The organism is Micromonospora sp. RB23, from assembly GCF_053585025.1.
This window is the reverse complement of the sequence record NZ_CM132111.1, coordinates 2856579-2971921: the sequence shown is the minus strand read 5'-3', so window position 1 is coordinate 2971921 and position 115343 is coordinate 2856579. Positions and strand designations below refer to the sequence as shown.

Sequence of the window (115343 nt, the reverse complement as noted above, 5' to 3'; positions counted from 1 at the left end):
CCGACGGTCCCACCGGCGACGATGCCGTCACCGTTCGCGCGCACCGTGCCGACCTGACGGCCGTCGCCGAGGCTGACCGCGATCGTCTCGTTCGGCGCGAAGCCGGCGCCGTCGATGGTGATCGACGTGCCGCGCGGCGCGGAGGGCGTGGGCAACGACAGGCGCGGCTGGTAGGCCGGTTCCGTCGAGCCCACGGTCACCTGCACGGTTGCCGTGGCCGGCGTGCCGGAGGACGCGCCGGTGGCGCGGACGGCGTACCGCCCCGGCGGGGTGTCCCCGGCGGTCGTGACGGTCGCGCGGACCGCGCCGGTCGTGGACGCCGAGACCGTCACCTCGCGGGTCGTGCCGGCCGCGAGGCCCACCGTCACCCGCTCGCCGGCGGCGAACCCGCTGCCGACGACCGTGACCGCGTCGCCAGCGGCGACCGACTGCGCGCCGGACACCGCGAGGGTGGTGGCCGCCCCGCCCCCACGGACGGTCACGGTGAAGGTGGCGGTGCTGCTGGACAGCGTGTCCCACGCGGTGACGCGCACCGTGTAGGTGCCCGCACCGGCGTAGGTGTGCCGGCCGCTCAGCGCGCCGTCCGCGCCGACCGTGGCGTCGTCCGGAACCGTGCCGTCACCCCACTGGACGCGGGCGCGGTAGCCGGTGGTGTCGGGGACACCGCCGGTCACCGATCCGAGGTTCGCCGTGAGGACCTGCCCGGCGTCGACGCTCTGGTCGCCCGGGGCGGCGGTCACCAGCGCGGCGGCCGGAGTGCCGTCGTCGGCGACCGCGAACACGTGGATCCGGCCCGCCGAACGGGGGTCGCCGGTCTGCGTCGGCAGGGTCACCGAGACCAGCGTCTTGCCCGCCGGGATCTGGTACGGCGTGGTGGCAAACAGGAACGGCTGGGCGCCGTCCCGGCTCGTGCCACTGAGCCGGTACGCGGACTTCGCGACCACGATGTTGCCGTACGACGGCGTTCCGTTGGCGTTGCCGCCCAGCGTCCAGTCACTGAACTGGATCGGGACGCTGGCGGTGCTGCCGTCGCTGAAGGTCGCCGTGCCGGTGGTGCTCTGGTTGCCCTGCGTACCGGCGCCGATGAACGAGATGCTCCGGGCGTCGGCCGGCAGGCGCAGGGCGATCGTCGCGCCGTTGCCGGTGGCGTTGTCCGGCTGCCCGGCCGGGACCTGAGGCAGGGTGAAGCCCAGCTCGGTGCCCGGCACCTGGTGCCGCTGCCCCTGGGTCACGCCGGCCCCCGCCAGCGCGGCCCGCGAGTACGCCCACGACTTCGCGTCGCAGTCCGCCGCGAGGGTGCCCTCGTCGCCGACACACACGGTGTCGAACGCCGCGGTGAGGCTGGACTTCGCCGCGTACGCGACGTCGACGCCGACCGTCACCGAGCCCTGACCGGCGCCGTCGGTCACCGTGACGCTCGCCTGGTGGTAACCGGGCGTGGCGTAGGTGTGCTCGCCGCTGACGCGGTAGACCTCCCGGGAGCTCAGGGTCAGGGTGCCCTCGGTGGCCGGTGAGCCGTCGCCCCAGTCGATCGTGGCGCGGTAGTCGTCGGCGCTGCCGCCGGTGACCGTGGCCAGGGCCATCGTGGCGGGTGCGCCGGAGCGGGCGTGCACGCCGTCGGTGGCGGTCACCGTGATGTCACCGCCGCTCAGGTCGAGGTCGCCCCCGGCGAGCAGCTCGATCTCGGCGAGGGTCGGCTGCGCGGCGCCCACGGTCTTCGTCACGACGAGGCGGAACTGGGAGTACCGACCGGGCTTGTCGATCCGGAACGGCCGGGTCTGGTTGCGCCAGCGGAACACCTCGCCCGCCCGCGCGTCCAGCGTGCTCCAGGTGAGCCCGTCGGTGGAGCCCTGCAACCGCCAGTCCGCCGGGTCACCCGCGGCGGCGCCGGAGGTGATCGTGTAGTAGGTCGGCTTCTGCCGGCCGCCACGGGTCGCCCAGCCGATCTGCGGCGTGCCCGACGACGCCGTCAGCTGGGTGGTGGACGAGTCGTCGAACAGCGTCGACGCGGCCTGACCGCCGTTGACCGTGGCGGTGCCGAGGCCCGGCCCGGTGACGTCCTGCAACGGCTGCGGTACGGCGTCGCCCTTCGTCAACGACGGCGGCGTCGCGTCCCGGCCGGTGCCCCACGACGACGGGTTCGGACCCATCTGGAAGTCGATCGTGCCGCCCCTGGCGAGCGCGGACACGTCGACGGAGACCTCCCGTTGCTTCTTGCCGTTGACCTTCACGCTCTGCACGTACACGTTGCGGTCGTTGTTGTTCGGCGCGTTGACCACGATGTCGCCGCTCGGGCGGTGGACGGTCATCCGGGTGAACTGCGGCGAGCCGATCGCCCAGTGGGTCGAGCCCGCCTGCAACGGGTAGACGCCCAGCGAGCTGAGGACGTACCAGGCCGACATCTCGCCGTTGTCCTCGTCGCCCAGGTAACCCTGGCCGATCTCGCTGCCCACGTAGAGACGCCGCAGGATCTCGCGTACCACCGCCTGCGTCTTCGCCGGAGCGCCGGCGACGTCGTACAGGTACGGGATGTGGTGCGACGGCTGGTTGCTCATGCCGAGCTGACCCAGCCGCACCGCGCGGGCCTCGATCATCTCGTGGATGACGCCGCCGTAGCCGCCGGGGCGGTCGGCGTTCTCCGGGGTGGCGAAGAAGGTGTCGAGCTTGTCGCGCAACGCCTTCTGCCCGCCGTACAGGTTGATCAGACCCTGGGGGTCCTGCTGCGCGGTGAACGCGAAGTTCCAGCCGTTGGTCTCGGTGTAGACGCCACCCCAGTCCAGCGGGTCACCGGCGAGGAACGTCCCGGCCGCGTCGCGGCCCTGGAAGAGCTTCGTCTTCGAGTCGAAGAGGTGGACGTAGTTGCGGGCCCGCTCCAGGAAGTAGCGGGACTCCTCCTTGAGCTGTTCGCGCCGCGACTTCGGCGTGGCCGGGTCCTTGGCCAGCGCGGCGGCCATGTTGCCGATGCCGTAGTCGTTGATGTAGCCCTCCAGCGCCCACGACACCGACTCGCCCGTGGAGGTCGGCGTGTAGCCGAGGAACAACGACGTCTCGATGCCCTTGCGGCCGACCGCGCCACGTCCGGACGCGACGGTCGCGTCCTTGACGGCCGCGTCGTACGCCGCGAGCGGGTCGGGCAGCTTGACCCCGGTGAGGTACGCCTGCGCCAGGGCCACGTTCGCGCTGGTGCCGGTCATCAGGTCGGCGTAGCCGGGCGACGACCAGCGGGCGATCCAGCCGCCGTCGCGGTAGTGCTGGACGAACCCGTCCGAAATCTTCGCGGCGACGTCCGGGTAGAGCAGCGAATACGCGGGCCACACGGTGCGGTACGTGTCCCAGAAGCCGTTGTTGACGTAGATCTGCCCGTCGACGATCTTCGCGCCGGTGCGGGTGGCGGTCGACGTGCCGGTCGGCGCGGACACCGGGCTGGCGTACTGCCAGTGCGGGGCGGCGGCGGTGCCGGTGTTCTCCGACTGCGAGTTGGGGTAGAGGTTCAGCCGGTACAGGTTCGAGTACATGGTGACGAGCTGGGTTTCGGTCGCGCCCCGCAGCTCGACCCGGCCGAGCCGGTCCTTCCAGGCGGCGGTGGCGGCCTCGCGGACCTCGTCGAAGCTCCGGCCGGTCGCCTCCAGGTCGAGGTTGCGACGGGCCTGGTCGACGGAGAGGAACGAGGTCGCGATCCGCATCGTCACCTGACGGTTCGCGGAGACGTCGAAGGTCGCGGACGTCGCGGTGGCCGCCGTCGGCGCGCGGTCGAACGTGCCGGACACGAACATGCGGCTGCGCCCGGCCGAGAGGCCGCTTCCGTTGTCGACCCAGCCGGTGAACGCGCCGTCGGTTCCGATGGCGAAGGTGCCCTTGGCGAAGACGAGACTGCCGGTGGACGGTCCCGGTCCGAAGGTGAACCGCATGATGCCGGCGTGGTCGGTCGGCGTCATCTCGGCGACCAGGCCGTTCTGCAGCGCGACCCGGTACAGGTCCGGCCGTGCCGTCTCGTCGTCGTGGCGGAAGGCCAGCGCCCGGCTGGCGGGTGGCCCGGTGAGGGGGCCGTCGCCGGCCACCGGCATCACCGACATCTGGTTGCGGTCACCCATCCACGGGCTGGGCTCGTGGGAGATCGCGAGGCCCTGCAACGTGGGCAGGTTGGCGGCGTTGTTGGCGCGGTGGTAGTCGTACTCCCAGGAGTCCGATGTCGCGTCGGTCACCGGGGTGAAGAAGTTGAAGCCGTTGGGTACGGCGGTGATCGGCAGGTTGTTGCCGCGCGAGAACCCGCCGGTGGAGTTGGTGCCACGGCGGGTGTCGACGTAGTTCGTCAGCCGGGAGCCGTCGATCGTCACCGGGTTCGGAGTCAGCTCGACGTCGTCGAGCCATCCCTGGAACAGGGTCTCGTCGGTGGCCTGCGGGTCGTCGTACGCGAGCAGGATGCGGTCGATCGTCTTGCCGCGCGCGACGGCGCCGATGTCGGCGCTCACCGCGTTCCACTGGTCGGCGAAGAGCACCTTCGAGGCGCCCTGGCCGGCGGGCGTCAGCGGGTAGCCGTGCTGGTCGACGGCCGAGCGTCCACTGAGGTAGCTGCCGTCGGTGAAGCGCAGGTCGACCGAGGCGTAGGTGGACGGGTAGCGGGCGTCCTGCCCGGTGAACTCGGGGAAGATCCGGTACGACAGGCGGGTGTTCGGCCCGACCGGGATGTCGACGTCGTACAGCTTGTTCGTCGCGTACGAGCGGCCAGCGGTCTGGGCGCCACCGTGGTAGCGCAGCGCGGCCAGCCCGGTGAAGCCGACGCCCGGCTTCGTCGTGTAGCCGCCGACCGGCCCGGGCCCGATCTCGGTGACCATGGGCGTGGCCGGCGGGCGGACGTCCGAGCCGTCGCTGATGTCCCAGCTGGCGAGCTGGGTCAGGGAGTCGCCGGAGTTCGCGGAGATCGCCAGCCGGTACCAGCCGTAGGCCGTCGTGTTGGCGACGCCGTACCTGTTGGTGGCGAACCGCTTGGCGAACCGCTGCGTCGTCTGGCGGTCCAGGTCGACCCAGGTGCTGCCGTCGGTGGACCCCTGGAGGGTGAAGTCGCGGGGGTCGCGGCCCGGCTCGTCGTCCGCCGAGGTCAGCGCGTACCGCTTGACGACGGCGGGCTCCGCAAGCTGGTAGGTCACCCAGGCGGTCGGTTCGAACGCCAGCCACTTGGTCGACGGGTTCCCGTCGGCGAGGTTCGCCGCGATCTCGTTCGGCGGGTTCTGGGCGCTCGCGGTGGCGGCCTCGACCTGACCGAGCAGGCTGCCGGGCAGGTTCGCGTTGCTCGACCCGCTGAGGTTGCCCTGCACGGGCCGACCCGAGCGGTCGACCTCGACGGTGCTCGTGGCGGGCTGCGGGTCGGCCGATTCGAACGAGGAACGGAAGGCGCCCGGTGGCGGGGCGCTGGGCGCGGCGTTGGCCAGCGGCGCGGCGACGACCATCCCCAGGGGAAGCAGGACGGCGGTTGTCGCGACGGCTATCCGCAGGGAGACGGCGCGCGTACGGGGGAGATACGGCATGGGGGCGGGACCTTTCGACTCGGTCCGGTCGAGGACGTCGAGTGTCTGGGTGGAGGGGACGGTGGCAGTGGACGATGTTCCGGCTCTGACATCGTTGTCATCGGGCGTGCCTGACAACCGAGGGCAGATCCGTGGATGTTGGGCAGATGCTGCCGGGAGACCACGGCCCTGTCAATGGGTTGACCGGCGCGAAACGCGTCCCGGGTGGACTCCCGGCCGCTCAGCGACCCCCCGCGGCCAGCTCGGCCAGCATCCCCTCGCAGCTCCGCACCACCACCTCCGCACCACGCCGCTGGGTCAGCGGGAGCAGCGGATCCTCGGCCCGGTCCCGCCACCGCCACTGGGCGTCCGCGGCGGTCTCCCAGAGCCGATGGGCGGTCGCCTCGTGCTCGACACCCAGCCGGGCGGCCAGGGAGACGCCATCGCCGCCGACCAGGCGCTGTGCCTCGGCGGCCAACTCGGCGTCGAAACCGAGACGGGCGTTGCGCAGGGCCACCAGCAGGCGTAACTCACGGAACTCGTGTGCTCCCGCCAGGATCTGCTCGATGGCGCCGACCAACTCGTCGCTGCCCCGGACCGGTTCGGCCCGTACCAGGGACTCCACCGCGACCAGCGCCGAGCGCGCCTTGAGCGCGTCGCGCCGATCGACGAAACAGCGGGTCATCGACTCACGCAGCTCGGTGAGCCCACTGCGCCGGATCAGCTCGGCCGACATCGTCACCCGGGTGTCGAACCCACCGCGCACCAGGGTCGTCGCCAGTCGGATACCGAAGAGGCCGAACCGGTCCAGCAGGCCCGCGCGCACCTCGGGGTCGAGACGCACCGGCAGTTCGCCACGGACGAAGCGGTCGGCGGAGAGCAGGTGGGGCTCCAACTCGGCGCGGGGCACCCCGGCCAGCGTCGCCAGCGCGGCGAAGTCGGACTCGCTGAGCAGCCGACCCGCGAGACCGACAGCTCCACTGCACGCCACCACGTTGACGGCCAACGCGCCCACGCGGGGATCGCGGTGGTGCCGGCGGGCCAGCTGTCGGGCGGTGAGCAGACCGTCGATCCGGCCACCGCCGACCTCGTCCGCCCGGGACAACACCATGAGCACGTTGACCGGGGCGGCCTGCCCGACCACGCTGTCCCGAGCGGACTCCAGCACCCGCAGATCGCTGTCGCGGCCGTCCCGGGTCAGGAACAACACCGCGTCCGCGTCGGCCAGCACGCGATCCAGCACCGGCGCGTGCCCCTGCTCGTCGACGCTGGTGAGCGCCGGGGTGTCGATCAGCGTCACCTGCCGCAGCGCCCGTGTCGGCCACCGCACCACGATGTCGCGTACCTTGCCGGCGCGCCAACCGAGATCCACCCGCATGCCGGTCGCCGACTTGACCACCGTCAGCTCCTGCGGAGGCTGACCCACCGGGTAAGCCGTGGCGCCCGGCGACGCGCCGTCCTCGTACCAGGTGAACGCGCCGTCGGCGCCCTCGACCGGCGCGACCTCCTCCCCCATCAGCGCGTTGAGCACCGTCGACTTGCCCGCACGCCACGGGCCGGCGACCGCGATCCGCAGCGGCTGCTCCAGCCGCGCGATCTGGTGTCGCAGCCGCCCCACCGCCCGCGCGTCGTGCTGGTAGACCTCCAGCGCCTGCTGCAACAGCCCCCAGGCCGCCTCGTCCAACCGCACCCCGACCGTCATGCCCCGGGCTCCAAGAGCACCGGCGTCGACCGGGTGGCGGTCAGCTGCTGGGACTGCTCGTACAGCGCGGCGAGGCGGGTCATCTTCGACCGGATCTCCCGCTGCCGCTGCTCGCGCACGGCGACGTCGGTGTCCGCCTCCTGCTTCGCGCTGCGGAACGACTGCACGATCGCCTCCTGCAACTCCTCGGTCAGACCCGTGAAGTGGTCGCGCAGCATGCGTTGCACCTGCCGGGTGGCGTCGCGGCAGTCCCGGACCATCCGGACGAAGAACTCGTCGACATGCCGCTGGATGGCCGTCTTCACGGTCGCCTGCCGGCGACGCAGCAGCTGCTTGCTCTCATCGCGGATGCTCTTGCCGCCGAACAGGGCGCCGATGCCGACCGAGACCGGGTTGATCATCGGCATCCCGGCCAGGGTGGTCGCGAGGCCGAACATCAGCATGCCGCCGTACGAGCCCTTCATGCCGGTGAACAGCTTCTGACCCGTCGTGAAGCGGTCGATCCTCGGCCGTTCCAGGTCCGGCAGCCGAGAGCCGAGATCCTCCGGCATCGTCATCGACCAGGGCGGCAGCACGTCGTAGCCGTACCGGTTGAAGTGGGCGGCCACCCGGCGGGCGATCCAGTCACAGCGCTGGACGAGCCACTCGTGGTTGGCCTCCGCGGCCTCGACGAGGCTCCGCGACAACCACTCGTCGAAGGTGTCCCAGGCGACGAGCGGGTCGGCCTCATCGAACGCCTCGTCCACCGCACGCAGAATCTGACGCGTCCGGTCCCGCAGGTCGTACTCGATGTCGGAGAGCAGGTCGGCCATCTCGTCGGTGAGGGTGTTCTGCCAGCGGGTCGAGCAGCGACGCAGCTCGTCGACCTCCCGTTGGGCCGCGTGCAGCCGCGAGATCGGCCCGGACTGCTCCTCGGCCTCCTGCGTCGCCAACTCGGCGCGCAGCGGCGCGGCCAGTTGCTCCACCACCGTACGGGCCACCGCCTGCACCGACGCCCGCGCCAGATGGTCGGCCTTGCCACTCAGATCCCGTTGCAGACGGGCGATCAGCGCCGGAAAGCCGGACTCGGCGTTGAGAACACGGTCGTCGGCCGCCGCCGCGCGCAGCCGCAGCGTCGCCGACACCGGGATCAGCTGCGCCGGGACGCCGGCCTCGGCGAGGTGTTGCCGGTTGCGCTCGGCGACCGTCCGCCAGTCCGCCACAAGGTCCGTCTTGCTCTGCACCACGACCACGTTCGGTTGCGAGCGCATGACGTGCAGCAGCATGTTCAGCTCGGCCACCGACAGTTCCCGCGTGGAGTCGGAGACCAGCAGCACGGCATCCGCGCGGGCGGAGGCAGCCACCTCAGCGGCCGCGCCGAGCGCGGCGACCTGGTCGGTGCCCGGAGTGTCCACCAGCACCAGTCCGGCGGCGAGCAGCGCCCGGGGCAGGCCGACCTCGACGTACGCCGGACCGCCTCCCGGCCGACGCCCGACGGCGCCGGACACCCCGGCCGCGACCTGGTCGAGCGCCAGGGGGGTCCGTTCGGCGAGCGTCGCCGCAGGCGCTCCCGCGGGCCGCCCGGGCGGCGGCGCCGACGCCTGGACCATCGTGGCGCAGGCCGCCTCGGCGTGCCGCACCACGGTCGGCAGGACGGTGGTACGACCGTCACCGACCGGGCAGGCCGGCGCGTTGATGATCGCGTTGATGAGCTGACTCTTGCCCTGGTTCGGCTCACCGACCACCAGGACCCGCAACGTCGGGTCGAGCAGTTGGGCCCGCTTCTGCCGGACCGTCTGAAGCAGATCGCCGCGCCCGTGTGTCGTGCACGTCCGGGCGATCTCGTCCAGTACGTCCAGCCAGATCCCCGCCATCACCGCACCAAGTGTGCGGATTTCGGCTCAATTAGCAAGAGGTGACGGACGAAAACCCGGGAGAGGCCGGGCCGCTCGACGCGGCCCGGCCTCCCGCTCCCGACGGAACTTCCCGTCAGAGCAGACCGCCGGTGATGCCCAGCAACCCGTGGTCGGACGAGGCGGGCCCCCCGTCGTGCGAGTCGCCGGTCACACCGTCGGTGAGACCACCGGTCACGTCACCGACCGTGCCGGTGACACCGGGAACGAGGCTGTCCACGTGGTGCGTGACACCGCCCACCACGGACGGAACGTCCACCGGCGGAACCACGCCGCCGACCGCTCCGTGACCGAGGCCCAGGCCGCCCAGGGTGTCGTCGACACCGAGGGAGCCGACGATGCCGTCGACCTGGCCGTGCACGCCGGAGAGGACGCCCCCGGTCACGTCGCCGCCGAGCAGGTCGCCGCCGAGCACCGGGTCGGTGACGCCGAGCACACTCGTCGGGTCCCCGACCGTGCCGGTCGCGCCGCCGAGCACCGGGTCGACGATGCCGTCGACCGGCTGCACCACGTCCGCGTCGAGCGTGTGCGCGACGTCGGCCACACCGGTCAGGTCGGTGTCGAGGCCACTCGGACCGACGCCCACCCCGATACCCGGGAGCACGCTCACACCGGCGGCGACGGTCGACGGGTCGACGGCGATGGCGCCGAGCACACCGGCCTTGACGTCCACACCGGACGGCGAGCTGGTGACGCTGATCTGCTGCGCCACGCTCTGGAGCTGGCCGACCACGTCGGTGGCGTCGGTGACCAGCGGGTCGAAGCCGAGCTGCCCGACCACCGGAGCCAGCGGCGCGAGGCCCGCGCCCGGCGCGTAGTCGACCACGAGCGGCACCACGTCCTGCACGTCGGCGGCGGTGATGTCGCTGAGCCCCGCCGCGTTCAGCGCGCCCTCCGGGTCGAGGTCGAAGGCCGACCGCGCGTCGGGGTTGGTCAGCAGGTCGAGCACGAAGTCGTGGAGGGTCTGTTGCGAGTCCATGTGCCGGTTCTCCTCGGATTGCGTCGTTCGTCGAGAGGAACGCTATGGGCGGGGGGCGGTACCGGACATCGGGGCTGCGCCCGCAATCGATCACCCCGCGTTAGGGGCCTTCGTGGGCTCCCCCGTTAGGGGGACTGGGGGAAACCGTCCCGGTCAGATTAGGGTGCCGACCACGCAGTGATCTCTGGTACGAACGTAGGGGCCCGCGGGTTTCGCCGGGGGTGGGTCGCCGGACAGCGCCGACGCCATCGCCATCAGCCGGCCAGTCGCGGAAAGAGAAGAGACGGATGCCGTACGTCCTGGGGATAGACATCGGAAGCACCAACACCGCCGCCGCCGTCGCTCGGCGGGACGGCCGGACCTGGACGCGTCCGGAGGCTGTCCCACTGAACGGCGGCTCGCCGCTCGTACCGTCGGTGCTGCACCTGGCCGAGGACGGCGCGTTGCACATCGGCGGGCCCGCCACCGACGACGGCAGTCGTACCACCAGGGACTTCGTCCGCCGTATCGGCGACGACGTGCCCCTGCTGCTCGGCGGCGAGGCGTGCGCGCCACAGACCCTCACGGCGGAGTTGGCGGCCTGGGTGGTGGAGCAGGTGCACGCCGCGGAGGGCGGCCCGGCGGAGGCGGTCGTGCTCAGCCACCCGGCGAGCTGGCGACCGTACCGGCGGGAGCTGCTGCGCCGCGCGCTCGTCGACTTCGGACTGCGCACGGTCACACTGCTCCCCCGCACGGTCACGGTCGCGGAGAGTCACGCGGCACGTGGCTTCGCGGGCACCACGGCGGCCGTCTACGCGTTGGGCGGCGCCAGCTTCGAGGCGGCCCTCGTGCGGCTCACCCCCCGCGGCACCTACGAGAGCTTCGGCACACCGCAGGGTCTCGACCCGATCGGCGGGGCCGACTTCGACGAGCTGCTGGCCAGCCACGTCCGTACCGTGCTGTCCCGGGAACTGGCCGCCATCGGGCGGCGGGACCACCACGCCGCCCTACGTGGCCTGCCAGCCGAGTGTGACCGGGTCAAGCGGGCGCTGACCGTCGAGCCGGCGGCCGACGTGGTGTTGAGCCTGCCGACCGGTCCGACGCGGATACCGGTGACCCGCGCGCAGTTCGAGGCGATGATCCGCCCCACGGTGCAGGCCACCGTGGACCTCCTGCTGCGCACCGTGCACGGCGCCGGCCTGACGCCGACGCAGCTCGACGGAGTCCTGCTGGCCGGCGGCTCGACCCGCATCCCGCTGGTCACCGAGCTGATCGGCACGGCGCTCGGTGTGCCGGTCGAGGTGGAGCCGGACGCGCAGCTCACCGCCGCCACCGGGGCGGCGAGCGCCGCCTGCCAGGTGGTGTCCCCCCGGCCGCGCCCCCGGCCCCCGGCCCCGGTCCGTGATCCGGCGCCGCCCGCCGGGGGCGACCGGGCGAACATCCCGGCTCTGCGGCGACCCCGGGACCACGCCACCGATCCGGGCGACCCGCCACCCCGACCGCCGGTCCGGATCCTGCCCCTCGACCTGCCGAAGGCGTCCCGCCTGGCACTGACGCTCAGCCGGGGACGCGAAGGATGACCACAATGATCATGAAAGACCTCGTCGACTCGCGACTGGTGCTGGGCCGCGCGCCCAGGGCCCTGCTGGACCGGGTCGCCGACGATCCGGTCGCGCCGTTCACCGTCGGCCTGGCCGGCCCCGCCGGGCACGGCAAGACCGCCCTGCTCGCCGAGCTGACGCGCATCCAGCAACGGGCCGGCGTCACCGTGCGGACGGGCGCTCCCGGCCCCGGCGAGCCCGTCGACCCGGACGATTTGATCCTGGTCGACGACGCGCACCTGCTCGACGACGAGCGCATCGGCGTACTGCTGCGCCTGGTCGCGACCCGCCGGCACCGGCTCGTCGTCGCCCACCGCCCCTGGCCCCGCTCCGCGGCCCTCACCGAGCTGGTCGACACGCTGCGCCGCGACGGGCAGGCCGTGCTGCTCGGGCCGTTCACCCGGGAGCAGACGGCAGCCTGCGTCGCCGGCGTCCCCGAGTTGGCCCAGCGAGCCGAACTCGTCGACTTCGTGCACACGCAGACCGGTGGCGTCCCCCGCGACGTGGAGCGGCTGACCCGCGGGCTGCGCGCGGCGGCGAGCCTGACCACCGTCCCGGCGGAGCCGCCCCGGTCCGTCGTCCTCGAATTCGCGCCGGAGCTGGAGATCCAGCCCGCCCCCGTACGACGGCTGTTGCTCGCGGTCGCGGCCGGCGTACCGCTGCCGGTGGCCATGCTCGGCCCGCTCCTGGACCAGGAGCCGGAGGCGGTCGACGAGCTGATCGCCACGACCCGGGCGGCCGGCCTGATCGGCGCGGACGGCCGGCTCACCCCGCTGGTCCGCCGGGCCGTCACCACGCTCAGCCCGGCCACCGAGCGCAGCGCCGTCTGGCGTCGTCTCACCGAGTTGCAGCTCGCCCGGGGCGGCCCGGTGTTGCCGCTGGTCCGCTCGCTGCTCGCGGCGGGCGTCCTGGGCGACTGTCCGGCCCCGACGCTCGCGGCGGCAGCGCAGGAGGCGCTCGCCGGCGAGCCGGCCTTCGCCGCCGACCTGTTCGCCGCCGCCACCGCGGCCGGGTACCCGACCGGCGCCCGGCAGGCTCTCGCCGCCGCGCTCGCCGGCAACCTCGACGACGCGCTGCGCCTGGCCGACCGGCTGCTGACCACGGCCGACCCGGAGGTCCGCGCCGAGGCGGCCGCGGTGGCCGCGACCGCGCTGGCGCACCGGGGCCACACCGGCCGCAGCGTCGAGCTGTACCGTTGGTCCGGCACCGCCTCGTCGGTGGCGTTCGCCTCCGTGGGCGGGCTCGCCATCGGCGACCTGACCGCCGCCGCGCCGCCCGCGGACGAGCCCGGCGGCGCGCCGCCCACACTGCACGCCAGCGCCGCCCGGCTGATGGCGGACGGGGTACGCGAGAGCGTCACCGGCACGCCGAGCGCGGCGCTCTCCGCGCTCGTGCAGTCCGCCGCACTGCTCGAGCCGGACGGTCGGGCGGCCCTCCTGCCGGACGGTCCGGCCGCGCTGGCCGCGCTGACCGCCGTGCACTGCGGCGAGCTGGACATCGCCGAGCGGGTCCTGCACCGCGCGCAGGCCGGCGGTGTCGGCGGCCCGCTGATGGCCCGCCGGCACCGGCTGCTGCAGGCCTGGATTCTCATGGTCCGGGGTCAGACGCTGGCGGCGGCTGAACGCCTCGCCACGGTCACCGCCGACGACCGCCCGTTGGAGTCCCGCGACCTGCTCTTCGCCGCCGCGCTGCGGATGGGCATCGCCCGGCGCACCAGCGACCTCGGCGCGCTCAAGAACGGGTGGGGCCAGGCGCTGGAGGCGGTGGTCCGGCACGGGGTCGACCTGTTCACGCTGCTGCCGCTGGGCGAACTGGCCATCGCCGGCGCGCGGCTCGGTGACGTGGCCCGGTTGGCGCCCTACCTGCGGGAGGGCGGCGCGCTGCTCGACCGACTCGGCACACCGACCCTGTGGAGCGTCCCGCTGCACTGGAGCGGACTGCACGCCGCCATCCTGACCGGGGAGCCCACGGCGGCCGACGAGCATGTCGCCGCCCTGCTGGCCGCCGCCGCGCACAGCCGCTACGCCGGAGTGGTCGCCGCTGCCGCCGAGAGCTGGGTCGAGGTGCTGCGGGGCGTGGTCGACCCGGCACGGGTCGAGGCCGCCGCCCGGGGCCTGCACGACACCGGACTGTGCTGGGACGGCGCCCGCCTCGCCGGGCAGGCCGCGATCCGCACGTCGGACCGGCGGGCGATGACCACCCTGCTCGAGTGCGCCCGGGTGCTGCAGGGCCGGCCGGCCGGCGCGACCGCCGGGCAGCGTCCGAGCGACGGCGCGACCGCCACGCCGGTCGCCGCCGCCGGCCCCAACCAACAGGGGCTGAGCGACCGCGAGTACGAGGTGGCCGAGCTGGTGCTGGCCGGGTTGACCTACCGGGAGATCGGTGACCGGCTCTTCATCTCGGCCAAGACCGTGGAGCACCACGTGGCGCGCATGCGCAACCGGCTGCACTGCGCCAACCGGGCGGAGCTGCTGGCGTTGCTGCGGACCATGGTCGCCGACCGGGCCAGCGACGCCGCCGGACAGCCGTGGCCGCAGCGGTCGGCCCGATGAGCCGGCACACCGGACGGGGCGTCGCGTGACCCGGGCACGGCGACCCGGGGTCCGGCTCCTCGCGGCGGCGGCGGTGCTGCTCACGCTGTGGTCGTACGCGGCGTATCTGACCGGCCAGGACGCCGTCGACCTGCTGCGGGTACGGGCCCTGGCCGACACCCTGGGTCAGCCCATCGACCGACTGGTCCTGAGCCTGCAGACCGAGCGCCGGGCGACCGCCGAGACGCTTGCCGGCGCCGCGAACGCGCGGGCGACGTTGGCCGGGGCGCGGGCGGCGACCGACCGGGCGGGGGCGGAGGTCCGGACGTTCGGGGACGGACGCGACCTGCGCCTGCTCAGCGCGGGCGCGGTCCGCGACCGGGCCGACACCCTGATCCGGCGGCTCAACGGGCTGGGGGCGATCCGGTCCCGGGTGGACGACGGCCAGCTCGACCAGGCGGGAGCGGTCGACGGGTACGACCAGCTCGTCGACGCCGCCTTCGACGTGTACGGACCGGAGTGGGGCGCGTACGAGAGCAGGCTGGCGGTCGACACCCGCGCGGTGATCGCCCTGGCCCGTGCCCGTGAGTTGCTGGCCCGGGAGGACACCCTGGTCACGGCGGCCGTCGTGAGCGGTCGACTGAGCATCGAGGAGCGCCGCCGGCTGGTCGAGCTGGTGGCCGTCCAGCGATACGCCAGGGCCGAGGCGACGGCCGGGCTGCCGGCCGGCGGCCAGGGCGAGCACCAGCGGCTCCTGACCGGCCCCGCGTTCGCGGGCCTGCTCGCGGTGGAGGACACGCTGCTGCGCACCGACCGGGCCGACGCGCTGCGCGCGGTCAGCGTGCAGGACTGGCGCGCGGCGGTGGACCCGGCCCTCGGGGCGCTGCACGAGCTGGTGACGACCACCGCCCGCGCGAGCGTCGAACGGGCCACACCCGGTGCGGCGGTGGTCGTCGGGCGGACCGGCGTGGTGGTGGGTCTCGGGCTGATCGCCGTACTGGCGGTGCTGCTGGGCTGGGCCGCCAGCTTGCGACGCGCGCCCGCGGAGCGGACCCCCGCGGACGCCGGCCGGCTCTGGGAACCGCCGGCGGCGGCACCCGTCGACCCCCAGCCGCTCGTCGCCGGGAACGGCGGCGATCAGCGGGACGGCGGACCGGCGCCGGACCGCACCGCAGAGCTGTTCCTGGGTATCACCCGACGCAACCAGGTCCTGCTGCGCGACCAGCTCGACCTGCTGGACGCGATGCAGCGGCGGGAGAACGACGCCTCGGAGGCCGACGAGCTGTTCCAGCTCGACCATCTCACCACCCGCGTCCGCCGCAACGTGGAGAAGGTGATCACGCTGGCCGGTGCGACGCCCGCCCGGCGTTGGCGACGCCCGGTCCCCCTGCTCGACGTGGCGCGCGGGGCGGTCGCCGAGGTGCCGGAATACCACCGGGTGCTGGTGGCCCCACACTGGCCGTGGTCGCTCGCCGGCCCCGCCGTCACGGACGTCGTGCACCTGCTCGCCGAGCTGATCGAGAACGCCCTGACCTTCTCGGCCACCGACACCACGGTCCGGGTGACGGGCGAGCACCGGCCGCACGGCTGCGCGATCGTGGTGGTCGACGACGGTCGCGGCTTTGACGCCACCGCGCTCGACGAGGCGAACCGCCTGCTCGCCAGCCCGCCGAGCGACCCGCCGACCGACGCGCAGGGGCTGTACGCGGTCGCCCTGCTGGCCGCCCGGTGCGGCGCGGGGGTCACCCTGCGGCCCAGCCGGCGCGGCGGGACGGCGGCCATCGTGCACCTGCCGGCGGAACTGGTGACCGTGCCCGGAGGCGCACCGGTCACGGCGGCCCCCGGGCCCGCGCACCGGCCCACGCCGGGCGGACCCCACCCGCCCGGCGAGGCCGACGCCGGCCGGGCGGGCGCGGACGGGCTGCCGATCCGGATCCGCCAATCCGGGCCGCCCCTGCCCGCCCCCGGCAACGCCGGCCCCGACACCGTCGAGCTGCCGGTCACGAGAACAACGAGGAGACATCGATGACGCACGCAGTGGTCACCGAGGACAGCCTGACCGGCGCGCTGGACCGCCTGGTCGACCGGGTACACGGTGCGGAGTTCGCCGTGGTGCTCTCCCCCGACGGACTCCCGCTCGGCGGTTCCCGGCAGGTGGAGGCGAAGCTGGCCGAACAGATCTCCGGTGTGGTCGCCGGCCTGTTGGCGCTGGGACTGGCCGCTACCCGGACCTGCGACGCGGGCCGGCTGCGCCAGATCGTGGTGCAGATGTCGCGGGCGTTCCTGTTCGTCGCCACCATCTCGAACGGGACCATCCTGACCGTACGGATCTCCGGCGACGAGATCGAGGTGGGCGACATGGCGTACGAGGTCGCGCTCTTCGTCGGGCAGGCCGAACGGCACCTGCCGATCCGCCTGGAGGCCGCCTCCGCAGCGAGGAGCGGAGATTCTGGTGCCCAGCGCCGGCTCCGCTGACGAGGCGTGGTACGACGACGACGCCGGCCCGGTCGCCCGTCCGTACACGATGACCGGTGGGCGTACGACGCCCGAGCGAGGCCGGTTCGACCTCATCTCGCTGGTCGTCGCACGGCGGTCAGCGACATCGCCCACGTCGCTCTTCCCCGAACAGGCGCGGATCGTCGAGCTGTGTCACCATCCAGTGTCGGTTGCTGAGGTCAGCGCCGAGCTGGATCTGCCCCTGGGCACCGTCCGGGTCCTCCTCGGTGACCTGCTGGGGGCGGGGTTGGTCGAGACGCACGAACCGCCGTCGCTGTCGGAGCTGCCGTCGCAGGAGCTGCTCGAGTCGATACTCGTCGGGCTGCGCGCCCTGTGACCACCTCGGGTGCCACCGCGACCCAGCGGTCGCGGGCGGGCGTCCGGTGACGAAGTGAAGGGGAGAGAGGCAGTGCCGGCAACACCGCCGCAGCCACGGCGTACTGTGGCGATCATTCTGCTGGACCGGATCGTGGCCGCCGCCGCAGCCGTACGGCGGGTGGTCACCGGCCAGGCCGACGTGTCGCGGGCCGCCTGGGTCGCCGTACTCGCGGCGCTCGGGGTGGTGGTGGCGACGGTGGTCTCGATCGTCAGCGTGGTGCGTACCCCGGAGCAGCTCGCGCCGGTGACCCTCGACGCGCCGCCGTCGGTGGACCAGTTGGGCACACCCGGTCCCGGTACGCCCCGGGGGCAGGCGCATCCGGCCGCCACCAGCCCGACCAGTGCGGGTTCGCCGTCGGTCAGCGCCGTGCCACCGCCCGCCGCGCCGTCGCCGAGCGCGCCGAACGTGACCCCCTCGTCGGCGTCGCCGACCCCGGCCGCCCTCGCCGCCGACTTCGCCATCGAGGACAAGGCGTTGCTCAGCTACGGCGCGACCGTGACGATCAACAATCCGGGGCCGGTGCCGGCGACGCGGTGGACGCTGGCCATCACGCTGCCCCGGGAGTCGCTGCGGGTCAGCGCGGTCGAGGGCGCGCGGGCCACCCAGGACGGCGCGGTGTGGACGTTCGTGCCGGACGGCAGCGCGGGGCAGGTGCCGGGCAGCGCCTCGACGCGGGTGACCTTCCGGGTCAACGGCGCGGCGGTCGGCGCGACGCCGACGGCGTGCACGATCGACGGGGTCGCCTGCGGCGGGCTGTCGAACTGAAGCCCGGCAGGCGGCCCAGACCCGGTGGCGGGCGTCGCTCATGCTGGAAGGGTGATTCGCTTCCTCCTGAACGTCCTGTGGCTCGTCTTCGGTGGTGGCCTCGTGCTGGCGATCGGCTACGGCTTCGCCGCGCTGATCTGCTTCCTGCTGGTCGTCACCATCCCGTTCGGCGTCGCCGCGCTGCGCCTCGCCGTCTACTCGCTGTGGCCCTTCGGTCGCACCCTGGTGCCCAAGCCGGGCGCGGGCGTCGGCTCCGGGTTGGCGAACGTGCTCTGGGTGGTGCTGGCCGGCTGGTGGCTCGCGCTGTCCCACATCCTCGCCGGCATCGCGCTCTGCGTGACGATCATCGGGATCCCCTTCGGCATCGCCAACTTCAAGCTGGTCCCGGCCGCCTTCTGGCCGCTCGGCCGGGAGGTCGTCGACGCGCCGTGACACGTCACCGGGTCGCCCGCCCGCACAATGGGCGACCCGGTCGGGGCCGGCGCCGTCGATAGTGGACAATCCGGTTCACCCCGACGGACCCCCCGATAGGAGCCTGGCATGGCCGGCCCGGATGCCGAACTCACCGCGACGCTTCAGCCCGACGTGCCGCACGCGGCACGGATCTGGAACTACTGGATGGGCGGCAAGGACAACTTCCAGTCCGATCGGGCGGCCGGCGACGCGGTCGCCGAGGTCTACCCGGAGATCGTCCTGATGGCGCAGCAGTCCCGCCGCTTCCTCGTCCGGGCGGTGCGGTACCTGGCCGCCGAGGCGGGCATCCGGCAGTTCCTGGACATCGGCACCGGCCTGCCGACCATGCAGAACACCCACGCGGTCGCCCAGGGCATCACGCCCGACGCGCGGATCGTCTACGTCGACAACGACCCGATGGTCCTCGTGCACGCCCGAGCGCTGCTGGCCAGCACGACCGTCCAGGGCGTCACGACGTACGTGCCGGCGGACTACCACGACCCGGAGACCATCCTCGCCGAGGCCGCGCGGACGCTCGACTTCGACCAGCCGATCGCCGTCATGTTCATGGGCGTGCTGGGGTACGAGCCGGACCTGGAGGTGGTGCGTTCGATCGTCGGGCGGACGATGGGCGCGACGGCATCCGGCAGTCACCTGGTGCTCTGGGACGGCACCAACACCAGCCCGCAGGTGGTCTCCGGCGCGCAGCGGCTGGCCGAGAACGGCGGCGTCCCGTACATCCTGCGCAGCCCGGAGGACCTCGCCGGCTGCTTCTCCGGGCTGACGATGGTGGAGCCCGGTCTCGTCCCGATCCCACTGTGGCGGCCGGACGAGGCCGACGCCCGGGGTATCGACGCCTACGGCGCGGTGGCCCGCAAGCCCTGAGCGACGCCGACCCCCGGGTACGTCGGCCGGTTCAGCGCGTGCAGGTCAGCGTCAGCCCGGCCGGCGGCGCGCTGGCCGTCGCGAGCAGACCGAACGTCGTCACCCCGTCCGGCGCCAGCGTCCCGTTGTACGGTGCGTTGCGCACCACCACGTCGGCGCCGGACGGGTCGACGACACCTCCCCACACCGCCTGGATGCGCTCGTCGCCGGCCCAGCGCCACGAGACGCGCCACTGGTTCAAGGGCTCCGTGCCGACGTTGCGGACCGTCACGGTGGCGACGAACCCGGTGCCCCAGCGGGAGTCGACGGTGGCGGTCGCCCGGCAGGACGCCAGCGGCGCGGTCCGGGCGGATCCACCGTAGTACGGCTCCCACCGGCCGTCGGAGTCGCGGAACCCGAACCAGTACTCGGTGTCGGGCGTCAGCCGGTCGAAGGTGACGGTGCCGTCGCGCTCGGCGGAGACCAACTCGGCCACCGGGTTCCGCCACGCGAAGGCGTCGTCGCGGCTGGCGAAGAGTCCGACGGTGATCGGCGGCCGGTAGCCGCACGGCGGGCTCATCGCGATGAAGTAGGCGATGGTCAGGCTGGTGGTGGTGGCCGCGGACACCCGACCGCCGATGGGCAGTGCCGGCGGGCAGACCGGCGTGGGTGTCGGCGCTGCCGTGACCGACGCCGTGGGCGCCGGCGCCGCCTGGGCGACGCCGGTCGTCGCGGCCCAGCCGGTCGTGGCGGTGGTCAGGGCGATGGTTGTGAGAGCCAGGAAGATGCGACGCATCCGTACCTCCGAGAAGCCGTCGCCGTCGCGGCTGCGGGTGAGCGGCCGACCGTACGGGTCCGGACCTGCGCGGCGGCCGCCCGACGGCGATCGGCATGCGGCCGCTGACGGGAACTGCCCGGGCGCGGGTGGTGGACCACCTCGCGCGTTCCCGACTCCGGAACGACGTCGACCGCGCCGGCTCCCGAGCGCGGCCGAACCACAGCATGGCATTCGACGGATGTCGATACAAGCGGGGTGTCGCGAGCCCGTCGGACGCCCGCCGCCTCCTCGTCGCCGCGCGGACACGCACCGGGCCCCCGGATCGACGATCATCCATAGTGGTCCGTCAATTCGACGTGGGAGACAACATGCGCGACACGAGCAGCACGAACCGGCGGGTGACGAGGGCACTGGCGGCGGCGGCCACCGTGGTGGCACTGACGCTCACCCCGCTCACGATGCCGCAACCCGCCACCGCCGCGGTCAGCCGGGCCGAGCTGGCCCTGCGCTGGGCGCCCATCCACTACCAGGACGTCGACGCCACCGGTACGCACGCCCTGGGCGGCCGGAGCGACTACATCACCGCCGTGGACTTCGACGGCGACCTGAACGGACGCAACAACTGGGACCGGGCCGGCACGTCCGGCACGTCGCTCGCCGCGCACGCGTACTACTCCGTCGTGGAGACGAGCACGCACTGGTACATCACGTACCTGTTCTTCCACCCCCGGGACTGGACCGACCACCCGTTCTTCGAGACCGAGCACGAGAACGACGGCGAGGGCGTCCTCTTCGCGATCGAGCGCGACGGCTCCCCGTACGGCGTCCTGCGCGGAGCGGTCACCGTCGCGCACAGCGACTTCTACTCGTACACCCCGAGCGGCAGCACCTGGACCAGCGGCCGGGAGAGCGTCGACGGCACCCTGCAGTTCCAGTCCTCGCCGCACGACTCCTTCCCGCACCCGGTCACCGCGCAGGAGGCGCAGGGTCACGGCCTGAAGGCGTACCCGCAGTACGCCATCAACGGCGACGGCCTGGTCTACTACCCGTCCACCGCCGCCGAGACGCCGGAGAGCGGCGACGACCGTAACGTCCGTTACCAGCTCGTCGACATCTTCGCCGCCGGCGGCCTGTGGGCGCAGCGGACCAACGCGAACCTCTTCGCCAGCCTGGGCACGTTCGCCGGCGACACCTCCGGGGACTGCGGCGTCGGCACCTGGAGCTGCTCGGCGAACTCCGCGAACGCGCCGTGGGGCTGGGACGACGGCAACGACGTACCCGCCCGTGGCGAGCTGGCCAGCGACCCGGCGAAGCTGTCGGTCGAGTACTTCACCGTCCCGGCCGGCTTGGCGCGTACCTACAGCTACAACCCGTACGCCGGTGCCGCCGCCGCGCTGGCGGAGGCGGCCCGCACGGCGACGCCGACCGTCGACTGACCCGAGCCCCGCGTTGTGCGGCCGGTCCCGGACCGGCCGCACACCCGTCCCGGCGGGTCGCGGCGTGCCGCGCCGGCACGTAGCCTGCCCGAATGCGACACACCCTCGCACCGGGCGACGAGACCCTGCACGGCCACTTCTCCCCCGACCTCGCGCCGGTGCTCACCATCGACCCCGGCGACACGGTCACCTACCGCACACTGGACTGCTGGTGGTCGGCCGGCCCGTATCCCGGCGGCGCGAACCGGGACCGCCCCCGGGCCCCGCAGCACCGGACCGGGGACGGCCACGCGCTCGTCGGGCCGGTCGCGGTCCGCGGCGCCCGCGCCGGCCAGACCCTCGAGGTACGCGTCGACGCGATCGTCCCGGGCACCTGGGGCACGACGGTCGCCGGCGGGTGGCCGAGCGGCTTCAACGAGCGCTACGGCGTCGAGTCGACGCAGGTGGTGCACGCCTGGGAGCTGGACCCGGTGGCGATGACCGGCCGTAACCAGCACGGCCACACGGTGGCGCTGCGTCCCTTCATGGGGGTACTCGGCATGCCGCCGGCGGAGCCGGGGCGGCATTCCACCACCCCGCCGCGCGAGTGCGGCGGCAATCTGGACTGCAAGGACCTGACCGCCGGCAGCACGCTGCTGCTGCCGATCCCGGTCGACGGAGGGCTGTTCTCGGTCGGGGACGGGCACGCCGCGCAGGGCGACGGCGAGGTCGGCGGCACGGCGATCGAGTGCCCGATGGACGAGGTGACGCTGACCTTCGACGTCCGCGACGACTTCCCGGTCAACGGCCCGGTCGCCCGTACCGCCGACGCCTGGCTGACGCTGGGCCTGGGAGCGTCCCTCGACGAGGCGACGTTCCGCGCCCTGGAGGAGATGCTGACCCTGCTGCAGCGGCTGCACGGCCTCAGCCGACCGGACGCGGCGGCGCTGGCCAGCGTTCTCGTCGACGTACGGGTGACCCAGATCGTCAACCAGACCGTCGGCGCGCACGCCGTGCTGCGCGACGACGCGCTGCGCTGAGCGGCGGGCGCGGCCGGCGCGACGCGCGTCGTCCGGACCGTGCCCGCCGGAGCGTCGTCAGCGCAGTCGGCGGGCCGTGAACCGGGCCGGCGGCTCGGCGATCGCGTCCTGCGCCGCAACCAGTTGGATCTCCCGGGTGCCCGCCGCCAGGGTCGCTTCGAGGACGGTGAAGACGGAGGAGACGGTGCGCTCCAGCGCGGTGGCCGGTGAGCCGGTGGTCGACAGGTGCGCCAGGTACAGCGCCGCGGTGACGTCGCCGCCGCCGTTCGGGTTGATCGGCAGCAGCGGGGTGGTCACCGCCCAGGCGCCCTCGTCGGACACCGCCACCACATCGAGCGAGCCCGCCGCCACGTCGTCGTGCAGCACGCTGGTCACCAGGGCGTGCCTCGGCCCGGTGGCGCGGACGACGTCGACCGCCTCCAGCACCTGGGCGAGCGTGGTGGTCGTACGGCCGGCGAGGAAGTCCAGCTCGAAGTGGTTCGGCGTGATGATGTCGGCGCGCGGCACGACGGTGTCGCGCAGGTACTCCGGGATGCCGGGTCGGACGAACATCCCCCGCCCGACGTCGCCCATCACCGGGTCGCAGCAGTAGACGGCGGCCGGGTTGGCGGCCTTCACCCGGGCCACGGCGTCCAGGATCACGGCGCCCACCGCCGGGTCGCCCTGGTAGCCGGACAGGACCGCGTCGGCACTGCCGAGAACGCCCCGGTCGGCGATTCCCGCGATGACCTCGGCCACGTCGGCGGCCGCCAGCATCGGGCCGCGCCACGCGCCGTACCCGGTGTGGTTGGAGAAGTGGACGGTCAGCACCGGCCACACCTCGTGCCCGAGACGTTGGAGGGGGAAGACGGCGGCGGAGTTGCCGACGTGGCCGTAGGCGACCGACGACTGGATGGACAGGATCTGCACGGACCCATCATGGCCACCCCGTACGAGGCGGGACGCGCGGCCCGCCGATTCTGTCGACTGGCCCACTGCCACCGCCGCGGTGAGCCGGTCGGAGCGCCGCGTGCGAGGCGCTCGGCACGGGCGGGCGGCCCGGACCGCCGACGTCCGGGCCGCCCGAGATGGCGCACGGTCAGCCGCCGAGGCTCGCCGCTGCCGAGGCGATCGAGGAGGCGAAGTAGCTCACCTGGGTGTAGACGCCCGGGTAGTTGGGCCGGGCGCAGCCGTTGCCCCAGCTGACGATGCCGACCTGGATCCAGGCGTTGGTGGCGTCACGGCGGAACATCGGGCCGCCCGAGTCGCCCTGACAGGTGTCGGTGCCGCCGCTGGCGTAGCCGGCGCAGATCTCCTCGGCGGGGATGAGGTCGCCGCCGTAGTTGGCGTTGCAGGTGGAGTCGCTGACGAACGGGACGGTCGCCTTGAGCAGGTACCGCTGCTGCGCCCCACCCTCGCGCGCCGCGCCCCAGCCGGCCACGGTGAAGGTGCCGTTGTCGTACGCGGTCGTGGTGGCGATCTTCAACGTGCTCAGCCCGGTGACGGGGGTGGCCAACCGGATCAGCGCCCAGTCCTTGCCGTTGCCGTTGTAGCCGGGCGCCCGGTAGACGTAGTTCGACCGGACGGTGATCCGGCTGGACGACTGGAGGTCGACGACCCCGAGCGTCGCGGTGATGCTGGTGTTGGCGCCGGTCGCGCCGACGCAGTGCGCGGCGGTGAGCACGAGCCGGGAGCTGTAGAGGGCCCCGCCGCAGCCCATCGAGAGCCGCACCATGAACGGGAACTCGCCCTGCGCGGCGCGGGTGCCGCCGACCACGTTCGGCGTGACGGGGCTGTCGGCCGCGGCGGGCGCCGCGAGGGTGAGGCTGGCCGCGGCCAGCGCGGCGGCCACCAGGCCGGTGAGGGTACGCCAGCGAACCATGCATTCCTCCGCTTCGGTACGGCACGCCTCGTGAGCGCACCTGATCGATAGCGGCCATCGTATTGATAGACACGGATGCGGCGGGTCATCCCCTCTGGGTCGTACCCCGGGGGTTATGGATCGCTACACGTCGCGGTCCCGCCGCCGGCGACGCCCGCGAGCGCTGGCGACCGCCACGAGGCTGACCACCGCGGCGGCCAGTTGCAGCACCGCGCCGAGCAGGTCGACCAGGCTGGAGAGGGCGGTAGCGTCGAGGACAAGGTCCATCGCGGCCTCCGGGTTTCGACCCCCACCATCCGCGCCTTGCGGAGGGCTTCCCCCGGGCCCACGGACATCGACGGGCGCCACGCTCATTATGGCAGCGGCCGGCGACCGCACCAACCCCCGGATTCCGGACCGTCGACCCGTCGGCTCAGCGCGGAACGGACTCCTGCCCGGCCAGCACCACCAGGTCGTCGGCCGGGACGGACACGGACGCCGTCGCGCCGTCGGGCCAGACGACGTAGCCCACCGGTGGCCCTGCCGACCCCCACCGCGCCCCGACGATCGTGGCCAGTCGCGCGTCGTCCGCCCCCGCGACACGTCGTACCCGGGTGCCCGGAGCATGCCCGTCGTCAGCCACGACGAGCAGCGCGTCCAGGATCTGCCCTACGCCGGCGGTCGGCAGTCCCGGCACGTACGGCTCGTGCCCGTACCCCAGGCGCGGCGTCATCATGGTGCGCAGCAGCGCGGCCTGGCGTTCCGCCGCGTGCCGGAGCTGCCCGTCGACGCCGGCCTTGACGACGGCCAACGCCTCCTCGATCGCCGGCCAGAGCCGCGTCGGCGTCCGGTCGAGCAGCCGGCGGGCCTCACGGTCGGCATCGGCGCAGGCCGTGTCGACCGCCGTCTCCTCGCCCAGCTCCGCGATCCAGGCGACGTCCCCCACCTCGGGCAGCAACCCCGGCGACTCGGCCGCGACCACGAGGTACAGCATGGCGAGCAGCTCCTGCCGACCGTCGCCGTGGTAAAGCGGACCGACGCCGGAGCCGGCCGGCCCACGGCTGGGCGGGAAACGGTCGACGAGGTGCGCGGCGCGGCCCTCCGGCAGGGTCGCCGCGCGGCGCGTGTCTGCCACCCGCTCGCCGAACGAACGCCGTTCGCGGTGGTCGACGAGGGCCTGACGGTGCGGATCGGCGCCGGTCGGATAGATCGTCCGGCCGTACGTGGCGAGGGTTTCGCCGGGCTTCAGACCGGCCGAGGCGAGTTGCCGGGCAGCCACCGAGTAGGCGACGCCGCCGCGAGCGGCCTGCTCCCGGATGGCGCGCCTGCGGGCGCGGCCCGCGACGGGGGTACGGCGGGACGGGTGATCGGACATGACGCCTCCGGTGCAGCCCCACGCGCTCCACGGAGCGAACGGCGTGACAGGCACGCCGAGAGTCGACACGACCGCGCGGAGTCGGCGACTCTTGGCCCCGGGCACGTGGTCGGGCGTGGGCCGCCACGTCGGGCGCGGGCAGGCGCTCTGCCGCCGCCAGCATATCGCGGCCCCCACGCCCACGGCCGCCCCTCGCGCCGGCACCGTGTCAGCCCCCGTCGGCGGGGCTGTCAGCGGCGTGTCGGAGCCGTGTCAGGCGCTCGGCGCACGCTGGTCGGCATGACAAGCGATCTGGTGATCGAGGCCGAGGGCCTCGTCAAGACCTTCGGGAAGACGAGGGCGCTGCAGGGCGTCGACCTCGCCGTACCCCGGGGAACGGTGCTCGGGGTGCTCGGCCCCAACGGCGCCGGCAAGACCACCGCCGTCCGCATCCTCTCCACCCTGCTGACCCCGGACGCCGGAAGCGCCCGCATCGGCGGCTTCGACGTCGTCCGCGACGCCGGACGGGTCCGGCAGCGGATCGGCCTCACCGGCCAGTACGCCTCGGTCGACGAGGACCTGACCGGACGGCAGAACCTGGAGCTGTTCGGCACGCTGCTGGACCTCGGTCGCGCCGGCGCCCGGCGGCGGGCCGCCGAACTGCTCGACTGGTTCGACCTGACCGAGGCCGCCAACCGGCCCGCCAAGACGTACTCCGGGGGCATGCGGCGGCGGCTCGACCTGGCCGCCAGCCTCGTCGGCTCGCCGGAGGTGATCTTCCTGGACGAGCCGACGACCGGGCTGGACCCGGCCAAGCGCGAGGACATGTGGGACGTGGTCCGGTCGCTGGTGACCAACGGCTCGACGGTGCTGCTCACCACGCAGTACCTGGAGGAGGCCGACGCGCTGGCCGACGCGATCACCGTGATCGACCACGGCCGGGTCATCGCGCACGACACGCCCGACGGGCTCAAGCGGATCGTCGGCGGGCAGACCCTCGAGGTCCGGCCGTCCGATCCGGCGCAGCTTCCCCGGACCGCCGCGATCCTGACCGAGGTCGGCTCGGGCGGGCAGGCCGACGAGATCCGCAAGGGCGTCCTCGCCGTGCCGGTCACCGACGACAGAGCGTTGACCGAGAGCGTCGCGCGTCTGGCCGCCGCCGACATCGCCGTCACCGAACTCTCCCTGCACCTGCCGAGCCTCGACGAGGTGTTCTTCACCCTCACCGGGCGTACGGCATCCGAGGACGACACCACTTCCCGTACGGAGGTAGCGGCATGAGCACCCTGTTGGGCGCACCACCCACCACCGGCCCGGCGCTGTCGACGGCACCGGTGAGCCCACGACCGTTCCCGCTCGTGCGGCACTCGCTGGCGCTCGCCAAGCGCAGCCTCATCAAGACCTGGCGTACGCCCGAGGCGCTGATCGACGTCACGCTGCAACCGGTGCTGTTCCTGGTCATCTTCGTCTACATCTTCGGCGGCGCGGTCGCCGGCTCCACCCATGACTACCTGCAGTTCCTGCTGCCCGGCATCCTGGCGCAGACCATCGCTACCGGGGCGATCGCGATCGGCGTGAACCTCAACACCGACATCGCCAAGGGCATCTTCGACCGGTTCCGGTCACTGCCGGTCCCCCGCTCCGCACCGCTGGTCGGCGCGGTCCTCGGCGACGTCGTCCGGTACGTGATCGTCACGGTCTCGACCCTCGCGATCGGCTACCTGATGGGTTTCCGGATCGACACCGACCCGTTCCGGGCCATCGCCGGCTGCGTGCTCGCGGTGCTGTTCGCGCTCTGCCTGAGCTGGCTGCCGGTCTGGGTGTCGATGAAGGTGCGCACCCCGGGCGCGGTGCAGGGCCTGATGTTCGCGCTCATCATGCCGCTGAGCTTCGGGTCGAACGTGTTCGTGGGCACCGACACCCTGCCCGGCTGGATGCAGGCCTTCGTGAAGGTCAACCCGATGACCCACCTGGTGGCCTCGGTCCGCGGACTGTTCCTCGGCACCCCGCTCGACGGGCACGTGTGGTGGACCCTCGCCTGGTGCGCGGGCTTCGTGGCGGTGTTCATGCCGATGGCCCTGCGCGCCTACCGCAGGAAGGTCTAGCTAGAGCAGATCGTCCATCAGCTCGCGGATGCGGGCGACCGCGACGGCGACGGGGCGCTCGCGCCACGCGGCCAGCAACGGCTCACGCCGACTCTCGTCCCCGAGAGCGGCGTTGAGCCGTTCGCCCTCCCCGGCCGGCAGGAACATCTCCATGTGGGTGCCGATCCGCCGACCGATCGCGGCCAGTTCACGGGCGGTCTCCACGTCACCCCGGTGGGCGGCGAGTTCCGCCCCGCCCGACGCCCACGCGCCGATCACCGGCAGGTCCCGCGACGTGAGCGCGTCCTCGCGGGCGGAAGCCAGCAGCGACGCGGCGCGGGCGTCGGCCTCGCCGCCGGTGTCCCCCCGGGCGTGGGCCACCCGCAGGTAGAGCACCGCAGCCGCGGTCCGCAGCATCACCCGCGGCTGCGGCGGCGGTCCGGTCCAGTCCACGAGGGTACGGCTCACCTCGTCGGCGCGGGCGAGCGCCTCGTCGTACCGCTCGCGCCGCCAGGCGACCTGGGCCAGACCGAGCAGCGCCTGCGCGACGTCCACCTGCTCGGCCTGACCCGAGCCGACCATCTCCGCCAGGCGCCGCTCCGCCTCCTCGTCACCGGTCAGGGCGAGGTGCACCTCGAGGCGTACCCGCACCGACCGCGCGTCCTGCTGGGCACCGACCATCTCCATGTGCCGGACGCTGCGCGTCAGCCACTCGGCCGAACGTTCCTCCCGTCCGGGCAGCAGGAACTGCCCCACGGCGCCCGCCGCCATCGCCATGCCCCAGTGGTCACCGGCGACCTCGAAGCGGTGGTACGCCTGCTCGGCGTCCTCGATCGACGACTCCGGCAGGCCGCCGTTCTCCCGTACCGCCGCGCGCGCGAACAGCCCGAGCCCCTGCACGTACGGGTCCGGGTGGGCGACCAGTTCGTCCGCGCTCTTCAGGCTCTCCGCAACGTCGGACGCGTCGAAGCCGGGCAACGCCGACGCGAGCGCGGTCATCCTCGGGGAGACCTCGGCGGGCCGTTCGCCCAGGAGGGTGCGCAGGGCCCGCCGGGCGAGCACGGCCGGCCGCAGGTCGGCGCTGATGCCGGCGTTCACGCCGATCAGCAGGCACGTCCAGGCGAGCCGGTCACCGTCGGGCAGCGGTCGGCCGCTGGCCCGGCCACCGACGATCGCCGACCGTCCGCGCCGCCGCGGGTCGTCCGCGTGCAGCAGTAGGCGTGCCCAGGCCAGGACTTCGAGGTGCAGGCCGCGCACCGTCCAGAGGTGCAGCAGCGCGGTGGCCACGTCGACGGCGGCCGGCTCGTCGTCCGCCGCGAGCGCCCACCGCATGCCCGCCACCAGGTTGTCCTGCTCGGCGGCGCAGCGGTCGAGCGCCTCGACCTGGCCCGGCCCGATGAACCGGCCGGCGATCGTCGCCGCCTCGCGCCGGGCCCAGTCGAGCAGGCCGGCCATCGCCGCGTCCCGGTCGCCGGCCGCGTCCAGCCGGGCCTCCCCGTACTCGCGCACGGTCTCCAACATCCGGTAGCGCGGAGGCCCGTCCCCCTCCACCAGGGTCAGCAGCGACTGTTCGACGAGCCTCGCCAGACCCCGCCGTACGTCCGGGGTCCGCGCGACAGCGGCGGCGAGGTCCGCGGTGAACGGCGCGGGGATGACCGCGACCCGTTCCAGCAGCGCCTGGTCGTCGGGGGCGAGCAGTTCACGGCTCCAGTCGACCATCGCCCACAGGCTCGCGTGGCGTTCCGGCAGGCCCCGCAGCGCGTCGTCGAGCAGTGCGAATCGGTCGGTCAGCCCGGCGAGCACGTCGTCGATCGGCATGTGCCGCAGACGCGCGGCGGCCAGTTCGAGGGCCAGCGGCAGGTTGTCGAGCCGGTTGCACAGCGCCAGAACCCGGACGGTGTCCCAGGTCGGCACCGCGCCGCCGGCCCGTGCCCGGGATTCGACCAGCCCGAGCGCGTCGGGGTCGGGCAGTGCGGTCAGTCGGTGGACCCGTTCGCCGGCCAGGCCCAGCGGGGCCCGACTGGTCGCGAGCACCATGACCTCCGGGGAGGTCACCGCGAGCAGGTCGGCGACGACGGTGGCGACCGCGTCGAGGACGTGCTCGCAGTTGTCCAGCACGACCAGGCCGTCGAGGTCCGGCGCGACGGCGCGCAGGCGCTCCTCGGGGCTGAGCACCCGGCGTTCGAGGCCCAGGTTGCCGCCCGTGGACGAGGTGTCCCCGCCGCCGAGCGCCGCGAGCACCGTGGGCAGGACCTCGTCGGGCGAGCGCAGACCGGCCAGTTCGACCACCCGTACCGCCCGTCCGGACGCCGCGGCGCGCCGCGTCACCTCGGCCGCGAGGCGGGTCTTGCCCGCGCCGCCGGTCGCCACGATCGTCACCAGGGCCGACTCGTCGAGCGCCGCGTCCAGGGCCTCGACGTCCCGCTCGCGGCCCACCAGGGCGGTCATCGGCCGACGCCACGCGGCGGGCAGGACGACCCGGGCCGGCGGGCGGGGTGGCGCGACGACGGCCGGCGCGGCGAGTTCCCCGCGCAGCAGCGCCAGGTGGACCTGTGCGACCACCGGGGACGGGTCGGTGCCGTAGCGGTCGGCCAGGTCGTCGCGGAGACGTTCGACCACCTCCAGCGCCTCCGCCTCCCGCCCCTGGGCGGCGAGCACCCGCACGAGCAGGGCGGCGGACACCTCGTCCGGGGGCGTCCGCGCGGCCAGCCGGCGCAGGTCGGTCTCGTCGTACGGCCCCGCGCCGGCGAGCGCCGCCTCGGCTCGAAGCGCGGCGACGTCGGCGAACAGGCGCGCGTCGTCCGCGCCGGCGAGCTCCGGGACCTCGGGGAACAGGGCACGGGCCCGATCGGCCGCGTCGCGGGCCGCGCGCGCGTCACCGCCGCGCAGGGCGACCCGACCGCCCTCGACGAGCGCCCGTGCCTCGACCGCGTCGACGGTGGCCTCCTCGGCGGGCAGGCGGTATCCCCCCGGCACGGCCACCACGGGCAGCCCGAGGCGGCGGACGCGGGACACGAGCGCCTGCACGGCGCCGGTCGCGTCGTCCGGCGGGGCGCCGTCCCACACCGCTTCCACGAGCAGGCTGGTGGAGACCGCCCGGCCACGCGCGTCGACGAGCGCGCGGAGCACCGCGGCCAGCCGCTCGCCCCGGACCGGCCGGCCGTCGACGGCGAGGGGGCCGAGGATCGTGATCTGCACGGCACCAGCATCCCCCACGGCTGCCACGCGCCGTGGGGTGCCCGACGGCGTGGGGTGCGTCCTCGACGCAGTGGTGCGTACAGTTTCGGGTCGGACTTGGGGTGGGCCGGGGAAATCCGGCACAGGAAACGGGACGAGACAACGACGCATGACGGTGGACAACATTCCCGACAACGCTCAGGACGGTATCGACCGGAGCCGGCTGGAGACCTGCCTGAGCGTCTTCGAGGCGTTGGAGGCCCTTCCGCCCGACCACCCCGACGTGGTGCGGGTGCAGCGGGCCACCGCGAGGCTCTACAAGGTGATCAAGCAGCGGCGGCGTGAGGAGCGGCGCGACGCCATCCTGGCCGCCGACCGGGCGGTGACGGAGGCCACGGCCACCGGCGCCCCGGGCCGGATCGACGACGAGACCCAGGGCATCCCCCTTGCCTCGCCCACCGCCGGCGCGACGGCGGGATTCCTGCACAACCCGCGCGGCTGCTACATCTGCAAGCAGCGCTACCGCGAGGTGGACGCCTTCTACCACCAGCTCTGCCCGTCCTGCGCCGCGCTGAACCGGGAACGCCGCGACGCCCGTACCGACCTGACCGGCCGGCGCGCGCTGCTCACCGGCGGGCGGGCGAAGATCGGCATGTACATCGCGCTGCGGCTGTTGCGCGACGGCGCCCACACGACGGTGACCACGCGGTTCCCGCACGACGCGGTCCGCCGGTTCGCCGCGATGCCGGACAGCGCGGACTGGCTGCACCGGCTGCGGATCGTCGGCATCGACCTGCGCGACCCGGCGCAGGTGATCGCCCTCGCCGACTCGGTCAGCAGCCAGGGCCCCCTCGACATCCTGATCAACAACGCGGCGCAGACCGTGCGCCGCTCCCGCGGGGCGTACGCCCAGCTGGTCGCCGCGGAGGCCGCGGCCCTGCCGGAGGGTCCGCTGCCGGAGCTGATCACGTTCGCCAAACCGACTGGCTCGGCCGGGAGCCTCACCAACGGGTCGGAGCCGCCCGCCCTCACGCCGCACGCACTCACCGCACTGGCGTTGACAAGCGGTTCCGCCTCGCCGGAGCGGATCGCGGCGTCCACCGCCATCGACGCCGGCGGTCTCGTGCCGGACCTCGACCCGGTCAACAGCTGGGTGCAGCGGGTGCAGGAGGTCGACCCGGTCGAGCTGCTGGAAGTGCAGTTGTGCAACGTGACCGCGCCGTTCGTGCTGGTCAGCCGGCTGCGTCCGGCGATGGCCGCCGCGCCGGCCCGCCGCAAGTACGTGGTGAACGTCTCGGCCATGGAGGGTCAGTTCGGTCGCGGCTACAAGGGTCCCGGACACCCGCACACCAACATGGCCAAGGCCGCGTTGAACATGCTGACCCGCACCAGCGCCCAGGAGATGCTGACCGACGGCATCCTGATGACCAGCGTCGACACGGGTTGGATCACCGACGAGCGGCCGCACCCGACGAAGATGCGGCTGGCCGACGAGGGGTTCCATGCCCCGCTCGACCTGGTCGACGGCGCGGCCCGGGTGTACGACCCGATCGTGCGCGGCGAGCAGGGCGAGGACCTGTACGGCTGCTTCCTGAAGGACTACGCGCCGTGCGCCTGGTAAACGACGAGGAGACACCCATGCCATCCGACCACGATTCCTGGCCGACCCTGGACGAGCTGCTGCGCGAGGAGACGGAGCTGGAACGCGCCGGCCTGTCCGAGACCGACGCGTACGAGCTGGGGATGCGCGCCGTGGCCGCCGCACGCGAGCGGGCGCTGCCGGTCGCGGTGGGCGTGTGGCGGGCCGGGCGTCAGCTGTTCCACTGTGGCCTGCCCGGCTCGACGCAGGACAACGACGCCTGGCTGCGCCGCAAGGGACGCGTGGTGATGCGGTTCGAGCATTCGTCGCTCTACGTGGCCCGACTCTGCCGGGACAAGAACGTGACGCTGACCGAGCGGTACGGCCTGCCGGCCGCCCGCTACGCCGCCGCCGGCGGGGCGCTGCCGCTGCGCGTGCGCGGCACCGGCGTGGTGGGCTGGATGGGCGTCTCGGGGCTTCCGCAGCTCGACGACCACCGCTTCGTCGTCGAGATCCTGCGCGGGGCCGCGCAGTAGTCGGCGCCTCCCGCCGCCCGTCAGGCGTCTGACGGGCGGCGGGGCGCGTCCGTCAGCCCGCCCGCCGGTTGGCGCGCACCGCGCCCAGGATCACGCCGGGGGTGGCCAGTGACAGCGGGTGCTCGCGCATGGACACGACCTCGTTGAAGCGGCGGGCGATCGCCACGTCCGTGACCGTCGCCGTGAGGATCTGCCGACTCACCCAGCTCGTGACCCGGTAGCCGCGCGGGTAGGGCCCGTTCACGTGCGGCAGCGCCAGGTCGGCGGAGGTCGACGTCGACCACGCGGCGTCGACCACGACCTTCTGCAGGTCGAGGAAGTGCCGGGCGGGGGCGTTCAGGTCCGGGCCGGAGCGCAGGTACGCCGACAGGCAGGCCGCGTGCAGGGCCGCCGCCGTCATCCCCTGCCCGTAGACCGGGTTGAACGACGCGACGGCGTCGCCGACGCTGACGAGCCGGGCCGGGAAACGCCGCAGCGCGTGGAAGTCCCGTCGCCGGCTGTCGGCGTGGTGGTAGGTCTGGACGTCACCGAGCATCTCCTGGTCGGCGACCTCGCCGAACTCGGGTGGGAACTGCTCGCGCAGCCGCCGGACGAAGTCCTGCGCGGTGCGTCCGGGCCGGTCGTCGCCGTAGCCGGCCATCATCGCCATCCAGCGGCCGTCCTCGATGGCGAAGAAGGCGGCGCCGGCGACGTCCGTCATGGTCCGTGGGGTGTGCAGGGCCATGACGACGCGCGCCTGCGGGGTCTGCTCCGGCCGTCGGAACAGCGCGGTGGCGTAGTTGAGGTGCACGGGCATCCGACGGGTGGCGGGCCGCTCCCAGCCGGCCTGCTCCAGCCAGTCGGAGAGCCGGCTGGACCGGCCCATGGCATCGACCACCAGGTCGCCGCCCTCGACGCCGGCCACCCCGTTGACCTCACAGCGCACGCCGGTGACCGCGTCGCCCTCGATCACGAGCCCGGTGGCGCGGGCCGTGACCGTCTTGACGTTGGGCAGTCGGAGCACCTGCCGGCGGATCAGCCCCTCCAGCAGCGGCCGGCTCCCGGCCAGGCTGTCGTCGTCGTCGGGGACGACCACCTTGCGGCGACCGTCGAGGTAACTGCGCCGGGTGGCGGGGGGCGCCTCGACCGCGCCGTGGGCCAACGCCTGCTGGCGGAACCCGGGAAACAACTGCTCCAACTGGTGCAGGCCGCCGGGCAGCAGCGCGTGCAGTTGGGTGCCCTGGGGCACGCCGGGCCGTGCGCCGCTGACCTGCGGGTCGTCCCGGTCGATGAGGATCACGCTCTCGGCGTGGTCGGACAGGACCCGGGCGGCCAGCAGGCCGGCGACGCTGCCGCCGACCACCACCGCCTTGCCCAGGACCGGGGTTGGCTGCTCGGGAGGCCGCACCGCGTTCAACGCGGCGAAGACCCGAACCGGGGAGAGGGACATGGTGCTCTCCAAAGGAGTACGAGGCAGGGCACCCTCCCCCGGGTCTGCCGCACGGGCAGACCGGCGGCGCCGGCCGTTCGACAGGATGCCCGACGATCGTTGCACAGGCGACGACGGTCGCCCGTACGGCCCGCACGGGTGTCGGAAACCGGCCAGAACGCTGGACGAGGCCAGCGTACGGCTGAGTGAGCCCGGCGCACGCAGTTGGGGTCTGTCAGCATTCCCGGCATGCCCGTCGCCCGTCGTACCCTGCTCGGGGTTGGCCTGGCCGCCTCCTGGTCGAACCCCGACCCGGTACGCGCCGTCGTCGGCGACCTCCTCGCCTCGTCGGTCGCCTGACCGACACCGACGGTGGTCAGCCCGCGACGGCGGCCGGCTCCCGGTCCCGTCGACGCCCGGCGTAGCTGACGATTCCGATGCCCAGCCCGACGACCGCCAGGACCAGTCCCACCCGGGCCGGCGCGAGGTAGCCCAGCCCGGCGGCGATGCCGACGCTGCCCAGGGCCGCGCCCAGGCTGTTCGCGATGTTCATGGCGGACTGGTTGACCGCCGCGCCCATCAACTGGGCGCCGGGGGCGACCGTGATGAGGCGTGCCTGGAGGACCGGACCGAGGTAGAGACTCGTCGCGCCGACCAGGAACGCGCCCACGAACAGACCCACCCGGTTCGACGCGACGAGACTGAAGACGCCGATGCTGGCGATCATCGCCATAAAGCCGATCATCATGCTGCGACGCAGGTCCCGGTCGGCGAGCCAGCCGCCCAGGGCGTTGCCGACGGTCATGCCCAGGCCCACCGCGACCAGCACCCAGGGCACGGTCGCGGCGGGGAGGCCGGCGACGTCGGTGGTGACCGGCGCGATGTACGAGTCGACCGCGAAGAAGCCGGCGAAGCCGATCGCCCCGGTGGCCGCGACCAGCCAGACCTGCGAGGTCCGCAGCGCCCGCAGCTCGGCGGCCGGCGAGCCGTCCGCCGCGGCGGCCACCTCCGGCACGACCGCCAGCACGGCCAGCAGCGTGAGCAGGAAGACACCGGCGATGACCAGGTACGCCGTACGCCAGCCGACCGTCTGCCCGAGCCGGGTGATCAGCGGTACGCCCACCACGTTGCTCACGGTCAGGCCACCGAGCACGGTGGCGAAGCCCCGGGCCTCGTTGCCGGGGCCCATCAGGGTCGCGGCGAGCAGGCCGGCCGCGCCGAAGTACGCGCCGTGCGGCAGCGCGGCGACGAACCGCGCGACAAGCACCAGCTCGAAGTTCGGGGCGGTCGCCGAGGCGACCGTGCCGGCGGCGAAGAGGACGAGCAGCCCGAGCACGAGCCTGCGGCGGGGCAGGCGCGCGCTGAGCGCGGCGATCAGTGGGGCGCCCACGACGACGCCCAGCGCGTACGCCGTGATCATCCAGCCGGCCCGGGCGACGGCATCCGAGGAGGAGCGGGCGTAGTCCTGCGCGAGCAGGTCGCGTGCCATCTCGGGCAGCAGGCCCATCGCCACGAACTCCGTCAGGCCGACCGCCACGCCGCCCAGCGCCAGGGCGACGAGCGCCGCGAGGCGCTGGCCTCTGCTCAGTGCGTTCACCGGGCGAATTTAGCAACAGCGTTGCGTAATAGAGTGGCGAGATGACGCGTACCACAGCGGACGTGACGTTCCTGCGCGGCTACAACCAGGCGCAGGTGCTGGCCGTCGGTCGTACGGCGCGCACGTTCGAACGGTCGACGGTCGTCACCGCCACCGGCCTGACCCCGCAGGCCGTCTCGAAGGTCATCGCGCGGCTGACCGCCGACGGGCTGATCCGTCCCGCCGGCGTCCGCCGCCCGGGCATCGGCAAACCCGCGGTCGTCTACGAACTGGTCCCCGACAGCCGGTACGCGATCGGCGCGCACGTCGCCCGCCGCACGCTGCGACTGGTCCTGGTCGACCTGGCCGGCGCCGTACGCCACTCGACGGTCAGCCCGCTGCCTGCCGACTTCACCCCGGAGCAACTCCTCGACGCCCTGGACGCCGGCATCGGGACGATCACCGGGGACATCGCGCCGCGGGACCGGCTGACGGGCGTGGGCCTGGGCATGATCGGCCCGCTCGACCACGCCAACGGGATGGTCCGGGACGCGCACGGCCTGCGGCACTGGCACGATGTGCCGCTGCGCGACCTGGCCGAGGCGCGCCTCCGCCTGCCGGTACACCTGGACAAGGACGTGACGGCCGGGATCACCGCCGAGGCGTGGCGGCACGGCGCGACGTTCGGCGACGCCGCGCTCATCATGGTCGAATCCGGCATCGGGGGCGGTTTCTGGCTGGGCGGCGCTGCCCACCGGGGCGCGCACACCAACGCCGGCGAGTTCGGGCACACGGTCGTCGACCTGGACGGGCCCGCCTGCGTCTGCGGGCGCCACGGCTGTCTGGAGGTCGTCCACCTGCGTGCCGCCGAGGAGGGGGACGTCAGGCGCGCCGCCCGCGTCCTGGCGATCGGCGTCGTCAACCTGCTCCAGACCCTCGACCTCGCCCACGTGGTCCTCGCCGGGGCGGACCTGCTGCGTCACGCGGAGCACTACCGCGCCGCCGTGGAGCAGGCCGTCCGTACCGACGTGCGGCGCGCGGACTGGCTGGTCCCGACCGTGACCCTCTCCAGCCTCGGCGCGGACGTGATCGCCGCCGGGGCCGCGATACAGGTCCTCGACCAGCTCTACGGCATCCCCGATCTGAACGCCGGCGCCCCACCCACGGTCCTGCGACAGCAGCGACCCACGAGCGACTACCGCGGGGTCTCGTCCGCGTAGCCACAGCCGCCGGCCGGGTCCTCGCTGGCGCTGATCACGGCGTCGAGTCGATCCCGAACCTGGACGAGCTGGCCGATCTGGTGGGTGATGCGGTCGCGTTCGGCGTTCAGCAGGGCACGGGACTGCGGGGTGTTGACCTGCGCGTCGACACAGGGCAGCAGATCCAGGATCGTCCGGCTGGACAGACCCGCGGCGTACAGCGTCTGGATGAGCTGGACCCGGTCGACCGCACTTTCGTCGTAGTGACGCTGGCCGCCACCGCTGCGCTCGGCGACCAGCAGCGACTGCTCCTCGTAGTAGCGCAGGGCGCGCACCGACACGCCCGTGGTGGCGGCGAGTTCTCCGATCCGCACGACCCCTCCCCCGGCTTCGCGACGCGGACAGCACCTACCTCTCACGTCAGCGTCAGATTCTAGCGGGGTACGCGCGACCGCTGCCAGGACGACCCTGCCGGGCATCTCGTCCGCCGCCACCCGACGTTACGCCGGCCGGGGCGTGGGCCCGTACGCCAGCGGACCGGGAGGATGGCGCACCCTCCCGGTCCGGACCACGGCGTCGTGGTCGTCGCAGTCGGTCAGCGGGCGTACGGACCGTTGACGACGTCCATGACCGGGTGCTGGGCGGTCCTGTCCTGCGCCCGGTCGCCGGTCGAGCCGGCAGGGTCGGCCTGCCCCCTGCTCGCGTCGAAGTCGTAGGCGCTCTCCGCGTGCAGGATTCGGTCGATGCCGGTGACCTCGTCCGATCGCGGCACCCGGAAGCCGATCGTCACATCAATGATCTTGACGAGCAGCCAGGTCAGCGCCACCGAGTACGCGGCGACGGCGACGGCGCCGACCGCCTGCTTCCCCAGTTGCCCGGCACCGGCGCCGGCGACGAGGCCGTCGGTGCTGTCGAACACTCCGATCAGCAGCGTGCCGACGAAACCACCGACCGCGTGAACCGCCACGACGTCCAGCGAGTCGTCGTAGCCGAAGCGGTCCTTGAGGCCGACGGCCCAGGCGCAGACGACACCGGCGATGACGCCGATGGCGATCGCACCCCAGGCGTTCACGACCGCGCAGGCGGGGGTGATGGCAACCAGGCCGGCGACCGCGCCCGACGCGGCGCCCAGGGAGGTGAAGCCACCCTTGCGTACGCGCTCCCAGACCAGCCATCCGACCATGCCGGCGCCGGCCGCCACCTGGGTGTTCATGAAGGCGACGCTGGCGGTGCCGTTGGCGGCGAGGGCGGATCCGGCGTTGAACCCGAACCACCCGAACCACAGCAGGCCCGAGCCGAGCATCACGAGCGGCAGGCTGTGCGCCCGCATCGACTCGCGCCGGAAGCCGACCCGGTTGCCGAGGACGAGGAGCGCGCCGAGGGCGGCCATGCCGGCGTTGATGTGGACCGCCGTGCCTCCGGCGAAGTCCTTCACGCCGAGCTTGAAGATCCAACCGTCGGCCTGCCACACCCAGTGGGCCACCGGGAAATACACCACGGTCACCCAGAGCGCGACGAACAGCATCCACGCGCCGAACTTGGCACGGTCAGCGATCGCCCCGCTGATGAGCGCCGGCGTGATGACGGCGAACATCATCTGAAAGACCGCGAAGGCGAGCACCGGAATGCTGCCCGTCAACGTGGTGTCGGAGATTCCGCTCATGCCCACGTTGCTCAGGCCACCGACGAGTCCGCGTCCACCCACGTCGTCGCCGAAGGCGAGCGAGTACCCGTAGGCCACCCAGAGCACGCTGACGATGCCCAGGCTGATGAAACTCATCAGCAGCATGTTGAGAACGCTCTTCACGCGAACCATGCCGCCGTAGAAGAACGCCAGGCCCGGGGTCATCAGCATGACCAGCGCGGCGCTGATCAGAACGAATGCGGTATCCCCCGCGTCGAAGCCGTCTGGCATCGAGATGCACTCCATGTCGTGGTAGCTGCCGCAGCACTGCGGCGTGTCGTGAATGTCGTCGCGACCGTGGGTCGCGTGCCTCAGACGAGGTCGGCGGCCTCCAGCGCGCCGCAGCAGGTGTCGACGATGAGGCGGGTGACGGTGTACGGGTCGACATTGGCGTTGGGCCGGCGGTCCTCGATGTAGCCCTTCTTGTCAATCTCCACCTGCCACGGGATGCGGACGGAGGCACCGCGGTCGGAGACGCCGTAGCTGTACTCGTTCCAGGGCGCCGTCTCGTGCGCGCCGGTCAGGCGGGCCTCGACGCCGGCGCCGTAGTTGCGGATGTGCTCCGCGGGCTTGTCGCCCCGGCCGAGGGCCTCGCAGGCCTCGATGATCGCCGGGTAGTTCTCGCGCATGGCGCGCGTCGAGAAGTTGGTGTGGGCACCGGCGCCGTTCCAGTCACCCCGCGCGGGCTTCGGCTCCAGGGTCGCGGAGATGCCGAAGTCCTCGGCCGTGCGGTGCAGGAGCCAGCGGGCGATCCACAGCTGGTCGGCGACCTCCAGCGGGGACAGCGGGCCGACCTGGAACTCCCACTGGCCGGGCATGACCTCGGCGTTGATGCCGGAGAGGGAAAGGCCCGCGGCGAGGCAGTTGTCCAGGTGCTTCTCGACGACGGCGCGGCCGTAGATCTCGTCCGCGCCCACCCCGCAGTAGTAGCCACCCTGCGGAGCCGGGTAGCCGCCGTCCGGGAAGCCCAGCGGGCGGGAGCCCTTGAAGAACGTGTACTCCTGCTCGATCCCGAACAGCGACTCCTGGGCGGCGAACCGCTCGGCCACCGGGCGCAGCAGCGCCCGCGTGTTGGACTCGTGCGGGGTGCCGTCGGTGTTGAACACCTCGCACAGCACCAGCAGGTGCGCGCCGCCCCGGATCGGGTCGGCGTAGATGGCGACCGGCTCGAGGACGCGGTCGGAGCTGCTGCCCTCGGCCTGGTTGGTGCTGGAGCCGTCGAAGCCCCACGTGCCGGGCGTGACGCCGTCCTCGATGATCTTCGTCTTCGACCGGAGCTTCGCGGTCGGCGCGGTGCCGTCGATCCAGATGTATTCAGCCTTGTACGCCATGGGTCTCTTTCTCCTGTGATCGGGCCGGATGGCCCACGAAATCGTGTGATCGGTGCGACGGACGGTTCAGACCGCCGCGAGCGGCGCGTCGGTGCGCACGAGGGTGGCCGACGCCTGGCCCTCGCCAAGCGTCGACATGAGCAGCGCGACAACGTTGTCGTGTGCTCCGCGTTGAGCATCGGAGAGCGCGGTGCCTCCCCAGCGGTCGCGCAGAGTCGGATCGGCCCCACGATCCAGGAGGTACTGGACCACGTCGAGGTTCCCGTCCGAGGCGGCCAGGTGCAGCGCCGTCCGCCGGTCGTAGTCGGCGGAGTTCGGATCCTTCCCCGCCGCCAGCGCGAGCCGGACGTACGCCAGATCGCCGTGACTGGCGGCCCACAGCAATCGCGTGGTCGACGCCACCTCGTCCTCGTTCCGACCGCGTCGCGGGTCGCGTTTGCCGGAGTCCTCCCCGGCGGCCAACGAGTCGTAGACGTGGAAGTTGAACCGGTTGATGAGTTCCTTGCAGAACGCGACTCCCCGGACGGAGTTGCCGAGCGCGTCGAGGCGGGGCGACCAGACGCAGATGCCCATCACGCCCGGCACCACGATCATGAGTCCGCCGGAGACACCGCTCTTCGCCGGCAGACCGATGGTGAAGGCGAACTCCCCCGAATAGTCGTACATCCCGCACGACGACATCAGCGAGAGACACTTGCGCGCGGTGTCAGCGGAGAAGATCCGCTCCCGGGTGAGGGGGTTGACACCGCCGTTGGCGAGTGAGGCGGCAACGACCGACAGGGACCGCGCGTCGACCTCGATGGAACAGCACTGGAAGTAGAACTCCAACGTCTCGGTGAGGTCGGTGCCGTCCGGAAAGGCCCGGTGCTCGCGCATGAAGTACCCGAGAGCGAAGTTCCGATCCGCCGTACGCCGTTCCGAGAGATAGACGGCATTGTTGAAGCCGACCGTTCCGCCGCCGGCCAGTCTGCGCCAGGTCTCGGCGACGTGGTCGAACCGGTCGGCCATCTCCCATCTCGGGCGCAGCAGCGAGCAGCACATGATCGCCCCAGAATTGATCATCGGGTTGTGCGGAAGGCCCTCGTTGTTCAATGTCAGCTCGTTGAACCCGCGACCGCTGGGTTCCCGCCCCACGTGCCGGTGGACCTCTTCGGCGCCGTGCTGCTCCAGCGCAAGACAGTAGTTGATCGGCTTGCAGACCGACTGGACGCAGAACGGGGTCTCCGCGTCCCCCACGGCGAAGCGCTGGCCGTCGGTCGTGCACAACGCGATCCCGAAATTCTCCGGATCGACGCGGCCGAGCTGCGGGATGTAGTCGGCGACCTGCCCCTCGGCGACACCCCGGAGGCCCTCGTAGATCGAGAAGATCTCCGTCTGCAACGCGGCGAAGTCCGGAATGACGAGGTCTCCGCGCAGCGACCTCTCGATCACACCGCCACCCGCCCTGCACCACGCGATGAAACGGGATATGTCGATGCGGGCCGGACCGTCGCCACCGGTGGCGGACCGCACCTCGACCAGGCGCGGATCCGCCTCGGAGATGCCTGCGGCGCGCAGGCGGTCGACGAGTTCCGCCACCGCGACCGTTCCGTCGGTGTCGACCGCGAAAGACCCGAACAGCTTCTCGTACGCGGCCGCGGCGAAATCGTCGAAGCCGGACGGCTCAAGACCGCGGGACCACGCCTGATCGGGGCGACGTGGCGCGGCTCTGGTTTTCCTGGTCGCGGGCATAGCGTGTTTCAACTACTCCGTAATTGTTGGTGACGGCGTGGTGGCGACGCATGTCCCGACAGACGCACTCTGGTGACAGTCGACCCACCCACCGTCCAAAGATTAGGAAGGGCCCGGTGTACGACCGCTTGATTCCGTCTTACCGACAACTGGTGATCCCGGAAACCGCGACGGTACGGTTGACGACACCTCCGCTGTCCGGATTTCGGACCGGTACGGTGATTTCCCACACACGGCGGAACAGGTTGCGTGGGCGCCACATCGACGGCAGGCTCACCCCTCACCGGCCCGGCAGCAGGGACAGACCGCCGACGGAGTCGCCGATTACGCTTTTTCGAGCAATCGATATCCGATCGACAGGATCGACCGTCGCGCAGAGGTGACAGGGTGATCCCGGAGCGATATTTAAGGCATATTTAATCGGCGCAGGCGGATAGGCGCACGGGGTCGACTCGTACTCTTTCTTCTCGGAAGAAAGGTGCATCCCCGTTGACGTATCTGCGACCCACCCCTCGACACCGCCATGTCCTGACCGCCCTGCTGGTGGTCTGCCTGGCGTTCACCGCCGGATGCAAGGAGTCTCCGGCCACGCCCGGCGCGTCCGGTCCGTCCGGCGACACCGGCACCGGATCGTCCGACCCCGGGACGCCGACGCCCGCCGCGCCGGGCGACGCGGCGACCACGCCGAGCGCCCCGGGCACCTCGACCAGCCCGGCCGCACCGGTCAAGCCGGGCACCTCGTCCACGAGCGCCGTCCCACCCACCGTGTCGGGTGGCTGGATCACCGTCGACGCCGCCGCGCAGGCCGCCGCGACGAGGGCGTTCTTCGCGCGCAAGCCGAAGCCGGTGACCGGCAACCCGGTGAAGGTTCCGGAGTTCAACGTCGGCTGCACGGTCAGCCACCACAACGGTGACGACCCGATCGTCCTGCCCAAGCTGGCGGGCGGCTCGCACAACCACACGTTCTGGGGCAACAGGTCGACCGATGCCAACTCGACGGCGGAGTCGCTCCGGGCGTCGAAGGCGACCACCTGCAACTCGCCGGACGACCAGTCCGCCTACTGGGTGCCGACCATGTACCAGAACGGCAAGGTCGTCGACCCGACCGAGGTGACCGTCTACTACGGTTCCCGACTGAAGGACCCGAGCAGGACCCAGCCCTTCCCGTTCGGCCTGCGGATGATCACCGGTAATGCCAGGAACCAGGTGGACACCCCGGACAAGCAGGGCAACCACTTCTGGTGCGCCGGCATCGGCGGCGAGATCGGCCGCAGCGCCGACAGGACCTTCCCGGTCTGCGCCAAGACCGCGCACGTCGTCCGGCAGATCACCTTCCCGGACTGCTGGGACGGCAGGCACCTGGACAGCCCCGACCACAAGGCGCACATGGCCAACGGAGACCACACGGGAGCCTGCCCGAAGAGCCACCCGGTGCCCGTCCCGTCGGTGTCCTTCGTGATCTCGTACCCGTTGAGCGCGAACACGGATGGGATCACCCTCGCGTCCGGCACCTCGTTCTCGATGCACGCGGACTTCTTCAACGCCTGGAAGGACGAGGCGCTGGCCGCAAGGGTCCGCAACTGCCTGGACCAGAACGTGAAGTGCAACTCGGCCGGCAACTTCTAGCCCTCGTTCGTGTCGATCATGGAGTTGTGGTGGGGGACGAACCAGACGTCGTCCCCCACCTCGGGCACCACAACTCCATGATCGACGAGGTTGGGGGCGGGGGTCAGAGCTTCGCGGCGCCCGCCTCGGTGGCCTCCTGCACTGCCGAGGTACGACGGACCTCGGCCCGCTCGTCGCCCGCGTCCTCCCGGTCCGGGGCGGTCATCCGGGCCGCCCGGTTGCCGCTCGGCGCGGCCTGGTCGCCCGTCACGCCGCCTCGGATGCGGTTGTTCGCCGCCACCTGCGCGGCCGGGTCGTTGCCCGTCACAGTCAACTGGCCGTTGATGATGTTGTCGTCGACGGTGACGCCACCGGTGGTGTTGGTGACGCTGACATCCGCGCCCCAGTAGCCGCCGGAGGCGCAACTGTCCAGCGCGCCGTTCGGGCCGAGCTGCACGCCGCCGAGGTTGCCGGCGAAGGTGGCCCTGCCCCGGACGGCGCTGCCGCACACGACGCTGCCGGTGGCGCTGTTGAGCACCGACAGGGTGCCGTCGACGAACGAGTCGTGCACGTCGGTGTAGTACGTGCCGGTGCTGCTGACGTTGCGCGTCACCTGGGTGCCCCCGTCGAGCCGTACCTCACCGGCGCCGACGGTGACGTTCCCGCCGATCGTGGACGCCTCGGCGAACAGGAAGCTGTCGATGGTCGCCGAACCCTTCGGCCGGACGGTCAGCGCGCCGGTCGAGGCGTCGGACAGATAGACGCCGTAGCCTCCGGCGGCCAGCACGACCTGACCGTCGACGGTCGTCTCGGTGGCGTCGAGGTAACCGTCGGCGGCGATCCGTACCTCGCCGCTGACCCGGCCACCGGTGACCACCAGGTTGGCGCCGGCGGCGACGGTGACGTTGCCGGTGATCGTCGTGCCGGTCAGCGCGCAGGACTCACCGGCCGGGACGAGCAGGTCGTTGGGCACCGTCACCGCACCACCGGTGCCGATGCAGTGGGTGACCAGGTCGGCGTGGGCGGTCGGTGCCACGGCCAGCACCGTGGCGGCGATGACGGCACTCACGGTGGCCAGCTTGGCGGCGGTACGTCCGGGCATCGTGGTTCTCCCTCTGAATGAGATGCGGGGGCTCATGCGCCGACGTCCGATCGGGCCGCAGCCCGGACGATGGCGCCCTGCTGGCGCTTGGTGAGCGTTCCGGCGGTCACCAGCGCGGTGGTGACCGCCTCGACGTGCCGGACGAAGTCGGCGTGGCCGGGGTAGTCGGCGCGTTCGTCGATCAGGTCGTTGATGGTGCAGCCGTTCCCGGTGTCGACGTTCGCCACGGCAGTGTCGACGCCGTCGATGACCACCGTGTCCCGCGTGTCGGAGGCGGGGCAGGCGTCGGTGCCGTCGGCCACCACCGTGAACGTCGCCGACTGCTCGGCGGCGGTGTTACCGGCGGTGTCCGTCGCCCGGTAGCGCAGGGTGTGCGCCCCGACGGCGCGGACGACGACCGGGGTGGTGTACGCGGTCCACGCGCCGCTGTCGAGGGCGTACTCGGTCCTCGCCACGCCCGAGTCGGCGTCGGTGGCCGTGACGGTCACGGTCGCGCCGCCGACGTACGCGCCGTCGTCGTTCCGGTCGCCGGCCACCGTCGCCGTGACGGTGGGCGGGGTGGTGTCCTCGGCCGGCGGCGCGACGACGGTGAAGTGGGCCATCTGCTCGGCCGAGGTGTTGCCGGCGACGTCGGTGGCCCGGTAGTGCAGCATGTGCATCCCGGTGGCGGTCACCACGACCGGGCTCGTGTACGCCGTGAAGGCGGCCCCGTCGAGGGCGTACTCGATGGTGGCGACCCCCGACCCGGCGTCGGTGGCGGTCAGCGTGGCGGTGACCGTACCGATGTAGTTGCCGTCGCCGTCGCGGTCGCCGGTCAGCGCGGCCGTGACCACCGGCGCGGTGGTGTCCTCCTCGGTCGGCTCGACGACCCGGAACGACACCGAGCCGACGGCACTGGTGTTGCCGGCCTGGTCGGTGGCGCGGAACTGCACCGCGTGGTCGCCGACCGCGGTGACCCGCACCGGCTGGGTGTACGGCTGGAAGCTGGTGTCGTCGACCTGGTACTCGACGGTGTCCACGCCGGAGTCCGCGTCGGTGGCCGTGACGGTCACCGTCGCCGCGCCGACGTAGTTGCCGTCGCCGTCGCGGTCACCGGACACGGCCGCGGTGACGGTCGGGGGCGTGGTGTCGCCCCCTCCCCCGCCGTCGGTGACGACCAGCTCGCCGACCATCTGGCTGTGGCCGGGGATGGCACAGAAGTAGCGGTACCGGCCCGGGGTCAGCGTGACGGTCGCCTCGTGGCGGCCGTTGTTGGCGTCGAACGGACTGGCCAGGATGTTGATGGTGACGTCGTGGTTGTAGCCCTCGGTGGACGTGTCGAAGGTCAACGTGTGCGGCATCCCGGTGGTGTTGCCGGTGGCCGCGCTGTTCTCCCAGACGATCGTCGTCGCGCCGGCCACCGCGGTGGTGGGCACGGACTTGTAGCGGGTGGTGTTGTCGTCGGCGGTCCAGGTCAGCACCTGGTCCGCGGCGGCACGTGGTGCGGCGGAGGCGGGTGGCGCGGCCAACGGCGCGACCGTGAGCAGGACCGCCGCCAACGCGGCCGTGAGTCGTCGGATCATCGTCTCTCCTAGAGCTCGCGCACGCGGATGTTGCGGAACTCGGTCAGGTCGTTGTCGCCGTGGTTCTGCAGTCCGATGAAGCCGCGCAGGAACTGCCGCAGGTCGGTCGGCGGATCGCCGGCCCGGGAGGACTGCTTGCCCGGCGTGTTGTCGAACTCGTTGATCACCACGCCGTTGCGGATCATCGTGTAGTGCTGCCCGACCACCCGGATTTCGTAGTCGTTCCACACGTTCTTCGGGGTGACGCCGGCCTGGGCGAGCGGCACCGGGTCGAAGTTGTAGACCGAGCCGGTCTTCTGCGGCTCGCCGCTCTCACCGTCGTAGATCTGGATCTCGTGTCCGCAGTAGATCGCCATCCAGGCGGTCGAGGTCCGGGCCGACCCGATGGTGCCGCAGCTGCCCGGTGGCCGCTGCTCCAGCGGGACCCGCAGGTCCGGGAAGCGGATGAAGACACCGGTGTTGGCCCGGTTGGTGCCCGGTGCGATGTCCTTGAACTGCACCTTCAGCGAGAAGTCGCCCAACTCCCTGGTGTGCCAGAGCATGCCGAGACCGCCGCTGGAGCGCAGCGCCCCGTCCGGCTGGATGCTGAACGAGCCCGTCGGCGCCTGCTCCCAGCCGCGCAGCGACTCGGCGGTGCCGTCGTACAGGGGCTCGTACCCGGTGCGACCGTCCCGGCCGATGTCGGACGCGGCGGCCAGGCGGGTGAGCGTGCCCGCCTCGCGGGCGTTGAGCAGGCCGTCGTCCTGCAACCCGCGCGTCACCGCGGTGACGTGCCGAACGAAGGCGTTGTGGTCCGGCCAGGTGCTCTCGTCGTCGATCAGGTCGTTGATCGTGCAGCCCTGCCCGACCGTCCGACTGGGCACACCGGTGTCGGTGTCGCCGAGCCACACCGTCGCCCGGGCGTCCGGCACCGCGCACCCGACCGTGACGGTGGTCCGCACGGTCGCCGTCTCGCCGTCGGCGTACGTGACGGTGAGCTTCGCGGTGTAGGTGCCGACCTTGGCGTACGTGTGTCGGGGGTCCACCTCGGTCGACGTGGCGCCGTCGCCGAACTCCCACCGGTGGCTCACGCCGCCGGACTTCGAGCCGGTGAAGGCGATCGTCAGCGGCTTGTTCTGCACGGCCACCGAGGTCGCGGCGGGCGCCGGGGTGGGGGCGCCACCGGTGTAGGTGACCCGGATCAGCTTCTGGTTGGGGTTCAGGCTGAAGAAGCCGCCTCCGTAGTCGAGCAGGTAGAGCGCGCCGTCCGGGCCGAACTTGGCGTCCATCCAGCTCTGCAGGCGGTTGTCGCCGTTGCCGCTGGGGATGATGGCCCGCAGCGACTCGGCGTACACCGGCGGGGCCGCCTGCGGCACGCCGGCCTCGTCGACGGTGACCGCGACCCGGTTGACCGGATTCGACTGGTCGCCGATGAGCCACTTGCCGTCCCAGTGTTCCGGCCACGCGACGCCGCTGTCGGTGTCGACGAGGCTGCGGTGGTAGGTGGGGCCGGACATGATGGCCTGCCCGCCGCCGCGCAGGTACGGCTGGGTGTAGGTGGCGTCGGCCGCGACGTAGGTCGGGAGGCCGCTGCCGTCGGTCCGCTTCGGGAAGACCGGGCCGCCGCCGTCCGGCGAGTACCAGATCATGTTGTCCCGGGCGGCGGGGATGTCCACCAGGCCGGTGTTGCGCGGCGAGGTGTTCTTCAGGTTGTCGCAGTCGTACCAGCCGGTCAGCACGCTGGCGTCGGTGTTGCTGCGGTCCCGGTACGGCTGCCGGTTGCCCATGCAGTACGGCCAGCCCTGGTTCCCGGCCGAGGTGATGATGGTGGCCGTCTCGTACTTCGCCGGGCCGAGGGTGGGGCTGGGCGACGAGGCGTCCGGGCCGACCCAGCCTGCGGTCAGCCACTGGTGCACCGGGTCGATCTGGAGGCGGGCGATGTTGCGCACGCCCATCACGTAGATCTCCGGCCGGGTCTTCTCGGTGCCCGGCGGGAACAGGTTGCCCTCGGGGATGGTGTACGTGCCGTCCGCCTCCGGGTGGATCCGGATGATCTTGCCGGCGAGGTCGTTGGTGTTACCCGACGTACGGCGGGCGTCCTGGAACGAGATCCCCTGGTACTCCTCGGTCCAGTTGTTGCCGGAGTAGCCCTGCGACCCCTCGGAGGAGTTGTTGTCGCCGGAGCCGACGTACAGGTTGCCCTTGGCGTCGAACGCCATGCCGCCACCGGCGTGGCAGCAGCTGTGGATCTGCACCGGGAACTGCAACAGGTCCTTGCGGGTGCCCTGGTCGATCGTCTGGGTCGCCCGGTCGTACGTGAAGCGGGAGATGGTGCGCTGCCCGACCCGTTTCACCCGGTCGATCGACTCGTGCGGCATCCAGTAGACGTAGAGCCAGCCGTTCTCGGCGAACGTGGGGTCCGGGACGATGCCGAGCAGACCCTCCTCGTTCTTCACCAACTCCGAGCCGCTGCCCCGGTTGCCCATCACCCGCAGGGTGGTCAGCAGTTTGACCTGTTTGCTGCGCGGGTCGTAGGAGTGGATGGTGCCGCAGCCCAGGCCGACGTTCGGGTCGTTCCAGTCGGCGATCGGGCCGCTCGGGCACGCCGCCTTGCCGACGTAGAAGACCGTGCCGTCGGGCGCGATGGTCAGCCCGTGCGGCTCGCCGATCTGGTCGAGCTGCCCGGTCTGGTTCGCTGCGGTCAGCCGCTCGATCTTGTAGTTCGCGGCGATCGTCGCCTGGCAGTCGCCGCGTACGCGCCCGGTGGTCCAGTTCAGCGCGCCGGTCAGGTGGGCGCGGAACGCCTCCTCGCCGTAGCTGCCCTCGGTGTGGCCCATGCCGGTGTAGAACGACCGCCCACCGTCGTAGTCCCGGCACCAGGACACCGGGTGGAACGGGCCGTTGGCGCCCGGGCCCGGGTCGTAGTGCCGTTCCTCGACCTGGGCGAGGGTGTGCACCGCGCCGATCGGGTTCGTCTCCCAGTTGTCCCAGCGGTCCGACCGGGTGAGGGTCAGCGGCAGCGACGCCGTAGCCGGGTGTTTGCGGTCCAGGATGTCGACCACCGCCCGGTTCACCGGGGTCGGCGGCGGCGCGGTGGCCGTCCCGGTGAACAGACGCAGGTCGGCGAGCTGGATCAGCGGCTCGCCGCTGTTGGCGGTGATGTTCAGCCGGTAGCGGCTGAACTCCTGCGGGGTGGCGATGTCGAACCGCCGGGTCTGGAACCGTTCGGCGAAGGTCTGGTTGGTGCGCGTGTCCAGGTCGGACCAGTTCTGGCCGTCCGTGGAGCCCTGCAGGGTCCAGTCCTTCGGGTCCCGCCCGACGAAGTCGTTGGCCGACGTCAACGCGTAGCCGGTGATCCGCTTCGGCGCGGCCAGCTCGTACGTCACCCAGGCCGTGGGCGTGCGGACCAGCCACTTCGTGTTGGCGTCGCCGTCGGTCAGCTTCTCCTTGGTCTCGCTGGGCGGGTTCTCGCCGATGGCGGTCACCCGGGCCACCGGCTCGGCCACCGGGATCGCGCCGGCCGGGCGGGCGCCGATCAGGCCGGTGAACCAGGTCGAGTCGACCTGGGCGCGGGCGGCGTCGGCGATGCCGACGAAACCGCCGCCGGCCTTCATGTACGCCTGGAGCGCCGACTCCTGGTCGCGGTTGAGCGCCGCGCCCGTCGCGGAGAGGAACACCACGCTCTGGTACGCGGACAGCGTGGTCGGAGTGAACACACCCGGGTCCGTGGTGGCCATGACATCGATGTCATGACTGGCCGCAAGCTGTCGGATGGTGTCCACCGCGCGCGCCACCGGGTCCTGCTGCTGGGCCACCGGGCCGTGGAACACGAGCACGGCGGTGCTGTTCTGCTGCGTCCGCGCCGGCGCCTCGGTCACCGCTCGGGGCGCGGCTGCCGCCGCCGATGCCGTGGTCGTGGCCGGGATCAGCGTGGCAAAGGCCGCTATCGCGGCGAGGGCTCGTCGTACGTCTCTTCTCATCCCCGTCCCCACCTTTCGGTCAGCTTCCGTGCGTGTGGGTATGGCCCTGGAACCGGTGGATCGCCTCCTCGGCGCCGGGGGGCATGCTGCCGTCGGCGTTGCGCACCAGGAAGATCCCGGCCATGCCGCCGTCGGAGTGGTTCTGCACGTGGCAGTGGTACATCCACGCGCCGGGCCCGACGCCCTCCCCGGCCAGCACCTGGAACCCGAACGAGCTGCCCGGGTTGAGGTCCTTGTTGTCGACGACCAGGCTCGGGTCGGCCGGTCCTTCGAGCATCCCGGTGCGGTTGTCCGCCCAGCGGTGCGCGTGCAGGTGGAAGGTGTGGAACAGGTTGCCGTGCCCGATGGCGAGCCACTCCACCCGCTGGCCCAGGTTCGCCTCGAACATGGGTGTGTTCGGGGCCATCCGGTTGTTGATCGTCATGTCGTGGAACACGACCGTGAACTGCTTCTCCGGCAGAATGTCGCCGCGACGTCGGACGATCAGCGCGCCGTACAGTCCCTTGGCGACGCCGGCGGTGCCGTGGTCGGTGCCCATGGCGTGGTCGTGGTAGTGCCAGTAGCCGGCGCTGCCCGGCATGTACCGGCGACCCGACGCGGCGACCATCTCGTGCGAGCGCCACACGTACGTGCGTGTCTCGCCGGGATCGTTGAAGGAGTCGTTGAACGGACTGCCGTCCGAGTCGGTGCTGTAGTCCACCCCGTGCGGGTGGATGGACAGTCGCTGGTCGGTGGTGTTGACCAGGGTGATCTCCAGGGTGTCACCCTCGTAGATCTCCAGCACCGGCCCGGGCACGGTGGCCTGGCCGGGTGCCAGGCCGTAGCCGTACAGTCCGCCGGGCAACTGCTCGGCGTAGATGGTGACCTTCCTGGTCACTCCGGCGGCGGCCTGCGCTGGGCTGCCTCCGAACGCGCCCCCGAGCGTGGGGGCGGACGCGCCCAACGCTCCGGCTGCGAGCGCCCCGGTGGCGATCAGTGATCGGCGGGACAGGTGGCGGTGGGAGCCAACGGCGTGATCGTCCATGGGTCTCCGTTCCCGACCGGGCGAAGACGCGACGAGCGCAGGGTGCATCGACCGCCGAGCACAAGGCGGCAGCACGACTGGGGTGAGGATCGTCGCGGACTTCGCTCGGAAGACTCAGAACTTTCGATGGATGAACCCAACTTATGTAATCCATCGACGAAAGTACAGGGTCTGATTGCAGGAAGATTACCGCGACATCACGAGGGCCGTCGATCGGCCGGAGCCGGTGGTGTCAGAGGTGTCAGAGACCGTGGCGGTCGTCGGCCGGCAGGCCGGGGGTCTCCACCGGCGCGGGCGACTGCTCGGGCTGACCGAGTCGCGCGTGCGTCGGGTCGAGGACGCGGGAGAGGAACGCACGGGTCCGCTCGTGCTTCGGCGCGCCCAGCACCTCGTGCGGCGGCCCCTGCTCGACGACGACGCCGCCGTCCATGAACACGACCCGGTCGGCGACGTCCCGGGCGAACGCCATCTCGTGGGTGACCACCATCATCGTCATGCCGTCCTCGGCGAGCCCCCGCATGACGGTCAGCACGTCACCGACCAACTCCGGGTCGAGCGCCGAGGTCGGCTCGTCGAAGAGCATCAGCTTCGGGTCCATCGACAGCGACCGGGCGATCGCGACGCGCTGCTGCTGCCCGCCGGAGAGCTGCGCGGGAAACGCGTCGGCCTTGTCGGTGAGACCGACCCGCTCCAGGTTGGCCCGCGCGATCCGCTCGGCCTCGGCGCGAGAGCGCCGCAGCACCTTGCGCTGCGCGACGGTGAGGTTGCGCAGCACGGTCAGGTGCGGGAACAGGTTGAACGACTGGAACACCATGCCGATGCCCCGGCGGACCGCGTCGATCTCCACGTCCGGGTCGGTCATCTCGACGCCGTTCACCCAGATCGTGCCGACGGTCGGTTCCTCCAGCAGGTCGACACAGCGCAGCAGGGTCGACTTGCCGGACCCGGACGGCCCGATCACGCAGACGACCTCGCCCTGGCCCACCTCGAAGTCGATGCCCTTGAGCACCTCGATCGGCCCGAAGGACTTGTGCAGGTCCCGGATCTCTACGGCGGGACGGGAGGGGCTGGTCGTCATGCGGGTCACCGGGCCTTGGCGTAGCGGAGTTCGAGGCGGCGTACCACCTGGGACAGCGGCAGGGTGATGACCAGGTAGGCGAGGCCGGCCACCAGCAGCGGGGTGGCGTTCACCCGGTCGTTGAGCATGTCCCGGCCGAACTTGGTGACCTCGATGGTCTGTGCCGTCACGCCCAGCACGTACGCCAGCGAGGAGTCCTTGGTGAGCAGGATGAGCTCGTTCGTCAGCGGCGGGATGACGATCCGGAACGCCTGCGGGATGACGATCGTGCGCATCGCGGTGAAATGCGACATGCCGAGGGTACGGGCGGCCTCCATCTGCCCCTTCGGCACTGCCTGGATGCCGGCGCGGATGGTCTCGGCCATGTACGCCGCGGCGGTCAACCCGAGGCCGATCGCGATCGAGCCGAACACCCCGCCGGGGATCTCCCGCTCCGGGAAGGCGATGGGAATGCCGTACCCGACGAGGAAGAGCACCAGCAGCGCCGGCAGACCCCGGAACAACTCGATGTACGCGGTCGCCAGCCAGCGGTACGGCGCGACCCGGGACAGTCGCATGAGCGCGAGGACGGTGCCGAACACGAGGCCGAAGGCGAACGCGCCCAGCGTGTAGAGGATCGTGTTGCGCAGCGCCACGGTGATGATCGTGGGGAACATCGACTCGATGATGTCGACGCGGAAGAACGCGTCGGCCAGTCGGCCCCAGTCCGCGGCGAGGAGCACCGTGGCGATGATCGCGACGAAGACCAGGTACTGGATACCGAGGGACAGTCGTTCCCGCTGGCGGCGGCGCAGCTTCACGTTGGCTCGTTGCCTTCCCGGAGTGTGCTGACGGGCAGGGCGCGCGTTTCGCGCGCCCTGCCCTCCTGGGCGTCGATCAGGCGTTCGGCCGCTTGCCGATCCACTTGGCGTAGATCGTGTCGTACGAGCCGTCCTGCTTGGCCTTGGCCAGCGTCTCGTTGATCTTCTTGAGCAGCTCCGGGTTGCCGTCCTTCTTCACCGAGAACCCGTACTGCTCGCCCGTGTCGAACTCGGCGGTCACCGCGAACCCGCCCGGGTTCTTGCGGAGGTACTCGGACCACACCGGCAGGTCGTTGACGGCGGCCTCGACCTGGCCGTTCGCCACGGCCTGTTGCAGGGCGGCGAGGTCCTCGAACTCGACGAGCTGCAGGCCCTTCTCCTTCTCGAACTTGCGGGCGTAGTCGCGGCCGGTGGTGGCCGCCTGCACGCCGAGCTTCTTGCCCCGCAGGTCGTCGAGCGACTTGTACGGCTTCCCGGTCTTGATCAGCATCGCCTGCGTCGCGTCGAAGTACGGGTCGGAGAAGTCCATCACCTTCTGCCGCTCGGCGGTGATGGTCATGCCGGCGGCGGCCGCGTCGCACTTGCCGGTGTTCAGGTCCTGGCCGGACTTGATGCCCTCGAACGGCGTGTCGATGATCGTCTGCTCGACGCCCAGCTCCTTGGCCACGAGGTCCATCACGTCGACGTCGAACCCGGTCACCTTGCCGCTGGCGTCCTTGGACTGGAACGGCGGGTACGGCAGGTGGGTGCAGACGGTCAGCTTGCCGCCCTCGACCAGCTTGACCCCGCTGGCCTGGACCTCGCTGTCGTCCTTCTTGGCACATCCCGCGGTCACCGCCAGAGCGGCGATCGCCACGACGAGGCCGGCCTGACGGACTGCGCTACGGACCCTCACGAGTGTGTCCCTCCGGTTCGGCTCTCCCGCGGACGGGCAGCCAGGTTGTACGAAATCGATGTGACAGGGGACGGTACCTGATTCGAGGAACGGTAACTCAGGTCACGCGTGGTAGCCGCAGCGCTGCGGCGACCATCACAGTCCGTGAACGTCACAGGCGGTCGGGAAGGGGACGGTCGGGTCGGTCCCGGGGCGTACGTCCCCGCCACGACGATCGACATTTGAGTAGCCGAGCCACCCCGAACGAGTAGGCCATCGCTCCGGACACCGCTGCGCCACCGCAGAAGCTGATGGACGATCAGTGGTACCGCCGTCACCCAACGGTGAGCAGATCCGACCCCGGAGGGGAGGGCAGACCTGCGGATGGACACCTACCCCACGACACCTCAGATGGCCTTCGCACAGTTCGTCCGCCAAGCCGTCGACGACGCCCGCGAGGAACACGGCTGGACCGTCGGCGACATCGCGCACCACACCGGGGTGAGCCGCTCGACCCTGTTCCGCTGGCTCGCCGGAGACTGGCAGCGCTACCCCGAGCTGGCGAAGGTCCGGAGCCTCTGCGCCACCCTCGACCTCTCCATCGCCGCCGCGATCCGGCCGCTCGCGATGCCGAACGCGGCCGTGACGCCGCGGGTGCTGGCGGAGGTCGAGGCGGACATGGGCACCATCCGCCGACGGTTGCTCGACGAGTCCGTGTCTGCCGCGGACAAACGCCAGATCCGTGACCATCTTCGCCGACTCGCCGGCCGCGACCTCCCGGTCGAGGTGGCGTCGCCGTCCGGGACCGGTTCCCGCGCCCGCAGGCCCTCCCCGCCGCGCGTCGGCGCGTCCCGCCGGTAGCCCGACCGGACGAGCGCCGCGCGGCGCGGCAACCTCAGCGGGCGGCGCGACCCGGCCGACCCGGACCGGTGCCGGAACGCCGGGCACCGATGCGGGGAGCCCGCACCACCGGTGAGCTGCCGGCCCCGGGGCGGAAGTCGCGAGCCGCGGTGGCCACCATCTCGTCGGGATCGCCTTCGAGCGTCTGCCGGACGTGCGCCGGGATGATCTCGGACGTGGCCATCGCCAGCCGGACCTGCACCGAACGGTCGTCGACAAGCGTCGCCAGGTCCGCCTCGTCCAGCTCCAGCGCGCGGACCAGCGCGGCCCGTACGTCGACCGCCGGGTCCCCGGCCAGGGCGCTGCGCTGCGCGGCGGTGGTCCGCGGGTTGCGGGCCAGCCCCTTGCGGACGCGGACGGTACGGTCGGCCAGCAGGGCGACGATGACGTCGGGGTCCTGGGTGTGCGTGGCGAGGCGTTCCCGCACCTCGGGTGAGACGTCGTCGACCAGCCGGGCGGCCAGCTCGGGTTCCAACTCGCGGGTCTCGGCGAGCAGACCCCGGAGCTCCTTGTCAGGTGCGGCGACCATCACCCGGCGGACCGACTCGTCGCAGGCCGGGTTGCCGGCGACGGCCCAGCGGACCCACCGGTCCGCGTCCTTGACCAGGCGCAGGAGATTGCCCACCGAGGTCGCCGGATTGCGCGCCACGGCTTCCCGGACGTGACGATCATGGTCGCGGGTCAGTGACCGCAGGGCCTGCGCGGGCGCGTCCGGCCGCGCCGCGACCGCCTTGCGCACCGCGACCGACGCATCGGACGCCAGGTCGATGAGGGTCATCTGTGGCGTTGTGGGGTCGTGTGCGAGGGCGAGCCGCTCGTCCGCCCCACCACCGGTCGGACGGTCGGCCGTGGTGCCCGACCCGCTGTCCCGGTCGGTCCCGCCGACGTGCTGCTGCTTACCCATGGGCGCAATCATGGCACGGGTCGACCGGGGCGCCGCGTGGCGAGCCCGCACGCCGTCCCCTGGTCCGACGGCCCGTCGACCTCAGTGCTGCTGCCGCGGCGCCACCAGGCCCGACTCGTACGCGACGACGACGAGTTGCGCGCGGTCACGGACTCCGAGTTTGGCCATGGCCCGGTTGACGTGGGTCTTGGCGGTGAGCGGGCTGATCACCATCCGCGCCGCGACCTCGTCGTTCGACAGCCCCTGGGCGACCAGGGCAACGGCCTCGCGTTCCCGGCTGGTCAACTCCGCGAGGCCGGTCGGGGCGCGCAGGTGGCGCGGCTCGGCGACGTACCGGTCGATGAGGCGGCGGGTGATCGACGGCGCGAGCAGCGCGTCCCCCCGCGCGGCGACACGTACGGCGTGCAGGAAGTCCTCCGGCTCGATGTCCTTGACGAGGAACCCGGCGGCGCCGGCGCGCAGGGCGTGGAACACGTGTTCGTCGAGGCCGTAATTGGTCAGGATGACGACGTGCACTCCGGCCAGAGCCGGATCGGCGGCGATGAGCCGGGTCGCCTCGATGCCGTCCAGCACGGGCATCTGGATGTCGATGAGGGCGATGTCGGGCAGATGACGCCGGGCGAGGGCCACACCCTCCCGCCCGTCGGCGGCCTCGGCCACCACCTCGATGTCGTCCTCGATGTCCAGGAGCGCGCGGAAGCCGCTGCGCAGCAGCGCCTGGTCGTCGACCAGCAGGACGCGGATCACGCCGGCGGTCCCACCGGGAGTTCGGCCTGGACGGTGAAGCCGCCCTCGTCGCGGGGCGCGGCGTGCAGGCGTCCACCCAGGGCGGTGACCCGCTCGCGCATGCCGAGGAGCCCGACCCCGGGCGTCGGGACGGCGTCCGACGTGACGGACCCGTCGTCGTCGACGCGGATCGCGAGGGCGTCCGGACGGTAGTCGACCCGGACCGCCGCGCTGGCCGCGGCGGCGTGCCGGGCGACGTTGGTGAGGGATTCCTGGACGATCCGGTAGGCGGTCCGGTCCACGGCCACCGGCACGGCCGGTCGTCGCCCCCGCACCGTCAACGTCGCGTCCAGCCCGGCCATCCGGGCCCGCTGCACCAGCTCCGGCAGGTGGTCGAGGCCGCGCGGCGGACTCCGGTCGTCGTCCCGCAGCGCCTCCAGGGTCGCGCGCAACTCACGGCTGGCCTCGCGGCCGGCCTCCCGGATGGCGAGCAACGTCTCCGGCACCTCCTCGCCGCGCCGGCGGGCCAGGTGGACGGCCACCTCGGCCTGCACCTTGATGATCGAGATCTGGTGGGTCAGCGAGTCGTGCAGCTCCCGCGCGATGTGCAGCCGTTCCTCGTCAGCACGGCGGCGCGCGGTCTCCTCCCGGGTGCGTTCGGCCTCGTCGGCCCGCCGCTCGGCCTGTCGCAACGCCTCCCCCGCCGCGCCGGCGGCGATCAGCCACGCCACCTCCAGCGCGCCCCGGGCCCGTGCGAGCGCGTCGCCCAGCGGCAGACCCTGCGGTGGGGCGAGCGCCGTGAGCGGCAACGCGACGAGCATCAGCACGGCGGCGACGATCGTGACGACCCGGTGGCCGGCCCGTACGCCGTAGTACACGGCGAACAGGAAGGCGACGGCCGGCACGTCGAAACCGGCCGCCTGGTAGCCCACGGCACACAGTCCGGTGACGGCCAGGACGGCGACGGGAGCACGGCGACGGGCCGCCAACGCCAGACCACTCGCGGCCAGCAACGGATAACCCAGCAGGTCGGCGTCGATCGTGGCGGCGTCCGCGGACCGACCGGCGACCAGCAACACCGCCGCCACCCCGATGGCGATCACCCAGTCCCGTACGACGGCACGCTCTGTGCTCATGCGCGCACCCTAGCCCGGGCGGCGCCCCGGGCGACTCCTGCGCGCGGACGACCGGGAACTACCGCGTCCGTGGTAGTCGTGCGGCGTGCGCGCCGTACGCGGCAGCCGCCTGCGCCCGCCGCGGCAGGGCAAAGAGCCTCCGGTTGCCGGACGACCGGCGGCCGGCGCGGCGACACGATCGAACGACACACCACGACGTACGAGAAGGAGAAGCACATGTCGGTGCTCACCGCCGCCGCGTCCGCCCTGATCGAGGGGATCGCCGCCCCTGAACGGCCGTTGGCGGCCAGCGTCACCACCATGAGCGCCGGCCGGCTCGGCGCGAGCGTGGGCGGCCTGCTGGCGCTGGCGGGGGTGATCGTCGGCGCGGTGGCCCTGGCCCGCCCGAGCAGCCGCGTCGGCACCGGCAGCGGGATGCTGGGCGCGACCGTGGCCCTGGCGTCCGGACTGCTCGGCGTGAGCCTCGGCGCGCTGGTGGTGGCGACCTCCGACGGCGGGATCGGCACCGGCAACGGTCGGGGCGGGGCGTACGTGGCCCTGGTGGTGGGGTTGGCCGCGCTGGGCCTCGGTGGCCTGGCGTTGAGCCGTACGCGCAGTTGAGGAACCGCCCGTCCTGCTCCCCCCGTGGGAGCAGGACGGGCGATCGGCAGCGGTTGGGGCAACCCGCCGTCAGGCGTGCCGCGCGCTCCCGCGGAAGCCCACGATCACGACCGCGCCCACCACCAAGTGCATCAGGAGGAGGGCCACTCTGGTGCCGGCCGAGGCGTCGACCAGGGATGCCGGCACGAGCGACAGCACGAGGACGGCGAGGGCGATCCCCGTCCAGATCGACGTGGCACGCGCCCGGAAGCGCTCGAGCACCGCGAGCAGGCCCCAGCCGAGCAGCGCCGCGATCGCGGAGTTCAGGACGACGGCGAGCACCGTGACATCCCGCGGGCCGGCGCCCTGGTCGACGGTGAGCTGCGCGCCGGCGAGGCTCGCGATCGACCACACGGCCACGGCGGCGAGCACGGCGACCGCGACGGCGATGGCCCGGTCACGCACCCGTGCGGCGCTGGCACCGGCACGGGGAACAGAGGCTTCCGCAGACATCAGAGGTGACTCCTTGGTGGAGGGGACGCACTGTCGAGATCGAACCGTATCAGAAGGTTCCGTTCTTTACTATCTCGTTCTTAACTTGTTCGCGAGCGGCGATGCTCCGCTACGAGATAGTTCGAATCACGAACCAGTTGGTAGGCTGCCGCCATGACCACCGGAACCTCCGGGCCCGATGCCACGCCACCAGACCTGATGTTCCTCATGTCCTGGGCCACCCACGCGCTGGCTCAGGAGCACGCCGCCGCCCTCTCCGGCCTCGGCATCTCGACGCGTGCCTACTGCGTGCTCGATCGCGGACTCACCGGCGAGTTCACCCAGAGCCAGCTCGGCGAGATGTGCGGCATCGACAAGACGACGATGGTCGTCACCCTCGACGAGCTGGAACGTGCCGGCCTGGTCGACCGTCGCACATCGACGACCGACCGGCGCGCCCGCATCGTCACCGTCACGCCTGACGGCGAGCGGCTGGTCGCCGGGGCGCGGCAGATCGTCGCGGCATTGCAGAGCGACATCCTCGCCACGGTTCCGTCGCGCGACCGCGCGATCTTCCTGGACGTGCTCGGTCGGCTGGTTCAGGGCCGACTGTCGACATTCGTGCAGACCGACCGTCCCGCGCGCAGGCGATCCTCCCGGGCAGCCTGACCTCGAGCGGGGAGCATGCCCAGGTGAGTTCGGACCAGCTCCTCGTCACGCTGGACCGTGCCAGTCCGGTGCCGTTGCAGCAGCAGCTCTGCGACCAGATCAGCTCATCCGTACGCGCCGGCCGGCTGCGGCCCGGTGACGCGGTGCCGCCCAGCCGTGAGCTGGCACACCAGCTCAGAGTCTCCCGGACGGTGGTGACCCGCGCGTACGAGCTGCTGCGGGCCAACGGGGTGCTCACGTCACGGCGTGGTTCCGGCACGCGGGTCAGCGCGGCCCCGGGCGGCACACCGGCACCCGCCCCCCGCGCCGCCCGCGCGCACCTGCGACCCGAGCCCCCACTGCCCACCGACGCCGGCAGTCCCCTCTGGAAGCCCTGGGAACCGGCGCCGATGCACCGGCCGGACGGCACCTACGACTTCCGGCACGGCACCCCGGCACTGGCCAGCTTCCCGGTGACCCGGTGGCGGCAGTCGCTCGCCGACGCGGTCAGCCGGGCCGACGCGGTGGCGCTCGGTTACGGTCCGGCCGAGGGTTCCCCGTCGCTGCGTACCCAGGTCACCGCGCTGCTGCGACGCAGCCGGGCGTTGGACGCCCGGCGCGAGAACACGGTCGTGACCAGCGGCGCGACCCAGGCCATGGACATCCTGGTCCGGCTCCTCGTCGGCCCGGACGACGTGGTGGTCATCGAGGATCCGAGCCACACCGTGCTGCGGCAGATCTTCGGCTACTCGCGGGCCGCCGTGGTGCCGGTGCCGGTCGACGAGGAGGGCCTGCGGGTCGAGGAGATCGACTGCCGGGTCCGCGCGCACGGCCTCGACCCGGCCCGGGTACGCCTCGTCTACGTCACTCCGTCGCACCAGTTCCCGACCGGGTTCATCATGTCCGACCGGCGACGACGGGCATTGCTGCGGTGGGCCCGCGACCACGCCGCGACGGTGCTGGAGGACGACTACCACAACGAGTTCACCTTCGCCGAGGAGCGGCTTGCGTCGCTGGCCGCCGACCCGCAGGACGCGGACGTGGTCTACGTGGGCAGCTTCAGCAAGACCCTCTTCCCCTCGCTGCGCATCGGATACGCGGTGCTGCCGCCGCACCTCGTCCGGTCGTTCCTGGGCATCAAGTGGATCACCGACCGGCTGACCCCGACGGTCACCCAGGAGGCGCTGGCCGAGTTCATCTCCTCCGGCGCGTACGCCCGGCACATCGGCCGGATGGACCGCCTCTACCGGCAGCGACGCGCCCGCCTGTTGGAGTCGCTGTACGAGCACTTCGGCGCGGGAGTGCGGATCTCCGGCACGGCGGCCGGCCTGCACGTGCTCGTGACCCTGGGCGGCGCGCCCGACGTCGACGAGGCCGAGATCGTGCGCGCCGCCGCCGTGCGGGGCGTACGGGTCTACCCCGCCTCGGGCTACTTCGTCACCCGACCGCCGACCGAGCCGACCTTCCTGATCGGGTACGCGGCGTTGCCCACCGCCCGGATCACCGAGGGAGTGGCGCTGCTGGCCGCCGCGGTGCGGGACGTGACGGCTCGGTGAAGCGGGGGCGGCGGAACCGGACGCTCTGGGCGTACGGGACGGTGCAGTCGAACACCGCCTTGGCCGTGCGCCCGTCGGCCGAGAGCGACGGGGAGTAGCCGGTGTGCTGGCTGGGGTCGAGGGGGAAGCCCTCCCGGTCGGGCAGCACGACGAGGTCCTGGTCGGCCTGGAAGCGGGTGACCATGGCCCACCACAGGTCCTGGTCGGACTCGATGTCGACGTCCTCCCCCACGCACAGCACCAGCTTGGCCATCCGGAACTGCTCCAGCACCGCCTCGGCGGCGGCGCGCACCGCGACGTCGTCGTCCGGCCCGCGCTTCGCCGGCCACTGGAGCACCACCATGAGCTGACCGCCGCCGGCGGTGTGGCAGTGCGCCGCGAGCGCGGGTGTCCCCCGCCGCCGCAGCACGTCCAGCACGGCGGCCTCCATCCCGAAGCCGAGCAGGATCGACTGCTCGTGCCCGGGCCCGGAGACCGCCTGCAGGATCGGGCTCTCCCGGGCGGTGATCGCCGTGGCCCGGATCAGCGGCAGCGAGGGATGCGCCCGGCCCTGGTAGCCGAGGAACTCCGGCGTCGCCACCGTGCCGTGCGCGCTCTCCGGCGCGTGGTCGGCCAGCAGCTCGCCCTCGACGACGTACTCGGCGTGCGCGATGAACTCGGCGTCCACCGTGGCGCAGGGCAGCAGCTCCACCGGCTGGCCGGCGAGCGCGCCGGCCACCGCCAGCTCGTCGAGGTCGGCCGGGACCAGCGAGGTCGGGCAGCAGGACGACAACAGCACCGCCGGGCTGAGGCCGAGGTGGATCGCCACCGGCAGCGCGCGACCCCGGCGCAGGGCAGCCTGGTACGCCAGTTCCAGGTCGCGCCCCGGCACCATCCAGATGGTCAGCGTGTCGGGCCCCTGTACGCACATGCGGTGCACGGACAGGTTGCGGACCCCGGTGTCCGGATCGGTGGCGAGCACCGCGCCGAGGGTCAGGTAGGGGCCGGCGTCCTCGTCGGTGAGGACCGGCACCGGCAGCGCCGTCAGGTCCAGCGGCAGCGCCTCGCGCGGCCAGCGGGACGCGGCGGCGGACACCGCCGGGCGGGGGGCCGCCACCGCGTCGAGCAGCCGGTGCGGCAGTTCGGCGGGCGTGCAGCCGAGCAGGCCGGCGGCACGTCGGCGGGTGCCGTAGAGGCCCATCAGCACCGCCCGGGTGGGACCGTCGTCGGGGCGTACCCGGTCGAAGAGCACGGCCGGGCCGGCGCCGGTGGGCGGGGCGGCCGGCGCGCCCGCCCACCGGGCGTAGTGGGCGGACACGCCGTAGCGGGCGGGCAGTTCGGTGGCGACCCGCACCAGCTCGCCGGGGAGCGGGTCGAGGCTGGCCAGGGCGTGCCGCAGGTCGACGGGCGGGCGGTGGCTCATCTGGTGTCCGCCTGCGCCGCGGCGCGGCGGGCCGCCAGCATGTCGAGCTGCATCAGGGTCAGCTCCTCGATGAGGGCGCGGTACGTGCCGACGGCCACCTCGGGCGGCATGCCGTGCCCCACCGCCAGGCCGTGTATGCGGTCCAGGACCTGCCGTACCCGCTCGGGTGAGCGGACGGTCTCCTCGTCCGTCTTGTACACGGTCAGCTCCCGCACCACCCGGGTGCGCTCGGCCAGCAGGGCGATGATCTGCCGGTCGAGCCCGTCGATGGCGACCCGCAGCTCGGCGATCCGGGCCGTTCCGTCGGCGTCGCCGGCCGACGCCGACCCGGCCGGCGACGCGACGTGCTGCTGGTCGCTCACGGCTGCGGAACCTCGTCGACCACGAAGACGACCGTGGGTTCGGCGTCGCTGCCCTGGGACCGGTGCTCCTCGTCGTCGGGGATGACGAAACCCATCCCGGGGCGGCACGGCACCGACCGGTCCCGGAAGTGGATGGTGAACTCGCCCTGGAGCACGTAGCCGGTGTGCCCCCGCAGGCACCAGTGATGCTCGTCGAAGCCGGGCGGCAGCTCCAACAGACGCAGACGCTGACCGCCCACGTACGTCATCTTGACCCTGCCCTCGGCGCCGGGCTTGTCCCACCTCTCCCACTCGGTGGCGGGAAAGTCGATGCCGACCGGTGCGGCGACCTGCTCAGTGGACATTCTCGATATCTCCTTTGCTCTGGACGGATTCGGCGCGGCGGGGCCGCGGGACGCGTTCGTTGCGGTCCCGGCGCGGCAGGACCGGACCACCGTCGACCCGCTGGTGCCGCTTGAGCAGTTGCACCATGTCGAGCATCCGGTGCACCATCCGCTCGAGCGCGTCGACGCCCTCGGCGTCGGTCAGGCCGGGGCTGCCGGTGGTGTTGCGCAGCAGGACGGGGAAGCCGCTGCCCACCAGGATCATCCTGTTGAGCAGCAGGTTGTTGACGATCTGGTTGTGCACCGAAGAATCGCTGTACCGGCGCCCGGTGACGATGATGCCGCCGACCTTGTCGGCGAGCGGCCTGTTGAACCGCAGGTAGCCGACGCCGGCCCGCTCGATGAAGACCTGCATGAGGTGGGCGAGGCCGAAGCCGTGCACCGGGGCCGCGTAGATGAGTCCGTCGGCGGCGGCCATCTGCTCCACCAGGGCGGGGACGTCGTCGTCCACGCGGCAGGGCAGGGTACGGCTGTTGCAGTCGCCGCACGGGCTGCACGGCGAGATGCGGTGTTCCCGGAGCACGATGGTGCGCAGGGTCGCACCGCGTTCGGCGATCAGCCGGCCCGCGTGCGCGATGGCGTGGTCGGTGTTGCCACCGGCCCGCTCCGAACCGTTGATGGCGAGGATGGTCGCTGCTTCGCTGTGCATTGGCACCCCCGGGTGCTCGGCGCGGGGGCGGGCGCCACGGCGGCGCCCGCCCCCAGCGAGGTCAGTCCGTCAGCTTCCCGGCGAAGTAGTCGATGTAGGCCTGCATGTCGAAGTGGCCGTGGCCCGAGAGGGAGAAGACGATCGCCTCCGACTCACCCGTCTCCCGGCAGCGCAGCGCCTCGTCCACGGCCACCCGGACGGCGTGGGTGGACTCCGGCGCCGGCACGATCCCCTCGCTGCGGGCGAACAGCACGCCCGCCTCGAAGCACGCGGTCTGCGGCACGGCACGCGCCTCGATGAGATCGAGGTCCCGCAGCGCGCTGATGATCGGCGCCATGCCGTGGTAGCGCAGTCCACCGGCGTGGATGGCCGGTGGGCGGAAGTCGTGGCCCAGGGTGTGCATCTTGGTCAGCGGGGTGAGGCCGGCGGTGTCCCCGAAGTCGTAGTCGTAGGTGCCCTGGGTCAGCGACGGGCAGGAGGACGGTTCGACCGCGATGAACCGCACGGCCGGGCCGCCGCCGAGTTGGCGGCGCAGGAACGGCAGGGCCAGCCCGGCGAAGTTGGAGCCACCGCCGGCCGCGCCGACCACGACGTCCGGGTAGTCGTCGGCCAGGGCGAGTTGGAGCTGCGCCTCCTGGCCGATGATCGTCTGGTGCATCAGCACCAGGTTGAGCACCGAGCCGAGGGCGTACTTGGCGGCGCCACCGCTGACCATCGCCGCCTCCACCGCCTCGGAGATGGCCAGGCCGAGGCTGCCGGTGGAGTCGGGGTCGGCGGCGAGCGCGGCCCGGCCCGCCTCGGTGCGGTCGCTCGGGCTCGCCGTCACCGACGCGCCGAACGTCTCCATCAGCCCGCGCCGGTACGGCTTCTGGTCGTAGCTGACCCGGACCATGAAGACCTCGCAGTCGAGGCCGAAGTACGTGCACGCCATCGACAGCGAGCTGCCCCACTGGCCGGCGCCGGTCTCCGTGGTCAGCCGCCGTACGCCGTCGAGCTTGCTGTAGTACGCCTGCGGTACGGCCGTGTTCGGCTTGTGGCTGCCGGACGGGCTGACCCCCTCGTACTTGAAGTAGATCCGGGCCGGAGTGTCGAGGGCCTTCTCCAGACGGTGGGCGCGTACGAGCGGGCTGGGCCGCCACTGGCGGTAGATGTCCAGCACCGGCCCGGGGATGTCCACATCCCGTTCGGTGCTGAACTCCTGCTCGATCATGCCGGTGGCGAAGAGCGGTTCGAGGTCCGCCGGGGTGAGAGGTTCCCGGGTGCCGGGGTGCAGCATCGGGGGCAGCCCCTTGGGCAGGTCGGGAACCACGTTGTACCAGGTCGTCGGGATGTCGCTCTCGGGCAGCACGAACTTCGACGTGGTCATGGCGCCTTCCGATGAGGGGTGGGTGGGTGTCAGGGACTGGCGGTGGCCGGTTCGGCGGGCGCCGGCACGGGCCGGACGGCCGGTCGGATTCGCAGCGCCGCGAACGCGACCACACCGACCACCGGGGTCAACAGGAGGATCAGGAGGACGGGTCGGTGCCCCTGGGTCTGCCACACGAAGCCGAGGCCCATCGGCACGACCAGCCGTGCCGAGCTGAGCACGAACGCGTTCAGGGCCATGAAGCTGCTGACCCGCCGCTCCTGCACGTGGTCGGCGATGTAGGTGGGTACCACCACCGAGGCGATGATCTCCCCGAGGGTCCAGACCACCGTGGAGAGCAGGACGGCGGGCAGGGAGAAGGCGAACACCAGGACGGCCATGCCGGCCGACCAGAGCAGGCCGGCCACGATCAGCAGGACCCGGGTGGAGTACGCCTTGATCCGCTTCTCGATCAGCAGGCTGGCGCTGACCACGACGACGCTGTTGATGGTGTAGACCGCGCCGACCGCCGCCACCGACGAGTGCAGCACCGTGGTGACCGCGAGGGGCAGCGTGTACTCCAGGCCGATCAGCGGCGCGACGTAGCAGAACGAGACCAGCACCAGCAGCGCCACGTCGACGTCCCGCCGCAGCCCGCCCCACCGGGTGGTGACGACGGGCGCGGCCGTCGTGGCACGGCGGGTGTCGGCGGGTACGAACAGCCAGATGGTGGCCGCGGCGAGCAGACCGAGCAGGATGTTCCCGGCGAACATCAGCTCGTACGACAGGGCCGCCGCGAACCCGCCGAGCAGCGGGCCGACACCCATGCCGAGGTTGTTGGCGAGATAGCTGACCGTGTACGCGAACGGCCGCTCACCCGGCTCGGTCAGGTCGGCGATCAGCGTGTTCGCCGCCGGGGAGAACATGCCCATCCCGACCAGCGCGACGAATAGCAGCACCGCGTACGTCCAGGTGGGACCGTCGACAAGCGCGAGGCCCAGGTAGCCGGCCGCGTTGAGCACCAGACTCGACACCAGCGCGGCGCGTCGGCCGGCGCGGGCGCAGACCGGTCCGCTGAGCAGGCTGCCGGCGAGCAGGCCGGTGCTGCCCGCGGAGATCAGCACGCCCGCCTCGCCGGTGCTCAGGTGCCGGCTCTGCACCAGGTAGACGGCGAGCAGGGGAAAGACGAACATGCCGGCCCGGTTGATGAAGGACGCGTAGACCAGCATCCGCAGCGGGCGCGGCAGGGCCCGGAACCGGCTCAGCCACATCACGACTCCCCCACCGGTTCGGTGCGCACCTCGAACGAGTCGCGGATGACTTTGAACCGGGCGCGGACGTCGTCGAAGTCCCGCCCCTCGCAGACGTACCAGCCGAGCACGTCGTTCGAGGCGGTCGGCGCGGCGAGCACGTCACCGACGTGCTTCCACACGTCCGCGTCGCGTACCGCGTCGAGCGCCCGCAACTCCGGTGCCGAGGTGATCGCGGTGATCCGCCCGTACCGGTCGGAGCACAGGTACTCGGTGCCGATCTCCGGCCCGAGCGTGGTCGCCGGCACGTGCTCGGGGTCCAGTTCGAGGCGGCACCACTCCCCGGCCAGGTTGATCCCCCGCCCGACCTCGATGGCGGGGACGATGGAACCGCCGCCGGCCCGGGCGGCCGCCTCGCCGAAGATCACCTCGCCGTCGTCGCGGAGGAAGAACTCGACGTGCGCCACGCCGGTCCGCATTCCGAAGCCGCGCAGCACGGTGGCACTGGCGGCCAGGATGCGCCGCTCGGCGTCGCTCAGGTCGTGTTTGCGGGAGACCGTGCCGCCGGGCTCGTCGCGGAACTCCAGGACCGAGTACGTGTAGCGGGAGAGTTGCTCGAAGACCACCTCGCCGTCGCGCAACAGCGAGTCGACGTGGTACTCGGCCCCCCGGACGTACTCCTCCACCCGGTAGTCGTGCCGGTCGTCGGCGATCAGCGGCCACACCCGGGCCAGATCCTCGGCGGAGTCCACCCGGTGGGTGTCGCCGCAGGCCCAGCCGGCGTACGGCTTGACGACCACCGGCCAGCCCACCTCGGCGGCGAACTCGGCGACCGCCCCGACCGTCTCGGGACGGCACGAGCGCGCCACCGGCACACCCAGCTCGGTGGCCCGGCGGTGCATGACGTTCTTGTCCCGGAAGGTCAGCGCCCCCTCCGGGTCGAGCCCCTCAATGCCGTGGTCCCGCCGGCAGAGCGCGGCGGTCAACACGTCGCCCTCGAAGAGCGGGAAGATGCGCCGTACCGGGTGCTCGGCGACGATCGTCGCGACGGCCGCGCGGACGGCCGGGAGGTCGTCGAGGTCGGCGTGGTAGCAGGGCAGACCGGCGGTGTCGGCGGACGGCTGCCCGGTCGGCAGCAGCGCGACGGTCGCCACGCCCCGCTCGGCGGCGGCGGCGACCACGGCACGGAACTGGGCCGCGTACCGACCGGCCGCCGGGCGGTAGATCACCAGGATCGCGCCGTTCACGGACGGCTCCGACCGTTGCTGCCCGCCGGGCTCAGCGGTCCGGCGGTCCGCAGGACAGCGCTTGTCGCCTCCCGGTCGAGCACCGCATCCTGCCGTGCGCCGGCGGACATCTGGTCGAGGACGCCACCGAGGCGGGCCAACGCGTCCACCACCTCCGCCCGTCCACCCGGGTGGGCCGACTCGACGGTGAGCAGCAGCGCGTGCGGGCCGAGGTCGGTGCGGACCAGGTGGCCCTGCCGCCAGTTCCAGCGCCGCGAGTGGGCCCGCCCGTCGGCGTCGGCGTAGACGACCTCCCCCGGCTCGGGCCGCTCCGGCGCGTCGGGAACGCCCAGTGGCAGGTACGTCTCGGTGCCGTCGGCCGGCCGCACCACGAGTTCGGTGAGGCCGTCGACCGCGCACGAGGCCACCGGCAGCGCCGCGCCGAGTGAGACGGCGTTGCAGAGGTCGACCAGGGCGTTGATCCGGGGCAGCCGGTCACCCTTGGCCACCCGTCGACTGATCGACTCGGCTGCGCAGGGGAACCGGTTCGGGTTCACCCCCACCGCCCGGTACGCCTCGCGCCAGGCCGCGATGCCCGGCAGCTCGGCCACGCCGGCCTTGTCCAGGCCCACGGCGTGCAACGCGTCCTCGGCGGCGGTCAGCAGCGCCGAGACGGCGGGAGGCGCCGGTACGACCTGGACCAGCGGCAGTGCGAGCACGCCGAGCACGTAGTCCGGCACCGCGGTCAGCACCCGGTCGTCGATGCGGACGGTGAGCGTGGCCGCACCGTCGCTGAGCTGGGTCATCGTGATCCTCGTGAGGTTCGGGTCCGATTGTCCGCCCGACCGTACGCAGTGGGACGACCACCGGTTGTGGCCAATCCGGGGTGATCCGGTGAGGCCAATCCGGGTGGCCGTTCCGCGGGCCCCGACGCGTCACGCAGGAAGTTGTCGAACAGCCGCAGGCCGGCCTCGGTGAGCACGCTCTCCGGGTGGAACTGCACCCCCTGCACCGCGAGCGTGTGGTGTCGTACCCCCATCACGTAGCCGTCGTCGGACGACCGGGCGGTGACCCGCAGGGCCGGGGGCACCGGCTCCGCGACGATCAGCGAGTGGTAGCGGGTGACGGTGAGCGGGGCGGGCGCGCCCGCGAAGATGCCCTGTCCGTCGTGGGTGACCACGCTGGTCTTGCCGTGCATCAGGTGCCGGGCGACCGCGACCGTCGCGCCGTACGCGAGGCCGATCGCCTGGTGGCCGAGGCAGACCCCGAGCAGCGGAACCCGGCCGGCGAAAACGTGCACCAGCTCCACGTGCCCGGACTCGGCGGGGTGGCCGGGGCCGGGGCCGAGTACCACCGCGTCGGGCCGCAGCGCGACGAGCTGCTCGCTGGTCGCCGCCCGGGACCGGACCACGACGGTCCGCGCGCCGAGGGTCCGCAGGTACTGGTCGATGATGTGGGTGAAGCTGTCGTACGCGTCCACGAGCAGGACCTTCACGGCAGCAGCTCCCCACCGGTCAGGGCCCAGTAGGTGGCGTTCATCTTGGCGAGCGTCTCGCGCCACTCGTCGCCCGGTGTGGAGTCGGCCACGACCCCGGCGGACGCCTGGGTCCGGTAGTGCCGGCCGTCGTGCACGGCGGTGCGGATGCAGAGGGCGAGCACCGCGTACCCGCGCACGTCGACCAGCCCGACGGCGCCGGCGTAGACACCCCGGGGCTCGTCCTCCAGACCGTCGATGATCTCCATGGCCCGCAGCTTCGGCGCGCCGGTCATGGTGCCGGCCGGGAAGGTGGCGCAGATCGCCGCCCACACGTCGGCCTCGTCGGCGAGCTGGCCCGAGACGGTCGAGACCAGGTGGTGCACGTACGCGAACGGCTCGACGTCGAACATGCTGTCGACACTGAGCGTCCCCGGCAGGCAGACCCGGCCGATGTCGTTGCGGCACAGGTCGACGAGCATGACGTGCTCGGCCTTCTCCTTCTCGCTCGTCGCCAGCTCGACCACCCGCCGCCGGTCGGCCTCGGGGTCGGCGGCGCGGGGGGCCGTTCCGGCGATCGGACGCATCGAGAGCCGGCCGTCCTCGATGCGCAGGAACAGCTCCGGGCTCGCCCCGATGACCGTTCGGCCGGCCCACGGGGTGAGGTACATGTACGGCGACGGGTTGCGGTGGCGCAGTCGCCGGTAGACCTGCAACGGCGTGAGGGTCGTCTCCACGTCGATCCGGTGGCCGATCTGGATCTGGTAGCTGTCCCCGACCTCGATGTGGCGCAGGCACTGCTTCACCCGGGCGGCGAACGTCTCCTCGTCGACGGTGTCCCGGATCGAGCGGGGCGGCGGGGCGGCCGGCACGTGCGGGACGGCGTCGACTCCTCGCGCGGGCAGGTCCGGCAGTCGGTCGGCGTCGGCCGGCGGCAGGTGCGGGCCGCTGGCGTCGAGCCGTCGGACCGTGCCGGCCCGCAGATCCCACCAGACGGTGTGCCGGAACAGCGCGAGCGTGCAGCGGGGAATGTCGTCGACCACCCGGTCGGTCCCGAGCTCGTCCATGTCCCGCGCGGCCTCGTACGCCAGGGTGGTGAGGAAACCGAAGGCGAAGGTGTCGGTGGGGACGGTCGTGCGCACGGCGAACGCCCGCTGCGCCGCCCGGACGGCGGCCCACACCTCGGTCGGGCCGGCGACCGGCCAGACCCGCGACGTGGCGCGTCGTCGGCCCGGGTCGCCCAGGACGGCGGTGAGGACGGCGGCCAGGGCGTCGCCCAGCACGCCGTCGGCGGTCAGCTCGAGGCGGTCGGCGATGAGTCGCACCTCGGCGAGAAGGCCCCAGCCGACGGCGGCGGCATATCGGTCCCGAACAGGACCGTCCAGACTTTCGAACAGATACAGATCGTCGTGGGAAACACTCTCGGCGAGTGCCGTGTAGAGCGACAACGGATCGATCGACGGCAGTGTGATAGATGTCACTTCCACCGGAATTGAGTGCATCAATGGTGTACGTGTACTGGCCGACGAATGTGCTCCGATCGACCACGTGGCACGTTCGGTTGACAATAGGGACACTTGCGGAACCCCCTCTGAACAGCCCGATTCCGCACCACCGTTGGCGCTGGCCCTGCCGACGACACGGCAGGTCGGACCCTTCCCCCAGGCGAAAGGACTTCGCACGACCACCCCGGTGCCGGCGACGGGACGTCCGCATTGGACACGCTCGGAACGTACGCCCTGATTCGCCGGCCACCGGGCGGTTGCGCACCCGACCAACACTTTCCACAGGCACGGATCACGCTGTCCATACCACTTCGACGGTCGCGGAGCGGACCACTTGTCCCTAAATCTAAGCCTGTCAATAGATGGGCAGTCGCGTGGAACGCTGGCAGTGCAGCTCCGTAACGCATTCCGTACGCAGATCGAGGAGGGGGCACTGCGCCCCGGCACCCGCGTTCCGTCGAGCCGGCAGCTCGCCGCCGACCTCGGGGTGTCCCGCAGTGTGGTCGTCGAGGCGTACGAACAACTCTGCGCCGAGGGGTACCTCGTCTCCCACCACGGCTCGGGCACCTCCGTGGCGGCGGCGGCACGGACCGACGTCGCCTCGGCGCTCACCCCGGACGACCACGCGCCCGAGCCGGCGGTCTGCGACCTGCGCACCGGCAGCCCGCACGACTCCACCTTCCCGCGCCAGGACTGGATCCGGGCGGTCAGCGCGGTGGTCACCTCGGCCGGCCGTCGCGAGCTGGGCTACGCCCCGCCGTCCGGCCTGCCGGTCGTGCGGCACACCCTCGCCGGCTACCTGGGCCGGGTGCGCGGTGTGCGGACCCGACCCGAGCGCCTCATGGTCACGTCCGGCTTCGCGCAGGGGCTCGCGCTCCTCTGCCGCGTACTGCGCGACCGTGGCCACGACACGCTCGGAGTGGAGGACCCCGGGCATCCGGGCGAGTGGGAGTTCGTCGCCGAGGCCGGCCTGCGTCCGGTGGGCATCCCCGTGGACAGTGACGGCATCCGGGTGGACGCGCTGGACGCGAGTGGTGTCCGTGCCGTGCTGGTCACCCCGGCCAGCCAGTTCCCCACCGGGGTCACGCTCACCGCGCGACGCCGGGCACAGCTCGTGGCCTGGGCCGCAAGAGTCGACGGGTACGTCATCGAGGACGACTTCGACGCCGCCCTCGTCGCCCCCGCGCAGCGGATGCCCGCGGTGCAGAGCCTCGCGCCCGACCGGGTGGTCTACGCCGGCAGCGCCAGCAAGGTTCTCACGCCGGCGGTGCGCCTCGGCTGGCTGGCCACCCCCGCCGACCTGACCGCCCCGGTCGAGCGGATCCGGGCCAGCTGGGACATCGGCTGCTCCGGCCTGGAACAGCTCGCCTTCGCCCGGCTGATCGACACCGGCGCCTTCGACCGGCACCTGCGCCGCCTCGGTGCGGACGTGCAGAAGCGCCGGCAGACCGTCCGGGACTTCGTCGCCGAGCAGTTGCCCGACGTCACCCTCCTCGGCGCGAACGGCGGGCTCCAGGCGTACCTGCTGCTGCCGGCGCGGTACGCGGAGGAGGCGGTGGTGCACGCGGCCCGGCGGCGGTCGGTGCTGGTCCGCGGTGGCAGCTTCTACGCCCTACGGCCCGACGACCGACCGCCGGCGCTGGTGGTCGGGTACGCCGGGGTACGCGGCCCGGAGCTGGGACGCGGCCTGGCCGGGATAGCCGCGGCGTACCGGGAGTCGACCGGCCGCGCGTGATCAGCCGCTGCGGTCGAGCCCTCGGCGTACGGACGTCAGGTGGCCCGGACCGCCTCGATGATCGTCTCGGCGATCTCGCTCGCGGCCTGCGGGGCCGCCGCCATCGCGTGTGACCCGCCGGCGACCTCGCGCTGGCCGCGCGGCGCGGCCCGCTCGGCCATGAAGCGGTGTACGGCGACCGGGATGTTCCTGTCGGCGTCACCGAACACGAACCAGCTCGGCAGGGACCGCCAGGCGGGTTCTCCGGTGAGCCCGTCACTCAGTGCCTGCTCGGTGATCGGCCGTTGGGTGCGGGCCATCAGCGCGGCGAGGTCGTCCGACGCGTCGGCGCAGAACTGGGCGTGGTAGGCGTCCTGACCGATCGCCACGTCGTTGCCACCGGTCGACAGCGGGTACTGCACGAGCGTCTCCGCGAGCGTGCTGCCCGGGAACTTCGCGTTCAGCGACATCGCGGACTCACCCGTGTCCGGGCACAACGCGTTGACGTACACGAGGGCGCGCACGGACGTGTCGCCCGCGGCGGCCTGCGTGATCACCATGCCGCCGTACGAGTGGCCGACGAGGACGACCGGGCCGCCGATCCCCCGCACCACGTCCCGCAGGTACGCCGCGTCGCCCGCGACACCACGCAGCGGGTTCGCGGCGGCCACGACGTTGTACGCGTCGCCCAACCGCTCGATCACGCCGTTCCAGCTCGACGACTCGGCGAACGCGCCGTGCACCAGGACGACGGTGGGTTGCGGATCGGGCATGACAGGCGCTCCCTCGGTGACGGTGTTACCAGGCCGGCCGCGCCGGTGCGCCTGAGTACCCGCCGTGCGACGGTGAAACATCCGTTCCGGCCGGTCGCGTCACACGACCCGCACGCGGGGGTTCGACCAAACCGCGCCCGCGAACTACCGGAAGACCTTGACACTCGTCGATGTTAGCGCCAACACTGAGCCCGTTACCGGGGCGCAACACTCCCGTCACACATCCTGCCCCGAGGGTGTCCCCCGGAGGGCCGCGGGTTGGCCGATGCAGCAGCGTCGACCAGCGCCGCGCATACAGCTCACGGAGGACAGATGCCGCTGCCACCTGACCAGAGGGCCAAAGGTGCCGGCGTCACGCGTCGCCGCCGCTCGGTCCTGGCCGCGCTGCTGGTGGTGGTCGCCGTGTCGGCCGGTCTGCCGGTGGCGGGGCCCGCGCAGGCCGCACCCGCCGTCAACTACAGCAACCCGCTGGTCAACCAGCGGGCGGACCCACACATCTTCCGGCACACCGACGGCTACTACTACCTGACCGCGACCGTGCCGCAGTACGACCGGATCGTCCTGCGCCGCGCGACCACCCTGCAAGGGCTGGCGACGGCGGCGGAGACCACGATCTGGAGCCGGCACACCAGCGGGGAGATGGGCGCCCACATCTGGGCCCCGGAGATCCACTTCATCAACAACCGCTGGTACGTCTACTTCGCCGCCGGCCGCACCGACGACGTGTGGCGCATCCGGATGTACGTGCTGGAGAACGCCAACGCGAACCCGCTCACCGGAGGATGGACCGAACGCGGCCGGATCACCACGCCCTGGGACACCTTCAGCCTGGACGCCTCGACCTTCGTGGCCAACGGGGTGCGCTACCTGACCTGGGCGCAGCAGGAGCCGGGCATCTCCACCAACTCGAACGTCTACCTCGCCCGTATGGGCGCCAACCCCTGGCAGATCACGGGCACCGTGACCCGGCTCGTCGTACCGACGTACGCCTGGGAGACGCGCGGCTACCGGGTCGCCGAGGGACCGGCGGTGATCCAGCGCAACGGGCGGCTCTTCCTGACCTACTCGGCCAGCGCCACCGACGCCAACTACTGCCTCGGGATGCTCAGCGCCTCGGCCACCGCGAACCTGCTCGACGCGGCCTCCTGGAGCAAGAGCCCCAACCCGGTCTTCGCCACCAGCGCGGCCACCGGCCAGTACGGCCCCGGCCACAACTCGTTCACCGTCTCGGAGGACGGGCAGAGCGACATCCTGGTCTACCACGACCGGAACTACCGCGACATCAGCGGCGACCCGCTCAACGACCCGAACCGGCGGACCCGCCTCCAGAAGCTGTACTGGAACGCCGACGGCACCCCGAACTTCGGCATCCCCGTACCCGACGGCGCCACCCCGGTCCGGCTGCGGTCGCACGACCTGACGACCAGCTACGTCCGGCACTACGACTACCGGGCGCGGGTCGAGCCGAACGTAACCAACCTGGCCGACTCCCAGTTCCGCATCGTCAACGGCCTGGCCGGCGGCGGGAGCGTGTCGTTGGAGTCGACCAACTACCCGGGCTACTACCTGCGTCACTACGGTTTCGCCCTGTCCATCGCGCCCAACGACGGGTCGTCGATCTTCGCCAGCGACGCGAGTTTCCAGCGCCGGCCCGGGTTGGCGGACAGCGCCGGGATCTCGCTGGAGTCCCAGAACTACCCGGGCCGCTACGTACGCCACCGCGACGGCCTGCTCTACCTGGAGGCGGTCAGTTCGAGCGCCGAGCGCAGCTCCGCCACCTTCCACCTGGAATAGCCCCCGACACCGTCGGCCGGTCCCCGCGACCTGTCGACGCCGATTGGAGCACCCGATGAACCGGCGTCCCACCATCGCCATCCTGGCCGGGCTCTGCCTCGCCGTCAGCGCGGCACCCGTCCCCGCCGCCGCCCGAGCGTCGGCGGCCGCCCCGACAGGGGCGTACGCCACGCTCGCCGGCCCGCCCGGCACGCCGCCCGGCGCCTGCCCGACGGGGGCCAGCTACGGCTCGCCGCTGCCGTCCAGTTCCGTGACGGCGCCCCGCATCCAGGGCGGGTTCTCGTTCCTCGAAGGGCCGGTCTGGGTCGCCGACGGCGGCTACCTGCTCTTCTCCGACATGGCCGCCGGCACCGGGCCGTACAACGTGCAGCCGTCCACGATCCGCAGGTTCACGCCGCCGTCGACCTTCGACACGTTCATCTCGAACGCCGGCAGCAACGGCATCGCGCTCAGCGCGGACGGCCAGCAACTCGTGGCGGCCACCCACGACCAGCGCAACGTGTCCGCGTACCGGTTGAGCGACCGGACCCGCAGCACCGTCGCGCCGAACTACCAGGGTCGGGCGTTCAACTCGCCCAACGACGTCGCGGTCCGCTCGGACGGCGTCGTCTACTTCACCGACCCCAACTTCCAGCGCGGCAACCGTCCAGACCAGATGAACGGACGGACCAGCGTCTTCCGCGTCGGGAACGGACAGGTGTCGCTGGTGGACGACCAACTGCGTCAGCCCAACGGCATCTCGCTGTCGCCGGACGGGAGCACGCTGTACGTGGGCGCCTACTCCGAAAACAAGATCTACAAGTACGCCGTCCAGCCCGACGGCAGCACCGGCGCGCGCAGCGTCTTCGTGAACTACATCGGCGGCCCGGACGGCGGCACGATCGACTGCGCCGGCAACGTGTACTGGACCTCCGGCGGTGACTCCCTCGTCCACGTCTACTCCCCCGCGGGCGTCCAGTTGGGCACGATCCGGTCCGGCTTCACCGGGACGACGAACGTCGCCTTCGGCGGCGCCGACCGGCAGACCCTGTTCGTGACGTCGGGTCCACGGAACGACTCCGGCCTGTACAGCGTCCGGCTCAACGTCCCGGGCTACCCGTACTGACGGACTCCGGCCGGCTGTGCGAGCGCCGCAGGGCCGTGGCCCGTCTGCGTACGCGTCTGCCGCCCGTCGGGATGGCCGTGGGAGGAATCCCCCGTTGTGCTCCTCGCGGAGCGGATTCCTCCCCGCTCGCCCCCCACGTTCGGCCCGATCGGACCCGTCGCGCAACAAGCGTTGAGCGGATCGGCTTCCGGCTCAACACATGTTGCTCCAAACAGGAGCGAGCTTACGCTCACGTTCCGTGCGCGTGTCAACGGCTGTTTCGTGACGGGGCATATCTGCGACACTGTCGTTCAGGTCGCCGGAGGGTGAAGAGCATGGTGGACGTTCGGCGCGCGGAGCGGGAGTTGCCGCCCCTCGACACGTTGGCAGCACGGCTGGAGTACCTGTTCGACAAGATCCGTCCCACTGCCGACGAACTCGGCGACTCCGACGAGCCCGGTCGCAGGTACACCAACCGGGAGATCGCCGACAAGATCAACGAAGCGGCGGCCGAGACGGGCGTGACGATCAGCGCCGCCTACATCGGCGAACTGCGTCGAGGCGTGGCGAGCGATCCGCGCACCTCGCACGTACGCGCCCTGGCCACCGCCTTCGGTGTCAACTCGGGCTACTTCGTGGACGACGCGGCGGCACGACGGATCCAGGACCAGATCACGCTGCTCAGCGAGCTACGGCGGATGGACGTCAAGCGGGTGGCGCTGCGGCAGGTGCTCGCCGACAACGGCCTCTCGGCGACCGACACGCGGCTCGTCGAACAGATGGTGGCCCGGCTTCGGGCCGTGGCAGAGGGCACCGACACGGCCGCGTCCGACGATCGCCGGTAGCCGATGGCCGTGCAGATCCTGCGGTGGGAACACACCGACGAGTGGGAGAACACCGACGTGACGTCGCATCGCCTACGCCGACGCTGCGCGCGCATCGTCGCCGAGCTGGAGATTCCGCAGCCCTTCGACATCCGGAAGCTGTGCGACGCCCTCGGCGAGCGGCGTGGCCGGCCCATCCACCTGGTGCCGATCAAACTGCCGGCGCAGACGGTGTGCGGCATGTGCGTGCCGACGAACGACTTCGACGCGATCTTCTACGAGCAGGACACCTCACCCCTGCACCAGCTGCTGATCATCGGTCACGAGTTGGGTCACCTGCTCGCCGGCCACCAGGCCACCGAGGTGCTGGACGCGGACGCGTCCCGGCTGCTGCTGCCCGACCTCGACCCACAACTCGTGCGGCGCAGTCTCGGCCGCAGCAACTACGCCGCGACCGAGGAACGCGAGGCTGAGATGATCGGATCGCTGCTGCTGCGGCGGGTCCGCAGCGGGCGCGGCGACGCGGACGAGGCGCCGGTCGACGGCCAGGACGCCGAGGTGTACGGCCGGTTGCGGCACTCCCTCGAACACCCCCACTGGTGACCGGAATGGACACCGTCCTCTACGCCGTCTGCGCGGCGTCCGGTTGGGTGGCGTTCGCCTACATGGTGCGGCTGCAACGCCGTCATCCGAGCCGGGCCCGCCGGGCGATCTGCGCGGGCCTCGGTGCGTTCGCCGCCGGAATCACGGTCGCCATCCCGCCCGTCGCCGTCGCGATCGACGACGCGTCGGGCCTGCCCAACCTCGCCAAGATCATGGCGCACGCGGGCGCCCTGACCATCTCGGCGAACGCCGAGATCATGCTGCTGCACTTCGCGCTGCCCCCGGCGACGGCCGCCGTCCGCGCCCGCCGCTGGGTCTGGGTCACCGCGTGCGCGTTCCTCGTCATGCTGGGCCTGTTCGCCGTCACCCTCACGTACGACGAGCCGGTGCGCCTGACCGTCGAGTACGCGACCGACCCCGTCGTCACCGCCTACCTGCTGATCTTCCTGCTGCTCGGGTTCTTCGCCTACTGCTTCGACATCACCCGCCTCTGCTGGGGCTTCGCGAAGATCTGCGGGCGCCCCTGGTTGCGCCGCGGCCTGCGCATCACCGCCGTGGGCGCCGCCTTCGCGCTGCTCTACAGCACCAACAAGATCGTCTACCTCGTCGCCTACTGGGCCGGCTACCGGCCGACCGGCGAGCGGCAGATCGCGGCGGTGCTGGTGACCATCGGCGCGTTGCTCATCACGATCGGCCTCACCATGCCGGCGTGGGGCCCCACGCTCAAGTTCGGCCAGCGGTGGGAGGACTTCCAGTCCTACCGGCGACTCGAACCGCTCTGGCGGGACCTCGTAGCGGCCCTCCCCGAGCTGGAACTCGACCCCACCCTGCGCCGCCGGTTCGCGGCCCTGCGCGACACCGACTACGCGCTCACCCGCCGGGTCGCCGAGATCCGCGACGTCCGTTTGGCGCTGCGCCCGTACACCGACATGGGGGTGACGGCGCTGGCCGAACGGTTCGCCGAAGGGGCCGGTCTCGGCGCCACCGAGCGGCAGGCGGCGATCGAGGCCGCGCACCTGGCCTGCGCGCTGCGGCGGCATCGGGCCGGCCGGGTGGCCGCGGCCCCGCAGCCCGCCGACGAGCTGCACCGGCCGGACGGTGGCTACGCCGGCGAGGTGGCGTGGCTGACGCTCGTCACCGACGCCTACGCCCGATCACCCGTGGTGGCCCGGACGCTCGCCGCCGCCACCGGGCAGCAGACGGCGGGAGACGCGCGTCGATGAGGGGCCGCTACGACAATCTGCGGCGGATCCGCACGCTGGACCCGCAACGCGACTACCTGGACATCTACCAGACGATGCTCCGCTACGAGTTCCCCTGGGACATGAAGCTGGGCCTCAACCTGGCGTTCAACCGATCGTTCTCCGTCCCGGCCATCGCCGCAGTGCACACCGCCACCGGCGAGCTGACCGAGCGCACCCAGAAGCGCATCGACGACACCGGCCTGCTGATGTACGAGATGGTCCTCAACGGCTTCGACCAGCCTCGGGGCCGTGACGCCCTGCGGCGTGTCAACCAGATCCACCGCCCGTACGACATCGGCAACGACGACTTCCGCTACGTCCTGGGCTGCCTCGTCGTGATCCCGATCCGGTGGCTGCGCGCCTACGGCTGGCGTCAGCCCTGCTGCCACGAGCGGCAGGCCACGTACCTGTTCTACCGGGAGCTGGGCCGACGGATGGGCATCACGGACATCCCCGGGTCGTTCGAGGATTTCGAGACCTGGTTCGACGAGCACGACGCCGCCCACCTGCTGCCCAACGACGACGCGGCGGCCATTGAGCGGGCCACCCGCATGCTGATGCTCGCCCGCCTCCCCCGCACGCTCGCGCCGCTGGGAAACGCGCTGGTCAGCGCCATGTACGACGAACCGCTGCGCCGCGCGACACTGGTCGACGCGCCGCCGTGGCCGGTCCGGGCCGGGCTGCGCCTCGCGTTGCGGACGCGCGCGCGGTGGCAGCGGTTGTTCGGCGCGCCGCGGACCACGCCGCTGTTCGCCGACGGCATCAGAGCCAGGACCTACCCCCAGGGGTACGAGATCAGCCAGCTCGGCCCGCACTGACCTGCGGCTGGTTGGCGCAGCGAGCGCCGGGGCGGGAACGGCTTGACGTGGCGGCCCCCGTCACGCATGGTCAGATATCGGCAACCTTCTATGATCTGAGGAGGACCGATGAAGGCACTCGCCACCACCGCCGCAGCCCTGCTGCTCCTGGTCACGGGCGGCGCGTCCGCCGCACGGGGCGCATCCGACGTACCACCGGCACCCGCCGCGCCCTGCGCCGGGCAGGTTCACCCGAACCCGTCGTTCGAGCGCGGCGCCACCGGCTGGACCGCCGGCCCCCGCATGGTCGTGCTCGGCGACGAGACCCGACCCGCACACACCGGTCGCGCGTACGCCACGTTCGCCGGGTTGGATGTGACGCGTAGCGACCTGCTGCGCACGACCGTCACCGTACCGGCCGACTGCGACCTGACGGTCCGCTTCTGGGTCCGCACCAGCACCACGGAAACCACCCGCGGCGACTACCTGAACGTCGGGCTGGCGGTCACCGGCATCCCTCCGAAGACGAGGTTCTCGCTGGCCTTCGACGGCGGGGCCCAGTGGCGGCAGTACAGCATGTCGAGCGGGACGGCGGCGGTCGAACGCACCGCGACGGTGAGCTTCCTGAGCAGCGAGACGGCCGGCAACGGCGTCACGACCTTCGACGTCGACGACGTGACCTTCGGTTTGAGCTGAGGACACCAGGGCGGGCGGTCGGCGTGACCGCCCGCCTGCGCGCCGCAGACCCGCGGGACCGCCGGGACGCCCCCGACAGGTCCCGCGCGGGGGTGACGGCCGCAGGCCCGCTGCGGCGCACCGTCACGCCTCGAAGTCGTCCCCCTCGGGCGACTCCCGTCCGGCCGACGGACGGAGGACCTGCGGCGCGGACCGCCGACTGCCCAGCGCGTCGAGGACCGCGACCAGGGCCAGCGCCCCGGCCGCCGCACACAGGCCGACCATCGGCGGCCACCGGGTCAACGCCGGCGTGACCAGCAGCAGGACCACGAATCCGATCGTCCGCGATCGGGAGATCCGGCCGAACACTTCGTACTCCAACCGCAACCGCGCGACGAGGAAGAGCGCCGGCCCACCCACCACGAACAGCAGCCACGTCGGCCGTGGCGCACCGAACGGGTCGTCGATCACCAGTTCGTAACCGACCGAGGTGAGGAGCACGCTGAGAACGATGAGCAGGTGCGTCCGCTCCGACGTCCTACCCAGGCGAGCGGGCTGACCCGCCCGAGCCAGCGCCTCGGTCAGCAGCAGACCGGCGCGGTGGAAATAGATCCGCCAGATCAGCGCGCTGGTGACGAAGGCGACCGTGAAGGCGGCCGCTCGCCCCGCGGAGTAGTCCCGGCCGCTGAAGACCACGCCGATCACCAGGATCGACTCGCCGAGCGCGATGAGGAACATCTGCTGGTAGCGGTCCGCGAGGTGCGTACCCGCGATCCGCCAGCGCGCCACCGCGGCGGCCCCCAGCCGCGGCAACGGCCATCCCAGAATCCAGGCGAGGTAGTCGACGCCGACGGCGACGGCCCACAGCGGCAGGCGCAGTCGCTCCGGGCCGAGCGCGCCGACCAGCCAGATCGGCGCGCTCAGCACAGCCCACGCGGAGAGCCGGAACGCGACCAGCCGTCTCGGATGGCCCCGCAGCGCGGCCGCGATCACCATCGGCCGCACCACCATCACCAGCAGGTACGCGACCACGAACGGCAGGGCCCGCTCCTCCATGGCCCGTGGCAGCGTCACCGCCATGACCAGGCCGGCGAACATCGTGCCGACCACGACGGCCTGGATGACCCATCGCTCCGGCTCGTAGCGGCTGGTGATCCAGGTGGTGTGCGACCAGATCAGCCAGAGCGCCAGGAACAGCAGCAGGGTGCGGCCGAGACCACTGACGAGCGCCCCTCCGGTGTCGCCGTCCAACTCGGCGAAGCGCTGCGAGACCCGCGTGAGGGCCACCACGAAGGCCAGGTCGAAGAAGAGTTCCAGGAAGGTGGCGCGGCCCGCGCTGTCGGGAGGGCGCAGGAGGTCCGCCCCGCGTGTCGCCGACATCGTTCCCCTCCGTCCGCCCTCGTCGCACCAACGAGCGGCCCGCCCGGGGGGTGGGCCACCTGGCACGCGGCAGGGTGGTTGAGCCCGAATCTCACCTTATTCGACAATTTCTCCCCTTAAGTTCGATGCGCAGGACGCGGCCGAACCGGGGAGAAACGTGGACAGCTATCCGGCGATCGAAGATCACGGACTCATCGGCGACCTGCAGACCGCCGCGCTGGTGACATGTGACGGCACCGTCGACTGGTTCTGCGCGCCGCGCTTCGACTCGCCGAGCATCTTCGCCGCGCTGCTGGACAAGGACAAGGGCGGCTACTTCCGGATCTCGCCGCACGACGTGCGGTACGTCACCAAGCAGCTCTACCTCCCCGGCACACCCATCCTGATCACCCGGTTCATCAGCGCCGACGGGGTGGCCGAGGTCATGGACTTCATGCCGGTCACCGGTGAGCGGGCCACCGACGCGCACCGGCTGGTCCGCATCGTCACCATGGTCCGCGGCAGCATGCGCTTCCGGGTGGAGTGCCGGCCACGTTTCGACTTCGCCCGGGAAGAGCACCAGATCGAGCGCCACCGCAACGGCTACGTCTTCCGCAGCCCGTCGACGACCCTGACGTTCCACCCGGTCGACCCGGTACGACGGCTGATCTCGGAACACGGCGACGTCCGCATCGAGGGTGGCGACCTCGTCGCGTACGGGACCCTCAACGAGGGCGACGCCGGCGGCGTGGTCCTGGAGACGGGCGACACCGAGCCACGGATCTTCCCGCCGGAGGAGATCCAGGGCATGTTCGAGTGGACGCGGGACTACTGGCGACGCTGGCTGGAACGCTCCAGCTACACCGGCCGCTGGCGGGAGATGGTCGAGCGCTCCGCCATCACGCTGAAACTCATGACGTACGCGCCGACCGGCGCGATGATCGCCGCGCCCACCGCCGCGCTGCCCGAGCTGGTGGGTGGCAGCCGCAACTGGGACTACCGCTACACCTGGGTACGCGACACGTCGTTCTCGGTGCACGCGTTGCTCGGCCTCGGCTTCACCGAGGAGGTCAGCCGCTACATGGACTGGCTGGACGAGCGCATCCGCACGGCCAGCGACCACCAGGACCCACTGAAGATCATGTACCGGGTGGACGGCTCCTCCGACCTGCACGAGGAGGTGCTCGACCACCTGGAGGGCTACCGCGGTTCCCGGCCCGTGCGCATCGGCAACGGCGCCGCCGACCAGCTCCAGCTCGACATCCACGGCGAGGCGCTCTACGCCATGCACCTCGCCGACGAACAGGGCATCCGTGTCTCACACCAGGTGTGGAAGAGCACCGTCCGGCTGGTCGACTGGCTCTGCCACAACTGGGACCAGCGCGACGCCGGCATCTGGGAGAGCCGGCACCACCCCCGGAACTACACGTTCGGACGGGTGATGTCCTGGGTGGCGCTGGACCGGGCCATCCGCCTGGCCAACCGCACCGGCCGCCCCGGCGACCTGACCTGTTGGACCGAACAGCGCAACCGCATCTACAACCAGGTCATGGCCCGCGGTTACCACCCGGAACGCGGCAGTTTCGTGCAGGCGTACGACGAGAACGTGCTCGACGCCGCGCTGCTGGCCATGCCGGCGGTCGGTTTCGTCACCCCGAGCGACCCGCTGTGGCTGTCCACCCTGAACGCGATCGAACGCGAACTCGTCTCCGACAGCCTCGTCCACCGGTACGACCCGGTCCACTCCCCCGACGGCCTCCCGGGCCACGAGGGCACCTTCAACATGTGCACCTTCTGGTACGTCGAGGCGCTGGCCCGCTCCGGCCGCCTCGACGACGCCCGACTCACGTTCGAGAAGATGTTCACCTTCAGCAACCACCTCGGCCTCTACGCCGAGGAGATCGCCGCGACGGGTGAGCAGATCGGCAACTACCCCCAGGCCTTCAGCCACCTGTCGCTGATCAACACGGCGCTGACCCTCAACAGCCTGCTCGACGCCGAGGCCGACGCCCGTCGCCGCCGCTAACGGCGCGGCGGGGCGTCACGGATGGTTGACCCGACCGGTGCGCGACGCCCGAGCGCCGTCAGGCGGTCTCGGCAGCGCCCGCCAGCCGGCTGCGGCGGGCCGCGATCGCGGTGGCGATCCGGACGAACGCGGCGACCGCGAGCGAGCGCGAGTTCTGCGGCCACGCCACCGAGAACGCGGCCTCCGGCGCGTCGTCAACCGGCCGCCAGGTGAGCTGCGGTCGGGAGTTGCGCTCGGCGAGCGAGACCGGGAGCAGCGCGAGCATCCGGCCGAGTTCGATCTGACGCAGCATCTGCACCATGTCCCCGAACGGCGGCGCCTGCTCGCCGCGTCGTACGTAGACGTGCGCGCCGGGAACAACCTGCTGATGCCCGGTCTCGATGTCGGCCATCCGGAGCCGGGGCCGTCCGGCGAGCGGGTGTCCGGCCGGTAGCGCCAGCGCCTGCGGCTCGCGCAGCAGCGGCTCGACGTCCAGGCCATCGGCGTCGAACGGCTCGATGACGATCGCCACGTCGGCCTCGCCCGCGCGCAGCAGGGCCGGCTGCTCGCGCCAGCCGGTGAACAGGACCTCGATCGGTACGGCGGCGTGCTCGGCCTGGTACGCCGCGAGCACATCCTCGAGCAGGCCACCCTCGACGTCTGCCTTCACCGCGACCACCAGCCTGCCTCCGGGCACACCCGCGGCCCGTCGGGCGCGCCGGGTGGCGGCGTCGAGCGCGACGAGCGCCGCCCGCGCGTCGGCGAGGAGCGCCGCGCCCGCCTCGGTGAGGGCGACGCTGCGGGTGGTGCGGTCGAGAAGACGGACACCGAGGTCCGCCTCGAGCCCGGAGATCGCCCGCGACAGGGCCGGTGACGCGATGCCGAGCCGCTCGGCGGCCCGGGTGAAGTTGAGCTCCTCGGCGACGGCCACGAAGTAGCGCAGCGGCCGGGACTCCACGGGATTCATACCCTGAGGATAATAATGCCGCCCGAACTGGTCCTTCTGGCCCGCGATCCCCCGCGCCACGATGGGAGCATGATCGTCATCACGACTCCCACGGGCACGATCGGCGCCGCCGTCGCCGAGTCCCTGCGCGCCTCCGGCGCGCCGCTGCGCCTGATCGCCCGCGACCCGTACCGCCTGCCCGCGACCCTGCGCGAGCACACCGACGTGGTCGTCGGCTCCCACGCCGACCCCGCTGTGCTCACCACCGCGCTGACCGGCGCCACGGCGCTCTTCGTGCTCGTGCCACCGAACTTCGGCGCCCCGGACGTCACCGAGCACTACCTCGGCTTCGCGCGCCCCATCGCGGAGGCGGTGCGTGCCAACGGCGTACCCCGTGTCGTGGCCGTCTCCTCGCTGGGCCGGGGATTCGACGGCCCGGCCGGGCTGCTCTCGGCGGCCTGGGCGATGGACGACACGCTGGAGTCCAGCGGCGCCGCCTACCGTTCGCTACAGGCGGCGTTCTTCATGGAGAACCTGCTGCACCAGGTCGACCTGATCAGAAGCCAGGGGACGTTCGTGCTCACCGTCGACCCCGACGCGCCGCTCGCGGCGGTGGCCACCAGCGACATCGCCCGCGCGGCCGCCGGCCTGCTCAGCGACACCACCTGGACCGGCCAGGAGGACGTGCCGGTGCGCGAACCCGTCGACCACACCCCGCGCGAGATGGCGCAGATCATCTCCGCGACCCTGGGCCGGCCGGTCACCTACCAGCAGGCCACCCTCGACGACCACCGCGCCCGGTACGCGTCGTCCGGAGCGAGCCCGGCGGTCGTCGACGGCCTGATCGAGATGGCCGAGGCGCAGACCAAGGGCGTCTACCCGCCCGCCCGTGCCGGAGGCGTCGGGACGACCTTCCGTCAGTGGTGCGAATCCGTGCTCGCCCCCGCCGTGGCAGGCAACGGCCCGGCCGAACGCCTCTAGGGTCTGTTGCCCAGGAGCGGTCGAGCCGAGGCGGAGTCCGGCCGGCGGCCGGCGGTGGCCCTCGGTCACCGCCGTGGGGCGGGTGCGGTTCTCAGCGGTATACCTCAGAGGCATATTGATACCTCTGAGGTATACCGCCCACCAGCACATCGACCCGGCGGCAGCGCGCCCCGAACGCTGCTTTACTATGGTCCTAGTAAAGCAGTAAGGGGCTACCGTGTTCGTCTTCCGGCTCGACACCCACTCCGGTGTGCCGCCGTACCTGCAACTCGTCCAGCAGGTCCGCCAGGCGGTGCTGCTGGGCTTTCTCCAACCCGGTGACCGCCTCCCGCTCATCCGCGAGGTGGTCGAGGACCTGGCGATCAATCCGAACACCGTCGCCAAGGCGTACCGGCAGATGGAGCAGGAGAACCTGGTCACCGGCCGGCCCGGGCAGGGCACGTTCGTCAACGCACAGCAGTCGGCCGCGATGTCGGCATCGACGTACACGTCGCTGCGCCGCGGCCTGGCGACCTGGCTGCGCCGCGCCTACGCGGCCGGCCTCGACGAGCAGGCGGTCGACGCACTCTTCACGTCCGTGCACCAGCAGACGAGGAACGAGGACGTGGCGTGACAGCGACCGGGTTCGCCCTGCGCACCGACGGTGTGGGCAAGCGGTACCGGAAGGGCTGGGCGCTGCGCGACTGCACCCTGGCCCTGCCGGCGGGCGGCGTGATCGCCCTGGTGGGGCCGAACGGCGCGGGCAAGACCACGCTGCTGCGCCTGGCCGTCGGATTGCTGGCGCCGAGCGCCGGCACGGTGGAGGTCCTCGGCCACGACGTCACCGCCAGCACCCCGCAGACACTGTCCCGGGTCGGGTTCCTGGCCCAGGACCACCCGCTGTACAAGCGCTTCACCGTCGCCGAGATGCTCCGTTTCGGCCGGGCCTGCAACCTGCGGTTCGACCAGGGGCTGGCCGAGCGCCGGCTGGCGAAGCTGGGCATCCCGCTCGACCGCCGGGCGGGCACGCTCTCCGGCGGGCAGCAGGCCCAGGTGGCGTTGGCGCTGGCCCTGGCGAAGCGTCCGGAGCTGCTCGTCCTCGACGAGCCGGTGGCCAGCCTCGACCCGCTGGCCCGGCACGAGTTCCTCCAGGTCCTCATGGGCGCGGTGGCCGAGGGCGGAGTGACCGTCCTGTTCTCCTCCCACGTCGTGCACGAGCTGGAGCGCGTCTGCGACCACCTGGTCGTGCTCAACCAGGGCCGGGTCACGCTCACCGGTGACATCGACACCCTCCTCGCCGAGCATCGGCTGCTCGTCGGCCCGCGCACGGCCACCGACCTCGACCGGGCCGGCACCGTCGTCGAGGCCGTCCACAGCGACCGGCACACGACCCTGCTGGTACGCGACGGCGGGATACCGGCCGCGCCCGGATGGCAGGCCCAGCCGGTCGCGTTGGAGGACCTGGTGCTGGCGTACCTGCGCCGGCCGTCCCCGCCGACCGCCCCGGTCACCTCGGAGGTGGCGGCATGACGTGGTTGATCTGGCGCCAGCACCGGACCGAGGTCTGCGTCCTGGGTCTGCTCGTCGGCATGTTCGCCATCGCCCTGCTCGTGCTCGGGACCCAGGCCCACGACCTGTTCCCCGACGGTCCCGCCCGGTGCGCGGGAGACGCCGGCACCAACGAGGCCTGCGCCGCGTCCTTCCGCCAGCTCGACGAGGGGTACGGGTACGTCGAGAACCTCCTGGCGGCCTTCTATCTGGTCCCCGTCGTCATCGGCGCGTTCCTCGGCGCGCCGCTGCTCGCGCGTGAACTGGAGGACGGCACCTGGCAGCTCGCCTGGACACAGGCCGTGCCACGGATGCGCTGGCTGGCGACCAAGCTCGTGGCGCTGGCCGGCGTCACCGTCGCCCTCACCGGGATGTTCACCGCGGTGCTCACCTGGTTCCGTCAGCCGTTCGACGCGTGGGAGGGGCGGTTCCAGTACGACGCCTTCGACCTGGAGGGACTTGTACCGGTGGCGTACGCGCTGTTCGCGTTCGGCGTCGCCACCGCCGCCGGGGCGATCCTGCGGCGCAGCCTGCCGGCGTTCGGCGTCGCGTTCGGGGCGTTCCTCGCCGCCCGGATGGGGGTGGCGCTGGCGGCCCGTCCCGCGTACGCCACGCCACTGACCAGCATGGAGCCGGTGCCCGTGGGCGGCGCGAGGGACCAGGCGGGGCACCGGATCGCCGACTGGACGATCGAACGCGGCTACGCGGACGCGACCGGGCACAGGCTGAGCGCGACCGAGTACCACGAGCTGGAGGCCGCCGCCGACCGGGCCGGCACCAACCTCAACCAGTTCCTGCACGCGCGGGGCATCCAGCAGTTCGGCGTCTACCACCCGGCCGACCGGTTCTGGACGTTCCAGCTCATCGAGGCGGCCCTGTTCGTCGCGGTCGCGGCGGTCCTGATCGGTGTGGTGGTGTGGCGGGTACGACGCCGGATCATCTAGCGCCCTGACCGCAGACGCCAGTCCGCCCAACACGACGAGGGTGGCTCTGTGCTCCGACATCAGGCCGCCGGTCGGAGCGTCCGGCCGTTCGGACCCGGTGCGCATGAGGATCCCTTACCGCCGATCAGCGGTCAGCGGTGCATGTCGGCGCCTTTGAGCACCTTGTCCACCGCGTTGCGCGGGCCGTAGACCGCCAGCCCGACGAGGTCGAGCTTCTCGGTGGGTACGGCCCGCACGGCGGACCGGTTGTCCCGGTCGTTGCCGGTGGCGAACAGTTCGGCGGTGAACACCGACAGGGGCAGCCCCCGGCTGAGGGCACGCTGGTGCGCCAGCCGCAGCAGTTCCTTGTCGCCCTGAAAGACCAGGACGGGCTGGCGGAACATGGGCAGGTACTGCACGCCGCCGGCGTCCTCGTACGGCTCGCCGATCACCTCGGGCAACGCGGTACCCATCCCACTGACCAGGAACGCCGTGATGTTCAGGCGCTGCCAGGGCAGCACATCGTCGCGGAGCAGCACGGCGATCTTCGTGTCGAAGCGTACGGGTGCTGGTTCAGGTTGCATGGACCGATCATGTGACGCGGGACCATCCGCGGTCTTGTACGAAGTTGACATCGCCCCGGCGGCAGCGTGTGCCGTCGTCGGCTCCGCACGGGACGCAGGGCGGCACGGGTGACGTCCGCGGCCGCGCCCGGGCAGGCGGGGTCACGCGCCCGGGTGTTGCCCGCCCGGCCGGACTGTCCGGGCGAAGGCGCCCGGGCTGACGCCGAGGATCCGCTTGAAGTGGCGGGCCAGGTGGGGCTGGTCGTAGAAGCCGCTGCTCGTGGCGACCCGGTCCAGGGGGTGCCCGTCCAGGATCAGGCGTCGCGCCTCGTCGACCCGGCGCGAGGTCAGGTAGCGGTGCGGCGACATGCTGAACTCGCGGCCGAACGCCCGGACCAGGTACGAGGGGTCGAAGTGCAGCAGCCGACCCGCCTCGTACAGCGAGACCCCGTCGGCAACGTGCTGCTCGAGCAGATCGCGAAGCAGGTAGGCGGCCCTCGGATCGGCGTCCGGCAGGACGATCCGCTCCCCCAGGCGGGCGCGCACGCTGTCGGTGAGCAGAGTCAGCAGCGTTTCCGCCCGCAATTCGTCACCGGGTTGCAGAAATGCGCCGTGCAGCGCCGATATGGCGCCACGCAGCCACGGATCAGGAAAGCTGGAAATGCCGACCGATCGACCGGCGAGGTCGGCCGACAGATGACTCGCGTCAAGATAGATCACGCGTTTCCGAAAGCCGTCCGGGCTGGCCGAGCGACCGTTGTGCGGAACGTGCGGAGGCAGAAGGGTCACCAGCTCACCGAACGCGCAGCGCTCGTGCCGGTGCAGGTCATAGCGCACCGCGCCGTCGTCGACGATGAGTAGCGTCCAGGTGTCATGAGCGTGCATGGGATAGGCATGATCGGTGAGGTGGGCATGGAGCACCTCGGTGACGCCGGGCAGTTTCGGACGCCATGCCTGCATCTCCGTAGCGGGCTGCTCGTTCCGTGGCACAGGAGCATCCTTCCCGCACCGACGAGGAACTTCCACCAGAACCGGCTCTCGCGGCGAACCCGCAGGGCTGGTGCAGGTGCAGGTAGTAGGCGCCCTCGCCGTAGTCGTCCAGGTCCGCGCCGCCGAGCCACAGGTTCCGGCGGCTGCCGTCCGCCTCGGCCGTCCTGCCGCCCTCGAGCGCGTAGCCGAGGACGCTGACGTGCAGCTCGTCCGCACCTGCCGGCGGACACGGCACGGTGTTGATCGGATCATCACCACCTGTTGAATAGATGCTGACAAATTTTGACGAGGCTTGACGGCATGGTCATCACCCATCGACGTCTCGTCGCCGCCACCCTCGTGACCGCGCTCGCCCTGCTCGCCGCATGGACACCGGCACGCGGCGCGGAGCCGGCCCCGGCACCCACCGCCCCCAACATCATCTTCGTGCTCGTCGACGATCTCGCGTGGAACCTCGTGCCGTACCTGCCGCAGGTGCGGCAACTCCAGGATGAGGGGGTCACCTTCACCAACTACACGGTGACCGACTCGCTGTGCTGCCCGTCCCGCTCGTCGATCCTGACCGGCCAGTTCCCGCACGACACCGGCGTCTTCACCAACGGTGGCGCCGACGGTGGGTTCGCCGTCTTCAAGGGCCGGGGCAACGAGAGCCGGACCTTCGCGACCGTGTTGCAGGGCAGGGGCTACCGGACCGGGTTCATGGGCAAGTATCTCAACGGCTACCTACCGGCGGACACGCAGGGCGGGTCGCAGCCGTACGTCCCACCGGGTTGGTCGGAGTGGTACGTGGCGGGCAACGGGTACCCCGAGTACAACTACGACCTGAACGAGAACCACACCGTCGTCCACTACGGCAGCCAACCCGCCGACTACCTGACCAACGTGCTGTCCCGAAAGGGCAAGGACTTCATCCAACGGGCGGCGGCGGCCGACACGCCGTTCCTGCTGGAAGTCTCCACCTTCGCCCCGCACAGCCCGTTCACCCCGGCCAACCAGGACCTCGACGACTTCCCCGGACTCACCGCCCCGCGCACCGCGGCCTACGACCGGCTGCCCACCAACCCGCCGTCCTGGCTGGCCGGCAACGGGCCGCTGACCGCGCAGGAGAGGAGCACCCTGGACACGAACTTCCGCAAACGCGCCCAGTCCGTGCAGGCCGTCGACCGGCTGATCGGCAACCTGCGGGCCCAGCTCACCAGCAGCGGCATCGCCGACAACACATACGTCGTGTTCAGCTCGGACAACGGCTTCCACATGGGCGAGTACCGGTTGACCGGCGGTAAGCAGACCGCCTTCGACACCGACGTGCGGGTCCCGCTCGTCGTCGCCGGGCCCGGTGTCGTGCCCGGTTCCCAGCGTGCCGAGATCGTGCAGAACGTCGACCTGGCGCCGACCTTCCAACGCATCGGTGGCGCCGACGTCGGCACGCACGTCGACGGGCGCAGCCTGCTCCCCCTCACGCAGGGTGAGTCGACGCCGAACTGGCGTACCGGGGCGCTGGTCGAGCACCACGGCCCCAACCAGGCGGCCGACGACCCCGACGCCCAGGACCGGCGCAACGGCAGCCCGAGCACCTACGAGGCGCTGCGGACAGCGACCTACACCTACGTCGAGTACTCCAACGGCGAGCGGGAGTACTACAACCGGACCGCCGACCCCCACCAGCTCGACAACATCGCCGCCAGCCTCTCGGCGACCCGCCTGGCCGCGCTGCACGACGCGCTCGCCGCCTACGTCGCCTGCCACAGCCACTCGACGTGCTGGACGGCGGGGCACGTGCCAGCCTGACGAACCACCGGGCACGATGGCCCTGGCCTGCGACAACCGTTCCGTCGCAGGCCAGGGCGGCCCTTAGACGAGGTCGAAGGACTCCCAGGGGCCGATAGCCGTCCGGTTCGCGATCAGCGCCCCGGCGCCGGCGTCCTGGGCGCACACGTACATGCCGTTCGCGCCGCTGCGGAAGCTGACGCTGCCGTCCGCGTTCGCCACCCGGGTGAACGTCTCCCAGCCGCCGATCGCGTCCCGGTCGGCCACCAGCGCCGCCGCGCCGGCCTGCTCCGCGCAGACGTACTTGCCGGTCCTGCTGGATCGAAGGGCCACCAGACCGCCGCCGGCGTCGACGACGGTGAACGTCTCCGACGCCGAGGTCAGCGAGGCGACCAACGGCGATCCCCCGACGAAACGGCCGTTGGCCCGGGACCGGATGCCGACGGCGGCGGGCGGGGTCGGCGTGGAGCCGAGCACCGGCGCGGTCGGCCGGGTGGCGGTCAACGCGATCTGGCCCTTGAGCATCCGGCCACCGTCACCGCTGAGCCGCAGGTAGTAGTCCGCCGAACACTTCGTGCCGTCCTCGTCCAACGCCAGGAACTTCGAGCCGACCGGGACGAACGCGGCGGTCTCGGCCGTCTTGGCGATCTGGTTGCCCTCGTTGTACTCGTCGAACATCGAGATGTAGATCGCCGGCGCGCCGGCCCTGATCACGTTGTAGAACTGCCGCCACATGAAGTCGCCGTGCGCACGCTGGCGCTCCTGCAGGTCACCGGGCAGCACGCACGGTTGGTAGTCGATGCCGTGCGCCACGCAGTCCTGCACGTCGGGAAGCGTCACGTTGGTGTAGAACCAGTCCGACCCGGCCGCGTCGCCGATCCGGCCCACCATCCACGGCGAGATCATGTCGTACGCGTGGTAGACGTCGGAGAAGCCGGGCCGGGAGTCGCCGTTGCTGTCGCCGTTGCGCCAGTGCGTCGGCGTCCCACCCATCACGTACACGCCCTGCGCCTTGAACCAGTTGATGACGTCCAGGCAGACCGGCGCGCTCCACGGGTGGTTGGCGTCGTTGAAGCCGAATCCCCAGATGCCGACGACGGGCTTGCCGTTCTGCCTCGCGTACGCCGGGGAGGCCGTGTACGCCTTCATCTTGCTCGTCCAGTCGTCCTTGATCTGCTGCTGCATGTCCGTCCAGCCGCTGACGTCGTACATGATGTAGAACTTGCGGCCGAATTCCTCGGCCGCGTTGCGGACCTTGATCGTGACGGCGTCGCGGATCGGGCCCTCCCCGCCGACCGGGTTGAAGCGTTGCAGCGCGGCGGTGTCCAGCCCGTTCTCGGCCATCCAGCGGAAGTGGGTGTCCACGGTCTGCTGGTCGTAGGACGAGAACAGCGACGCCGGCTGCCCGTTGCCCAGGTTCTGGTACCCGGTCTTGTACACCCGGTCGTAGTCGCGCACGTCCGGCCAGGACTTGAGCGCCTCGTTGACCGGCGAGGGGGTCTTCTGCCAGTCCTGCCCGTAGTGCCACCAGCCCGACAACGGGCTGCCGTCGCCGGCCCCGGTGAACCATCCCTGGTAGCCGACGGTGATCTTTCCGACCACGTCGCCGGGCGGGCTGACCGCGGCGGCGGCCGGACTGGCCGCGAGAGCGTCGAGCGAGACGCCGGTGACGGCAGCCGCGGTGCCGGCCATCGCGGAGCCGAGCAGGGTACGGCGGGAGAGCCTCATGACGGTGGCTACTTTCCTCAGGGGATGTTTCGCCCGGATCGTGAAGCTGAGGGTGATCCGGACGGGATGAGGTTAGTGAGCCGGTTTGCCGAGCATCAAGCTACGCGGAAGAACTTCAAAGAACCTTAAGAGTACGAGGATTCCTGACGCGGCCATCAGCGGTTTCGACACCGGAGGTGATCCGGATCATCGCGTCAGCACCGAACTTGTCGTGTGCCACGAGCATCTCGGTACGTGGAGGCTCCCACCTCGGCCCGACGGTATCCGCGTTTCTGGTGAATGAGATTTCTGGTGAATGAGTGTTCTGGAGCAGTACGGCAGGCAGCCGAGGTGATCACCTCGGCAGGTCACCGGCTGCGCATACGTCGCGCCACGACGGACGATCTCGACCTCGTCAATCAATTCCACCTGCGGGACTGCTCCGCCGCGAGCCGGGCGGACCGCTACCACGCCGGCAGGAACCGGATCCGGGCGGCTGAGTGGCGGCACCTGACCCATCCGGACAACGGCTACACCATCCTGGTCTCGACACCTGACCGGAACCGCCTGGTGGCCCTCGCCCATCTCCTCTGGCAGAGGTCCGCGCCGCCGGAGGTCGCGATTCTGGTAGCCGACCACTGGCAGGAGGTCGGCGTCGGCACGGCGGTCGCCCGGTGGCTGGTCGGACTGGCCGCCGCGCACGGACACCGTGTTCAGCAGGCCCACATCGCGCCGCACAACGTCCGCGCCCTCCGGCTCGCCCATCAGTTCGGCGCGATCGTCGACGGCATCGGCTGACCAATCGGCCATCTAGCCCCCGTCCCCGTCTCGGCACGGGCTGACCGGCTCGGCCGTTCGGCCCGCCGCCGGGCAGGTCGATCCGTCTCGACGATCGACCTGCCCGGACTCAGCACAGCCGGGAGATTCAGGCGTCGGCCTGAGCCCGCTGGGCACGGTCGTACAGCGGCTTGGTGATCACCGAGGTGAACTGCGGGCCGACCAGATGACGGGTACATCCCTCGTGATCGAACTCGCACGGCTTGTGCGCGGCGTCGAAGTAGTCGGCCCAGGTGTTGACGCCCACGACGGTTCCTCGGCCGGACTGGGGATCGAATCTCGCCATGCGCGGGCCGCCGCTGGAGCCACCGCCCATCACACAGGCGGCGCCCCACTGGCCCTTGGGAGTGGGCCAGTCGGCGGTACCGGGATGCTCCCATGCCTGGCCCGTGCAGTAGGCGAGCCGACGACCGGTGTACTCCGCGAGGCCCTCCTTGGCCGGGTCCGAGGCGGCGCGTGGGTAGCCGAACTGGAAGACGAGCTGCCCGCCCGGCAGGTCGAAGCCGACGCTCTGCGCGGCCCCGACCGCGTCCTGCACCCGCCGGCCCTGCTCGTTCCTGTTGAGGACCACGAAGGCCTGGTCGTACGAGTCGAATCTCGGGTCCTGGCCGTTGTTCCGCGTCCAGGCCGAGTCGACGACCGCGATGCGTCCGACGAACCTGCCGTAGGGTGCCCGACCCTCCCGGTAGCCCGGTACGAACATCACGTGTGTCGCCCACTCGCCGTTCTCGCCGAGGAGATCGGTGCTGTGCACGCAGTGCCCCGCCGTCACCACCGTGCTCCGGTTGGCGCTGTCGACAACGGTCGCCGTGCAACTCGAGTCCTCGCCCTGGCTCGTGAAGAACAGCCGGCCGACCGTCGCCACCACGGCGTTGGACCGGGTCCAGGGAGCGCCGTCGGGTCCACTCGTCGGAGGCTTGCCGGACAGGGGCTCGTTCAGCGCCGCGAGCCGCTCCGACGTCCAGTAGTCGAGGACCGTCTGTCGCTCGGCGACGGTTGTCGCCTGCTCATGTGTGGCCACGCTCGTCGCCGTGGCGACCGTCGAGAAGACAGGCGCGGCGGCGGCCGCGCTCGGTACTAAGACAGCGGTTCCGAGGACAAGCATGGCCGACGTCAGCATGATCGGGGCACGTCGGCCCTCGCCCAGCCAGCGGCGTTCTGGTGTCGTCATGCGCGACAACCTACGGATCGAGTGTCAGGAAGCTGTCAGGAAGCGTTGAGCAGGGGATTGTGGAGTGCGCGGTGACCGTCCACCGCGGAGGCGTCACCGCACCGCCTCTTTCGTGAGAGGCCGTCAGGTACTGGACAGCGCTCACGGGAGTCTTTCTCTACCGTTGGCGTTTCGCGGCTCAGTCGGTCCAACGGGGAGGACATCATGAGCGGGCGGCGGCAGGCCCTTCTGTGCGGCATCTCGGTGGCCCTGTTAGCGCTCACCGGTTGTACCGGCGGAGACAAGAAGATCGAGGTAAGCACCAAGGACGCTTTCACCGCGGCCGTAGAAGCGATGCGGCAGGCACCCGCGCTGCAGTACACCTCGGATCTGATGGGGATGGCGGTCACCACACGCGCGACCAGCGCCGGCCAGTCTCTGAGCACGATCGCCCTCGGCAGCATCAACCTGCAGAGTTTGAGCATCGGCGGCAGGGCCTATGTCCGCTTCCCCGACGGCTTCGCGGTCCCTGGCACCGACGGCGCGCAGTCGAGTCTGTTGACCGGTAAGTGGCTCACCGGAGGAGCCGCAGCCGGCCTCGCCGCGCAGCAGCCTCTCACGCCCGGGTCGCTCGCCGACGCCGTCGACGAACGCCTCCGCGCCGACGGCACCACTTTCCCGCGTTCAGCTGAGACAACACCGGTGGACGGGGTGACGACCTGGAAGGCCACCACCGCTCAGGCCGAGATCTTCGTGAGCACGCAGCGTCCGCATCGGCTGGTGCAGATCGTGTCCAAGGAAGGAGGTGGGTCACTCCCGTCCCTGCCGAGCCTGCCGGCCTTCCCGACCAGGTCCGGTGCTCCCTCAGCCCCTGATCTACCGAGTCTGCCGTCGGTGCCGGACCTGCCGTCACCGCCCGGCATGCCAAAGCTGCGAGGCGCCGCGCACACCGTCACCGCCGGGGCCGACAGTGGCGGTTCGCGACAGGTCAACTGGCGCCGGATCGCACCTGCGGCGCCGACCTTGCCCGGACGGATCCGCGTGACCGACATGGGGCAACCCGAGGTGGATGCCCTGTTCCGCGACCTGACCAGAAACGCCAAGGAGCTGGAGAGTTCGTTCGACCTGTCCTACCAGTTCACCGCCAAGGGCAGCGCCCGCTTCACCGGATGCGGTCCCGGCGCCTGCCGGATCACCGTCACCATCAGCAGCCGCTTCGTGGGCAGGGACCTGCAGACGCCCAAGTCCGCCAGCGCCACCATGACCGTCACGATGACCGGTGATGGCAGACCAGTCGGCGGCTGCACCACCGCAGGCACCCTGCCGGTCAACGCCACCGGCCAGCTGAGCTGCACCAACGTGTCTTCCGCCTGGACCAGCTGGTACCTGCGGGCGCGCACTCAGCGCGGCGCGCACGTCTACGCGGCGCAGGCTCAGGTGCTGGCGCGTGCGGTGACCCGCGTGCAGGTCCAACGGATCCTCGACGAGCTGCAGGAGTGGCTCGACGATGCCCGCACCCGGCCGCAGCCGACGCCCACGCCGAGCGCGTCACCCGCACCGGCTACCGCCTCCCCGTCGCCCAGCAGAAGCACATGCCTGAGTTCCCTTCCGCCGGGCGCGCAGGGCAGCGGTGGCGGGTGGATCGTGAACACCACACAACCGGTGGCCCACCGCAACAAGACCACCACTCCCCCGGGCGGTCCCGGTGCTCGGGCCAGCCAGGCGACCGCCTGCATCACCAGGCCCGCCGCGAAGGGGACCGCCGCCCAGGGAGACATCACTGGCTGGCAGGACGCCCAGTTGTTCGCCACCAGAAACGGCGGCGGCAGCCTCGCCCGGTGCCACCTCATCGCCAACGTCCTCGGCGGCAAGGGCATCGCGGCCAACCTGGTCCCCTGCTGGCAGGTGGGGATGAACACCGGCACGCCCAGCATGCGCACATATGAGCAGACCGCCCAGACAGCGGTGGGACGGTTGAACGCCGGCGAGGCGGTGTACTACGAGGTGACAGCGCAGTACCGCGACGCCACCAGTACCATCCCGGCGTCGGTCACCATGAGCGCTACCGTCCAGAGGGCCGACGGCACGACGCAACCCCTCTTCAGCGGCAGTATCGTGCCGAACAATCGGACGGTCAACGGAGCGGTGGTCAACCTTGGAAACTGACGGTCCCGGCCCGGCAACCGACGCCCCCCGCGGCACCCCGCCTCGGCCGGCGGACATCGCGGTGGTGTTCCCGCAGCTGGCGCCGCTGGCACGCACGACGACACGCCTGCACCCGCGTCCCGGCGCACCGTCGGTTCGCGAAAGCTCGGTCGGCGGGCCGCTGCTGTGGCCGGCCACCGAGCCGTGGCCGTTCTGCGACGGTCCGCACCAGCCGGACGGCCGACCGGCGACCACGGTGCAGGATGTGGGACTGCTGCGGCAGATCATGACGGCTGCGAACAACCGTCCTGCCAGTGGCACGCTGTTCACACCGCAGGAGCAGGAGGTCGTGGACCGTATTGATCGTGGCCGCCCGTGGCCCGAGGAGCCCGTGGCGTTGCTGCCCGTCGCCCAGCTCCATCTTCGCGACGTGCCCCAGCTACGTGTGCCCGAGCACGCCGACATGGTGCAGGTGCTGTGGTGCCCGTTCGACCACCCCGAGCAGCAGATACCCCGGACGGCGCTGTTCTGGCGCTCCTCGGCCCGGCTCACCGACGTGGTCGCCGATCCCCCGCAACCCGTTGCGGTCCAACATGAGGATTACGTGCCGCAACCGTGCCTCATCCATCCTGAGCAGGTGACGGAATATCCCGCCCCGCTGGAGCTGGAGCCGGACCTGCGGGAGCAGGTGGAGCAGTGGAGCGCTCGACAGAAGGCCGGCGCAGCCCCAGGAAGCGCGTACGACCAGGCAGAGTCGGCGTTCTACCAGTACGAGTTGTCGGTCGCGCCGGGCTGGAAGGTTGGCGGTTGGGCGCCGTGGAGCTTCACCGACCCTCGTCCGCTGCCCTGCCAGAGCTGCGGAACACCGCTCGAGCCGCTGCTGACGATCGCCTCGACCGAGTGGGACGACAGCAACCACAGCTGGATCCCCTACGAGGACAGAGACGACGGCTCACGTGACGTCTACCCGGACCCGGCGCGACCGAGCCAGGTGTCTGTCGCCGGGTTCAACCTGCAGCTCTACGTCTGCCCGGTATCGCCGGAGCATCCACACGCCGAGTTCCTGCAGTAGCGCGGCCGCCCGGGCCAGCATCTCCCGGGCGATCTGCACCCGAAGGCCGCCCCGCAGCTTCGGGACCGCGCCGACCAGCTCTGATCCGGTACGCGGCGAGGGCGGCCAGGACCCGGTCCTGGCCACCCTCTCGGCCCTGCTCAGTCCTTCAGAACCAGGTTCCGCGTGATGCTCACTCGCTCCGTGCCGTCGGGCAGGGCGGGCCGCAGCACGTTGATCCCTTCTTCACGCTGGGCCGCGCTGCCGTCGCCTGCCAACTCCGCGGTCGCCTGGGTGTCCGCCACGACCAGGAACACCTTGAAGGCGGCGCGGTCACGCTCGTCGTGGCCAACGTAGAGCGGACCGCAGTCGGCGCTGGTCCGGATGATGTGGCATCTCGCCGCCTGGACGACGACCGGACCGCCCAGCTCGTTCTGGTAGGCCAGCCACAGCGTGTGTCCCTTCGGCAGCCCTCGGCGGACTTCGACGTCGACCACCTGGGGACGGTCGATGTGTGCTCCGTCCACCGGCGACGTGATCGCCGCGACCGGCTTGTCGACCTCGCCGAGCGCCGTCTGCCATTGGATGATCAGAGCGGACGCGACACAGAGGACGACGACCCCCAGCACGACCAGCATTCGAAAGAACATGTTTCGATCTCTGAAACTCGTCAGCTGGTTGATGAGCCAGCTCAACAGGGCGGCGACAAGAAGCCCGGCGACGCAGGCGGCGATTTCCACGACGGTCCCCTCCTACGCTGGCGAGATGGTGGTGAGGATCTCCAGGGAGAATTGCTGGCCGGCGCATTTCTCGTCGGCCCACTCCTCCATCCGGATCCGCACGGGGACCTTCTTGGTCGACCGGCCCCGCACAACAATCTTTGTGTCGGGCTCGACGACCCGGACGGCCCACTCGGGGCATCCGCCACCGGTCGCCGTGTTGCCACCCTTGATGCTGGTGACCTGTACCGGGAAGTCGTTTCCGTTGCCGATGACGGCGACGACCATGGCACTCCCGCCGGGCAGCAGCCCGCGCACCGCACCGCTGATCTTCACGCTGGGCTCGATCACCGGCGCCGTCCGCACGTCCACCGCCGTCCGGCGCGTCCAGGAATAAGCGGCGTAAGCGGCGCTACCGAGCATGATCACAGCCACGAACGCCGACAGGAGAATGGTTGATCGGGTCCTGTTCTTCATGTCGATCCTCTCCATTCGAACGTGCAATCCATGATGATTCGAGGACCGGCCATGGACCATGTGGGTAACAAGGATTGTCGATAGTGGATACGCGGGTCGCCCGATCGGGGGTTTCCGCCGGCACGCCCGGTGGGCACGGTGGATGGACGTGGTTTTCCACGGGACCGCCCCGGGGACGCCCGGTTCCCGCTGCCGCCGAACGCCGAGCACGATGCGGAGGTGCATCCGGTGTACCTTCACGAGCGTCCTCCCCGGACGCTGCCGCCGGCCGCGCTCCCGGTGTTGATCGCCGTCGGCGTCGGCCTGATCCCGCTGCCGGTCGCCTGGCCCTACTGGGTGAACCATCCGATCCCGGCCGCCCTCGCGGTGGTCCTCTCCGGCCTGCTCGCCGGCGCAGGTCTGTTGCTGGCCCAGCGCGGAGGCAGCCCGCGTACCGGATTGCTGCTCCTGGCTGCCGCGGTGCTCTTCGCGGTCGGCTGGGTACTCGCCCGGAACACCGGCGTCTACCCGCTCATCGGGGAGTACACGCAGTCGTTCTTCTTCTTCACGCTCGGCACCGGGATCCTGCTGCACGGCCGCCCGCGCTTCGACCGCTGGTACGAGCGAGCCTGGGTGATCGAGGCCTTCGTCCTCCTGGTCCTGTCCCAGACCGCGATCTGCCTGACCGTCCCGCCCGAGCGCCTGGGTTACGCGCCGGACGTGCTGTGGTTCAACCTCGACGTGCCGCAGCGGGTCGGGTCGGCGGTTACCGAGGCAGGCGCCATCCTGTACGTGGTCCTCGCCCTCACCTTCGTGTTGGTGCTCGTCCTGCAGCAGAGAAGGCCGGCCCCGCGCAACAGCACGGCCATGATCGTGGTCAGCGGTGTCTTCGCGGTGACCGCCGCCGTCGTCCAATACCCGATCATGGGTACGGGCAGCTCGGTCGACGCGATCATGTCGTCGCGCGGCGCCCAGGGCACGACCGCGATCGTCCTGCCGCTGACCCTGTTCGCCGGTGCGCTGCGCGCAGCCTGGCAGGAGAACAGGGTCGCCGCCCGGCTCGTCACCCTGATCGGTCATGCGACCCCCGACTCGGTGCAGTCGGCGCTGCGGGTGGTGCTGCACGACCCGGCGCTCGAAATCCAGTACTGGATCCCCGGCGCGGCCGCTTACGTCGACACGGCGGGGCGCCTGCGGCAGTCGGTGTCGGGCGTGAAGATCCTGACGCCGACCGGGGATCCGCTGGCGGTCTGCGTGCTGAGCGCCGCCGAGGCCGAGCACGACCCGGCCCTGCGGACCGCTCTGCACGCCTCGTCGTCGGCGTTGCAGGCCGTGCAGATGCAGCTCGTGCATGCCGAGGAGATGCGGAACATCCAGGACCGGCTGATGGCCGCCGAGGACGACGGACGCAAGGAGCTCGCGCGCGACCTGCACGACGGGGTGCAGCAGGAGCTCGCCGCCCTGCGCCTGCAATTGATCGGGCTGCTCGGGCTGGTGCCGCCGGGTGCCACCCTCGACCGGCTGGCTGAGTGCAACGACCGTGTCGTCGCCGTGATCGAGCAGGTCCGGTCGATCAGCCGCGGACTGCATCCCACCTCACTGGCCCACGACGGGCTGGCCGGGGCGCTCGAGGAGGCCGCCGAGGGATTCGGCCGGCGGATCAAGCTCGACGTGCCCACCCGCCGCTTCCCCCCGCGTATCGAACTGGCGATGTACTACATCCTCAGCGAGGCCCTCACGAACGTCATGAAGCATGCCAGGGCCGAGTCGGTGCAGGTCCGGGTCGCTGCCTCCGACGACGCGATCGTCGGCGAGGTCGAGGACGACGGCCGGGGCGGTGCCACGGTGACGCTCGGCGGCGGCCTGCACGGTGTCGAGGATCGGGTACGGGCGTTGCGCGGCCGCCTCGAGCTGACCAGCCGCGCCGGAGAGGGCACCCGGCTCACCGTCACGATCCCGTTGATCGGAGCAGCGTCATGAGAATCGCCATCGCCGACGACCACGCCATCTTCCGTACGGCGGTCGCCCGGTGCCTGCGCGACAGCGGTCACGAGGTGCTCGTCGAAGCGGCGACGGGGAGCGAACTGGTCATCGGTGTGCGGGGCCACCGGATCGACGTGGCAATCATCGACGTGCGGCTCTCCGAGGATTCCGAGGAGGAGGGGATCGAGGTCGCCCGTACGGTGAAGAGGGACTGCCCCGACACGGCGATCCTCATGCTGTCCGCGCAGACGGCGACCACGCAGGCGATCCAGTTGCTCCGCGACTTCGAGACCGGCATCGGCTACCTGCGCAAGGACGAGGTCGACATCGTCTCGCTGGGCCCACAACTGTCCCGGCTGGTCGACGGCGAGCCCGTGCTCGGCCGCTCGGTCGCGAGCCGCCTGCTGCGGCCGGCCCGGCGCGACAGCGCGCTGGACTCGCTGACCCGCCAGGAGACCGAGGTGCTGAAGCTCATGGCCGAGGGCTATTCGAACGTCGGCATCGCGGAGCGGCTCTCGCTCACCGAGCGCACCATCGAGGACCACTCGGGCCGCATCTTCGACAAGCTCGGCATCAGCCTGCCCGGCGAGGGCCGGGCCACCACCAACAAGCGTGTCCTGGCCGTGCTGACCTGGCTGCGACTGGCCACTTGAGCTTGAGGTCCTCGCTTGCCGACGCGGGCACTAGGTGGACGTTTCGGTAGCCCTAGTCGACGGCCCGACGGAGTTCGATGCGGTAGCTGTCGTCGTCGTGGACTGAGGATTGGACGAGGGTATCGCCGGCACAGTCGTACCTGTCGGGTGACAGCGACACCGAGGATTCGGGTGATTCCGGTCCCTGGGCGGCACCGTCGATGCTCCAGGCCCGCGTGCCGTTGGACGAGGCGTCGTAGTAGGCGATCGTGCCGTCACGGATCTGGTAGCGGGCGGTGGTCTGGCCCGTCAGGGTCAGCGCAACGCGACGACCGTCGACGGTTGCCGCATAGGTGACGCCCGTGCCGTGGTCGAGGATCACGGTGCCGTCAGCGTGGAAGGTCTGGGTGGCGCCGGCGCCGGTGAACCGGTAGCGCATCGAGCCGAATGGAGCCAGGTCTGTCTCGTTGACGACTTCCCGCCAGGCACCGATCACGCAGGAATCGATGACGGGTGGGCCGGGGTCGGGGACCTCCAGTGGAGGGTTCGGCTTCCAATGCTGGTAATGACTGGGGGCCTCGGCGGCGGCAGCGCTCATCCCGAGCAGGGCCAGGATGCCGAGTGCGGCGATCGTCGGCCGGCCCGGGTGTCTGGTCACCACCGCTTCCCGAGTGGTGCCCGCTCGAACGTGGAGAAGGGCTCTCGCCGCAGCGCCGACCAGGGCTGCGAGTACCGCTGCGATGGCGCCCCAACTGATGATGCTGTGGAAGTGGAAACCGACGTAGTGGTCGAGCAGCAGGAGCCGGCCGTCACACGGCTGCGCGAGAGTGGTCTGCTGGACGCCGGTCAGCCCGACACAGGACGACACCGCCCGGCTGACGTAGAGCCCCAGGGTGGCCAGGACCGCGGTGGTACAGACCGCCACCGGGACGAACACGGGTCGCAGGCGGGTGCGGCCCGCCGCGACGAAACCGGCTGCCACGGCTTGACCCAGTACCGCGAGGGCGGTGTAGACGTTGTGGTACACCTGCACAAAACCCGGGTTCGCGTCCCACTCCAGATTCGCCGGGGCATGCAGGATCTCGGCAGGGAGTGCGGCACGCGCGGCGAACGGCAGGGCCACACCGACGGCGGCCACGGCTAATCCGGCGCCCACCCCGACCAGGAGAGCGCGGCGCAGGCCGGTGGGACGTTCGTCGCGACGCCACCAGCGCAGGACGACCGCGGGGACGGCCCACAGGAGCACCATGCCGGCGGAGGTGATCGGAGTTTGCATCACCTGGGTCCGGAACATGAACGTCCGGCCGGTCCAGTCGGCGAGTGCGGCGTACCAGCCGATCTGCCAACCCGGATCCGGCGGACCGGGCCGAAAGCTCACCATGATGCCGCCGGTGAAGGACATCCAGTACCACAGGGCGAACAGTGGGGCGCTCACGGCGATCGCGGTCATCACGATGGCGCGCTTCCCCCGGACGCCCAGCCGACCGCGCTGCCCATATTGGACGGACCACACCCAGGCCGCGGTGAGTGTGAGGCCGATCAGTAGCAGCACGGTGCTCACCACGAAGGCACCGAGACCGACTCCTTCGTCGACGACACCGGTGACGCTGGTCTCTATCGCCCCCATGGACAGTGGTCCACTGGCAGCCACCCCGGCACTCAGTGCCGCCGGTAGCAGGAGCATCCGTCGGCGGGTCGCTGCCGGGTGCCGGCTGACAGCCGTCGTGAGGATGGCTGTCAGCATCGTGGTGACTGGCAACGCGACCAGCGTCATGGCAAAGAAGCGCGAGCCCAGCAGGTTGCCGCCGAGCAGGCTGACGCCGCGCAGCGCGAGGCCCGCGGTCAGCCCGATACCGGCCATCTCCCACCCGCCCAGCCGGGTCAGCCGGCCCGTATCCGTGAGCGTCCTGGCCCGCTCGGCGGGACTCGGGTGCGTGCCGTAGCGGGACCGACCGCCCCACGAGAGCAGCGCCACCGGGCGCCGCCCCGGGTTCCGCGGCCACGGCAGAGCCGCCACGACTCTCGGCAGCGCCCCGTCGCTGTCGGACTCCGCGGCCACCACGTCGGCGTGGGTCTCCCGAGCCCGCAGGATGGCGTTGCGGGCCAGGTACACCACGGCGGCCAGAGCCAGCACGGTGACCAGGCGGTGCGTCAACCGGCCGGGGTCGTCGCCGATCTGCAGCAGGGGGGCAGGAAACGGCCGCCGCAGCAGGTCGGGAAACAAGGAGAGGAGCACGAACGGCGCCAGCGCCAGGAGCGCGAACGACCACCAGATGGCGATCGTCAGGTATGCCTGGTCCACGTCTCTGTTACGCAGGTGAGCGAGTTCGTGACGGATCACCGCGCGGAAACCTGGTCGATCGGTGTCGAAGCGCACCAGGAGCCCGACGTCCAGAGCCACCCGTCGGCGTCGGGGAAGCCCGAACGCCTGACCTCCGTGCGTTGCGGCATAGGGGGCGAGCAGCCACGTCGGTTGGCGCCGCAGGCCGGCCTGCCGCACGAGCATCGCCAGGTCGGCAAGCACGTCGGCGTTGCGGTCGGCGGGGAGGGGCACCAGCCGGCGCCGCCGGGTCAGCCACCATGGATGCAGGGCGTACAGCAGACCCGCCAGACCGATCTGGCCGGCCAGCCCGATGCCGACCGTCGTCGCCTGCGCCGCGAAGAACGGTCGGAGACACTGCTGCATCAGGTACGTGCCGGTGGTCGCCTGGTCGTACTGGGTAGGCAGGCTCGCGACTCTCGCGGCGATGCCGTGCAGGCACGGGTCCACCTGGTCGTCGTTGAGCCGTTCCGTCGCGGGCAGCGACAGGAACACGGTCGTCAGGGCCACCACGCTGGACGCGAGCACCGCCATCATAAGGGTCGCGAAGCGTATGTCGGTTCGGGCCTTCCACCACCGGTGTTGGCGCGACGGTGGTGCCGGGTTACCGGCGACGATCGCAGGTCCATCGTCGGGACTCACCGTCGTATCGGCGCTCATGCCGGCTCCTGGCCGGTGGTTCCGTCGCCGACGATCGCCGCCGCGATCAGCGCGGCGCGGTGCGGGGATATCCGACCGTGCTGGACGAGAGCGCGCGTCACGACCCCGCGTACCTCCCGCCACTGCTCCGGCGTCAGCGGTGCCACCGATGGCAGCGTGTCGACCGGATCGTCGGTGACCGCCGCGGTGTCGGCGGGCCTGCCCAGCGCCCGGCGCACGCCCGCCCGCGTCAGGACGACACCACGATCGGCCAGATACCGGATCACCTCCGCAGAGGCGGCCATGAGCACCGGAGTCAGAAGTTCCTCGACACCCGGCGGCCCGAAGCTCAACTGACCGCCACCGTCGTCACCGGCAAGCGCCCGCGCGGGGTTGGCGAAATATGCCGTCCGCAGGACGTCGAAAACTCGGCGCTCCGCGGCGACCTGCTCGGGTTCAACAATGGCGACCCGATCCAGCATGACCCGGGCGGTCTCGGTCACCAGCGCCTCGTCAAGGGCTGGCGATTCCGTCATGCCGCTACTCGCTCAGAAGCCGTTTGGGCAGTCGGGAGGACGAGTGCCGGCGCGCACGGGCGCGGGACAGTTCTGGTGTGCATGAATCCACGGTAGGGGGCCGTGGGCGCCGATGATAAGAGCGTTCAGGGAGAATGTCGGAATGACGACGCGGCAACGGTTTCCGAGGTGAAATGAATAGCCCGAGAAATAGCTGAGCATTATTCATTGGACTGCGTGAAAGGTGATGTGTGGAAAAGACCGCGCCGCCCGTCGACGTGGGACCGAGCGATCGATCGGGCAGCGGCGCGGTCATCCTCCTTGTGGCGCGGTCACGTGGAGTTGCGCCACGTGCGGCCGTCCCGGCCGATGAGCCGGTCGGCGTCGGTCGGGCCCCAGGAGGCGGCCTCGTAGGTGGGAATCGGCGAGTTGTCCTTCGCCCAGTTGTCGACGATCGGGTCGACGATCCGCCAGCACTGCTGCACCTCGTCGCTGCGGATGAACAGCGACGCGTCACCGATCAGCGCGTCCAGCAGCAGGCGCTCGTACGCCTCCGGGGACTCCTCGACGAACGTCTGGTCGTAGGAGAACTCCATGGTGGCCGTACGGACCCGGAACGAGTGGCCCGGAACCTTGGCGCCGAAGCGCAGCGAGATGCCCTCGTTGGGCTGGATCCGCAGGATCAGCGCGTCAGCATCGAGGCCGGTGAGCTGGTCGGTCGGGATCGGCAGGTGCGGCGGTCGCTGGAACTGTAGTGCCACCTCGGTCAGCCGGGCCGGCAGACGCTTGCCGGTGCGTACGTAGAACGGCACCCCGGCCCAGCGCCAGTTGTCCACGTTGAGCCGCATGGCCGCGTAGGTCTCGGTCCGCGACAGGGGATCGACGCCGACCTCCTCGCGGTAGCCGGCCATCAACTCCTCGCGGGTGCCGCCCCGGGTGTACTGCCCCCGGACCGCGGACTCGGCGATGTCCCGGTCGGTGGGGAGGCGGATCGCCTGCAGCAGCTTCACCTTCTCGTTGCGCAGGCCCTCGGCCTCGAACGAGGCCGGCGGCTCCATCAGTGCCAGCGCGAGGACCTGGAGCACGTGGTTCTGCACGATGTCCCGCATCGCGCCGGCGTCCTCGTAGAAGCCGCCGCGGCTGCCGACGCCGAGGGTCTCGGCGACGGTGATCTGCACGTGGTCGACCCAGGAACGATCCCAGATGGGCTGGAAGATCGAGTTCGCGAAGCGCAGTGCCAGCACGTTCTGGACGGTGTCCTTGCCCAGGTAATGATCGATACGAAAGACCTGGTGCTCGTCGAAGGCGCTGTGCACGACGCCGTCGAGTTCGCGGGCCGTGCCCAGGTCGCGCCCGTACGGCTTCTCGATGACCAGGCGGGAGAATGAGCCTTCGCGCGGCTGGTTGAGCCCGACTCGGGCCAGTCCGTTGATCACCGGCTCGAAGGCCCCGGCCGGGGTGGACAGGTAGAAGAGCCGGTTGCCGGACGTGCCCCGCTGTGCGTCGAGCTCGTCGAGGGTCTCCACGAGCCGTTTGTAGGTCTCCGGGTCGTCGTAGCCACCGGCCACGTACCGCACGCCGCCCTGGAGTTGGCGTTTGCTGGCGAGGGTGCGGTCGCCGAGGGCGCTCTCGGCGAACTGCTCGTCGGTCATCGACGTGCGCGCGACACCGACGAGCGCGAACTGATCCGGGAGCCGCTCGTGCCGGGCCAGGCTCTCCACTGCGGGCAGCAGCTTACGCCGGGTCAGATCACCGGAGGCACCGAAGATCACCAGCGTGGCCGGCGGGGCACTCCGCTCCTGGATGAGCTGAGATGCGTGGTCCATGGTCTACGTTCCTCCGGGCACAAGGGGTGTGAGGTTGGGGCTGCCGTGCTGTCACGCCACGGATCGTGCGGCTGCGGGGGTAGGTGTCCGGGGGCCACACGGGGTGGCCCGTTGGTCGCGGAACTTGAGCGTCCCATGCCGGGCCGACAGGTGGGCCCCCGGCTGCCATCGCGCATGCTGCGTGGTCCCCGCCTGGACGCTGAGCGGCGTACCGTCCCCGGTTTCTTGGACCTGAGGGTGGTGAGCCGTGTCGCCGGCTCTCCGGGCATGCACTCCGGCAGCCAGCGGCGAGCCGCGATGCGGCGCGACAACGTCTGGCTTGTGGTGGTCGGCCGTTGGGCGGGTTTCGCCGGGTCTGCTGGCGGATGGGCCGTCCTTGGGATGATGCGGTTCAATGGGCGTTCAGCTTTTGGTGATGTGATCGTGCCGGGGAGTGACGGTGAGCTTTCGGGGTCAGCCGTGGTCGCGGTGGTTTGTGGCCCTGTTGTTCGTTCTGGTGCTGGTCCTGGTGGCGATCGTGACCACGGTGGTGGCGTTGGCGGTCAACGCGGCGAGCAGTGACGAGCGACGGTGGCCGTGGGGTCTGCACGTGATCCAGGACTACCCGTTCCCGTCGGTGTTGGTCCTGACGGTGGTACTCGCGATGTTGAGCGTCATGGCGGTGTCGGTGCAACGCGAGCGCGATCCTCGTAGCGCCGGCTCTTCACTTGTGGCCGATTCCGATGGCGATGTTTCGCCGGCCCCAGAGGACGACGGCCTACCTAGGGGTTCCGGTGTGGTGGGTGCACCCCTGGGGGAACTGCCGGTCGCCGTCCGGGGACGCGACGGTGTGGTCAGTGACCTCGTGGCATCGCCTACTGTCTATTCGCCGCAGGTTCGGGTCGTGGCGGGGATGGGTGGTTGCGGGAAGACCACCGTGGCGTTGACGGCGGCGCGAGAGGCTCAGGCGTCCGGCTGGCGGGTGTGGTGGGTGTCGGCCGTGGACGGGGCGACACTGGTGGCCGGCATGTCGGCCGTGGCGCGAGAAGCGGGAGCCTCGGCGCAGGAGGTGAAGGACGCCGATTCGGATCTGGCGCTGGCGGGGGTGGTGTGGGGTCGCCTGAACCGACTGCCCGGCAGGTGGTTGTTGGTCATTGACAATGCCGACGCGCCTGAGGTGTTGGCCCCGGGTGGTACGAGTGTGGCGGGCGGTAGCGGTTGGTTGAGGTCCGCCGGTACCGGTGTCGTTCTGGTGACCACCCGCGTGACTGATCGGGCGGTGTGGGGGCATCGGGCGGGATGGTTTCCGCTTGGCGAGTTGGATCAGCACGCGGCGGCGTTGATGCTGCTCGACCGGATAGGCCGTGCGGACGAGCCGGAGCTGCTCGAGGTGGCGACGGCGGTGGCGAATCGGTTGGGCCGGCTGCCGTTGGCAGTACACCTGGCGGGGTCGTACCTGGGTTCGGGCATGGCCGCGGTGGGGCTCGACGGCTACCTGCGCCTGTTGACGGATCGCTCGCTGAGCGTGGTGGATGAGGGGGCGCCCGGGTGGGGGGCACAGGATCCGCGTCGGCTCATCATGTCGACGTGGGAGATCTCATTGGATGCCCTGGAGCGCCAGGGCCGCGTCAGGGCGCGCGCCCTGTTGCGCGTGTTGTCGTTCCTGAGACCGGGCGCGATGGTGCCGATGGCGATGCTGAACCCCTCGGTGTTGTCGGAAGCAGGACTGCTTCCCGACGGGGACGAGGGGCGCGCGGAGATGGCGGCCGGGTTGGCGGGCCTGCACGCGGTGGGCCTTCTCGACGGGGCGCCGGCCGAGGGGGACGGTTCGGGCGATGGGCTGCTGGTGCATCCGCTGGTGGTCGAGGTGTGCCGATGGCGAGCCGCCCGCGAGGGGCAGCGATCGTCGCTGATAGCGGCGGCGGCCGGTCTGGTGGTGGCCGCGAGCGCAGGGTTGCATCCGGCTGAGCCTGCCGACTGGAAGGGGTGGCAGGTGCTCGCCCCCCATGCGAGAGAAGCGCTCGGTGTGATCGCCGAGATGAGCGACGGTCTGAGTGCCCACGTAGTCGGTGTCAACAATGGTTTGACGTACCACTACACCGCTCAAGGTTCGTACCCGGCGGCTATCGACCAGGGCGAAGACGTCTACGCCGCTGCCGTCGCAAGACTGGGTGTCGAGCACCCGAACACGCTGGTGTCGCGGAACAACCTGGCCTACGCCTACAGGGCGGCGGCGCGACTGGGTGAGGCGATCCCGCTGTTCGAGGCGACGCTGGCCGTGCGTGAGCGGGTGCTGGGCGACGAGCACCCGGACACCCTGTTGTCGCGGAACAACCTAGCCGCCGCCTACAACGCGGCGGGGCGGATGGATGAGGCGATCCCGCTGTACGAGGCGACCCTGGCCGCGCGGGAGCGGGTGCTGGGCGACGAGCACCCGAACACCCTGTTGTCGCGGAACAACCTCGCCCACGCCTACGACGCGGCGGGGCGCTCAGGTGAGGCGATCCCGCTGTACGAGGCGACCGTGGCCGCGTACGAACGGGTCCTGGGCAGCGAGCACCCGAGCACGCTGACCGCACGGAACAACCTCGCCGGAGCCTACAACGCGACGGGGCGGTTGGACGAGGCGATCCCGCTGTACGAGGCGACCCTGGCCGCGCGCGAGCGGGTGCTGGGCGACGAGCACCCGGACACCCTGGGGTCGCGGAACAACCTCGCCCTCGCCTACAACGCGGCGGGGCGGATGGGTGAGGCGATCCCGCTGTACGAGGCGACGCTGGCCGCATACGAACGAGTGCTGGGCGACGAGCACCCGAACACCCTGTTGTCGCGGAACAACCTCGCCGCCGCCTACAACGCGACGGGGCGATCCGAGGAGGCGATCCCGGTGTACGAGGCGACCGTCGCCGCGTACGAACGGGTCCTGGGCAGCGAGCACCCGAGCACGCTGACCGCACGGAACAACCTCGCCGCCGTCTACGACGCGGCGGGGCGGTCGGATGAGGCGATCCCCCTGTACGAGGCGACGCTGGCCGCGCGCGAGCGGGTGCTGGGAGCCGAGCACCCGGACACCCTGATGTCGCGGAACAACCTGGCCTACGCCTATCAGGCGGCGGGGCGGACGGGTGAGGCGATCCCGCTGTACGAGGCGACCGTGGCCGCGTACGAACGGGTGCTGGGCAACGAGCACCCGAACACGCTGACCGCACGGAACAACCTCGCCGCCGCCTACGACGCAGCGGGGCGGTTGGACGAGGCGATCCAGTTGTGCGAGGCGACGCTGGCCGCGCGCGAGCGGGTGCTGGGAGCCGAGCACCCGGACACCCTGATGTCGCGGAACAACCTCGCCGCCGTCTACGACACCGCGGGGCGGTTGGACGAGGCGATCCCGCTGTACGAGGCGACCCTGGCCGCGTACGAACGGGTGCTGGGCAACGAGCACCCGAACACGCTGACGGCACGGAACAACCTCGCCGCCGCCTACAACGCGACGGGGCGGTTCGATGAGGCGATCCCGCTGTACGAGGCGACCCTGGCCGCACGTGAGCGGGTGCTGGGAGCCGAGCACCCGGACACCCTGAAGTCACGGAACAACCTCGCCGCCGCTTACCGCCTTCGGGACGACAGCATGTGACGCTGCGGCTACGCGAAGACGGCCGAAGGCCCCCGCCGGCAGGCCGCACCGCCGTCGCACGGCTCCTTGGTCCAGAGCGAACGATGAGGCAGCCATCCGCCCTGTCGCGGCCCTGGGCAGGAACAGCTACGTGACGCGGTAGGCGGTGTAGCGCACCCGGTCGGCCTCGCGGATCGCCGACGCCACGAAGACGGACTGCTCCAGGACAGCCAGCGCGGGAACCGACGTCTCCAGTCGTACGCCCAGGCGGAAGTAGTACTCGGACGCCTCGACGGCGTCGCCGCGCAGCAACGCCTTGAGGACCTCCGCGCGGCCGCTGCGGACGCCGAACGTACGCAGGTAGACGTGACCGCCGTCGGCGGTACGCGCCGAGTAGCGCGTGTCGATCTCGATCGTGCCGTCGGGGCGAACCACCTGCCAGTCGGCGCCGCCGGGCAGGATGTCGGCCTCGAAGAGACCGGTGACCCGGCCGCCGACAACAGGCACCACGCGACGGTGACCGGCACGGGTCATCCCGTGGTCCTCCAGTACGCCCAGCCGCACCTCCACCTCGAACGCGGCCTCCAGGCCGGGAACCGGCGGGGCAGTCACGGCGTCCCGACCGGCGGCTCGGCGCGTACTCATGGAATGTCCTTGCCGTGCGCGAGGGCGTCGCGGAGGCGTTCCAGCGCGGGCACCGCGGCGGCGAGGGCCGCGCGGTCCGCCGCCGGCAGGGTCGCCGCGGCGCGGGCGACCAGGTCTCCGCTCGCGAGGTCGAAGCGCTCGAACAGGTCGAGCGCCTTCGCCGTGGCGAGGACGTCGACATGGCGGTGGTTGCCGGGGCGGGGGCGACGCTCGACGAGACCCTTGCCCTCCATCGCGGTGAGCAGGTTGCTGACCGTGGATCGGCTCAGGCGCAGCCGCTCGGCCAGCTCACCGGGGCCGGCCACGGTGCCCCGGGGCAGGGCACGCACGATCTCGATCTGCGCGTCCGGGATCTCCGGCAGGTGCTCGGCGGCCCGGGCTGCGGCGAGCAGCGTGCGGCGCAGCGGTGAGATCACCGATGCCAGTCGCGCCGCGTCCAGTTCGGTCGGTTCCGGGCCGGTCACGGCTGGACGCCCGGGAAGGCCGTCGGCGTCAGGGAGGCCCGTTCGTTGAGGTCGGCGGGTAGGAAACCGGCCGCCTTCTTGTAGCCGGTGGCGATGGCGGCGAGTTCGTCCGGCGGGATGACGTCGTGGATGTGCGTGAACCCGTCCGGCGCGCGCTCGTGGGCGAGCACCATGACCTGTTCCGGACCCTGCCGCCGGTTGCTCAGCACGAGCGCGGTGGTCGCGGGCCGCCGGTCCGCCTCGTAGGCGTCGAGCGCCGCCCGGACCGTCGGCGCGGTGGCGAGGTGGAAGGCGAGGGTACGTGCGTCCAGGATCGCCTGCGACGCCCCGTTGGAACCGTTCGGATACATCGGGTGGGCCGCGTCGCCGAGCAGCGTGGTGTTGCCGTGGGTCCACGTGTCGATCGGATCGCGGTCCACCATGGGGTATTCGAGGATCTCGTCGGCGGCGGCCAGCAGTTCCGGCACGTCGAGCCAGGCGAAGCGCCAGTCCGCGAAGAGCGAGACGACCGGCGCGGGGTCGACGGTCCGGTTCCAGTCCGCGTTGGGCCCGGCGAAACCGGGCCCGCGCCGCTCGGCGACGACGTTGATGAGGCCGGCGCCGATCGGGTACGCCACGAACTTCTGTTCCGCGTCCCCGGCCATGATCATGGTTCGCCCGTCCAGGAATTTGGGTGCCCGTGCCGTCCCCCGCCACAGTGTCAGCCCGTTCCACAGTGGCGCCCCCTCGCCGGGCCGATGGTGGCGGCGCAGCGCGGAGTGGATGCCGTCCGCTCCGACGATCAGGTCGCCAGCGACGCTCACCTCCCCCGCCGCCGTCTCGAAGTGCGCGACGCCGTCGCGGACGCCGACGAGCCGGTGCCCGGTGCGCACCGCGTCGGCGCCCAGCCGTTCCCGCACCACGGCGAGCAGTTCCATCTGGAACCGGCCGCGGTGCACAGAAAGCTGCGGCCAGCGATATCCGGCGTCCCGTCCGCGTGGCTCGCTCCAGATCTGCTGACCGTAGCGGTTGTAGTAGGCGAGCGTGCCGGGTGTGGCACCCAGCCTTTCCATGCGTTCCCCGAGGCCCAATTCGGTCAGCTCACGGACGGCGTGCGGGAGTAGATTGATTCCGACGCCGAGTGGGCGCAGCGCGGCGGCGCGCTCGTAGACGGTGACCTCCCGGAAGCCGGCCCGGTGCAGGCTGAGCGCGGTGGTGAGGCCACCGATACCAGCGCCCACGATCACGATCGCCACGTCGTCGCCCTCTCCGCCCCGCGCCACCAACCGCACAGTTTGGTCACAAAATCGTCGATCGTCAAGACGTTTCTCATCGCCATCGGACCACTCGCACCGCTACGCGATTCGTCCTTTGGAATTCTTGACAATCAATCGCTCCTGCATGACGCTGATCGACGCCGTCGGATGCTTTCGGCACTCCGTCGACCCCACTCCTCAGGCTGCACAGGCGCCGCGCACGGAAGGGCCCGTCCATGAAAAAGGTCACTGCCCTCGCTGTCCTCGCCGGCGTCGTGATCGCCCTGACCGGCTGCACGGATTCCGATGCCACCGATCCGTCCCCCGGGGCGAGCGGCGACCTGCGGAAGGTCCGTGTGGCGGCGCTGCCGATCAGCGAGACCGCCGCGCTGTGGGGCGGCATCAAGGCGGGCATCTTCCGGGAGCAGGGGCTCGACGTGGAGGTGGTGCCCGCACAGGGCGGCGCGCAGGCCATCCCGGCCATGATCAACGGCGACATCGACTTCGCCATCGGCCAGCCGTTCGGCCCGTTCCGCGCCGATCTGCAGAACCTCGGCGTGGTGATCATCGGGAACTACGCGTCGTCCTACGCCGACGGCGACGACATCAACGCCGTGCTGGCGTCCGCGAAGTCCGGTATCACCCGGCCGGCCCAGCTCGCCGGGCGCAAGGTGTCGGTGAACAGCCTGGGCGCCGCCGGCGACGTCACGATCATGGCAGCGGTCGAGAAGGACGGCGGCGATCCCACCAAGGTCAAGTTCGTCGAGGTGGCCTTCCCGGACGCACCGGCCCAGCTCGCCGCCGGCAACATCGACGCCGCCTGGGTGACCGAGCCGTTCATCACCCAGATGCGTAAGCGCGGTGACGTTCTCGTGCTCGCTCCGTACCAGGCCACCGTTCCCGGACTCACCACCCTGACCACGATCACGTCGAGCAAGCTGAAGGACTCCGACGCCACGCTGGTGGCGGACTTCTCGTCGGCGATGAAAAAGACGCTCACCTGGGCCAACGATCCGGCCAACCAGGCCGGCCTGCGGCAGGCCATCAAGGACAACCTCGAACTGCCGGAGCCGGTGGCGGACTCGGTACGGCTCCCGGCGTTCGGGTGGGACATCGACCGGACCGGCCTGGAGCAACTGGCAACGCTCGCTCAGAAGTACCGCGTACTCGACCGGCAGCCCAACTTCGACCGGCTCGTCCAGCAGCAGTAGCCGACCGATGCGCAAGATCCTGCTGGGCGCCGTCGGCCTGCTGGGGTTCCTCGCCGTCTGGCAACTGCTCCCGGCTCTGGGGCTCGTCGACCGGCACGACCTGCCGTACGCCACCGACGTGTTCGGACGGCTGTCCCACGAGGTCCGCGACCTGGCGTTCTGGCGGCGGCTCCGGCTCACCATGACGTCGTGGGCGATCGGCCTGACGGTGGCGACGCTCGCCGCGGTCGCGCTGGGGACGGTGGTCGGGCTGGTGCCGTTCCTGCGTCGCGCCACGCACACGACAGTCGAGTTCCTGCGGCCGGTGCCGTCGGTCGCGCTGATCCCCCTCGCCGTGCTGATGTTCGGCCTGCAGATGCGCGCCGCACTCGTCATCATCGTCTACGCGGCGTTCTGGCAGGTGTTCGTGCAGGTGATCTACGGCGTCGCCGACGTCGACACGGTCGCCCGGGACACCGCGCGGAGCTTCGGCCTCACCCGCTACGAGCGGCTGCGGTACCTCATCCTTCCGACCGCTCTGCCGTACCTGATGACCGGCCTGCGCCTCGCCGCGACGGTCGCGCTCATCCTGGCCGTCACCGCGGAGATGGTGATCGGCAACCCCGGCCTCGGACGCATGATCGAACTGTCGCGCTCCACCGGGGACGCCGTCGGCCTGTACAGCCTCGTCGTGGTCACCGGGCTCCTCGGCGTACTGGTGAACGTCGTGTTCCGCTTCGCCGAACGCCGCTCGTTGGCCTGGCACCAGTCGGTGCTCGCGGACGAGGCAACCCGATGACCACCCTCGGTGCGGGCAGGACCGCCCCTCGCGACCCCGGCGTCCGGGTCGCCGAGGCCGTCCTGTACGCGGCCGGGCTTCCCGTCCTGGCCGTGGGGCTCTGGGCCGTCTGGTCCACCCGGTCGGCCAACCGGTTCCTCGTCGGCCCGGGCCCGCTCCTCGACGCGTTCCGGCAGACCTGGATCGGCCCGGCGTTCGTCGACGACGTGCTGCCGAGCGTGTACCGGCTGCTGGCCGGCCTGTTCGCGTCGATCGTGCTCGGCGTCGCCGCCGGCGTCCTCATCGGCCGGTTCCGCCCGCTCCGCGAGATCCTCGAACCGCTGCTGGAGTTCTTCCGCGCGATCCCGCCACCGGTGCTGATTCCGGTCGCGATGCTCCTGCTCGGCATCACCGACACCATGAAGGTCGTCGTCATCACCTCCGGTGCGATCTGGCCGATCCTGCTGAACACGAT

General features: G+C 71.6%; 94 protein-coding genes and 1 pseudogene (2 of these 95 cut by a window edge). 43 read left to right on the top strand and 52 right to left on the bottom strand.

Translation table 11 applies throughout. The features are described 5' to 3' along the window. From ACTFTM_RS13560 to ACTFTM_RS13545, 4 genes are all read right to left on the bottom strand, one after another. Positions 1–5522 carry the 5' portion of a GH92 family glycosyl hydrolase gene (locus ACTFTM_RS13560; RefSeq protein ID WP_449566123.1) on the bottom strand. 103 nt of this gene lie to the left of the window's left edge, so only the first 5522 of its 5625 coding nucleotides appear in the window; its start codon is at positions 5520–5522; its stop codon lies off the left edge, out of view. Positions 5523–5742: 220 nt separating this feature from the next. Next, positions 5743–7203 carry a hypothetical protein gene (locus ACTFTM_RS13555; RefSeq protein WP_449566122.1) on the bottom strand — a complete coding sequence of 487 codons (1461 nt, stop codon included), beginning with the start codon at positions 7201–7203 and terminating at the stop codon, positions 5743–5745. Next, positions 7200–9056: a dynamin family protein gene (locus ACTFTM_RS13550; RefSeq protein WP_449566631.1), complete on the bottom strand. Its 1857-nt coding sequence runs from the start codon at positions 9054–9056 to the stop codon at positions 7200–7202. Before ACTFTM_RS13550 ends, ACTFTM_RS13555 begins: the two co-directional genes overlap by 4 nt. A gap of 115 nt (positions 9057–9171) precedes the next feature. Then, a complete protein-coding gene (locus ACTFTM_RS13545; RefSeq protein ID WP_449566121.1) occupies positions 9172–10074 on the bottom strand; it encodes an IniB N-terminal domain-containing protein in 903 nt (300 codons plus the stop codon). A 287-nt stretch (positions 10075–10361) separates the two neighbouring features. Here ACTFTM_RS13545 and ACTFTM_RS13540 point away from each other — a divergent pair, with 287 nt between their 5' ends. From ACTFTM_RS13540 to ACTFTM_RS13505, 8 genes are all read left to right on the top strand, one after another. Continuing rightward, positions 10362–11633: an Hsp70 family protein gene (locus ACTFTM_RS13540; RefSeq protein WP_449566120.1), complete on the top strand. Its 1272-nt coding sequence runs from the start codon at positions 10362–10364 to the stop codon at positions 11631–11633. Between the two features lie 5 nt (positions 11634–11638). Continuing rightward, the gene (locus ACTFTM_RS13535) at positions 11639–14206 is read left to right on the top strand and encodes a LuxR C-terminal-related transcriptional regulator (RefSeq protein ID WP_449566119.1); all 2568 of its coding nucleotides are present in this window, start codon (positions 11639–11641) and stop codon (positions 14204–14206) included. Between the two features lie 25 nt (positions 14207–14231). Continuing rightward, positions 14232–16214 (top strand): nitrate- and nitrite sensing domain-containing protein, encoded by a 1983-nt coding sequence (locus ACTFTM_RS13530; protein ID WP_449566118.1) that lies wholly within the window; start codon positions 14232–14234, stop codon positions 16212–16214. Beyond that, the gene (locus ACTFTM_RS13525; RefSeq protein ID WP_449566117.1) at positions 16211–16660 is read left to right on the top strand and encodes a roadblock/LC7 domain-containing protein; all 450 of its coding nucleotides are present in this window, start codon (positions 16211–16213) and stop codon (positions 16658–16660) included. Before ACTFTM_RS13530 ends, ACTFTM_RS13525 begins: the two co-directional genes overlap by 4 nt. Then, positions 16635–17018, top strand: coding sequence for a DUF742 domain-containing protein (locus tag ACTFTM_RS13520; RefSeq protein WP_433121615.1), 384 nt, complete (start codon positions 16635–16637; stop codon positions 17016–17018). The genes ACTFTM_RS13525 and ACTFTM_RS13520 overlap by 26 nt, the downstream gene beginning before the upstream one ends. A gap of 105 nt (positions 17019–17123) precedes the next feature. Beyond that, a complete protein-coding gene (locus tag ACTFTM_RS13515; RefSeq protein ID WP_449566116.1) occupies positions 17124–17825 on the top strand; it encodes a cellulose binding domain-containing protein in 702 nt (233 codons plus the stop codon). A gap of 51 nt (positions 17826–17876) precedes the next feature. Beyond that, positions 17877–18257 (top strand): YccF domain-containing protein, encoded by a 381-nt coding sequence (locus tag ACTFTM_RS13510; RefSeq protein WP_449566115.1) that lies wholly within the window; start codon positions 17877–17879, stop codon positions 18255–18257. Between the two features lie 108 nt (positions 18258–18365). Next, positions 18366–19163 carry an SAM-dependent methyltransferase gene (locus ACTFTM_RS13505; RefSeq protein WP_449566114.1) on the top strand — a complete coding sequence of 266 codons (798 nt, stop codon included), beginning with the start codon at positions 18366–18368 and terminating at the stop codon, positions 19161–19163. A 31-nt stretch (positions 19164–19194) separates the two neighbouring features. Here the strand turns inward: ACTFTM_RS13505 and ACTFTM_RS13500 are convergent, their stop codons facing one another. Further along, entirely contained in the window at positions 19195–19938 is a 744-nt protein-coding gene (locus ACTFTM_RS13500) for a cellulose binding domain-containing protein (protein ID WP_449566113.1), read from the bottom strand. Between the two features lie 350 nt (positions 19939–20288). Here ACTFTM_RS13500 and ACTFTM_RS13495 point away from each other — a divergent pair, with 350 nt between their 5' ends. Together ACTFTM_RS13495 and ACTFTM_RS13490 are read left to right on the top strand one after the other, a co-directional pair. Next, positions 20289–21356 (top strand): hypothetical protein, encoded by a 1068-nt coding sequence (locus ACTFTM_RS13495; RefSeq protein ID WP_449566112.1) that lies wholly within the window; start codon positions 20289–20291, stop codon positions 21354–21356. A gap of 92 nt (positions 21357–21448) precedes the next feature. Further along, on the top strand, positions 21449–22375 hold the full coding sequence (locus ACTFTM_RS13490) for an acetamidase/formamidase family protein (RefSeq protein ID WP_449566111.1): 927 nt from the start codon (positions 21449–21451) through the stop codon (positions 22373–22375). A gap of 57 nt (positions 22376–22432) precedes the next feature. Here the strand turns inward: ACTFTM_RS13490 and pdxY are convergent, their stop codons facing one another. The 4 genes from pdxY to ACTFTM_RS13470 all read right to left on the bottom strand — a co-directional run bounded on the left by pdxY (position 22433) and on the right by ACTFTM_RS13470 (position 25590). Then, positions 22433–23284, bottom strand: coding sequence for a pyridoxal kinase PdxY (gene pdxY / locus ACTFTM_RS13485; RefSeq protein ID WP_449566110.1), 852 nt, complete (start codon positions 23282–23284; stop codon positions 22433–22435). A 169-nt stretch (positions 23285–23453) separates the two neighbouring features. Then, a complete protein-coding gene (locus ACTFTM_RS13480; protein WP_449566109.1) occupies positions 23454–24236 on the bottom strand; it encodes a S1 family peptidase in 783 nt (260 codons plus the stop codon). Positions 24237–24359: 123 nt separating this feature from the next. Continuing rightward, positions 24360–24503, bottom strand: coding sequence for a hypothetical protein (locus ACTFTM_RS13475; protein WP_449566108.1), 144 nt, complete (start codon positions 24501–24503; stop codon positions 24360–24362). A gap of 145 nt (positions 24504–24648) precedes the next feature. Beyond that, positions 24649–25590, bottom strand: a complete 942-nt coding sequence (locus ACTFTM_RS13470) for a hypothetical protein (RefSeq protein WP_449566107.1) — start codon at positions 25588–25590, stop codon at positions 24649–24651. Positions 25591–25869: 279 nt separating this feature from the next. Between ACTFTM_RS13470 and ACTFTM_RS13465 the strand changes: the two genes are divergently transcribed. Beyond that, positions 25870–26850, top strand: coding sequence for an ATP-binding cassette domain-containing protein (locus ACTFTM_RS13465; RefSeq protein WP_449566106.1), 981 nt, complete (start codon positions 25870–25872; stop codon positions 26848–26850). Beyond that, on the top strand, positions 26847–27674 hold the full coding sequence (locus ACTFTM_RS13460) for an ABC transporter permease (protein WP_449566105.1): 828 nt from the start codon (positions 26847–26849) through the stop codon (positions 27672–27674). Before ACTFTM_RS13465 ends, ACTFTM_RS13460 begins: the two co-directional genes overlap by 4 nt. On the opposite strand, the gene ACTFTM_RS13455 is transcribed toward ACTFTM_RS13460, so the two are convergent. After that, positions 27675–30851, bottom strand: coding sequence for a BTAD domain-containing putative transcriptional regulator (locus ACTFTM_RS13455; RefSeq protein ID WP_449566104.1), 3177 nt, complete (start codon positions 30849–30851; stop codon positions 27675–27677). Positions 30852–30999: 148 nt separating this feature from the next. Between ACTFTM_RS13455 and ACTFTM_RS13450 the strand changes: the two genes are divergently transcribed. Together ACTFTM_RS13450 and ACTFTM_RS13445 are read left to right on the top strand one after the other, a co-directional pair. Further along, positions 31000–32451, top strand: a complete 1452-nt coding sequence (locus tag ACTFTM_RS13450; protein WP_449566103.1) for an SDR family NAD(P)-dependent oxidoreductase — start codon at positions 31000–31002, stop codon at positions 32449–32451. Positions 32452–32468: 17 nt separating this feature from the next. After that, entirely contained in the window at positions 32469–32945 is a 477-nt protein-coding gene (locus tag ACTFTM_RS13445; RefSeq protein WP_449566102.1) for a heme-degrading domain-containing protein, read from the top strand. 52 nt (positions 32946–32997) lie between these two features. On the opposite strand, the gene ACTFTM_RS13440 is transcribed toward ACTFTM_RS13445, so the two are convergent. Together ACTFTM_RS13440 and ACTFTM_RS13435 are read right to left on the bottom strand one after the other, a co-directional pair. Then, on the bottom strand, positions 32998–34374 hold the full coding sequence (locus ACTFTM_RS13440; protein WP_449566101.1) for an FAD-dependent oxidoreductase: 1377 nt from the start codon (positions 34372–34374) through the stop codon (positions 32998–33000). 355 nt (positions 34375–34729) lie between these two features. Then, complete coding sequence (locus ACTFTM_RS13435; protein WP_449566100.1) at positions 34730–35950, bottom strand: MFS transporter; 1221 nt, start codon at positions 35948–35950, stop codon at positions 34730–34732. A gap of 41 nt (positions 35951–35991) precedes the next feature. Between ACTFTM_RS13435 and ACTFTM_RS13430 the strand changes: the two genes are divergently transcribed. Continuing rightward, positions 35992–37149 (top strand): ROK family protein, encoded by a 1158-nt coding sequence (locus ACTFTM_RS13430; RefSeq protein ID WP_449566099.1) that lies wholly within the window; start codon positions 35992–35994, stop codon positions 37147–37149. Here the strand turns inward: ACTFTM_RS13430 and ACTFTM_RS13425 are convergent. The 4 genes from ACTFTM_RS13425 to glsA all read right to left on the bottom strand — a co-directional run bounded on the left by ACTFTM_RS13425 (position 37125) and on the right by glsA (position 41874). Beyond that, a complete protein-coding gene (locus ACTFTM_RS13425) occupies positions 37125–37502 on the bottom strand; it encodes a MerR family transcriptional regulator (RefSeq protein ID WP_449566098.1) in 378 nt (125 codons plus the stop codon). The genes ACTFTM_RS13430 and ACTFTM_RS13425 overlap by 25 nt on opposite strands. A gap of 221 nt (positions 37503–37723) precedes the next feature. After that, on the bottom strand, positions 37724–39043 hold the full coding sequence (locus ACTFTM_RS13420; RefSeq protein ID WP_449566097.1) for an ammonium transporter: 1320 nt from the start codon (positions 39041–39043) through the stop codon (positions 37724–37726). 80 nt (positions 39044–39123) lie between these two features. Then, positions 39124–40143, bottom strand: a complete 1020-nt coding sequence (gene glnII, locus ACTFTM_RS13415) for a glutamine synthetase (protein WP_449566096.1) — start codon at positions 40141–40143, stop codon at positions 39124–39126. Positions 40144–40209: 66 nt separating this feature from the next. After that, positions 40210–41874 (bottom strand): glutaminase A, encoded by a 1665-nt coding sequence (glsA, locus tag ACTFTM_RS13410; protein ID WP_449566095.1) that lies wholly within the window; start codon positions 41872–41874, stop codon positions 40210–40212. A 489-nt stretch (positions 41875–42363) separates the two neighbouring features. Here glsA and ACTFTM_RS13405 point away from each other — a divergent pair, with 489 nt between their 5' ends. After that, positions 42364–43500 (top strand): DUF1996 domain-containing protein, encoded by a 1137-nt coding sequence (locus ACTFTM_RS13405; RefSeq protein WP_449566094.1) that lies wholly within the window; start codon positions 42364–42366, stop codon positions 43498–43500. Positions 43501–43603: 103 nt separating this feature from the next. On the opposite strand, the gene ACTFTM_RS13400 is transcribed toward ACTFTM_RS13405, so the two are convergent. The 7 genes from ACTFTM_RS13400 to ACTFTM_RS13370 form a co-directional block, all read right to left on the bottom strand. Beyond that, a complete protein-coding gene (locus ACTFTM_RS13400) occupies positions 43604–44581 on the bottom strand; it encodes a hypothetical protein (RefSeq protein ID WP_449566093.1) in 978 nt (325 codons plus the stop codon). Positions 44582–44613: 32 nt separating this feature from the next. Beyond that, a complete protein-coding gene (locus ACTFTM_RS13395) occupies positions 44614–46143 on the bottom strand; it encodes an OmpL47-type beta-barrel domain-containing protein (RefSeq protein ID WP_449566092.1) in 1530 nt (509 codons plus the stop codon). Positions 46144–46151: 8 nt separating this feature from the next. Beyond that, entirely contained in the window at positions 46152–50102 is a 3951-nt protein-coding gene (locus ACTFTM_RS13390; RefSeq protein ID WP_449566091.1) for a ThuA domain-containing protein, read from the bottom strand. A gap of 19 nt (positions 50103–50121) precedes the next feature. Continuing rightward, complete coding sequence (locus tag ACTFTM_RS13385; RefSeq protein ID WP_449566090.1) at positions 50122–51126, bottom strand: multicopper oxidase domain-containing protein; 1005 nt, start codon at positions 51124–51126, stop codon at positions 50122–50124. 241 nt (positions 51127–51367) lie between these two features. Then, positions 51368–52204: an amino acid ABC transporter ATP-binding protein gene (locus tag ACTFTM_RS13380; protein ID WP_449566089.1), complete on the bottom strand. Its 837-nt coding sequence runs from the start codon at positions 52202–52204 to the stop codon at positions 51368–51370. A 5-nt stretch (positions 52205–52209) separates the two neighbouring features. Continuing rightward, on the bottom strand, positions 52210–53004 hold the full coding sequence (locus ACTFTM_RS13375; protein WP_449566088.1) for an amino acid ABC transporter permease: 795 nt from the start codon (positions 53002–53004) through the stop codon (positions 52210–52212). Between the two features lie 76 nt (positions 53005–53080). Further along, positions 53081–53899 (bottom strand): basic amino acid ABC transporter substrate-binding protein, encoded by an 819-nt coding sequence (locus ACTFTM_RS13370; protein WP_449566087.1) that lies wholly within the window; start codon positions 53897–53899, stop codon positions 53081–53083. Between the two features lie 363 nt (positions 53900–54262). Here ACTFTM_RS13370 and ACTFTM_RS13365 point away from each other — a divergent pair. Then, positions 54263–54655 (top strand): annotated as a pseudogene (locus ACTFTM_RS13365) (helix-turn-helix domain-containing protein); the annotation flags it as partial. Between the two features lie 118 nt (positions 54656–54773). Here the strand turns inward: ACTFTM_RS13365 and ACTFTM_RS13360 are convergent. From ACTFTM_RS13360 to ACTFTM_RS13350, 3 genes are all read right to left on the bottom strand, one after another. Continuing rightward, positions 54774–55682: a hypothetical protein gene (locus ACTFTM_RS13360; RefSeq protein ID WP_449566086.1), complete on the bottom strand. Its 909-nt coding sequence runs from the start codon at positions 55680–55682 to the stop codon at positions 54774–54776. Between the two features lie 81 nt (positions 55683–55763). Next, positions 55764–56429: a response regulator gene (locus ACTFTM_RS13355; RefSeq protein ID WP_449566085.1), complete on the bottom strand. Its 666-nt coding sequence runs from the start codon at positions 56427–56429 to the stop codon at positions 55764–55766. Next, on the bottom strand, positions 56426–57544 hold the full coding sequence (locus ACTFTM_RS13350) for a sensor histidine kinase (RefSeq protein WP_449566084.1): 1119 nt from the start codon (positions 57542–57544) through the stop codon (positions 56426–56428). Before ACTFTM_RS13350 ends, ACTFTM_RS13355 begins: the two co-directional genes overlap by 4 nt. Before the next feature lie 216 nt (positions 57545–57760). Here ACTFTM_RS13350 and ACTFTM_RS13345 point away from each other — a divergent pair, with 216 nt between their 5' ends. Next, positions 57761–58144 carry a DUF6223 family protein gene (locus ACTFTM_RS13345; protein ID WP_449566083.1) on the top strand — a complete coding sequence of 128 codons (384 nt, stop codon included), beginning with the start codon at positions 57761–57763 and terminating at the stop codon, positions 58142–58144. 69 nt (positions 58145–58213) lie between these two features. Here the strand turns inward: ACTFTM_RS13345 and ACTFTM_RS13340 are convergent, their stop codons facing one another. Further along, a complete protein-coding gene (locus ACTFTM_RS13340) occupies positions 58214–58636 on the bottom strand; it encodes a DUF6069 family protein (RefSeq protein ID WP_449566082.1) in 423 nt (140 codons plus the stop codon). A gap of 153 nt (positions 58637–58789) precedes the next feature. On the opposite strand from ACTFTM_RS13340, the gene ACTFTM_RS13335 reads away from it, so the two are divergent. Together ACTFTM_RS13335 and pdxR (ACTFTM_RS13330) are read left to right on the top strand one after the other, a co-directional pair. Further along, positions 58790–59284, top strand: a complete 495-nt coding sequence (locus ACTFTM_RS13335) for a MarR family winged helix-turn-helix transcriptional regulator (RefSeq protein ID WP_449566081.1) — start codon at positions 58790–58792, stop codon at positions 59282–59284. Positions 59285–59307: 23 nt separating this feature from the next. Continuing rightward, on the top strand, positions 59308–60819 hold the full coding sequence (pdxR, locus tag ACTFTM_RS13330) for a MocR-like pyridoxine biosynthesis transcription factor PdxR (RefSeq protein ID WP_449566080.1): 1512 nt from the start codon (positions 59308–59310) through the stop codon (positions 60817–60819). Here pdxR (ACTFTM_RS13330) and ACTFTM_RS13325 read toward each other — a convergent pair. The 10 genes from ACTFTM_RS13325 to ACTFTM_RS13280 form a co-directional block, all read right to left on the bottom strand. Further along, complete coding sequence (locus ACTFTM_RS13325; RefSeq protein WP_449566079.1) at positions 60764–62221, bottom strand: UbiD family decarboxylase; 1458 nt, start codon at positions 62219–62221, stop codon at positions 60764–60766. The two genes, pdxR (ACTFTM_RS13330) and ACTFTM_RS13325, sit on opposite strands and share 56 nt — an antisense overlap. Further along, entirely contained in the window at positions 62218–62583 is a 366-nt protein-coding gene (locus ACTFTM_RS13320; protein ID WP_449566078.1) for a chorismate mutase, read from the bottom strand. Before ACTFTM_RS13320 ends, ACTFTM_RS13325 begins: the two co-directional genes overlap by 4 nt. Further along, positions 62580–62927 carry a cupin domain-containing protein gene (locus ACTFTM_RS13315; RefSeq protein ID WP_355050129.1) on the bottom strand — a complete coding sequence of 116 codons (348 nt, stop codon included), beginning with the start codon at positions 62925–62927 and terminating at the stop codon, positions 62580–62582. The genes ACTFTM_RS13320 and ACTFTM_RS13315 overlap by 4 nt, the downstream gene beginning before the upstream one ends. Further along, on the bottom strand, positions 62917–63615 hold the full coding sequence (locus tag ACTFTM_RS13310; RefSeq protein WP_449566077.1) for a flavodoxin family protein: 699 nt from the start codon (positions 63613–63615) through the stop codon (positions 62917–62919). Before ACTFTM_RS13310 ends, ACTFTM_RS13315 begins: the two co-directional genes overlap by 11 nt. Before the next feature lie 61 nt (positions 63616–63676). Further along, positions 63677–64981: a TrpB-like pyridoxal phosphate-dependent enzyme gene (locus tag ACTFTM_RS13305; RefSeq protein ID WP_449566076.1), complete on the bottom strand. Its 1305-nt coding sequence runs from the start codon at positions 64979–64981 to the stop codon at positions 63677–63679. A 29-nt stretch (positions 64982–65010) separates the two neighbouring features. Further along, the gene (locus tag ACTFTM_RS13300; RefSeq protein WP_449566075.1) at positions 65011–66231 is read right to left on the bottom strand and encodes an MFS transporter; all 1221 of its coding nucleotides are present in this window, start codon (positions 66229–66231) and stop codon (positions 65011–65013) included. After that, positions 66231–67457, bottom strand: a complete 1227-nt coding sequence (locus tag ACTFTM_RS13295; protein WP_449566074.1) for an ATP-grasp domain-containing protein — start codon at positions 67455–67457, stop codon at positions 66231–66233. Before ACTFTM_RS13295 ends, ACTFTM_RS13300 begins: the two co-directional genes overlap by 1 nt. Next, positions 67454–68242, bottom strand: coding sequence for a B3/B4 domain-containing protein (locus ACTFTM_RS13290; RefSeq protein WP_449566073.1), 789 nt, complete (start codon positions 68240–68242; stop codon positions 67454–67456). The genes ACTFTM_RS13295 and ACTFTM_RS13290 overlap by 4 nt, the downstream gene beginning before the upstream one ends. Beyond that, positions 68239–68931, bottom strand: a complete 693-nt coding sequence (locus ACTFTM_RS13285) for an anthranilate synthase component II (protein WP_449566072.1) — start codon at positions 68929–68931, stop codon at positions 68239–68241. Before ACTFTM_RS13285 ends, ACTFTM_RS13290 begins: the two co-directional genes overlap by 4 nt. Then, on the bottom strand, positions 68928–70397 hold the full coding sequence (locus ACTFTM_RS13280; RefSeq protein WP_449566071.1) for an anthranilate synthase component I family protein: 1470 nt from the start codon (positions 70395–70397) through the stop codon (positions 68928–68930). Before ACTFTM_RS13280 ends, ACTFTM_RS13285 begins: the two co-directional genes overlap by 4 nt. Positions 70398–70803: 406 nt before the next feature. Here ACTFTM_RS13280 and pdxR (ACTFTM_RS13275) point away from each other — a divergent pair, with 406 nt between their 5' ends. Continuing rightward, a complete protein-coding gene (gene pdxR / locus ACTFTM_RS13275) occupies positions 70804–72150 on the top strand; it encodes a MocR-like pyridoxine biosynthesis transcription factor PdxR (RefSeq protein ID WP_449566070.1) in 1347 nt (448 codons plus the stop codon). Positions 72151–72185: 35 nt separating this feature from the next. Here the strand turns inward: pdxR (ACTFTM_RS13275) and ACTFTM_RS13270 are convergent, their stop codons facing one another. Further along, positions 72186–72902: an alpha/beta fold hydrolase gene (locus ACTFTM_RS13270; RefSeq protein ID WP_449566069.1), complete on the bottom strand. Its 717-nt coding sequence runs from the start codon at positions 72900–72902 to the stop codon at positions 72186–72188. 312 nt (positions 72903–73214) lie between these two features. Here ACTFTM_RS13270 and ACTFTM_RS13265 point away from each other — a divergent pair, with 312 nt between their 5' ends. From ACTFTM_RS13265 to ACTFTM_RS13235, 7 genes are all read left to right on the top strand, one after another. Next, positions 73215–74696, top strand: a complete 1482-nt coding sequence (locus ACTFTM_RS13265) for a family 43 glycosylhydrolase (RefSeq protein WP_449566068.1) — start codon at positions 73215–73217, stop codon at positions 74694–74696. Positions 74697–74751: 55 nt separating this feature from the next. Further along, a complete protein-coding gene (locus ACTFTM_RS13260) occupies positions 74752–75801 on the top strand; it encodes an SMP-30/gluconolactonase/LRE family protein (protein WP_449566067.1) in 1050 nt (349 codons plus the stop codon). Positions 75802–76115: 314 nt separating this feature from the next. After that, positions 76116–76625 (top strand): hypothetical protein, encoded by a 510-nt coding sequence (locus tag ACTFTM_RS13255; RefSeq protein WP_449566066.1) that lies wholly within the window; start codon positions 76116–76118, stop codon positions 76623–76625. Between the two features lie 3 nt (positions 76626–76628). Beyond that, positions 76629–77207, top strand: a complete 579-nt coding sequence (locus ACTFTM_RS13250) for a hypothetical protein (RefSeq protein ID WP_449566065.1) — start codon at positions 76629–76631, stop codon at positions 77205–77207. A gap of 5 nt (positions 77208–77212) precedes the next feature. After that, complete coding sequence (locus ACTFTM_RS13245) at positions 77213–78430, top strand: MAB_1171c family putative transporter (protein ID WP_449566630.1); 1218 nt, start codon at positions 77213–77215, stop codon at positions 78428–78430. Continuing rightward, positions 78427–79269 carry an oxygenase MpaB family protein gene (locus ACTFTM_RS13240; protein ID WP_449566064.1) on the top strand — a complete coding sequence of 281 codons (843 nt, stop codon included), beginning with the start codon at positions 78427–78429 and terminating at the stop codon, positions 79267–79269. Before ACTFTM_RS13245 ends, ACTFTM_RS13240 begins: the two co-directional genes overlap by 4 nt. A 108-nt stretch (positions 79270–79377) precedes the next feature. Further along, positions 79378–79944, top strand: a complete 567-nt coding sequence (locus tag ACTFTM_RS13235; protein ID WP_449566063.1) for a hypothetical protein — start codon at positions 79378–79380, stop codon at positions 79942–79944. A 123-nt stretch (positions 79945–80067) separates the two neighbouring features. Here ACTFTM_RS13235 and ACTFTM_RS13230 read toward each other — a convergent pair whose 3' ends face one another. After that, positions 80068–81303 (bottom strand): low temperature requirement protein A, encoded by a 1236-nt coding sequence (locus ACTFTM_RS13230; RefSeq protein WP_449566062.1) that lies wholly within the window; start codon positions 81301–81303, stop codon positions 80068–80070. Between the two features lie 157 nt (positions 81304–81460). Here ACTFTM_RS13230 and ACTFTM_RS13225 point away from each other — a divergent pair, with 157 nt between their 5' ends. Further along, on the top strand, positions 81461–83308 hold the full coding sequence (locus tag ACTFTM_RS13225; protein ID WP_449566061.1) for a glycoside hydrolase family 15 protein: 1848 nt from the start codon (positions 81461–81463) through the stop codon (positions 83306–83308). A 58-nt stretch (positions 83309–83366) separates the two neighbouring features. On the opposite strand, the gene ACTFTM_RS13220 is transcribed toward ACTFTM_RS13225, so the two are convergent. Next, positions 83367–84254, bottom strand: coding sequence for a LysR family transcriptional regulator (locus ACTFTM_RS13220; RefSeq protein WP_449566060.1), 888 nt, complete (start codon positions 84252–84254; stop codon positions 83367–83369). 69 nt (positions 84255–84323) lie between these two features. On the opposite strand from ACTFTM_RS13220, the gene ACTFTM_RS13215 reads away from it, so the two are divergent. The 4 genes from ACTFTM_RS13215 (at position 84324) to ACTFTM_RS13200 (ending at position 87685) form a co-directional block, all read left to right on the top strand. After that, a complete protein-coding gene (locus tag ACTFTM_RS13215; RefSeq protein WP_449566059.1) occupies positions 84324–85214 on the top strand; it encodes an NAD(P)H-binding protein in 891 nt (296 codons plus the stop codon). Positions 85215–85431: 217 nt separating this feature from the next. Next, complete coding sequence (locus ACTFTM_RS13210; RefSeq protein WP_449566058.1) at positions 85432–85827, top strand: GntR family transcriptional regulator; 396 nt, start codon at positions 85432–85434, stop codon at positions 85825–85827. Then, a complete protein-coding gene (locus ACTFTM_RS13205) occupies positions 85824–86723 on the top strand; it encodes an ABC transporter ATP-binding protein (protein WP_449566057.1) in 900 nt (299 codons plus the stop codon). Before ACTFTM_RS13210 ends, ACTFTM_RS13205 begins: the two co-directional genes overlap by 4 nt. Next, the gene (locus ACTFTM_RS13200; protein WP_449566056.1) at positions 86720–87685 is read left to right on the top strand and encodes an ABC transporter permease subunit; all 966 of its coding nucleotides are present in this window, start codon (positions 86720–86722) and stop codon (positions 87683–87685) included. The genes ACTFTM_RS13205 and ACTFTM_RS13200 overlap by 4 nt, the downstream gene beginning before the upstream one ends. A gap of 131 nt (positions 87686–87816) precedes the next feature. On the opposite strand, the gene ACTFTM_RS13195 is transcribed toward ACTFTM_RS13200, so the two are convergent. Both ACTFTM_RS13195 and ACTFTM_RS13190 read right to left on the bottom strand, forming a co-directional pair. After that, a complete protein-coding gene (locus ACTFTM_RS13195) occupies positions 87817–88248 on the bottom strand; it encodes a DUF2000 family protein (protein WP_449566055.1) in 432 nt (143 codons plus the stop codon). A 141-nt stretch (positions 88249–88389) separates the two neighbouring features. Next, the gene (locus tag ACTFTM_RS13190; RefSeq protein ID WP_449566629.1) at positions 88390–89187 is read right to left on the bottom strand and encodes a helix-turn-helix domain-containing protein; all 798 of its coding nucleotides are present in this window, start codon (positions 89185–89187) and stop codon (positions 88390–88392) included. 330 nt (positions 89188–89517) lie between these two features. On the opposite strand from ACTFTM_RS13190, the gene ACTFTM_RS13185 reads away from it, so the two are divergent. Beyond that, positions 89518–91005 (top strand): sulfatase family protein, encoded by a 1488-nt coding sequence (locus ACTFTM_RS13185; protein ID WP_449566054.1) that lies wholly within the window; start codon positions 89518–89520, stop codon positions 91003–91005. Between the two features lie 63 nt (positions 91006–91068). Here the strand turns inward: ACTFTM_RS13185 and ACTFTM_RS13180 are convergent, their stop codons facing one another. Further along, positions 91069–92712, bottom strand: a complete 1644-nt coding sequence (locus tag ACTFTM_RS13180) for a lectin (RefSeq protein ID WP_449566053.1) — start codon at positions 92710–92712, stop codon at positions 91069–91071. A gap of 330 nt (positions 92713–93042) precedes the next feature. Here ACTFTM_RS13180 and ACTFTM_RS13175 point away from each other — a divergent pair, with 330 nt between their 5' ends. Further along, entirely contained in the window at positions 93043–93489 is a 447-nt protein-coding gene (locus ACTFTM_RS13175; protein WP_449566052.1) for an N-acetyltransferase family protein, read from the top strand. A gap of 127 nt (positions 93490–93616) precedes the next feature. Here ACTFTM_RS13175 and ACTFTM_RS13170 read toward each other — a convergent pair whose 3' ends face one another. Next, positions 93617–94699: a trypsin-like serine peptidase gene (locus tag ACTFTM_RS13170; protein WP_449566051.1), complete on the bottom strand. Its 1083-nt coding sequence runs from the start codon at positions 94697–94699 to the stop codon at positions 93617–93619. A gap of 204 nt (positions 94700–94903) precedes the next feature. On the opposite strand from ACTFTM_RS13170, the gene ACTFTM_RS13165 reads away from it, so the two are divergent. Both ACTFTM_RS13165 and ACTFTM_RS13160 read left to right on the top strand, forming a co-directional pair. Beyond that, entirely contained in the window at positions 94904–96844 is a 1941-nt protein-coding gene (locus ACTFTM_RS13165; RefSeq protein WP_449566050.1) for a DNA/RNA non-specific endonuclease, read from the top strand. A 61-nt stretch (positions 96845–96905) separates the two neighbouring features. Further along, positions 96906–97895 (top strand): hypothetical protein, encoded by a 990-nt coding sequence (locus ACTFTM_RS13160; protein WP_449566049.1) that lies wholly within the window; start codon positions 96906–96908, stop codon positions 97893–97895. 140 nt (positions 97896–98035) lie between these two features. Here the strand turns inward: ACTFTM_RS13160 and ACTFTM_RS13155 are convergent, their stop codons facing one another. Then, the gene (locus tag ACTFTM_RS13155) at positions 98036–98614 is read right to left on the bottom strand and encodes a hypothetical protein (protein WP_449566048.1); all 579 of its coding nucleotides are present in this window, start codon (positions 98612–98614) and stop codon (positions 98036–98038) included. 12 nt (positions 98615–98626) lie between these two features. Then, positions 98627–99070: a hypothetical protein gene (locus ACTFTM_RS13150; RefSeq protein ID WP_449566047.1), complete on the bottom strand. Its 444-nt coding sequence runs from the start codon at positions 99068–99070 to the stop codon at positions 98627–98629. 228 nt (positions 99071–99298) lie between these two features. Between ACTFTM_RS13150 and ACTFTM_RS13145 the strand changes: the two genes are divergently transcribed. Both ACTFTM_RS13145 and ACTFTM_RS13140 read left to right on the top strand, forming a co-directional pair. Beyond that, positions 99299–101029 carry a sensor histidine kinase gene (locus ACTFTM_RS13145; RefSeq protein WP_449566046.1) on the top strand — a complete coding sequence of 577 codons (1731 nt, stop codon included), beginning with the start codon at positions 99299–99301 and terminating at the stop codon, positions 101027–101029. After that, positions 101026–101685, top strand: a complete 660-nt coding sequence (locus tag ACTFTM_RS13140) for a response regulator (protein ID WP_449566045.1) — start codon at positions 101026–101028, stop codon at positions 101683–101685. The genes ACTFTM_RS13145 and ACTFTM_RS13140 overlap by 4 nt, the downstream gene beginning before the upstream one ends. 52 nt (positions 101686–101737) lie before the next feature. Here the strand turns inward: ACTFTM_RS13140 and ACTFTM_RS13135 are convergent, their stop codons facing one another. The 3 genes from ACTFTM_RS13135 to zwf form a co-directional block, all read right to left on the bottom strand. Continuing rightward, positions 101738–104512: a M48 family metalloprotease gene (locus ACTFTM_RS13135; protein ID WP_449566044.1), complete on the bottom strand. Its 2775-nt coding sequence runs from the start codon at positions 104510–104512 to the stop codon at positions 101738–101740. A 128-nt stretch (positions 104513–104640) separates the two neighbouring features. After that, positions 104641–105159 (bottom strand): hypothetical protein, encoded by a 519-nt coding sequence (locus tag ACTFTM_RS13130; protein WP_449566043.1) that lies wholly within the window; start codon positions 105157–105159, stop codon positions 104641–104643. A 311-nt stretch (positions 105160–105470) separates the two neighbouring features. Beyond that, positions 105471–106964, bottom strand: a complete 1494-nt coding sequence (gene zwf / locus ACTFTM_RS13125; protein WP_449566042.1) for a glucose-6-phosphate dehydrogenase — start codon at positions 106962–106964, stop codon at positions 105471–105473. 439 nt (positions 106965–107403) lie between these two features. Between zwf and ACTFTM_RS13120 the strand changes: the two genes are divergently transcribed. Further along, positions 107404–110577 (top strand): tetratricopeptide repeat protein, encoded by a 3174-nt coding sequence (locus ACTFTM_RS13120; RefSeq protein ID WP_449566041.1) that lies wholly within the window; start codon positions 107404–107406, stop codon positions 110575–110577. 126 nt (positions 110578–110703) lie between these two features. Here ACTFTM_RS13120 and ACTFTM_RS13115 read toward each other — a convergent pair whose 3' ends face one another. From ACTFTM_RS13115 to ACTFTM_RS13105, 3 genes are read right to left on the bottom strand one after another with little or no spacing between them, the layout of a single operon-like run. Next, positions 110704–111201, bottom strand: a complete 498-nt coding sequence (locus ACTFTM_RS13115; protein ID WP_449566040.1) for a DUF3237 domain-containing protein — start codon at positions 111199–111201, stop codon at positions 110704–110706. Next, positions 111198–111665, bottom strand: coding sequence for a MarR family winged helix-turn-helix transcriptional regulator (locus ACTFTM_RS13110; protein WP_449566039.1), 468 nt, complete (start codon positions 111663–111665; stop codon positions 111198–111200). Before ACTFTM_RS13110 ends, ACTFTM_RS13115 begins: the two co-directional genes overlap by 4 nt. Continuing rightward, positions 111662–112927 carry a flavin-dependent oxidoreductase gene (locus ACTFTM_RS13105; protein WP_449566038.1) on the bottom strand — a complete coding sequence of 422 codons (1266 nt, stop codon included), beginning with the start codon at positions 112925–112927 and terminating at the stop codon, positions 111662–111664. Before ACTFTM_RS13105 ends, ACTFTM_RS13110 begins: the two co-directional genes overlap by 4 nt. Positions 112928–113136: 209 nt before the next feature. Here ACTFTM_RS13105 and ACTFTM_RS13100 point away from each other — a divergent pair, with 209 nt between their 5' ends. The 3 genes in view from ACTFTM_RS13100 to ACTFTM_RS13090 are tightly spaced (at most 7 nt apart) and all read left to right on the top strand, a layout consistent with a single transcriptional unit that may run on beyond the window. Then, a complete protein-coding gene (locus tag ACTFTM_RS13100; RefSeq protein WP_449566037.1) occupies positions 113137–114111 on the top strand; it encodes an ABC transporter substrate-binding protein in 975 nt (324 codons plus the stop codon). Positions 114112–114118: 7 nt separating this feature from the next. Next, positions 114119–114889 (top strand): ABC transporter permease, encoded by a 771-nt coding sequence (locus tag ACTFTM_RS13095; protein WP_449566036.1) that lies wholly within the window; start codon positions 114119–114121, stop codon positions 114887–114889. Next, a protein-coding gene (locus ACTFTM_RS13090; RefSeq protein WP_449566035.1) for an ABC transporter permease crosses the window boundary here: on the top strand, positions 114886–115343 show its 5' portion. Its footprint extends 358 nt past the window's final position; the window shows 458 of its 816 coding nt (coding positions 1–458); the start codon lies at positions 114886–114888; its stop codon lies beyond the right edge, outside the window. The genes ACTFTM_RS13095 and ACTFTM_RS13090 overlap by 4 nt, the downstream gene beginning before the upstream one ends.

Coding starts and splice junctions, on each gene's coding strand:
- ACTFTM_RS13100 (WP_449566037.1), top strand. CDS start 113,137: ATGAAAAAGGTCACTGCCCTCGCTGTCCTCGCCGGCGTCGTGATCGCC.
- ACTFTM_RS13130 (WP_449566043.1), bottom strand. CDS start 105,159: ATGACGGAATCGCCAGCCCTTGACGAGGCGCTGGTGACCGAGACCGCC.
- ACTFTM_RS13480 (WP_449566109.1), bottom strand. CDS start 24,236: ATGGTTCGCTGGCGTACCCTCACCGGCCTGGTGGCCGCCGCGCTGGCC.
- ACTFTM_RS13525 (WP_449566117.1), top strand. CDS start 16,211: ATGACGCACGCAGTGGTCACCGAGGACAGCCTGACCGGCGCGCTGGAC.
- ACTFTM_RS13470 (WP_449566107.1), bottom strand. CDS start 25,590: ATGTCCGATCACCCGTCCCGCCGTACCCCCGTCGCGGGCCGCGCCCGC.
- ACTFTM_RS13305 (WP_449566076.1), bottom strand. CDS start 64,981: ATGACCACGTCGAAGTTCGTGCTGCCCGAGAGCGACATCCCGACGACC.
- ACTFTM_RS13300 (WP_449566075.1), bottom strand. CDS start 66,231: ATGTGGCTGAGCCGGTTCCGGGCCCTGCCGCGCCCGCTGCGGATGCTG.
- ACTFTM_RS13315 (WP_355050129.1), bottom strand. CDS start 62,927: ATGTCCACTGAGCAGGTCGCCGCACCGGTCGGCATCGACTTTCCCGCC.
- ACTFTM_RS13475 (WP_449566108.1), bottom strand. CDS start 24,503: ATGGACCTTGTCCTCGACGCTACCGCCCTCTCCAGCCTGGTCGACCTG.
- glsA (WP_449566095.1), bottom strand. CDS start 41,874: ATGCCCGCGACCAGGAAAACCAGAGCCGCGCCACGTCGCCCCGATCAG.
- ACTFTM_RS13430 (WP_449566099.1), top strand. CDS start 35,992: ATGACGCGTACCACAGCGGACGTGACGTTCCTGCGCGGCTACAACCAG.
- ACTFTM_RS13140 (WP_449566045.1), top strand. CDS start 101,026: ATGAGAATCGCCATCGCCGACGACCACGCCATCTTCCGTACGGCGGTC.
- ACTFTM_RS13440 (WP_449566101.1), bottom strand. CDS start 34,374: ATGTCCCTCTCCCCGGTTCGGGTCTTCGCCGCGTTGAACGCGGTGCGG.
- ACTFTM_RS13265 (WP_449566068.1), top strand. CDS start 73,215: ATGCCGCTGCCACCTGACCAGAGGGCCAAAGGTGCCGGCGTCACGCGT.
- ACTFTM_RS13165 (WP_449566050.1), top strand. CDS start 94,904: ATGAGCGGGCGGCGGCAGGCCCTTCTGTGCGGCATCTCGGTGGCCCTG.
- ACTFTM_RS13465 (WP_449566106.1), top strand. CDS start 25,870: ATGACAAGCGATCTGGTGATCGAGGCCGAGGGCCTCGTCAAGACCTTC.
- ACTFTM_RS13545 (WP_449566121.1), bottom strand. CDS start 10,074: ATGGACTCGCAACAGACCCTCCACGACTTCGTGCTCGACCTGCTGACC.
- ACTFTM_RS13230 (WP_449566062.1), bottom strand. CDS start 81,303: ATGTCGGCGACACGCGGGGCGGACCTCCTGCGCCCTCCCGACAGCGCG.
- ACTFTM_RS13185 (WP_449566054.1), top strand. CDS start 89,518: ATGGTCATCACCCATCGACGTCTCGTCGCCGCCACCCTCGTGACCGCG.
- ACTFTM_RS13540 (WP_449566120.1), top strand. CDS start 10,362: ATGCCGTACGTCCTGGGGATAGACATCGGAAGCACCAACACCGCCGCC.
- ACTFTM_RS13490 (WP_449566111.1), top strand. CDS start 21,449: ATGCGACACACCCTCGCACCGGGCGACGAGACCCTGCACGGCCACTTC.
- zwf (WP_449566042.1), bottom strand. CDS start 106,964: ATGGACCACGCATCTCAGCTCATCCAGGAGCGGAGTGCCCCGCCGGCC.
- ACTFTM_RS13385 (WP_449566090.1), bottom strand. CDS start 51,126: ATGGACGATCACGCCGTTGGCTCCCACCGCCACCTGTCCCGCCGATCA.
- ACTFTM_RS13460 (WP_449566105.1), top strand. CDS start 26,847: ATGAGCACCCTGTTGGGCGCACCACCCACCACCGGCCCGGCGCTGTCG.
- ACTFTM_RS13420 (WP_449566097.1), bottom strand. CDS start 39,043: ATGCCAGACGGCTTCGACGCGGGGGATACCGCATTCGTTCTGATCAGC.
- ACTFTM_RS13400 (WP_449566093.1), bottom strand. CDS start 44,581: ATGCCCGGACGTACCGCCGCCAAGCTGGCCACCGTGAGTGCCGTCATC.
- ACTFTM_RS13190 (WP_449566629.1), bottom strand. CDS start 89,187: ATGCAGGCATGGCGTCCGAAACTGCCCGGCGTCACCGAGGTGCTCCAT.
- ACTFTM_RS13250 (WP_449566065.1), top strand. CDS start 76,629: ATGGCCGTGCAGATCCTGCGGTGGGAACACACCGACGAGTGGGAGAAC.
- glnII (WP_449566096.1), bottom strand. CDS start 40,143: ATGGCGTACAAGGCTGAATACATCTGGATCGACGGCACCGCGCCGACC.
- ACTFTM_RS13555 (WP_449566122.1), bottom strand. CDS start 7,203: ATGACGGTCGGGGTGCGGTTGGACGAGGCGGCCTGGGGGCTGTTGCAG.
- ACTFTM_RS13395 (WP_449566092.1), bottom strand. CDS start 46,143: ATGATCCGACGACTCACGGCCGCGTTGGCGGCGGTCCTGCTCACGGTC.
- ACTFTM_RS13115 (WP_449566040.1), bottom strand. CDS start 111,201: ATGAGTACGCGCCGAGCCGCCGGTCGGGACGCCGTGACTGCCCCGCCG.
- ACTFTM_RS13240 (WP_449566064.1), top strand. CDS start 78,427: ATGAGGGGCCGCTACGACAATCTGCGGCGGATCCGCACGCTGGACCCG.
- ACTFTM_RS13095 (WP_449566036.1), top strand. CDS start 114,119: ATGCGCAAGATCCTGCTGGGCGCCGTCGGCCTGCTGGGGTTCCTCGCC.
- ACTFTM_RS13445 (WP_449566102.1), top strand. CDS start 32,469: ATGCCATCCGACCACGATTCCTGGCCGACCCTGGACGAGCTGCTGCGC.
- ACTFTM_RS13180 (WP_449566053.1), bottom strand. CDS start 92,712: ATGAGGCTCTCCCGCCGTACCCTGCTCGGCTCCGCGATGGCCGGCACC.
- ACTFTM_RS13500 (WP_449566113.1), bottom strand. CDS start 19,938: ATGCGTCGCATCTTCCTGGCTCTCACAACCATCGCCCTGACCACCGCC.
- ACTFTM_RS13360 (WP_449566086.1), bottom strand. CDS start 55,682: ATGGGTAAGCAGCAGCACGTCGGCGGGACCGACCGGGACAGCGGGTCG.
- ACTFTM_RS13325 (WP_449566079.1), bottom strand. CDS start 62,221: ATGAGCCACCGCCCGCCCGTCGACCTGCGGCACGCCCTGGCCAGCCTC.
- ACTFTM_RS13550 (WP_449566631.1), bottom strand. CDS start 9,056: ATGGCGGGGATCTGGCTGGACGTACTGGACGAGATCGCCCGGACGTGC.
- ACTFTM_RS13270 (WP_449566069.1), bottom strand. CDS start 72,902: ATGCCCGATCCGCAACCCACCGTCGTCCTGGTGCACGGCGCGTTCGCC.
- ACTFTM_RS13335 (WP_449566081.1), top strand. CDS start 58,790: ATGACCACCGGAACCTCCGGGCCCGATGCCACGCCACCAGACCTGATG.
- ACTFTM_RS13310 (WP_449566077.1), bottom strand. CDS start 63,615: ATGCACAGCGAAGCAGCGACCATCCTCGCCATCAACGGTTCGGAGCGG.
- ACTFTM_RS13350 (WP_449566084.1), bottom strand. CDS start 57,544: ATGAGCACAGAGCGTGCCGTCGTACGGGACTGGGTGATCGCCATCGGG.
- ACTFTM_RS13450 (WP_449566103.1), top strand. CDS start 31,000: ATGACGGTGGACAACATTCCCGACAACGCTCAGGACGGTATCGACCGG.
- ACTFTM_RS13340 (WP_449566082.1), bottom strand. CDS start 58,636: ATGTCTGCGGAAGCCTCTGTTCCCCGTGCCGGTGCCAGCGCCGCACGG.
- ACTFTM_RS13215 (WP_449566059.1), top strand. CDS start 84,324: ATGATCGTCATCACGACTCCCACGGGCACGATCGGCGCCGCCGTCGCC.
- ACTFTM_RS13380 (WP_449566089.1), bottom strand. CDS start 52,204: ATGACGACCAGCCCCTCCCGTCCCGCCGTAGAGATCCGGGACCTGCAC.
- ACTFTM_RS13220 (WP_449566060.1), bottom strand. CDS start 84,254: ATGAATCCCGTGGAGTCCCGGCCGCTGCGCTACTTCGTGGCCGTCGCC.
- ACTFTM_RS13200 (WP_449566056.1), top strand. CDS start 86,720: ATGACGTGGTTGATCTGGCGCCAGCACCGGACCGAGGTCTGCGTCCTG.
- ACTFTM_RS13255 (WP_449566066.1), top strand. CDS start 76,116: ATGGTGGACGTTCGGCGCGCGGAGCGGGAGTTGCCGCCCCTCGACACG.
- ACTFTM_RS13150 (WP_449566047.1), bottom strand. CDS start 99,070: ATGAAGAACAGGACCCGATCAACCATTCTCCTGTCGGCGTTCGTGGCT.
- ACTFTM_RS13390 (WP_449566091.1), bottom strand. CDS start 50,102: ATGAGAAGAGACGTACGACGAGCCCTCGCCGCGATAGCGGCCTTTGCC.
- ACTFTM_RS13195 (WP_449566055.1), bottom strand. CDS start 88,248: ATGCAACCTGAACCAGCACCCGTACGCTTCGACACGAAGATCGCCGTG.
- ACTFTM_RS13535 (WP_449566119.1), top strand. CDS start 11,639: ATGATCATGAAAGACCTCGTCGACTCGCGACTGGTGCTGGGCCGCGCG.
- ACTFTM_RS13260 (WP_449566067.1), top strand. CDS start 74,752: ATGAACCGGCGTCCCACCATCGCCATCCTGGCCGGGCTCTGCCTCGCC.
- ACTFTM_RS13505 (WP_449566114.1), top strand. CDS start 18,366: ATGGCCGGCCCGGATGCCGAACTCACCGCGACGCTTCAGCCCGACGTG.
- ACTFTM_RS13495 (WP_449566112.1), top strand. CDS start 20,289: ATGCGCGACACGAGCAGCACGAACCGGCGGGTGACGAGGGCACTGGCG.
- ACTFTM_RS13290 (WP_449566073.1), bottom strand. CDS start 68,242: ATGACCCAGCTCAGCGACGGTGCGGCCACGCTCACCGTCCGCATCGAC.
- ACTFTM_RS13345 (WP_449566083.1), top strand. CDS start 57,761: ATGTCGGTGCTCACCGCCGCCGCGTCCGCCCTGATCGAGGGGATCGCC.
- ACTFTM_RS13245 (WP_449566630.1), top strand. CDS start 77,213: ATGGACACCGTCCTCTACGCCGTCTGCGCGGCGTCCGGTTGGGTGGCG.
- ACTFTM_RS13170 (WP_449566051.1), bottom strand. CDS start 94,699: ATGACGACACCAGAACGCCGCTGGCTGGGCGAGGGCCGACGTGCCCCG.
- ACTFTM_RS13235 (WP_449566063.1), top strand. CDS start 79,378: ATGAAGGCACTCGCCACCACCGCCGCAGCCCTGCTGCTCCTGGTCACG.